This is a genomic window from Xanthomonas sp. NCPPB 3218 (assembly GCF_056725185.1).
In genome coordinates this window covers 1,937,983-2,050,777 of record NZ_CM161516.1, presented here as the reverse complement: position 1 = coordinate 2,050,777, position 112,795 = coordinate 1,937,983, and the positions used below count along the sequence as shown (strand labels likewise).

The window sequence follows — 112,795 nt, the reverse complement described above, 5'->3', positions numbered from 1 at the left end:
ACCACGCTGGATCGCGACAATGCCGAGCCGGACGGCTCCATCATCGACAGCGAAGGCCATCTGTGGAATGCGCAATGGCGCGCCTGGCGCGTGGTGCGTTACCGCCCCGACGGCAGCATCGAGCGCATCGTGCAGTTGCCGGTCAAGCACCCCACCTGCAGCGCCCTCGGCGGCGCCGCGCTGGACCGCCTGCACGTGATCAGCTCGCGCCTGGACCACAGCGCCGAAGAACTGGCACGCACGCCGGAAGCCGGCGGTCTGTACGTCTGCGACGTGCCGATCAAGGGCCTGCCCGAGAGCCGGGTGGCCAGCGCATGATCGCCATCGACTGGGGCACCAGCAGCCTGCGTGGCTACCTGCTCGCTGCCGACGGCACGGTGCTGGAGCAACGCCGCGGCAGCGACGGCATCCTGGCCTGCCAGGGCCGCTTCGCCGAGGTGCTGAGCACGCTGATCGACGGCTGGGATGGCCCGCTGCTGCTGTCGGGCATGATCGGCAGCCGCAATGGCTGGGTCGAGCAGGCCTATCTGCCCTGCCCGGCCGATACCGCCGCCCTGGCGCAGGCGATGCGCAGCTACACCGACCTGCTGCCCGGGCGCACGCTGTGGTTCGTCCCCGGCGTAAGCACCGGCGAGCAGCACGGTGTGCCCGATGTCATGCGCGGCGAGGAAACACAGCTGGTCGGCCTGATCGCCGCACTCGGCGATGGCGAGCACGTCGCCTGCCTGCCCGGCACCCACAGCAAATGGGCGCAGATCGCGCACGGCCAGCTGACCGGTTTCGCCACCGTCATGACCGGCGAGCTGTATGCGGTGCTGCGCCAGCACAGCATCCTGGGCAAGCTGATGCAGGACGACCCTGCGGACCTGGACACCGACGCCTTCGCGCAAGGCGTCGACCGCAGCGCCGCGCCCGGTGGCCTCAGCCACCACCTGTTCGGCGCCCGCACGCTGGGCCTGTTCGACCGCCTCACCGCCACCGCGCTGCCGTCCTACCTCTCGGGCCTGCTGATCGGCCACGAACTGCGCGAGCAGCGCGGCAGTCACGCCACCGTGCACCTGGTCGGCAGCCCCGGCCTGGCGCAGCGCTACGCGCTGGCGCTGGCGCAGTTGGGCGTGCGGACGCAGCTGCATCGGGAAGATCTGGCTGCCACGGGATTGTTCGCACTGGCCAGGCAGCGCGGGCTGGCCTGACCGGAGACGGTCAGGACCGCGCCGCGCGGCCAGGGCTGGAGGCCGACAAATCCCGGCCAACCCCACACCGGCCACCGGACTGCTTTAGAATTGACAGGCTAAACGCCGGATTCCGCCATGCCTTTTGTTGTCACCGAAAACTGCATCAAGTGCAAATACACCGACTGTGTCGAGGTCTGTCCGGTGGATTGCTTCCATGTCGGCCCGAATTTCCTGGTCATCGACCCGGATGAGTGCATCGACTGCACGCTGTGCGAGCCGGAATGCCCGGCCAATGCGATCTACCCGGAAGACGACGTCCCGGCAGGTCAGGAAGGCTTTGTCGCGCTCAACGCCGAGCTGGCCAAGGCCTGGCCGGTGCTGACCGTGCGCCAGGAGCCGCTGCCCGATGCCGCCGAGTGGGACGGCAAGCCGAACAAGCTGCCACTGCTGCAACGCTGAAACGGCGCCTGGTAGCATCCAGCCGGCGACAACGCAGCGATAAAGCGATACCACGCACCAGAACGCAAAACGGGCGCCCGAAGCGCCCGTTCTGCTGTCTGCAGTTGCTGCAGCGGCCTCAGCCGCCCAGCTTGCCCTTCAACGCCGTGATGACCGCCACCGGCGCTGCCGCAGTGGCCGGCATGCCGCGCGGATCCACCGCTGACACATAGCTGCCGGCTTCGACCTTCACCACGCGCACCAGGAAGCTGGAGCCTTCGTAGCTGACGTCGTAGGAACCGAGCATCTGCGCCTTGCTGGCGATGGTCAGGCCGGGAATGTCGGCCAGCGCCGCGCCAACCTTGGCGAACACCTCGTCGCGCTCGCCCGGCACGGTGAAACCGCTGTTGGCGCTGGCGGACGGTGGCGCCGAAGTGTTTTGCTGCGCGCTCGATGCCAGCGTCGGCACCTTCATCGCACCGGAGGTGTCGGGCAGGTTCAGATCCGGCGGCACTTCCAGCGGACGGGCTTCCGGGGCCAGCGCGTAGTCACCGCGTGCGCCCTTGTGGAACCAGCTGCAACCGCTCGTGGCGGCGACGGTGGCGGTCGCCAGCAACGCGAGCGAGAGCACGCGGACGGGGGAAACGGAATGACGCATCGATAAATCTCCTGGGTCAGGCCGCGAGCATTTCGCGGCTGGAAAGCGCTTCCAACGCAACAGCGTCGGCGGCAAGGCGGTCGGCGGCAGGCTGGTGCGCCGCAGAAAGGGGCAGTAACGGCAGGCGCAGGCCGTGCCCGATCCCGGCGCGCTGCAGCAGCGCCTTGACCGGGATGGGATTGGATTCGATCCCGCAGAAACTGTGGTACTCGCTCAGGCGTGCGTCCCACGTGGTGGCCGCCTCGCGCTGACCATCGCGGGCCAGATCGCACAGCCGCCGGTACGCCGACGGCAACGCGTTGGACGCCACCGAAATCAGCCCGTCGGCACCGGACAGCATCGCCTGCGCGGCGCTGCCATCGTCACCGCTGAGCACGACGAAGGACTCGCTGCGCAGCGCCACCAGCGCGGCGACGCGCTCCGGCTCGCTGCGCGCTTCCTTGATACCGACGATATTCGGATGGCCGACCAGTGCGGCAACCGTCTCCGGCAACAGATCGCATCCGGTGCGGCCGGGCACGTTGTACAGCACCACCGGCAGCCCGCCGTTGTCGGCAACCGCCTGGAAATGTGCCTGCAGCCCGGCCTGGGTCGGACGCACGTACGGCGGCGTCACCACCAGCGCGTACTGCGCACCCAGCGCCGCAGCGCGGCGCGTCTGCGCGATGGTCTTGGCGGTGCCCGACAGGCCGGTACCGGCCAGCACCGGCACACGGCCGGCCACCTGCGCGGCGGCGGCACGCAACAAGGTGTCGTACTCCTCGTCGCTCAATGCCGCGGCCTCGCCGGTGGAACCGGCGACGACGATTCCCTGCACGCCGCCGTGCAGTTGCTGTTCCAGCAACCGCCGCCAGGCATCCAGGTCGAGTGCGCCGTCCGGACCGAAAGGGGTCGCCAGCGCGGTGATGATGCCGGAAAGGGACAAGATTCTGCTGCTCTTACGTGACAGGAAAGGCCCGCGCGCACGCGGGTTGTGGCCGCCTGCATGTTACTTGCGGCGCGAAACCACGGGCAAGTATGCTGGTCACCGCCAGGGCGCCTGCCCGGGCGGCCATTCAGCCTGATGCAATGCCGGAAGCCCCTTTGACCGACTCGACTCCCCGGCCTTCGCCGACCGAAAACCACCTCCTGATCAACGCCTATACGACGCATCCGGAGTCCCCCCTGTTGCCCGTCACCCGCCGCATCGCCGACAGCGGCTGCAATCTCGTGGACGCCCGCCTGGCCACGGTGGGGCGCGATGTCTCGGTCACCGCCCTGGCCACCGGCTCCTGGGATTCGGTCGCCAAGCTCGAAGCGATGCTGACCCGGCTCGAGCGCGAGGAAGGCCTGAAGCTGGTGTGGTACCGCACCGGCCCCAAGCAGACCCAGTCCAACCTGCTGCCCTACATCGTCGAAGTCATCGCAGCCGACAAGCCGGGCATCCTGTTCCAGCTGGCCGATTTCTTCGACCGCCAGGGCATCACCATCGAGAACCTGCAGAGCACGCGCTACCGCGCCATGCAGACCGGCGCGGAGATGTTCTCGGCGCAGGTGACCATCGGCGTGCCGGCCAACATGCACATCGCCGCGTTGCGCGATGATTTCCTGGAATTCTGTGATCACCTCAATCTCGACGCGATCATGGACCCGATGAAGTTCTGAGGCAGACGTTCCGATGGCCATTGCCCTTTCCGCCCTGAAACAGATGTTCGAGCACATCCGCTCCGAGACCGACTGGAATCTCGACGGGCCGTTGCGCTGGGAATACTTCTTCGCCGACCCGGCGCAGCAACCGCTGCAACACCTCGCCGAGCAACTGACCCGGGACGGCTATCGGGTCATCGACATCTTCCTCGGCGAACGCGACGAAGACGATGGCGACGACGAAGAGTCCTACTTCCTGCACGTGGACAAGCTGGAACAGCACACCATCGAGTCGCTGAATCAGCGCAATGCGCAGTTCGATGCGCTTGCCAAACGTTTCCATGTGGCTGCTTATGATGGGATGGACGTCGGCCCGGCTTGACCGCGCCGTACGCCCCTCCACTTAGGGCTGAGCAACGATGACCGACGCTGTATTCGAACTACCTGCTGCAAGCTTCGACCTGCCACTGTCGCTGTCCGGCGGCACCCAGACCACGCTGCGCGGCTATGCCGGCAAGTGGGTGGTGCTGTACTTCTACCCGAAGGACAGCACGCCTGGCTGCACCACCGAGGGCCTGGATTTCAACGCGCTGCTGCCGCAGTTCACCCAGGCCGGCGCGGTCGTGCTGGGCGTCTCGCGCGACTCGGTGAAGTCGCACGACAATTTCTGCGCCAAGCAGGGATTTACCTTCCCGCTGGTCAGCGATGGCGACGAGGCCCTGTGCCGCGCCTTCGACGTGATCAAGGAAAAGAACATGTACGGCAAGCAGGTGCTCGGCATCGAGCGCAGCACCTTCCTGCTGTCGCCCGAAGGGGTGGTGGTGCAGGCCTGGCGCAAGGTCAAGGTCGCCGGCCACGCCGACGCCGTGCTGGCCGCGTTGCAGGCGCACGCCAGACAGTGACGCCCCCTGGTTTCCCGTGTCCTCCATCACCCTGCCCTGCAGGCGTGATGGCTCGCCCCTGCTCCATCACTTGGAAGACCCAATGACCCGAGGCAAGCGCATCTACGTGCTGGACACCAACGTGCTGATGCACGATCCCACCGCGCTGTTCAAATTCGAGGAACACGATGTGTTCCTGCCGATGCAGGTGATCGAGGAACTCGACAACGCCAAGAAGGGCACGTCCGAAGTCAGCCGCAATGCGCGCCAGGTCAGCCGCTTCCTGGACGAACTGCTGGAGAACACGAATGCCGAGCAGATCCAGGCCGGCATCCTGCTCAGCCATCCGCAGGGTATCCAGCTCAAGGGCCAGGCGGCGATCGGCCGGCTGTATTTCCAGATCCATCCGATCGACCCGGGCCGCACCTTCGGCGCGATGATCCCGGACAACAAGATCCTGGCCTCGGTGCTGGCGCTGTGCGAAGAGCATCCGGATGTGCCGGTCATTCTGGTGTCCAAGGACATCAACCTGCGCATCAAGGCCTATATCAGCGGCCTGAACGCGGAGGACTACCAGAACGATCGCGCGCTGGACGATTTCAGCCTGCTGTTCACCGGCGCCATCGAGCTGCCGGACAACTTCTGGGAAAAGCACAATCAGGACCTGCGCAGCTGGAACGAGCGTGGCCGCACCCATTACGAGATCGTGCTGGCCGAGGACGAAGACTGGTATCCGAACCAGTACCTGTACCTGCCGGGCGAGGACGAAGTGGAGCTGCGCGTGGCCAAGGTCGGCGGCGGCAAGGCCACGCTGTGCCTGGTCGACGATTTCCGCAGCGGCCAGCATGCGGTCTGGGGCATCGTGGCGCGCAACCGCGAGCAGAACTTCGCGCTCAATGCCTTGATGGACCCGGAAATCGACTTCGTCACCCTGCTCGGCACCGCAGGCACCGGCAAGACCCTGCTCGCCCTGGCCGCCGGCCTGGCGCAGACGATGGATCAGCAGCGTTACCGCGAAATCATCATGACCCGCGCCACCGTCAGCGTCGGCGAAGACATCGGCTTCCTGCCCGGCACCGAGGAAGAAAAGATGACGCCGTGGATGGGCGCACTGACCGACAACCTGGAAGTGCTCACCCACAACCAGGACGGCGGCGCCTGGGGGCGTGCGGCCACCAACGACCTGCTCGCCAGCCGCATCAAGATCCGCTCGATGAACTTCATGCGCGGGCGCACCTTCCTGTCGCGCTACCTGATCCTGGACGAGGCGCAGAACCTCACCCCCAAGCAGATGAAGACACTGATCACCCGTGCCGGCCCCGGCACCAAGATCGTGTGTCTGGGCAATGTCGAACAGATCGACACGCCCTACCTCACCGAAACCACCTCCGGCCTGACCTATGCGGTGGATCGCTTCAAGGCCTGGCCGCACAGCGCGCATATCACGCTACGGCGCGGCGAGCGTTCGCGTCTGGCCGACTTCGCCTCGGAGGTGCTGTGATGCACAGGCTGCGCGGCGCGGCGGCACTCGCCGTGATGGCACTGGCCGGCTGCGCGACCACGCCGCCGCCAGCGAGCGTGCCGACCAACCTCAAGAACGGGCAGTCCTGGGTCATCACCCGCCAGGGCATCGCCGAGCAGGTGCTGGACACCTGCTCGCGCGACAGCCCGGCGCGGCATCCGGGCCAGATCACCGGCTACTGGACACCGAGCCAGCAGCAGATCGAACAGCTCGAATCCCGGCAGGACGCATTGACGCCGACCATCCCCGAGCCGCGCGATTTCGATCGCCAGTACGTGGGCGTGGTGGTCCAGGGCCAGCAGCTGATCTACATCAACGCCTTCAAACTCCCGAACGATCCGCCGGTGAAACCGGCCAAGGAAGCGATCCGGGTGTGCGATGGCGGTAGCGCCTTCTGGGGTGCGTTGTACGATCCGCAAACCGGCGCGTTCTCGCAGATCGCCGTCAACGGTACGCCCTGACCCGCGATGGGCCTGCTGCTGCCGCGCTGGGTCTGGATCGGCGCGGTAGCGTTATCGGGCGTGGCCGGCATGGTCAACGTGGTCGGCTACCTGGGCTCCGAGCATCAGGTGGTCAGCCACCTCACCGGCACCACCAGCCTGCTCGGCGTGGCCCTGGTGCAGAACAGCGCACCGGAGATCGGCTTTCTCTGGGGCATCCTGATCGCCTTCTGCGCAGGCGCCATGCTCAGCGGCCTGATCATCCAGGACGATGTCTTGCGGCTGGGACAGCGCTACGGTGCGGCGCTGCTGCTCGAAGCGCTGCTGTTGCTGGCCGCAATCCCACTGTTCAAGCTGCACCATGTCGGCGGCGCGTTGGTCGCCGCAGGCGCCTGCGGCCTGCAGAACGCCATGGCCACCACCCTCAGCGGCGCAGCGGTCCGCACCACCCATCTGAGCGGCATGTTCACCGACCTGGGCATCGGCCTGGGACATCTGCTGCGCGGGCGCCCGCTGCAGGTGCGCCGGCTCACGCTGAGCGGACTGATCATCGGCGGCTTTCTCGGCGGCAGCATGCTCGGCACCTGGCTGTTCCAGCGCTGGCACTACGACGCGCTCTACCTGCCGGCGGGCCTGACCGGAGTGACCGGTGCCGGCTACGTTGGCTATCTGCAGTGGCGTCGCTGGCGCACGCGCTGATCCGCACATCCGCCAGACAGCAGTGCAGAATCCCCCCATGACCACGTCCAGCACGCTGTCCGCCCTGACCATCGCCGGCTCCGATTCCGGCGGTGGTGCCGGCATCCAGGCCGACCTCAAGACCTTTGCCGCGCACCGCGTGCACGGCTTGTCGGCGATCGCCGCATTGACCGCGCAGAACACCCGCGCCGTCACTGCCGTGCATATCCCCCCGGTCGCGTTTCTGCGGGCGCAGATCGATGCCTGCTTTGCGGACTTCGAAATTCAGGCAGTCAAACTCGGCATGCTCGCCAACGCCGAGGTCATCCATTGCGTGGCCGATCTGCTCGAAACCCATCGCCCACCGTTCGTGGTGCTCGACCCGGTGATGGTGTCCACCAGTGGCGCCCGCCTGCTCGAAGACGCCGCGCTGGAGGCCCTGCGCGCGCGTCTACTGCCGCTGGCCACGCTGATCACACCGAATACGCCCGAAGCCGAACTGCTGACCGGCCGCCGCATCGACGATGCCGACGCCGCCGAGCATGCCACCGCCGCCCTGCTCGAACTCGGCGCCAACGCGGTACTGCTCAAGGGTGGTCACCTGCACGAGGGCGCGCGGGTGATCGACCGTTTCGATGACGGTGTCACCCAGGACGTGTTCATGCATCCGCGCCTGCAGGTCGATGCGCATGGCACCGGCTGCAGCCTGTCGGCGGCCATTGCCGCGCAGCTGTGCCAGGGCCTTTCCCTGCTCAACGCCTGCGAAGCGGCCATCGACTACATCGCGCGCGCCATCCGCCTTGGCCACAGCCCCGGTCACAGCGAGGTGCTGGTGCTGGACCATTTCGGCGCCGCGCCCAGCCCATGAGCGTGCAGGCCAGCACGCTCGCCGTGACCGCAGCGGATGGACATGCCTGGCAGGTGCTGCGCCACGCACCGGCGCGGCCGATCGCCAGCCTGCTGTGGCTGCCGGCACTGGGCGTTGCCGCCCGGCACTACCAGCCGTTCGCGCACGCCTTGGCGAGCGCTGGCATTGCGGTGTATCTGCACGAGTGGCGCGGCAACGGCAGCAGCACCCTGCGCCCCTCGCGCGAGCACGACTGGGGCTATCGCACGCTGCTTGCCGACGATATCCCCGCCAGCCGCGCGCTGCTCGACCTGCATGACCCGCAGCTGCCGTGCGTGCTGGGCGGTCATAGCCTGGGCGGCCAGCTGGCTTGCTGCCATACCGCGTTGCAGCCGGCACGGATTGCGCAGCTGTGGCTGGTCGCCAGCGGCTCGCCGTACTGGCGCAATTTTCCGGTGCCGATGCGCTACGGCCTGCCGCTGATCTTCCGGCTGCTGCCATGGCTGGCACGCACGCAAGGCGTGCTGCACGGGCGAAGGCTCGGTTTCGGCGGCACCGAGGCGCGCAGCCTGATCGCCGATTGGGCGCAGGTCGGTCGCAGCAATCGCTATCGTGCGGCAGGCACATCGTGGGATCTCGAGCAGGCGTTGGGCCAACTCGACATGCCGATCAGCGCAGTGACCTTCGCACGCGACCGCTTCGGCCCGCCCGGCGCCTTGCAGGCCTTGCTGCAGAAAATGCCGCAGGCACGTGCCGAACGTGTTGCCTTGGACGATGCGCAACTGGGCGCGCGCAGCGATCACTTCGCATGGATGAAGACGCCTGCCGCCGTGGCCGCCGCGCTGCGCCGGTGTCTTGGCGATGAGGGTGGCGACAATCGAATGTCACAAAGGGATTGACGAGGACTCCGGGCATCCGCATAATTCCGCTCCTGACGACGCGCCCGTAGCTCAGTTGGATAGAGTACCTGGCTACGAACCAGGCGGTCGGGAGTTCGAATCTCTCCGGGCGCACCATCTTCAGAACAATAAGAGACAGCCTTCAACCGCTGTCTTTTTAGTTACAAGGATTCGATCGCACTGCGACGGATCTGCGAGTTGGAAATGCAAGTCAAAACAAGATAATGCGCCCGTAGCTCAGTTGGATAGAGTACCTGGCTACGAACCAGGCGGTCGGGAGTTCGAATCTCTCCGGGCGCACCAATCTTGAAGAAAACGACCAGCTTGCTGGTCTTTTTTTTTGCCTGTCGTTCGAGCGCATGACGTAGCCGCGCTGTTACCACGTAGCGAACGCGACGCAGCAACTGCCAAAGACCAGCACGCCCGCCGCAGGACATCGCGTCACTGCGGTCAGGCCACTGCGCCCAGCACATCATTGGTACGGGCAACCACCGCCACCGGCAGCAGCGAGGTCACCGGATGCCCGGCGTCGCGCCATGCATCCAGCCCACCCAGCAACGGCCGCACGTCGCCATATCCGCGCTCGCGCATCCGACCGGCCAACCACGCCGCCGACACCTCGTCCGGACACGCGCAATAAATCACCACGCTGCGATCGCGCGGCACGCTGGCCAGGATCTGCGCGAGCTGCCGCTCGTCGGCAAACACCGCGCCGGGAATCGTGTACGGCTGCAGATCGCGATGGCCCGGCGCACGGATATCCAATACCGTCGGCCGTAGCGCTTCGTCGCCATCCAGCAACGGCACCAGTTCGTCCACCGCAATACGCGCGTGCTCCAGCGAGCGCAGCAAAGCATGCCGCCGCCACCAACGCCAGCCGACGTAGCAGGCCAGCAACACGGCCAGCACGACCACCGCACCAGAACCCAGATCCGACAGCAACGCGAGCACGTCCTGGACCTGATGCGCGAACAGCGCGCCCAGGCTCAGCCCGACGAACGCCCACAGCGACGCACCCAGGGCGTCGTAGCGCAGGAATGCCGCCGGGCGCACCCGCATCGCACCGGCCATCGGCACCGAGACCATCGACAGACCGGGCACGAACTTGGCCACCGCCAATACCCGCACACCCCAGCGCGAGAAGAACCGCTCGGTCTTCTTCATGCAGGTATCGCGCGACAGCGACAGCCGGCACAGCGACTGCAGGGTGCGGTTGCCGAAACGGCGGCCTGCCAGATACCAGGCCAGGTCACCGAGCAGACTTGCCAGCACCGACACAGCCAACGCCAGCAATCCGGCCAGCCAGGCGTCGCTCCCGCCCTGCAGCGCGTAGCCGGCACCAACCAGCACCAGGGTCGGCAGCGCCGGCACCGGCAGGCCCAGCGACAACGCCAGCACGTTGGCAAAGACCAGCGCCAATCCGTACTGTTCGATCAAGCCTTGCATGCGGCGACCCTGCGCGACGGCGAGGGCCCATTATCCGCCCTTCCTCACACGCGCGGCTGCCCGCCGGCGACGGAACGATACGTTTCGGCAAGCGACTGCAACCAGCCATCGAACAGTCCATCGCGGCGCAGTGCGCGCCGCCACCAACCCAGTGCCTCGCCCTCCTCGCCCGGCCGCCACGCCAGGTAGAAGGTTTCATCGGGTTTACGGGGCTCCACCTGCAGCGCACACAGCCGCCCGTCCTGCAGCGCGCCGCGCGCATACGGCTCGGGCAGAAAACCGTAGCCGGCACCGGCCAGCTGCAACTGCAGCTTGGCCTGCATGTCCGGCACGGTGAGCACATCGCGCGCGGAGAGTAGGCCCACCGTGCGTGGCAGCAGACGCCGCGCCGAATCCGCCACCGCGATCGCACGGTGTTCGGCCAGCTCGGCCGCGCCCAGCAGGCCGGTGCCCGCCAGCGGATGCGTGGAGGCCACCGCGAACACGAAGCCCAGCGTGCCGATCGTCTCGGCGACATAGCCGCCACCGCTCGGCCCCTCGCCCGCCGCCACGATCAGGTCCACGCGCCGATCCAGCAGCGCCTCCCAGCTGCCGGACAAGGATTCGCTCACCACGCGCAGGCGGGTGCTGTCGGCCACCGTGTAGAAGTCCAGGATCTGCGCCTGCAGCAAGGCCACCGGCAGGATCGCATCCAGCCCGATCGCGAAGTCCGACTCCCAGCCCGACGCCACCCGCCGCACCCGCACCTCCAGCTCCTGCGCGGCCCGCAGCAGCTGCCGCCCTTCGCGCAGCAGTTCGCGCCCGGCCTGGGTCGGTGTCGCCTTCGGCCCGACCCGCTCGAACAGCTGCACGCCCAGATCGTCCTCCAGCTTGGAGACCGTGTAGGAAATCGTCGACGGCACCTTGAACAACACCTTGGCCGCAGCCGCGAACGAGCCGCGGCGGTCGATCGCATCCAGAATCTGCAGTGCTTCCAGGCTGATTTTCATTGTTCGATTTTTTCGATGGTAGCGACCAAATCTACTCGCTTTTTGGCGCCGGCGCGGAGGTAGAGACTAGCCATCAAGCCGCCGGGACACCGACTCATTCCCTGGCGACACCAACCCTTTCAAGGAGAAGCAGCATGTTGAATGTCCGCAAGAGCGAAACCCGTGGCCGCGCCGAACATGGCTGGCTGTCCTCGCGCCATACCTTCTCCTTCGCCAGTTACCACGACCCGCGCCACATGGGCATCGGCCCGCTGCGGGTGATCAACGAAGACAAGGTGACCCCGGGCGAAGGCTTCGGCACCCATGCCCACCGCGACATGGAGATCATTTCCTACGTGCTGGGTGGCGCACTGGAGCACAAGGACAGCATGGGCACCGGCTCGGTCCTGCACTACGGCGATGTGCAGCGCATGAGCGCCGGCAGCGGCGTTACCCACAGCGAGTTCAATCACTCCGCCAGCGAACCGGTGCACTTCCTGCAGATCTGGGTGATGCCCGAGCGCAGCGGCATCGAGCCCAGCTACGAGGAGAAGCATTTCGATGCCGACAGCAAGCGCAACCAGCTGCGCCTGATCGCCTCGCCCGGCGGCGAGCACGGCTCGCTGCGCCTGCATCAGGACGCGCGCCTGTATGCCTCGATCCTCGACGGCGAGGTGCGTCTGCAGCAGCCACTGGCCGAGGGCCGCATCGGCTACGTCCAGGTGGCGCGCGGCAGCCTGAGCGTCAATGGCCAGGCGCTGTCGGCCGGCGATGCGTTGCAGATCACCGGCGAGCCGGAGATCGTGCTGGCCGATGCACGCGATGCGGAAGTGCTGGTGTTCGATCTGCCGAGGTAAGCGCCACCAGCTCAGCGTATGGCGTGCCGCAGACCAGGCGGCACGCTGCGCACTGGGGATCGGCCGATATCAAAAAGCCCGCTTCCGGCGGGCTTTTTTTGTGCTCAGGCACCTCTGCTTGCAGGGCAGCTGCGACGACGCCGCGCATCGACAATCCCGCGCAGCACTCTGCGCGGGATCATGCCGCCTGCGGCTTGGCAGGCCTGACAAGCGACTTGCTCGCGGGTTCGCTGCGCACGGCAGCCGCCTCCGCCGCGCCATCGCTGTCGCCATTGACCAGCGCAAACAGCGCATCGGCATCGGCTTCCAGCACACGCGCCGAGCGCGCCAGATCGTCGACCATCTGCGCCTGGTCGCGCGCCTGCACACCGATCGATTGCAGCGCGGTGTTGGCGGTGGAAATGTCCCGCGCCTGCTCCTGACTGGCAGCGGCAATCTGCTCCACGGTCGCGGTGACCCGCAGCACCGAGCTGACCATGTCCTGCATCACCGCCCCGGCCTGCTCGGCCAGGCGCGAACCATCGCCCACCTGGTCGGCTGCATTGTCGATCAAGCCCCGAATTTCCTTCGCCGAGACACTGCAGCGCTGCGCCAGGCTCCGCACCTCGGTCGCCACCACGGCAAATCCACGCCCCTGCTCGCCAGCGTGTGCCGCTTCCACGGCCGCATTCAAGGCCAGGATATTGGTCTGGAACGCGATGCCGTCGATCACCTCGATGATCTGGCCGATACGATCGGTAGCCGAGCGTATGCCGGCCGTGGTCTTGACCATGTCGGCGATGACGGTAGCGCCGCGTCGGGCAACATCGGCCGATGCCTCGGCCATGCGCTGCGCCGAGCCGGCACTGTCGGAATTGCTGCGTACGGTCTCTGCCAGCTGATCAATGGTGGTCGAGGTCTGCGCCACGGCTGCCGACTGCGTTGACGAGCGGCTCACCAGGTCCTGGTTGCTGACCGAAATATGGTGCGCCTCGCGCTGCACGTTCTGCGCAATGCTCATGGTCTGCTGCATCAACTGACGCATGCGCTCGGCCGAGCGCACCTGATCGGTGACATCGGTGGCGTACTTGACCACCTTGTACGGACGACCGGACACATCCAGGATCGGGTTATAGGACGCCTGGATCCACACCGGACTGCCGTCCTTGCGCAGCCGACGGTAGCGGCCCGCGTCGAACTGCCCACGCGCCAGCTTCGCCCAGAAATGCCGATAGTCTTCGGAGCCACCGTAGTTTGCGTCCACGAAGATGCGGTGATGCTGGCCGATCGCCTCCTCGGCGGAGTACCCCAAAATGGCCAGGAAGTTGTCGTTGGCACTCAACACGTGCCCTTCCAGATCGAACTCGATCACGCCCATCACCTTGTCGATGGCCTGGATGCGACCATCGGCGTCGGCCGAATCGATCACCTGACGGGTCACGTCGGTGGCGTACTTGACCACCTTGTACGGCCGCCCGTGCTCGTCGAGCACCGGGTTGTAGGACGCCTGGATCCACACCTCGCTGCCGTCCTTGTTGAGGCGCTTGTAGCGCCCCGCGTCGAACGCGCCGCGTCCCAGCTTCTCCCAGAACGCGCGATAGGCCGCCGACTGACGCGTTTGCGCGTCCACGAACATGCCATGGTGCTTGCCGCGAATCTCATCGAGCCGGTAGCCCATCACCGCAAGGAAATTCTCGTTGGCATCGAGCACCGTGCCATCCAGCGAAAACTCAATGACCGCCATGACCTTGTCGATCGCATCGATGCGGCCCTCGAAGTCGGCGGTCTGGCGCACCTGCGTGGTGATGTCGGTGGCGTACTTGACCACCCGATAGGCCTTGCCTGCACGATCCAGCAACGGATTGTAGGAAGCGTTGATCCATACCTCGCGCCCGTTCTTGTCCAGCCGGCAGAATCGCCCGGCGTTGAAGTCGCCACGACGCAGCGCCTGCCAGAACTGCTGATAGCTTTCGCTGTCGCGGTCGCTGGGGGTCACGAACATGCGGTGATGCTGACCGACAACTTCGTCGAGCCGGTAGCCCATCAGCGACAGGAAATTCTGGTTCGCATGCAGGATGCGGCCATCAAGATCGAACTCGATCACCGCCATCACCCGGTCCACCGCATCGGCCTTGTGCTGCAGCCCACGGCTCCGGGAAGAAAACAGGCGTCCAAGCAGAGGCGGTAGGCGCATCGGGGTGAGATCCGAGAGAGGTGTCACAGCCTTAGCGACCCGTGCCCGGCTTACTTGAATCGCTGCATGCAGCGCGTTCGTGGCAATTCAGATGCTGAGGCCGGCACAGCCACCAGCGTGGCGCCAGCGATGCCACTGCAGACCGTCACTGACCTGCCGGCACAAATGAAAACGCCCGCAAATCAGGGATTTGCGGGCGTTTGAAACACTGGCGGAGCGAGAGGGATTCGAACCCTCGATAGAGCTTTTGACCCTATACTCCCTTAGCAGGGGAGCCCCTTCAGCCGCTCGGGCATCGCTCCAGTTTTTGCGTCCTGCCGCGGTGTCCGTTGCAGGCCGCGAAGAATACCGGGTAAGAGGGGCTAACGTAAACCCTTTATGACGATCAATTCGAAGAATCGTCGCCTTGATGCGCACCGGAAGCGACCGGCTCATCCCCACGCTGGATCCGCTGATAGATTTCCTCGCGGTGTACAGCAACATCTTTCGGTGCGGTGATGCCGATACGCACCTGATTACCCTTGACGCCGAGTACGGTCACAGTGACCGAGTCGCCGATCATCAAGGTTTCGCCTACCCGGCGAGTGAGGATCAACATTTTGCAAATCTCCTGGAACCGGTGGGTTTCCCACCAGCATCGGCGGCCGACTGACGAGGCGCGCCCTAGGTAAAGGGAATAGACCGGAAATGGTAGCGGGACACCCTGCCAAGCAGCAAGGCATACCAGGACAAGTGTTCAGCCCAAGTGTTGCTTGACCCAGGAGGGCACGCCTTCCAGCGCGGTCGCAAGGGCGGGACCATCCTCGCCACCACCCTGGGCGAGATCCGGACGACCACCGCCCTTGCCTCCGATCTGACTGGCGATATGCCCGAGGAGTTCCCCCGCCTTCACCTTGCCAGTTGGGCTGCCGTTCACGCCGGCAACGAGCGCAACCTTGCCGGCAGCCGCGCCTGCCAACACGATGACCGAATCGCCCAACTGCTGCTTGAGGCGATCCATCGCATCGCGCAACGCCTTGGCATCGAAGCCCTCCAGACGCACGGCGACCACCTTGACGCCTGCCACATCGACCGCGCTGGAACCCAGGTCTGCAGTTGCGCCGGAGGCCAGCTTGGCCTTGAGCGACTCCAGCTCACGCTCAAGCCGCTTCTGACGTTCGGTGAGCGCGCGAACCTTGTCGACCACCTCGGTGGCATTGCCGCCGAGCAGGCTGGCCGCCTCAAGCAGACGTCGTTCCTCATCGGCGACATGGTCCAGCGCGCCCTGCCCGGTCACCGCCTCGATGCGACGCACACCCGAGGACACACCGCCCTCGGAGGTGATCTTGAACAAGCCGATGTCGCCGGTGCGGGTGACATGGGTGCCGCCGCAGAGCTCGGTGGAATAACCGCCCATCTTCAGCACACGCACGTTCTCGCCGTACTTTTCGCCGAACAGCGCCATCGCGCCGAAATCCAGCGCCTCCTGCATGGCCATGTTGTGCACTTCCACGCTGTGGTTGGTGCGCACCTCGGCGTTGACCTTGCGTTCGATCACGGCGAGCTCTTCGGGCGTGATCGGCTGGAAGTGCGAGAAGTCGAACCGCAAGCGGTCCGGTGCAACCAGCGAGCCCTTCTGCTGCACGTGGGTGCCCAGCACCTCGCGCAGGGCCGCATGCAGCAGATGCGTGGCCGAGTGGTTGAGGATGGTCTTGCCGCGACGCTGCACGTCGATGCCGCCTGCCAGCAGATCGCCCAATGCCAGCGCACCCTCGGTGATGCGCCCGACATGGCCATGGAACTGACCGGCAAACTTCTGGGTGTCAGTGATCTCGATGGAGACATCGCTACCGCTCAGCTGGCCGCTATCGCCGACTTGACCACCGGACTCGGCATAGAACGGCGTGCGGTCGGTGAACACGATGACCTCGTCGCCGGCTTCCGCGCGTTCAACTGGACGGCCCTGCTTGAGTAACGCCACGACCTTGAGTGCATCGGCATCGTAGGCCTCGTAGCCCAGAAACACCGTCGGCGACATGGTGGCGACCAGATCGGCCGGCAATGCGACGCCGCCACCGAACTTGCCGGCGGCACGCGCGGTCTCGCGCTGACGCTCCATGGCGAACTCGAAGCCCTCCATGTCCACGCGCAAGCCGCGCTCGCGTGCGATGTCGGAGGTCAGATCGACCGGGAACCCGTAGGTATCGAAAAGGCGGAACGCATCGGCGCCGGGAATCACTTCCTGCGAGCGCGCAGCAACGTCGTCGAAGATCTTCATGCCGGCGTCCAGCGTCTCGGCAAAACGCTCTTCTTCGGCCAGCAGTGCGCGCGCGACGGTCTCCCGCGCGACCACCAGTTCGGGATAGGCCTCGCCCATCAGCTCGACCAGGGTCGGCACCATCTTGCTGAAGAACGGCTGGCGTACCCCCAGCATCCAGCCGTGGCGCAGCGCACGCCGGATGATCCGGCGCAGCACATAGCCGCGGCCTTCGTTGGACGGCAGCACACCGTCGACGATCAGGAACGAACAGGCGCGGATGTGATCGGCGATCACCCGCAGCGACTTGTTCTCCAGATCGGTGACGCCGGTCAGCGCGCTGGCCTTGCCGATCAAGGCCTGGAACAGATCGATCTCGTAGTTGGTATGCACGTGCTGCAGGATCGCAGCCAGGCGCTCCAGGCCCATGCCGGTATCCACGCACGGGGCCGGCAACGGCACCAGGGTGCCGTCGGGCTGGCGATCGAACTGCATGAACACCAGGTTCCAGATCTCGATGAAGCGGTCGCCATCCTCGTCCGGGGAGCCCGGGGGGCCACCGGCGATGTGGTCGCCATGATCAAAGAAGATCTCGGTGCAGGGGCCGCACGGGCCGGTATCGGCCATCTGCCAGAAGTTGTCCGACGCGTACGGCGCACCCTTGTTGTCGCCGATGCGCACGATGCGGCTTTCCGGAATGCCGATCATGTCGCGCCACAGCGCGAAGGCTTCTTCGTCGGTGTGATAGACGGTGACCAGCAACCGCTCCGCCGGCAGCTTCCAGACCTGGGTCAGCAGCTCCCAGGCCCAGCTGATGGCGTCCTTCTTGAAGTAATCGCCGAACGACCAGTTGCCCAGCATCTCGAAGAAGGTGTGATGGCGCGCGGTGTAGCCCACCGAATCCAGATCGTTGTGCTTGCCGCCGGCACGCAGGCAGCGCTGTACGTCGGCCGCGCGCACGTAGCTACGCTTCTCCGCGCCGAGGAAGACGTCCTTGAACTGGACCATGCCGGAGTTGGTGAACAGCAAGGTCGGGTCGTTGCCCGGCACCAGCGGCGCGGATGGCACGATGGTGTGGCCCTTCCCCTCGAAGAACGCGAGGAAGTCACTACGGATCTGGGAAGTGCTGAATTTGGCGGATGCGTTCATGTGCTGGCATTGGGCGGGCGGCAGTCCCGGTCACCCAATGAGATGTGGGCGCAGATGAGCGGAACAACCTGAAACCACGAAGGGTAGCAGGCCTGACGCCCTCAGTCCTCAAGGTCGAAGCGCGTGGCGCTGCGAATGCTGTTGCCATCGAAACCACGCCGTGCCAGCAGATCGGCGGCCTTGCGCCGCTGCGGGAGATCGGTAGGCCCTTCCTCGCCGAAGCGACGGCGGATCAGGTCGCGCGCGTTTTCGGTCCAGTCGCCCTCAAACGTCGCCATTGCGGCGCTGATGGCATCGCTGTCCAGGCCGTGAGTTCCGAGCTCGGCGCGAATATGCAGTGGACCGTAGCCCGAACCTGCACGATTGCGTACGACCGAGGCCGCAAAACGGGTGTCGTCCTGCCACCCCTCCTCAGCCAGGCGCTCCACGGCCGCCTGTGCAGCGTCCGGCTCGATACCGCGTGCCAGCAGCTTGCGATTCAATTCCTTGCGCGAATGCTCACGCCGCACCAGCAATCCCAGTGCGCGTTGTACCGGCGTCTGCTCCTTGAACCGGCGTCCCCGCTTTGGCGCGGGCTGTTGCTCGTCCATCGTGGGTGTCCCGAGTACCAAAACCACACAGCATCAATGCGCCGTCCGTGGCGCCTGCCCTCCTGGCCTTCAATAGATCTACCGCGGGAAGCGACGGCACTGACTCCGCCGTCCCCGCGATAGAAAACCTGCCACAGCCGTCAGTGCTGCCGTTCTGCCATCAGGCGGACGCGGCCGGTAGGCAGAACCGGGGTGGCCCCACGCGGACGTCCCGGTTCGCGCTGCTGCCGAGACACCTGCCTGATGACGGCTGGGCTCGCACTGCCTGGCTGCTGTTATTCCTTCTCGACGTCGTCGCCGGCTTCGCGTGGCGCTTCGGCCGGCTGGAACTTCTCACGCAGCTCGGCTTCCAGCCGCACTGCAACCTGCGGGTTGTCGCGCAGATAGCCACGCGCGTTGTCCTTGCCCTGCCCGATGCGTTCTTCGCCGTAGCTGTACCAGGCGCCGGCCTTCTCGACCAGCTTGGCTTCCACGCCCATGTCGATCAGCTCACCCTCGCGGCTGATGCCTTCACCGTAGAGGATTTCGGTCACGACCTGCTTGAACGGGGGCGCCAGCTTGTTCTTGACCACCTTGATCTTGGTCTGGTTGCCGATGATTTCGTCGCCCTTCTTGATCGCGCCGATACGACGGATATCCAGACGGACCGATGCGTAGAACTTCAGCGCATTGCCGCCGGTGGTCACTTCCGGGCTCTGGCCCGGCATCATCACGCCGATCTTGTGGCGCAGCTGGTTGATGAAGACCACCAGCGTGTTGGAACGCTTGATATTGCCGGTCAGCTTGCGCAGCGCCTGGCTCATCAGGCGGGCCTGCAGGCCCGGCAGCTGGTCACCCATTTCGCCTTCGATTTCCGCCTTCGGAGTCAGCGCGGCGACCGAGTCGACCACCACGATGTCCACCGAACCGGAACGCACCAGCATGTCGGCGATTTCCAGCGCCTGTTCGCCGGTGTCCGGCTGCGACAGCAGCAGGTCGTCGACATTGACGCCCAGCTTGGCGGCGTAGATCGGGTCCAACGCATGCTCGGCGTCGATGAAGGCAGCGGTGCCGCCCTTCTTCTGGCATTCGGCAATCGCCTGCAGGGTCAGGGTGGTCTTGCCCGACGATTCCGGACCATAGATCTCCACCACGCGGCCCTTGGGCAGGCCGCCGATCCCCAGTGCGATGTCCAACATCAGCGAGCCGGTCGGAATGACTTCGACGGCCTCGATCACACGGTCGCCCATGCGCATCACCGAGCCCTTGCCGAATTGCTTCTCGATCTGGCTCAGTGCGGCGGAAAGGGCGCGCTTCTTGTTCTCATCCATCTGGGTGATCCTTGTCAGTGATTTCGGTGTAGGGCGAATGTAACGGCGGTGTATCGCACAGGCTGAGACTGGCTGCGACACACTCAGATTAGGGAGGCGGCCATGGCGATGGCAGCGGGAAATCCTGCGGCACCGGCTCGGGATAACGCCAGTGAGGCCATCGGCGCAGTACTCAACGATTCGGCCTCAACAGCCCGCAGTACAGGCCCTCGATCGCGAAATCCTGATCCGGCAACACTTCGATCGGCGCGTAGTCCGGGTTGCGCGGCAGCAGGCGGATGCGGTCCTTGCCGATCTTCAACAGCTTGACCGTGATCTCCTCATCGATGCGCGCCACCACGATCTGCCCCGAACGCGCGTCGCGGGTGCGGTGCACTCCGATCAGGTCGCCGTTGAAAATGCCTTCGTCGCGCATCGAGTCACCCTGCACCTTGAGCAGATAGTCCGGCGACGGCGAGAAGAACACCCGGTCCAGCACCACGAAGTCGTCCGAGCCGATATCCGCGCCGATCGGCAGGCCTGCCGCCACGCGTCCCAGCACCGGCAGGCGCAGCACATCATCGCGCACCGGCTCGTTTGCAGCGGCAGGCGCGGTACGCGACTGGGCGCCCTGCCCGGCCAGACGGATGCCGCGGGCCTGGCCGGGGACGCGACGGATCGCACCGGCCTGCTCCAATGCCTCCAGATGGTATTGCGCGCCGCGCACACCCTTGAAGCCGAAGGCGCGCGCGATCTCGGTCTGCGAGGGCGGTACGCCGTCGGCATCGATGCGCTCGGCGATCAAGGCCAGGATTGCTTGCTGGGTATCGGTCAGGTCCATGGTTAGTAGTATTACTACTAACTGACGCCTGCGCAATAGCCGTGTCGTACGCTACGCACGGGTCAGCCACCGGAGTCGGCACGCGTGCCGCGTTTAGCGGCGGCTGCGCCAGATGGAGAACAGGATCCAGACGCCGCAGATGGCTGCGCCGATGAAACCGCCGACGCCCAACGCGAGCAGCCAGCGGCTGGCACTGCCCCCGACACTGTTCATGACGATCGACGAGCCGATCACCAGCGCGGCAGTCACGATCCCCATGGTGAGCCGGTTGGCCGCGCGATCGACCTGCTCGCCGAACTCGCGCAATGCACGCGTTTCGATCTGCAGTTGCAGCTTGCCGCGCCGCGCGGCCTGCAGCAGCCGTTTGAGGTCGCGCGGCAGATCGCCGATCAGGTCGATCGCGCCGGTCACGGTGCGACGGCTGCGCCGCAGCATTGCGCTGGGCGCATAACGCTGCAGCACCACGCGTTCGAGATACGGGCGCGCCTCGGTGGCCATGTCGAAATCCGGATCAAGCTGGCGCCCCATGCCTTCGAGCGTGAGGAACGCCTTGATCATCAGCGCCAGATCCGACGGCAGGGTCAGCCCGTGATCGCGCAGGATCGAGGTCACATCGCCCAGCATCGCGCCGATGCGCAGCTCCTTCAGCGGCACCCCGCGGTACTCGTCGACGAAGGCACCGATATCCTGCTGCAGCCGCGACTCATCGATCTCCAGGCTGGTACCGGCCCATTCCAGCAGTACATCGATGACCGCTTCGGCGTCGTAGCTGACCATGCCATGCAGCAGTTGTGCGACCTGGAAGCGGCGCTGCTCGGAAACGCGCCCGACCATGCCGAAATCGATGACGGCGATGCGCCCGTCGCGCAGATAGAAAATGTTGCCCGGATGCGGGTCGGCGTGAAAGCAGCCATCCTGCAGCACCATCTTCAACACGATCCCGGCGCCGGTGCGTGCGAGCGCCTTGCGGTCCAGGCCGGCCGCATCCACGGCGACCAGGTCCCGCCCCGGGATGCCGTCGATGAATTCCTGCACGTTGAGCGATTCGCAGGTCCACTGCCAATAGACAGACGGCACCACCACCTGGGGGTCGTTGACGAAATTGGCTGCGATGCGCTCGGCATTGCGGCACTCGGCGGCGAAATCGAGTTCACGCCGCAGGGAGACGGTGAACTGCTGCACCACCTCGGCGGGGCGATAGCGCTTGAGATCGGGGGCACGCGTTTCCACGATTTCCGCCAGGCGTGCCAACAGGCGCAGATCCGCATCGATGACATCGCCAATGCCGGGGCGGCGGATCTTCAATACCACCGGCGTGCCATCGGCCAGCCAGGCGCGATGCGTCTGCGCCAGCGATGCCGCAGCCAGAGGCTGCTCGTCCAGGCGTGCGAACACGCTTTCCGGCTCCGCGCCCAGGGCTGCGACCAGTTGCGGGCGGATCTGTTCGAACGGCAGCGCAGGCACCGCGTTCTGCAGCTCGCTCAGCTCCTCGATCCACTCCGGCGGCAGCAGGTCCACACGCGTGGCCAGCACCTGCCCCAGCTTGACGAAGGTCGGCCCGAGTTCCTCGAGCGCGCGCCGCACCCGCGTCGCGGCGGACATGCGCAGGCGGCCCTCGGCGTTATGCCAGTGCAGCAGCTTGCCGGCACGTTCGAGCACGTCGGCCAGCCCGATGCGCCGCACCACATCGCCGAATCCGTAACGGATCAGCACCGCGGCGATTTCCTGCAGCCGCCCCAGGTCCCGAACGGTGCCGAGCGCTTCCCACATCAGCACACCGCCTGCGATCGCGCTGCGGCAACAGGACAAATGGCGTTAACGTGCATCGCTGCATGTGTGCCGTCGCTGCGCGCACCCATTGCGCATGCACGACCACGCGCAACCGCCAGGGCGGCATGATCGCTTGCGCACACGATGGCGCACCGAGCGGCCGCCTCCGGCATCGGTTGCCTGCCGGATGCGCGCAGGCCATCGGGCAACACCGGGACATCGCCAGCAGATCGGCACGGTACGGACAAAAACAACGCATGAGCAAACAGCGGAAGCATCGGCATGCGGGTTGAAGACGGGACCTTGTTTGTAGCCGATCTGCACCAGCCTGTCGCGTCATGGACATTTGCCGGCTTAGCCGAGGTTGCGCCTACGCTTGCATCCTGGTGGCTTGGCAATGGCGTGCCCAGGTCTTCGAGCCTTCATCCCGTAACCGCAAGGTCACCCCACACGTGCGCGGCGCGCCCAGACAATCACGACTGCCGGGCAGCAGCGGATCGCGGCCATACGCGATATCTGTGTAGCTGAGCCCGCCCTGCCGCATCAGGCCTGGGATGACGCCCTGCCGCAGCAGTTCGGTATCGATGCCGCGCGACACCTCGCTGGGAATGGCACCCACCAGGAGCTGGTTGCGAGGAAATGACTGCGCTGAAAGTCGCTGAAGTCCTGGTAGAACAGCGCGGCATTGAGCAGACGGTTGTCACCTAGCCAGCTGGCCCTGGCGCCGAGCTCGTAGCGGTCGACGGAGTCGCCGGAATTAGAGCAGTGCGCTCAAGCCCTGCAGCGCGGCAACCACGGTCTGACGCCGCACTGCATCGCGATCACCAGCGAACTGGAACAACTGCGCAGTGGCATAGCCGCCGCGCCGCTTCCAGCCGATCCATACCGTGCCGACCGGCTTGTCCTCACTGCCGCCACCCGGGCCGGCGATGCCGGTCACCGCCACCGCGATGCTCGCACCGGAATTGACCAGCGCGCCCGACACCATTTCGATCACCGTTTCGCGGCTGACCGCACCATGCACTTCCAGCGTCTGCGGCCGCACGCCCAGCAAGGCCTGCTTTGCCTCGTAGCTGTAGGCGGCCATGCCGCAATCGAACCAGTGCGAGGATCCCGCCACATCGGTGACTGCCTTGGCGATCCAGCCACCGGTGCAGCTCTCGGCAGTGACCAGGCGCTCGCGCGCGGCAAGCAGCTGCTGACCGAGGCGTTCGGCCAGCTGCTGCAGTTCGGAATCGGCGGACATGGACATGGGCACGGCGCATGAAGAAGCAACCGACGTTTTAGCCGAATTCGCCGCGCCTGTCTGCGCTGGCGCCCAATCCGCGCCAGCGACGACGTGGCCGAGGTTCAGTGGCGGTGTGCAGCCGATGGCAACGGGCATCGGCTGCGCTGGTAACCGGATCGCAAGGATATCGGCGGCTGGCGGACATTCTCACGCCTGCACGACTGCTGCAGACACGCATTCGGTCGCGCCAGCAACAGAACCCACCGTCACCCAGCGCGATCGCCACACCGCCGGCAGATATCGGCCTGCCCCGACAACGGCAATCTGCACGGCTGGCACAAGCCGACCGTGCAGCGCCGCTCACGACTCCCAGTCTTCGCGACGATCGGGCAGCATCGCCCGCAGTGGCGCACCGTCGTCGCCGGCAGCCAGGCGCTCGGCCTCGACCATCGGCAGGTCGACCTCCAGCAACCAGCCGTCCTCGTCGGACTGCTCGCCGCGCACCACTTCCAGTTGATGCAACTTCGAGCGCAGACGGCCGGCCGACGGCGGCAACCGCAGTTGCCCGGTCACATGGCGCAGGTCCAGTCGCTGCCCGAGCGCATGCTGCAATTCCTGCAGCCCGCGTCCGTCGCGCGCGGAGACCCACACGCGCTCACGCCGCGCCTGGTCGGGAATGCCGTCCTGCGCATCGTGACGCACCTGCGCCCCTTCGATCTTGTCGATCTTGTTGAATACCAGCAGCTGCGGCAGATCGCCCGCACCCACCGCATGCAACACCTCATCGACCTGCTGGATGCGTTCCTCGCGCAGCGGGTCGGCCGCATCGACGATATGCAACAGCAGATCGGCGTCGCGCGCCTCGGACAAGGTCGAACGGAATGCGGCGACCAGTTGGTGCGGCAGGTCGCGCACGAAGCCGACCGTGTCGGCCAGGATCGCACTGCCGCCCGGCAGCGCGATGCGGCGCACGGTGGGATCGAGCGTGGCGAACAACTGGTCGGCCACGTAGGCCTCCGCACCGGTCAAGGCGTTGAACAGCGTGGATTTGCCGGCATTGGTGTAACCGACCAACGCAATCCGCGGCAGTTCGCTGCGCATGCGCGCACGCCGCATCTGGGTGCGCTGCACCTCGACCTTTTCCAGCCGCTGCTGCAACTGCTCCACCCGCTTCTGCAGCAGGCGACGGTCGGTTTCCAGCTGGGTTTCGCCAGGGCCGCGCAGGCCGATCGAGCCGCCGCGCTGACGTTCCAGGTGGGTCCAGCCGCGGACCAGCCGGGTGGCCATATGCCGCAACTGCGCCAGCTCCACCTGCAGCTTGCCCTCGTGGCTGCGTGCCCGTTGCGCGAAGATGTCCAGGATCAGGCCGGTGCGGTCGATCACGCGCCGCTCCAGATAGCGCTCCAGATTGCGCTCCTGGCCGGGCGACAAGGTGTGATTGACCAACACCAGATCCGCACCGGTGGCCTCGGCGGCGGCCTTGATCTCTTCCAGCTTGCCGCTGCCGATCAAGGTCGACGGGTTCGGTTTGTCGATGCGCGCGGTGAGCGTGGCCGCCACCGTGGCGCCCGCCGACTTGGCAAGGTCGGCGAACTCCTCCAGCACATCCTCTTCGGCAGGCCCACCGGAGTGGGTCTGAATCAACAACGCGTGTTCACCCTTGCGTGAGCGATCAAACACGCACTACTCCATTACTGCTCGACGTCGTCATCTTCCGCCTGGTTGCCTTCATTGGATTGCACATACCCACCACCCGGTCCCACGCGCACATTGCGCGCCGGCACGACCGTGGAGATGGCGTGCTTGTAGACCATCTGACTCACGGTATTGCGCAGCAGGACCACGAACTGGTCGAACGACTCGATCGTGCCCTGCAGCTTGATGCCGTTGACCAGATACACAGAAACCGGCACCCGCTCGCGCCGCAGCGCGTTGAGGAATGGGTCCTGTAAAGATTGCCCCTTAGCCATCGAAAACTCCTCTTCATTATTGTTCTTATAGTCCCGGTCGACACCTGCCATCCCCAGCCGGCCCCGGAAACGGGATGTTACACGCCTGAAGCCTGCCGTACAGCGGGACGTTGGCCGAGGAAGCCGACAAGTGCAGTTTCCAATCGTTGGCGGTCATGCTCCGGGTCGAACCAGCGCGCGTCGAGCTCGCCACGCAGCCAGGTGAGCTGCCGCTTGGCCAGTTGACGGGTGGCCTGCACCGCCTTGTCGCGAAAGTCGGCCAGGCGACCGGCCCCATCCAGGTACTCCCAAGCCTGGCGATACCCCACCGCGCGCACTGCGGGCAGATCCAGCGGCGCGGAGACTGCACGCAGTTGCGGCAGTGCCCGCAGACGTTCCACCTCGGCCAGGAAGTCCTGTGCCAGCATCGTGTCCAGGCGCTGCTCGATGCGTGCATGCAGCACCGCGCGCTCGCGCGGCGCCAGCACCACCTTCAGCACCCGCACCGGCAAACGGGGACCCGACGGCAGCGCCTGCCAGTAGCTGATCGGCCTGCCGCTGATGCGGTAGACCTCCAGGGCGCGCTGGATCCGCTGCGGATCGGTGGCATGGATCCGCGCCGCCGCGACCGGGTCGACGTCCGCCAGTTGTGCGTGCATCCGCGCCCAGCCAAGTTCCCCGGCTTCGGCTGCGATTGCCGCGCGCACCGCCGGATCGGCCTCGGGCAACTGCGACAGCCCTTCCAGCAAGGCGCGGAAGTACAGCCCGGTGCCGCCGGCCAGGATCGGCAGCTTGCCGCGCGCCACGATCTGCTCGATCGCCTGCCGCGCATCGCTGGCGAATTCCGCCGCCGAATAGATCTGCCAGGGCTCGCGCAGATCGATCAAGTGATGCGGCACTGCCGCGCGCATCGCCGCATCCGGCTTGGCCGCGCCGATGTCCAGGCCGCGATACACCAGCGCCGAATCGACACTGACGATCTCGCCGTTCCAGCGCTGCGCGGCGTCCAGTGCCAGCGCGGTCTTGCCGCTGGCGGTCGGCCCCATCAGCGCAATCGCCAGCGGGCGGCGGTCGGCCGGCATCAGTCCTCGTCCGGCCAGCGAATGCTCGGTGCCGCAGGCGCGCTCACGCGCGGCAGCGGAATCGCCGTCATCGCGCTCCACACCTTCAGGGCATCCACGGTGGCGGCCACATCATGCACCCGCAGCAACATCGCGCCGTGTTGGGCGGCGATCAGATGCGCGGCGACCGAGCCGTATACGCGCTCTGCGGCGAGCTGGTGCCCGGTCAACTCACCGATGCTGCGCTTGCGCGACAGCCCCGCCAGCACCGGCAGACCGAACTCCTGCAGGCGCTGCAACTGCGCCAGCACGGTCAGATTGTGCGTGGTGGTCTTGTCGAAGCCGAACCCCGGGTCGAGGATCAAGCGGCGCTTGTCGATCCCGGCCATTTCGGCCGCGAAGATGCGCTCGGCCAGGAAGCGATGCACCTCGGCCACCACGTCGTCATAGTGCGGCGCGTCCTGCATCGCATGCGGCGCGCTGCGTGCATGCATCAACACCACCGGCACCCGCAATTCGGCTGCCGCATCCAGCGCCCCCGGCGAGCGCAGCGCATGCACGTCGTTGATCATGCCGGCGCCGGCCGCGACCGCCGCGCGCATCACCTCCGGCTTGTAGGTATCCACACTGATCGGGACAGTGGTCTGCTGCGCCAATGCCTGGATCACCGGGACCACGCGCTGCAGCTCTTCCCCCAGCGATACCGGCGTGGCACCGGGGCGGGTGGATTCGCCACCGATATCCAGCACCGCAGCGCCCTGCTCGACCAGCCTCAAACCATGCGCGATGGCGGCGTCGCAGCTGGCGTGCTGGCCGCCGTCGGAAAACGAATCCGGCGTGACATTGACGATTCCCATCACCTGCGGCGCATCCAGTCGCAGCGCGCGACCGGCGCAATCCAGCTTGAGGGCAGTGTCAAACATCGGTGGTGTCTCCTTGGATGGTTGCGATCAGCGCCACCGGGGCGAGGTGTCGCTATAACGCATCAAGGCCGGGAATCGCTTCCCGGCCTTGATGGATGCTGCTGCAGCTGACCGATGCGTTGGTTACAGCTGCTCGGCCGGCCCGGCGATCGGCGGCAACGGACGCGGGCTGCCCTTGTCGTTGTTGTTGCCACCGTCCTTGTCGGACTTGCCCCAACCCGCCGGCGGCGGCGGCTCGCGGCCTTCCATGATGGCGTCGATCTGCGGCACGTCGATGGTCTCGTACTGCAGCAGCAACTGCGACATCGCGTGCAGCTTGTCCAGGTTCTCGGTGAGGATGGCCTTGGTCTTGCTGTAAGCCTTGTCCAGGATCGAGCGCACCACTTCGTCGATCTTGCGCGCGGTCTCGTCGGAAACGTTCTTGTGCTGGGTGACCGAACGCCCCAGGAACACCTCGTCCTCCTCCTCGCCGTAGGCCACCGGGCCGAGCTCGTCGGACAGGCCCCACTTGGTCACCATGTTGCGTGCCATCTTGGTCGCACGCTCGATGTCGTTGGACGCGCCGGTGGTGACCTTGTCGCCACCGAAGATCAGCTCTTCGGCAACGCGGCCGCCGTACAGCGAGCACAGCTGCGACTCGATCGCCACGCGATTCATCGAGTAGCGGTCGCCCTCGGGCAGGTACATGGTCACGCCCAGCGCACGACCACGCGGAATGATGGTGACCTTGTAGACCGGGTCATGCTCGGGCACCAGACGGCCGACGATGGCGTGACCTGCCTCGTGATACGCGGTGAGCGTCTTCTCGTCCTCGCTCATGGCCATCGAGCGGCGCTCGGCACCCATCAGGATCTTGTCGCGGGCACGATCGAAGTGGTCCATGCGGACTTCCTTCTCGCTGCCGCGTGCGGCAAACAACGCCGCCTCGTTGCATAGGTTGGCAAGGTCGGCACCGGAGAAGCCCGGCGTACCGCGTGCGATGACCATCGGCACCACGTCGTCGGCCAGCGGCAGCTTGCGCATGTGCACACGCAGGATCTGCTCGCGCCCCTTGACGTCCGGCAGGCCGACCACGACCTGGCGGTCGAAACGGCCCGGACGCAGCAGCGCCGGATCCAGCACGTCGGGACGGTTGGTCGCCGCGATGACAATCACGCCTTCGCCGCCTTCGAAACCGTCCATCTCGACCAGCAACTGGTTCAGGGTCTGCTCGCGCTCGTCATGCCCGCCGCCGAGACCGGCGCCGCGATGACGGCCCACTGCATCGATTTCGTCGATGAAGATGATGCATGGCGCATGCTTCTTGGCCTGCTCGAACATGTCGCGAACGCGGCTGGCACCCACGCCGACAAACATTTCCACGAAGTCCGAGCCGGAGATGCTGAAAAACGGCACCTTGGCCTCGCCGGCGATGGCCTTGGCGAGCAGCGTCTTGCCGGTACCCGGTGGGCCGACCATCAACACGCCGCGCGGGATCTTGCCGCCCAGCTTGGTAAACTTGGTCGGGTCGCGCAGGAAGTCGACCAGCTCGCCGACTTCTTCCTTGGCCTCGTCGCAGCCGGCGACGTCGGCAAAGGTGATCTTGACCTGGTCCTCGCCCTGCAGCTTGGCGCGCGACTTGCCGAAGCTCATTGCGCCCTTGGCGCCACCGCCACCGCCCTGCATCTGGCGCATGATGAACAGCCAGAAGCCGATGATCAGGATGACCGGCAGGAAATTGAGCACCAACGACCAGAAACCAGGCCCGGTGGAGGGCTTCTGGCGGGTCATTTCGATGTTCTTGCTATACAGCACGTCGACCAGCTTGTCGTCGCGCGGACCGTAGACGGTGGCTTCGCTGCCGTCGGTGCGCTTGAAGCGGATCGCATTGACCGCCAGGTTGGTCTCGTCGGTGTAGTCCACCGATTTGACGCGGCCCGAGTCCACTTCCTTCAGGAACTGGGTGTAGGTGATCGAGTCGGGGCCGACACCGCCCGCCATCCGCGGCGAGAAGCTCTGGAAGACGACCATCAGCACAACCGCGACGACCACCCACAGCAGCAGATTCTTGGTCAAGTCGTTCATCCTCATTGGCTCCGGTGCCCTCTACTCTTCAAATTCTTGAAACACGGTGGTCATTGGCAGCTTACTTGATCTGGGCACGCTTGCCCTGACCGAGCGCATAAACTTCCGGGGAGCGCTTGCGCGAGGCCGCCGGCTTGCGAATCGTCACCTTGTCATAGCGGCGGCGAAGCTCACGAATGTAATCGTCGGACCCGACACCCTGGAACAGCTTGATCAGGAACGCCCCGCCCGGTTTGAGGTGGGTGTCGGCAAATTCCATCGCCAGTTCCGCCAGGTGCATCATCCGCGGTTGGTCGACCGCATCCATGCCACTCTTATTGGGGGCCATATCGGACAGCACAAGGTCCACCGGCACATCGCCCAGCATCGCCTCGAATTCCGATAGGACGGTTTGCTCCCTGAAGTCGCCGTGAAGGAACTCCACGCCGGCCAGCGGCGGCATCTCCAGGATATCCAGCGCCACCACCCGGCCGCTGTCGCCCATGGACTTGCGTACCTGTTGCGACCAACCGCCTGGCGCCGCGCCCAGGTCGACCACCACCATGCCCGGCTTGAGCAGGCGGTCGCGCTGGAGCAGTTCTTCCAGCTTGTAGGCCGCACGCGAGCGCATGCCTTCGGCCTGCGCCTTCTTGACGAACGGATCGGCGAAGTGTTCCTTGAGCCAGCGCTGGCTGCTTTTACTACGGGAAGGCATCGGCAAAGGGGTCTGAACGGGTCGCCATGATACCCTGAACACCCTTTGCTGCCCTTTGATCCTGCATGTCCATTGTTCTCACCTCCGCCCAGAACCGTTTCCTGCGCGGCCAGGCCCACGATCTCAAGGCACTGCTGCAAACCGGCGGCAAAGGGGTCACGCCGGCATTTCTGGCCGAACTCGAGGAAGTGCTCGAGCGCCACGAACTGATCAAGGTGAAGGTGACATCGGAGGATCGCGAGGCCCGTGACGCCATGATTGCCGAACTGACCGAGCAGACCGGCAGCGCGCTGGTGCAGCGGATCGGCCATGTCGCCATCCTGTACCGCCCCAGCAAGGAAAAGCGTCAGATCGTGCTGCCGCGCGGCTGACCCGACGAGTTCGACATGCCCTTAAGCCAGGAACACCCCGACTACACCTATGCGCTGCGTGCGGCCGATGGCCGCCACGCCAAGGTGAACGATCAGATTCTGCAGCGCAGCTTCATCCTGATGCCCGACGAGCTGGTGGAAGGCTGGCCGGTCTCCAGCCTGGAACAGCTCCAGGTCGCGCATATGGACGCGGTGCTGGCGCTCGCCCCGGCGGTGATCCTGCTCGGCACCGGCGAGCGGCAGCAGTTCCCGAAGACGGACGTGCTGGCAGCCTGCCTGACCCGCGGCATCGGCCTGGAAGCGATGACCAATGCGGCTGCGGCGCGCACCTACAACGTGCTGGCCAGCGAAGGCCGCCGGGTGGCATTGGCGATGATCCTGGAAGGCCGGGATTAGGGAGTCGGGATTGGGGATTTGCAACTGCGGGCTGGAGCAGGTGTCGCTCTCATGCCAACAGCAGGAGCGACACCCCGAGCAATCTTCAGGCCGCTAGAACGCATCTTCCACGCGGCAGCATCAGCCCAGCGCCGTTGCCGTTGCGAATCCCAAATCCCGAATCCCGAATCACTTCTTAGGCAGATACAGCAGCGGATCCACCGGCTTGCCGTTGTAGCGGATCTCGAAGTGCAGCATGTCGCGGGCCGCGCCGCTGCGGCCCATCTCGGCGATCTGCTGGCCGGCCTTGACGCTCTGGCCTTCGTTGAGCAGGCGCTTGCGGTTGTGTCCGTAGGCGGACAGCCACTGGTCGTTGTGCTTGATGATGATCAGCTCGCCGTAGCCGACCAGGCCGGCGCCGGAGTACACCACCACGCCATCGGCCGCGGCCCGCACCGCCTGCCCGCTGGCACCGGCGATGTCCACGCCCTGCTTGGTGGTCTCGCCGCTGACGAAGGTGCCGACCACCACGCCGTCGGCTGGCCAGCGCCACGGAAATCCGCTGCTGACCGGTGCTGCGATCGGGGCACTCGGGCGCGGCGGAACCACCGTACCAGCGCTGGAGCTGCTGCCGCCCGGCCTGCTGGCTCCGGGCGGATAGAGCTTGAGGGTCTGGCCGGGATAGATGGTGTTCGGCGAGGACAGGCCGTTCCAGGCCGCCAGATCCGGCGCGGTGATATTGGTGCGGCGCGAGATGGCGTATAGCGTGTCGCCGCGCTGCACGGTGACGGTCGCACCCGGGCGCGGCACCGACGGACGCGGCGCCGCGGACGGACGCGCGGACGCCGAACCGCCGCCGGCTCCGGGTGAACGCACCACCGTGGCGCTGCTGCAGGCGCCCAGCCCGACGGCGACTGCGAGCAGGACTGCTGTCTTACGTACCGAATTCATCTGCAACTTGCTCATCCGTTGGTTGTCTTCCACACCAGCCAGCCTGCTCCCACCGCCAGGACGGCCATGGCCACCCAGCCCAGCGGCTCGATCCAGCGATGCAACGCGGCCTCGGCACGCGCCCCACCCAGCCGGATCGCGCCGGCCACCAGATACACGCGCTTGCCGCGCCCCACCAGCATGCTGGCAATGAAGGGCAGGATCGGCACGCCGACCACGCCCGAGGCCCAGGTAAAGATCTTCAACGGGATCGGGGTGAAGCCCACCAGCACCAGCGCCCAGAAGGCCTTCCACGGCGAATCGGCGACCAGCGTGCGCAGCGTCTCGATCTGCGCCTGGATCTTGGCGCTCCAGCCCAGCCATTCGATCAGCGGCTGCAATGCGGCGAAGGCGAAATGGCCCAGCAGGTAACCGACCAGCGCGCCGCAGACCGAGCCGATCAGGCTCAAGGTGGCGAACCACAGGGCGCGCCTGGGTTCGGCCAGCGACATCGGCGCCAGCATCACCTCCGGCGGCACCGGGAAGATGAAACCCTCCACGAAACTGAGGCCGGTCAGCAGCGCCGGAGCGCGGCGATTGCGCGACCAGCGAATGGCCACGTCGTACAACGGCCCGAAGATCTTCATCGAAAAACTCTCATGGATTCAATCCAGCATGCCCGACAACAGCGGGACGAACGTGACCGGCGCCAGAACCTGCTGCTCGATCGCGCCGTCGGCAGCGCGCGTGAGTTGCACCAGTGACTGCGACGAGGCGCCACCGACCGGCGCGACCAGCCGCCCGCCGACCGCCAGCTGATCGACCAGCGCGTCGACCAGCGCCGGGGCCGCGGCGGTGACCACGATGGCATCGTAGGGGCCATGTTCGGGCCAGCCGATGCGGCCGTCGTCGTGCTTGCTGCGCACGTTCATTCCCAGATGGCGGAAGCGCTTGCGCGCCTGCCGCAGCAGGTCGCCGATGCGCTCGACGGTGTACACCTCCAGCCCCAGCGCGGCGAGGATCGCGCCCTGGTAGCCGGAGCCGGTGCCCACTTCGAGCACTTTGGTCGGGCCAACCTGCAGCACCGCCTCGGTCATGCGTGCGACCACCCAGGGCTGCGAGATGGTCTGGCCGTGGCCGATCGGCAAGGCGGTGTCTTCATAGGCACGCGAGGCCAGCGCTTCGTCGATGAACAGATGGCGCGGCACGGTGCGCACCGCGTTGAGCGTGGCCTCGTCCTGGATGCCAGCCTCGCGCAGGCGCTCGACCAGCCGGTCGCGCACGCGTTGCGAGGTCATGCCGATCCCGACCGATTCCGGTTGCAGCCGCAGCCTCGGCGTCATGCCGGCGTATCCAGCGCGGCGGTCAGGCCGCCCACCCAGCCGGCCACCGTCTCCAGCGCCTGATAGCGGGTCAGGTCGACATGGATCGGGGTGATCGAGATATGCCCGGTGCGCACGGCATGGAAGTCGGTGCCGGCGCCAGCGTCCTGCTCCGGCCCGGCCGGGCCGATCCAGTACACGGTGCGGCCGCGCGGGTCGCGCTGCGGCACGCAGGGCTCGGACCGGTGGCGGTTGCCCAGCCGGGTGACCTCGAAACCGAGCACCTCCGACCAGGCCAGGTCCGGCACGTTGACGTTGAGGATGGTATCGGCGGGCAACGGGTCGGCCTTCAGCCGCGCCACGATCTCCACCGCGGCGCGCGCGGCGGTTTCGTAGTGATGCGCCTCGTGATTGTGCGTCACCAGCGAGACCGCCACCGCCGGCAGGCCGAGGAAGCGGCCTTCCATCGCGGCGGACACGGTGCCCGAATAGATCACGTCGTCGCCGAGATTGGCCGAGTTGTTGATGCCGGAGACCACGATGTCCGGGTCGTAATCGAGCATGCCGGTCAGCGCCAGATGCACGCAGTCGGTCGGCGTGCCGGCAACCGCGCAGGTCTGCGCGTCGATGCGGCGGGTGCGGATCGGCACATCCAGCGTCAGCGAGTTGCTGGCGCCGGAACGGTCGCGGTCGGGCGCGACCACCATCACTTCATGACCGGCATGGCGCAGCGCCTCGGCCAAAATCTGGATGCCGGGGGCGTCGACACCGTCGTCGTTGCTAACCAGTACGCGCATGGGACTCCTCGGAAAACCGGGTCATGATACCGGATGCGTCCGCGCCCTTCGCGCTTGATCTTCGCTTGCGCCTGAGGTTGGGCAGGTTAGGCTGTGAGCATGTCGCATCCTGAAGACGAAGACGACGGCGCGCTGTTCCGCGCAGCGATCGGCGCGGTGAAGCCGATTCGTGAAGTCGCCCCACCGGCCAATGCCAAGCCGCGCCCCAAGCCGCGCGCACGCATGGCCGAGCGCGACGATGCGGAAGCGCACACCGAATTCGCGCGTCTGCTGCGCGACAGTGCGCCGCTGGAGGCCGGCGATACCGCCAGCTACCGGCGCGAGAATCTTCCCACCCGATTGTTTCAGCGGCTCAAGCGCGGTCAGTTCTCGATCCAGGACGAACTGGACCTGCATGGCGCTACCGCCGCGCAGGCCGAATCCCTGCTGCGGCAGTTCCTGCTGGAAGCGCATGCGCACGACCATGGCTGCGTGCGCATCATCCACGGCAAGGGGCTGCAGTCGGACAACGGCGCGCCGGTGTTGAAAAACCTGATGGATCGCCTGCTGCGTCAGCGCAACGACGTGCTGGCGTTTCATTCCGCGCCGGCCACGCAAGGTGGCACCGGAGCATTGCTGGTGTTGCTGGCACGGCGTTAGCGCCGATTGGGCGACGGGTCGCTGGTGCAGGCATGCGCTTGCGCAAAGGACGCGTTGATGGGCAGGCCTGTCGCGGCCAGGTCCGCTCCTACGGCGGTGACGTGTTTGCCGGGCAGCCAACGACAACCGGGCAGGCCTAGGCGTCGGAACCCAGGCCAGCGTTGAGACGGCCGGCGTCGCTGACCTCGCCCAGCTCCCACAGCACCGCGGTGGCGTAGCAGCCCGGCGGCAGTGCGAATGCGATCTGCAGGCTGTCCGCATCCAGCCAGCGATACTCCAGCTGTTGCGGACGCAAGCGCAGTGCGCGGCGCTCCTGCTTCAAGCCCGCGGCCTCCAGACCTTGTCGCAGCACCTCCGATTGCGGATCGGACAACGCGCCCTGCTCCACCGCCGCGGCCTGCGCGGTCGAACGCAGCTCGCCGGCGCCCCACAACGGCCCGCTGGGATGGATATCGAAACGCGCCAGGCGCTCTGCCAGTACATCGGTGAACGGCTCGGGGCCGAACACGCTGCGCGAGCCATCCAGCATCCACGCCTCGCCATCCAGCGCGGTGTCCCAGCTGCCCTGCTCCACGCGCGCGGTGAGCACCCGATTGAACAACGCCGAGCGCGCCGCCGACAGCAGCATCGAGCGTTGATCGTTGCGCCGCCGCCGCCGGGATGCCGGCGCCGCCGACAAGGTGCCGTCGGCATTGGACACATAACCGAACATCGCCAGCGCGGAGGCCACGTTGCCGCCATCGCGGCCGAAACGCTGTTCGCCAAACCAGTTCGGGATACCGCGCGCGGCGATCGCCTGCAGGCGCTGTTCGATCGCCGCACGCTCGCCGTGCACCTGGCGCAACGTCAACACGAAACGATTGCCCAGCAGTGCGCCGCGTTGCAGCTTGCGGTTGTGCCAGGTGTTGGCGATGACCTGCATCTCATCGTCGTCGAGCGCGGCGAGCTCCGGCGCGATGCGCTTGGGCAGATGCACGCTGAAGCGCTGCGTGGTCACCGCATGGCGGTCCTTCAGCCCGGCGTAGCTGACGCCCATCTCGGCGATTCCGGCCCACTGCGCGAGTTTCTTCGCGATATAGGCGGTGTTCTGCCCACGCTTGCGGATGGTGAGCAACAGGTGCTCGCCCTCGCCGGTTGGCTCGAAGGCGGGCAGCTCATCGACCTGAAAATCGTCGGGCGTGCTGCGCATTGCCGCGCCGAGGACCGCAGCGCCATGCGCGCGCGGCAGAACAGAGGTGTCGCTCATGCTGTGATTTACCTTCGCGCCGACAGGTCGTGCGCTATGTGCCGAATGCCTCGGCGCGGTGATGTCGCGGTGCGACGCCAAGACGAGCCCGGCGCAGGTAACCGCGATCTGGAGCGGCTGGAACACCTGGCCGGCATCGGATGCGTGTGGACGGCAGGCTCAGCACTGGAGGGTATGCGGGATGATCGCCATGTCCGGCACCGTCCATGCCACCGACGGTGCGCAGGCGTCTGTGAGCCGCGGTCAGCCGGCGATCCTGCCGAGCAAGACTGCCGCTTGCGCAGCGATGCCCTCGCTGCGGCCGGTGAAGCCGAGTTTTTCGCTGGTGGTGGCCTTGACGCTGACTGCATCGAGTTCGATCGCCAGCAGGCCGGCGATGCGTTCGCGCATCGCCAGTGCATGCGGGCCGATCTTGGGACGCTCGCAGATCACGGTGACATCGGCATTGCCGACCCGCCAGCCACGCTCGCGCAGCAAGTGATCACAATGCTGCAGGAACTGCGCGCTGTCGGCATCCTTCCAGCGCGCGTCGGACGGCGGAAAGTGCTGACCGATATCGCCCAGCGCCAGCGCACCCAGCATCGCATCGCACAGCGCGTGCAACACCACGTCGCCATCGCTGTGCGCGAGCACGCCATGGCTGTGCGCGACGCGCACGCCGCCCAGCATCACGTGGTCGCCCGCACCGAACGCGTGCACGTCGTAGCCCTGACCGATTCGAAAATTGAAAGACATGGTAATCCGTGGTGATTAGGGAGCGTCGGCGTCGTGGTGGGCACCAGCGGACAGCGCATCGGTGTAGCCAACGACCGCCCCGGCGCGCGGGTCGGTTGCAGGCGACTGGGCATCCACTGCAACACCTCGGCGCGCCAGTTCGAATTCGAATCGCGCCAGATCCGTTGGCGTGGTCACCTTGAAGTTGTCTTCGGCACCTTCCACCAGCAACGGGCGCAATCCCAGCCGCTCCATCGCCATCGCCTCGTCGGTCACGTCCACCCCGGCCGCCGACGCCTCGGTGAGGCCACGGATCAGTTGATGGCGACGGAACAGCTGCGGGGTCAGTGCGCGCCACAGCCGCTCGCGTGGCTCGGTGGCATCGATGCCGCCATCGTCGCCGGCCCGCTTGAGCGTGTCGCGCACCGGTGCAGCCAGGATCGCGCCGACCGGATCGCCGCGGCCGATTTCCAGCAGACGCTCCAGATCGGCCAGCGCCAGATTGGGACGCGCGGCATCGTGCACCAGCACAAAGTCATCGGCCCGCACGCTCTCCGGCAAGGCCAGCAATCCGGCCAGTACCGATGCCGCACGTGTCCCGCCGCCGACGCAGGTCAGCACCGGCTTGCCCTGCACCGAAGTCCAGCCCGGCCAATCCGCATCGTCGGGCGCGATGGCCACCACGATGCCGGCCACCACCGGATGCGCGGCAAGCGCCGCCAGCGTGTAGGCCATCAGCGGTTGCCCGGCAGCGGACAGATATTGCTTGGGGGTCTGCCCACCAAAACGCGTGCCGCGCCCGGCGGCCGGCACGATCGCCCAGATCGAACCGGTCATGGCTGTTCCGCCGGAGCGTCAGGCTCGACGGGGGCAGCGGACGGCGCGGCCACTGCGGGCGGCAGCGGCGGTGCATCCTCGACCACGCGATAGAACGTCTCGCCCGGTTTGATCATGCCCAGCTCGCTGCGCGCGCGTTCCTCGATTGCCGCTTCGCCGTCCTTCAAATCCTTCACTTCTGCTGCCAACGCCTGGTTGCGTTGGCGCAGACCTTCGTTGTCCTGTGTCTGATGCGCGACCTGGGCTTCCAGCATCATCACTTCACCGGAATTCCCAGGCCCGAACCAGAAGCGGTACTGCAGCCAAGCCAGCAGCACCGCCAGCACCAGCAGTAGCCAGCGCCAGTTGCGCACGGCTTAGCGCTTGAGCGAAACGAACGCGTCGCGGCCGGCGTAACGCGCGCCGGAGCCCAGCGCCTGCTCGATGCGCAGCAACTGGTTGTACTTGGCGACGCGGTCGCTGCGGCACAGCGAGCCGGTCTTGATCTGCGTGGCGGTGGTGGCCACGGCGATGTCGGCGATGGTGGTGTCTTCGGTCTCGCCCGAGCGGTGCGAGACGATCGAGGCATAGTTGGCCGCATGCGCCATCGCAATGGCTTCCAGCGTCTCGGTCAGCGTGCCGATCTGGTTGACCTTGATCAGGATCGCGTTGGCGGTGCCCGAGTCGATGCCCTGCTTGAAGATCTTCGGGTTGGTGACGAACAGATCGTCGCCGACCAGTTGCACCTTCTTGCCGACGCGGTCGGTGAGCAGCTTCCAGCCGGCCCAGTCGTCCTCGGCCAGGCCGTCTTCGATGCTGATGATCGGGTACTGCGCGACCCAGTCGGCCAGGAAGTCGACGAACTGCTCGCTGGTCAGGCGCTTGTTTTCGCCGACCAGGTTGTACTTGCCGTTGTCGTAGAACTCGCTGGAGGCCACGTCCAGGCCCAGTAGCACGTCTTCGCCGGCGGTGTAGCCGGCCTTGCCGATCGCCTCGAGAATGGTGTCCAGCGCTTCGACGTTGCTGCGGAAGTCCGGCGCAAAGCCGCCTTCGTCGCCCACCGCCGTGCTCAGGCCGTGGCCCTTGAGCACCGACTTGAGCGCGTGGAAGATTTCGGTGCCGGCACGCAGCGCTTCGGAGAACGAGCTGCAGCCGACCGGCAGCACCATGAACTCCTGGAAGTCGACGTTGTTGTCGGCATGCGCGCCGCCGTTGATGATGTTCATCATCGGCACCGGCAGTGCCACATCGGACTCGGTGATGGTGGACAGGTACTGCCACAGCGGCTGCTTGCGCGAGGCGGCCACCGCATGCGCGGCGGCCAAAGAAACCCCCAGCAGCGCGTTCGCGCCCAGGCGGCCCTTGTTCTCGGTGCCGTCCAGGTCGATCAGGCGGCGGTCCAGACCCTGCTGGTCGGCCGCGTCAAAGCCCTTGAGCGTCTCTGCGATGGTGCCGTTGACGTTCTGCACCGCATGCAGCACGCCCTTGCCCAGGTAGCGGGTCTTGTCGCCATCGCGCAGTTCCACCGCTTCCTTGGTGCCGGTCGAGGCGCCCGAGGGCACGGCAGCGCGGCCGAACGAGCCGTCGTCCAGCGTGACTTCGGCCTCCAGCGTGGGGTTGCCGCGGGAGTCGAGGATTTCGCGGGCGAGGATCTTGGCGATAGTGGTCATAGGTCGATCGGTTACCAGTAAGGGGGAAGTACACCGGAAACAAGCTGCGGGATTATCGCCGCACACCGGCACATTGCCAAATCGCGTGAAGCTGCCGCACGCAACAGGCCGGCACACATGCCGCTAGGCCATCAAGCCCAGCAGCGGTAGCCCAGACAGCAGCAGCAAGACTGACAGCAACACCAACGCAAAGATCGCTGCGCCGGATTGGCGAGCCAGCCGCAACGCCAGCGGGCCGGCGATCAGGCAACTTGTGATCGCCACCGCGGCCAGCAGCAGCGTAACCAGCATTGGCACCCGCGTGGCCTGCATGGCATGGTCGCCGTCACCCGGCATGCCGATGCTGGCAGCGACCAGAAACACCATTGCGGCCATACACGCCCACGCGGCGATCGATGCGACCAGCGCGATCCAGCCCCAGGGCCAGTGGCGCCACTGCCGACGCTGGCGCTGCGACGCGGCCAGCGCCCAGGGATCGGAACTCATGCGAAGCGCGCGAACCCGTGCTTCTTGGTGACGGCATCCAGTTCCATCAGGGTCTCGAGCAGCTCTTCCATGCGGTCCAGCGGCCAGGCGTTGGGGCCATCCGACAAGGCCTTGGACGGGTCCGGATGGGTTTCGGCAAACAGGCCGGAAATGCCCACCGCCACCGCCGCGCGCGCCAGCACCGGCACGAATTCGCGCTGGCCGCCGGAACTGCTGCCCTGCCCGCCCGGCAACTGCACCGAATGGGTGGCATCGAACACCACCGGGCAGCCGGTGTCGCGCATAACGCTCAGCGAGCGCATGTCGCTGACCAGATTGTTGTAGCCGAACGAGGCGCCACGCTCGCAGACCATGATCTGCTCGTTGCCGGTCGACTTGGCCTTGTCGACCACCGGCTTCATGTCCCACGGCGCCAGGAACTGGCCCTTCTTGATGTTGACCGGCTTGCCGGCGGCGCAGACGTTCTTGATGAAATCGGTCTGGCGCACCAGGAAGGCCGGGGTCTGCAGCACGTCGACGACGGCGGCGACCTCGTTCATCGGGGTGTATTCGTGCACGTCGGTCAGCACCGGCACGCCGATCTGCTGCTTTACCGCAGCCAGCACCTTCAGGCCCTCTTCCAGGCCCGGGCCGCGAAAGCTGGTACCGGAGGTGCGGTTGGCCTTGTCGAAGCTCGACTTGAAGATGAAGTTGATCCCCAGCTTGCCGGTGATCTCCTTCAGCTTGCCGGCCACGTCCAGCTGCAGCTGCATCGACTCGATCACGCAGGGGCCGGCGATCAGGAACAACGGCTGATCCAGGCCAACGTCAAAGTCACACAGTTTCATCAGGTCACCTATTGATTAAAGCCCCTCTCCCGTCGGGAGAGGGGTTGGTGTGCGGGTACGGTTGCGAAGCGCTGCTGAAGTGCGATGGTTTGCCCTGGCTGACGCGTGGCGACGCGTCCGTCATGGCTGCCAACTCCCGGTGCGTTGCGGCGCCGCTCATCCGGCGCTGCGCGCCAGCTTCTCCCGACGGGAGAAGGAGCGGCTCAGGCACGCGCTTCCTTCAGCAGTTTTCCGCCCGCCTTCTTCTCGCGCGCAGCGCGCACGAAGCCGATGAACAGCGGATGCCCGTCGCGCGGGGTGGACAGGAATTCCGGATGCGCCTGGCAGGCCAGGAACCATGGGTGCGCATCGCGCGGCAGCTCCACCATCTCCACCAGCGTGTCGTCCATCGACTTGCCGGAGATCACCAGGCCGGCGTCTTCCAGCTGGGTGCGGTAGCGGTTGTTGAACTCGTAGCGGTGACGGTGACGCTCGGCGACCACATCCTTGCCGTACACCTCGCGCGCCAGCGTGCCCGGCTTGAGCCGCTGCTCCTGCAGACCCAGCCGCATGGTGCCGCCCAGGTCGGACTTCTCGTCGCGCTTTTCCACTTCGCCGGTGGCGGTGCGCCATTCGGTGATCAGGCCGATCACCGGGTGCGGCGACTGGCGATCGTTCTCGGTGCTGTTGGCTGCGTCCAGATCGGCCACGTGGCGGGCATAGTCCACCACCGCCGCCTGCATGCCGTAGCAGATGCCGAAGTACGGCACCTTGTGCTCGCGCGCATACTTGGAGGTGAGCACCTTGCCTTCGAAACCACGGTCGCCGAAGCCGCCCGGTACCAGGATGCCGTCGATATCCTGCAGCGCAGCCATGTCGCTGCCTTCCAGATCCTGCGCTTCCAGCCACTTCAGGTTGACCTTGGTGCGCTGGCGCAGACCGCCGTGACGCAGCGCTTCGGCCACCGACTTGTAGGCGTCCTGGTGATCGACGTACTTGCCGACCACCGCAATGGTGACCTCGTCCAGCGGGTGCTTGACCGCATCCACCACCGCAGCCCATTCGGACAGGTCGGGCGCAGCCACCTTGTCGCGCAGCTTGAACTGATCGATGACCAGTTCGTCCAGGCCCTGGCGACGCAGCTCCAGCGGCATGCCGTATAGCACATCGATATCGGGGCAGCTGATCACTGCGCGCTCGGAGACGTTGGTGAACAACGCGATCTTGCGGCGCTCCGAATCCGGCACCGCCTGCTCGGAACGGCACAGCAGTACGTCCGGCTGGATGCCGATCGAGCGCAGCTCCTTGACCGAATGCTGGGTCGGCTTGGTCTTCAACTCACCGGCGGCGGCGATGTACGGCACCAGGGTGAGATGCATGAACATGGCCTTTTCGGCGCCACGCTCGGTGCGCACCTGGCGGATCGCTTCCAGGAACGGCAGCGACTCGATATCGCCGACGGTGCCGCCGATCTCGATCAGCGCCACGTCGAACCCTGCGGTGGCCTCGTCGATGCAACGGCGGATCTCGTCGGTGATATGCGGGATCACCTGCACGGTGGCGCCCAGGTAATCGCCGCGACGCTCCTTGCGGATCACGTTCTCGTAGATCCGGCCGGTGGTGACCGAGTTCTTGCGCGACAGCCGCGTGCGCACGTAGCGCTCGTAGTGACCCAGATCCAGATCGGTCTCGGCGCCGTCGTCGGTGACGTAGACCTCGCCATGCTGGAACGGGCTCATCGTGCCCGGGTCCACATTGATGTACGGGTCCAGCTTCATCATCGTGACCTTCAGGCCACGCGCTTCCAGAATGGAGGCAAGCGAAGCGGCGGCAATGCCCTTGCCTAGCGAGGACACTACGCCGCCGGTAACAAAAATCAGGGGGGTCATGGGGCTTGAAGCCTCCCGGAAAGCCATAGTTTAGCGGGTGTCGGGCGAATGCCCAAGGGTTGCGTGACGATCATGTCGTCACAGCGGCGAAAAACGCGCTGCGCCTGGCGCAAATGCAGACGCCCCGACCAAGGCCGGGGCGTCCGTGTGGCGTTATACCGTCGCGCGATGGAATCAGCGCGCCGGCTTTTCTTCTTCCTCTTCCTCTTCCTCGCGCGTGGCGGCGTCGGCCTTGGGCTTGTGTGCCGCAGCAGCGGCGCGGCGCTCGGCCTTGCGCTCGGCTTCGGTCTTGGCCTTGGCGTCATCGGCCTTCTGCGCGCTGGCGCCGGCGCCCTGCCCGGTCTGCTGAGGAGCGGCCTGGGCCATGGCAGGAAGCGCGGCCACTGCGGCAGCACCGAGGGTGAGCATCAGGATGTGCTTGAACTTCATGGTGTCCTCCGGGTTCGGTGACATCCTCAGATGGGGACGTTTGGTTCCGAATCCAACGCCAGGGTATCCAGCCGCACCCCGCCCTGCACTGAACGCCTGTCGCGTGCAAAAAATCGGCTCAGCCCCCACACTTGCGCGTCGTTTCACGTGCCAACGAGATGCATGAACACCCGTTATAACGCCGCCGATATTGAAGTGCTGTCGGGCCTGGACCCGGTCAAACGCCGCCCTGGCATGTATACCGACACTGCGCGCCCGAACCATCTGGCGCAGGAAGTGATCGACAACTCGGTCGACGAGGCGCTGGCCGGTCACGCCAGGCAGGTCGAAGTGACCCTGTACAAGGACGGCAGCTGCGAGGTGTCCGACGACGGCCGCGGCATGCCGGTGGACATGCACCCGGAAGAAAAGATTCCCGGTGTCGAGCTGATCCTGACCCGGCTGCATGCCGGCGGCAAGTTCAGCAACCGCAACTACACCTTCTCCGGCGGCCTGCATGGCGTGGGCGTGAGCGTGGTCAATGCGCTGTCGACCAAGGTCGAGCTGTTCATCAAGCGCGAAGGCAGCGAGCACCGCATGGAGTTCCGCGACGGCCACGCCGCCTCCAAGCTGGAAGTGGTCGGCACCGTCGGCAAGAAGAACACCGGCACGCGGCTGCGCTTCTGGGCCGATCCGAAGTACTTCGACACGCCCAAGTTCAACGTGCGCGCGCTGCGCCATCTGCTGCGTGCCAAAGCCGTGATGTGCCCCGGCCTGACCGTCAAGCTGCACGACGAGGCCACCGGCGAGCAGGACAGCTGGTACTTCGAGAACGGCCTGCGCGACTACCTCAAGGGCGAGATGGCCGCGCACGAGATGCTGCCGGCCGACCTGTTCGTGGGCAGCCTGAAGAAGGACACCGAGATCGTCGACTGGGCCGCGGCCTGGGTGCCGGAAGGCGAGCTGGTGCAGGAAAGCTATGTCAACCTGATCCCGACCGCGCAGCACGGCACCCACGTCAACGGCCTGCGTTCGGGCCTGACCGATGCGTTGCGCGAGTTCTGCGACTTCCGCAACCTGCTGCCGCGCGGGGTCAAGCTGGCGCCGGAAGACGTATGGGACCGGGTCACCTTCGTGCTCAGCCTGAAGATGACCGACCCGCAGTTCTCCGGGCAGACCAAGGAACGCCTGTCCTCGCGCCAAGCCGCCGGCTTCATCGAAGGCGCCGCGCACGATGCCTTCAGCCTGTATCTGAATCAGAACGTGGAGATCGGCGAGAAGATCGCGCAGATCGCCATCGACCGCGCCAGTGCGCGCCTGAAGACCGAAAAGCAGATCGTCCGCAAGAAGGTCACCCAGGGTCCGGCCCTGCCCGGCAAGCTGGCCGACTGCATCAGCCAGGATCTGTCGCGCACCGAACTGTTCCTGGTCGAGGGCGACTCGGCCGGCGGCTCGGCCAAGCAGGCCCGCGACAAGGACTTCCAGGCGATCCTGCCGCTGCGCGGCAAGATCCTCAACACCTGGGAAGTGGCATCGGGCAGCGTGCTGGCCTCCGAGGAAGTGCACAACCTGGCGATCGCGATCGGCTGCGACCCGGGCAAGGACGACATCACCGGGCTGCGTTACGGCAAGGTGGTGATCCTGGCCGATGCGGACTCCGACGGCCTGCATATCGCCACCTTGCTGACCGCGCTGTTCCTGCAGCATTTCCCGGCGCTGGTCGCGGCCGGCCACGTATTCGTGGCGATGCCGCCGCTGTTCCGCGTGGACGTGGGCAAGCAGGTGTTCTACGCGCTGGACGAAGAGGAAAAGACCACGCTGCTGGACAAGATCGCGCGCGAGAAGCTCAAGGGCCAGGTCAGCGTCACCCGCTTCAAGGGCCTGGGCGAGATGAATCCGCAACAGCTGCGCGAATCGACCATCCACCCGGATACGCGTCGCCTGGTGCAGCTGACCATCGACGATGGCGAACAGACCCGCTCGCTGATGGACATGCTGCTGGCGAAAAAGCGCGCCGGCGATCGCAAGCAGTGGCTGGAGACCAAGGGCGATCTGGCGTCGCTGGAGGTTTGAGTTCGCTGAAAATCCGAAAACACCAAGCAGCGGAAGCTTCGCCCCCATCGTGGCGAGAAGGCACTGCTTGTGCAGGTATCTTCGAGCGCCCGCGCTGCCAGCCCGGGCCGGGGATGCGAAGCGGAAGTTGGGGTGAGGGTGAAGCCGATGATTCACTCTGGTGGCGCGTGGCGACGCGCTTGCCATCGCTGGCAGTGATATCCCTCTGAGGCGCCCCTCATCCGCCCCTGCGGGGCAGCTTCTCCCGCGGGGAGGAGGTGTTGCCGGTTTTCTTTTCAGTCGACGCGGATTTCAGCGGATGGCGCAGACCCCCACCCTTTGGCTCAGACGGCTGCCTGCACCGGCACATGCTGCTCCTAGCCAGGCAGGCCACGTCGGCCAACGCGACACACATGCCTTTGTGCACATCCATCCGACGCCATCGGCGGCCTAGCATCGTCGCTCCCCTGCCGAACCTTCCGATGCTCATGCCCTGCTTCCTCCGTGCCAGCCTGCTGGCCTGCGTCCTGCTCAGCGGAACCGCGCTGGCCGACGCGCCCGACAAGAACGCTGCAAAAACCGACACCAAATCCGATGCCGCGGCCGCCAAACCCGTGCCACTTCCGGCCGATGCCAGCGTGCGGCAAAGCACCCGCGTGGGTGGGCGCACGCTGAGTTACACCGCAACCGTCGGCACGCTGCCGGTGCGCGATGCGCAGGGCAAGACCACCGGCGAGGTGGTGTTCACCGCCTACACCGTCGATGGCAAGGACCGCCCGGTGACCTTCGCGCTGAATGGCGGCCCCGGTGCGTCGTCGGTGTATCTGAACATGGGCGCGATCGGACCCAAGGTGGTCGGTTTCGGCGCCGAAGGCGACAGCGCCTCCGCGCCGGCGGCGCTGCGCGATAACCCCGGCACCTGGCTGGACTTCACCGACCTGGTGTTCATCGACCCGGTCGGCACCGGCTTCAGCCGCGCCCTGATCGGCGACGACGAAGCCAAGAAACAGTTCTACAACCCGCAGGCCGACGTGGAATATCTCTCGCGTGTGGTCTACGACTGGCTGCTGAAGAACCGCCGCCTGCAGGCACGCAAGTACCTGGTCGGCGAAAGCTACGGCGGCTTCCGCGGCCCGCGCATCACCCAGTACCTGCAGACCCGGCTGGGCGTGGCGATGAACGGCGTGGTGCTGGTGTCGCCGTATCTCAATCCCACCCTCGACGACAACAGCGATGTGTCGCCGCTGGCCTGGATGATGACGCTGCCCTCGATCGCCGCCGCACACCTGGAACGCCAGGGCCAGCTCAGCGACACGGCGATGCGCCAGGTGATCGATTACACCCGCGGCGACTACGCGGTGGCACTGATGAAGGGCCGCACCGATCCGCAGGCGACCGAGGCGATGCTGCAGCAGGTCACCCGCATGACCGGGCTGGACGCGACCTATGTGCGCCGCTCCGGCGGGCGCCTGGAAACCCAGGCCTACCTGCGCGAGGTGTTCCGCGACAAGGGCGAGCTGGGCAGCCGCTACGACGCCAACGTGACCGCGTTCGACCCCTTCCCCAACGATCCCGAGCAGCGCGCCAACGACCCGCTGCTGGACAGCATCATCGCGCCGACCACCACCGCGATGGTGGACTTCGTCACCCGCGTGGTCGGCTGGAAGGTCGATGCGCGTTATCAGGCGCTCAATTACGACGTCAACACGCTGTGGGACTGGAACGACGAACTGCGCAAGGGCGCGGTCACCCAGCTGCGCCAGTCGGTGGCAATCGACCCCAAGCTGCGCGTATTGATCGCGCATGGCTGGAATGATCTCTCCTGCCCGTTCATGGGCTCGGTGCTGACGGTGGACCAGATGCCGACGATGGGCAGCGACCCCAAGCGCGTGCAGGTGCGCGAATATCCCGGCGGCCACATGTTCTACAACCGCACTGACAGCCAGGCCGCATTCCGCAACGACGTCAAGACGATGTACGAAACCCGCTGAGCACCACCATCGCCGGCCGCACACGCGGCGGGCGATGCATTACACCAGCCGCAACTAAACGCGCAACCAGCCACGCTGCCACCAAGCAGCGCAATCCCCTCCCGACCGCCGCGCACACGCCTTACCCCCGTTAATCCGGAGCGGCAAGCGCTGTCGGACGCTGATCAGCCGCACATATCAGGCAGCGCACCAGCTGCTACGAATCCCGAATCCCGATTCCCCATTCCCCATTCCCCATTCCCCATTCACAACGCCCCAGCCCGAACAGCCTCCACATTCCACCCGAGCCACTCGTAAACCCGATAGCGCGCAATGCCCAGGTACTCGTGCAAGGCGACATCGGCCACGGTGAAGTTGTAGCTCTGCGGCAACCACGCCCAGGACGCGGTCAACCAGTCCGAGCGTACTGGCGTGGCGTCGATACCGAAGTGGCGGAAGTACAGCTCGGCACGTCGCAGATGCGTGGCCGAGGACACCAGCACGACCCGATCGGGGCGGTACTGGCGCAGCAAGGGCTGGCTGAACTGCGCGTTCTGCCAGGTGTTCATGCTGGACGGCTCCATGATCAGGTCGGCCTGCGCGATGCCCAGCCCAATCAGCACCTTTCGATACACCACCGCCTCGGACAGGCCCAGCCCGCGCGCGTCGCCGCCGCTGATCTCGATCTTGCAGTCGCCGCCGTGCGCACGGCACTGCCGGTACAGCCGCGCCGACTCGACGATGCGGCCGTAGGCGAACATGTTGGCCTCGGCGGTGGCGTCGGGGCCATCCGGCCGCACCGTGCCCGCGCCCAGCAGCACGATCATGTTGCGCGCGCGCCAGTCGTTGAAATCGTTGACGCCGGTCTGCTGCAGCCCGTGCAGCATCCAGCTCGCCAACGGGCCGCAGCCGACCAGCAGCAGCAACGCCAATGTGGCCGCTGCCAGCGCACGCGCGCTGCGCAGCCAGCGCCTGCGGCCGATCAGCCAGGACAGCAAGAACAGCACGCACACCAGCGCAAGCATCATCGGCGCGTTTCCTCAGGCAGGACGCGTTGGCACATCAGGGTCGAACGGGGGGCTGCAGGGCACGCCGCGGTTGGCGCGCATGCTCGCCCACCGAGGTGACCACAGCACGACATCGCTCAGGTCCAGCCGAACCATTCGAAGCAGCGCAGGATCAGATACGCCACTCCGCCAGCGGCCGGGATGGTCAGGATCCAGGCCCAGACGATGCGCTCGATCACACCCAGCCGCAGCGAGCGCGGGTTCTTGGCAAAGCCCACGCCCATGATCGCGGTGGAAATGCTGTGGGTGGTCGACACCGGCATGCCGAAGTGCGCGGCCACGGTCAGCACGGTGGCCGAGCTGGTTTCTGCGGCAAAACCGTGGATGGGATGCAGCTTGACCATCTTGTGGCCGAGCGTCTTGATGATCTTCCAGCCGCCCGAGGCGGTGCCGGCGGCCATCACCACCGCACAGGTCAGCACGATCCACATCGGAATGCCGGCGCCCGCAGCCAGGCCGGTGCCCGGATGCAGGAACGACAGCCAGCTCGGCAGATCGTCCAACGCACCGGCCGACTGCGCGCCGATCAGGGTCATGGCGATGATGCCCATGGTCTTCTGCGCGTCGTTGTGGCCGTGGGCATAGCCCATGTAGGCGGCCGAAGCGATCTGCGCCTTGCCGAAGAACGCATTGACCCAGCGCGGACGCGCCAGCCGCCCGATCGGCCCGCCCAGCCGGGCCATGCCGGCGATGATCGCCCACAGCAACAGCATCACCACGATGCCGAGCAGGAAGCCGGCGATCGGCGAGGTGATCATCGGCACGAACACCTTCCACAACAGGCCCTTGTTCTTGGCCCAGTTGCCGATATTTTCCGACCAGATCAAGGCGTTCCAGTTGTTGTGCGCGGCGGCCAGGCCGGCGCCGCACAGCCCGCCGATCAAGGCGTGCGAGGACGACGACGGCAGGCCCTTCCACCAGGTGATCAGGTTCCAGATGATGCCGCCCAGCAGCGCGCACAGGATCACCTGCGGGGTGACTTCGACCACCTCGGTGTTGAGCAGGCCGGAGGCGATCGTCAATGCCACCGCGGTGCCGGTGAGCGCGCCGATCAGGTTCATGCCGGCGGCCAGCATCACCGCCCAGCCCGGCGACAGCACCTTGGTGGCGACCACGGTGGCGATGGAGTTGGCGGTGTCGTGGAAGCCGTTGATGAACTCGAACACCAACGCCGCCAGGATCACCACCAGAACTAGGGTAAGCACGCGGCGACCTCAGCTGTTCTTCAATACGATCTGGTACACCACCACCCCTGCCTCGCGGCAACGGTCGATGGCCTTCTCCAGAATCTCGAAGAATTCCTTGAGCAGGAACATCTGCAGCGTGTCCAGGCGACCGGAATAGATGTCGCGATACAGCTCGAGCATCAGCCGGTCGGCTTCGTTTTCCAGCATGCGCAGCTTGTCGTTGAGCGCGGTCATGCGATCGATGTTCATCTGCGGCAGGTCGGCCACCATCTCCACCACCACCGCGGCGGCCTGTTCCAGCATCGCCGCGCGCGGGGCGAAGTCGATGTGCTCCAGATGCTTGGTGGCCAGCGAGTAGCGGTCGGCGAACTTCTCGACCTGCTTGGGAATCTTGTACAGCGCCGAGCCCAGCGCTTCGATGTCCTCGCGCTCGATCGGGGTCATGAAGCTGTCCACCAGCGCCTGGCCGATCTTGTCCGAAGCGGCGCGTTCGCGCAGGCGGGCCAGCTTGAAGGCGTCCAGCGCGGGTTGGCGGTCGGACGTGCGCATCATGGCGTGCAAGGCCTTGGTGCTGTCGTAGGCGGCCTGCGCCGCTTCGTTCAGAAGCGCATAGAACTGCTTGCCGGAGCCGAAGATGGTCTGCAACGAGAACATGGGTGGAAAACTTCCTGCCGTCGAGGGAGAGACGGACGCCAAGCGCGAATTATGACCGTTCCATGACCTGTCTGGGTATCTCGGCGGCGCAGGCGGCCTTCACATCGGCATTTCCCGGCTCGAACCACCCTGTGGTTTGCTAACATGCTCCCGCGCCCTCGGGTGCACCCTATGGAAGACGACCCTATATTCCCCCGTTGCCGCCCCGCCCCCGTGCGCGCCGGCCAACCCAGTGCTCGCCCGCCCTCCCCTTCACTGACCGGGGAAGACGCCCGTGGTTGAGTTTCTGATCGTCATCGCGCTGATCCTGTTGAACGGCTTCTTCGCGATGTCGGAAATGTCCCTGATGACCTCGCGCAAGAGCCGGCTGAAGCAGATGGCCGGCTCCAGCAAGCGCGCCGCCCGCGCACTGGCGCTGGCCGAAAGCCCGGAAAACTTCCTGTCCACGGTGCAGATCGGCATCACCCTGATCGGCATCCTGACCGGCGTGTTCGGTGGCGAGGCGATCGGCGAGGCCATCAGCAGCTGGCTGCAGGGGCTGTTCCCGGCGCTGTCGGCCTCGTTCGAGCTGGTCGGCAAGCCGCGCCCGTATTCGGTGGTGATCGGCAGCACGCTGGCGGTGGCCCTGATTACCTTCCTGACGCTGATCTTCGGCGAACTGGTGCCCAAGCGGCTGGCGCTGCGCAACTCCGAGGACATCGCCGGGGTGGTCGCGGTGCCGATGGCCTGGCTGGCAAAGATCGCCGCGCCCGGCGTGTGGGTGCTGGCGCGCTCGACCCGGCTGGTGCTGCGCATGCTCGGCATGGGCAAGGACGAATCGGCATCGGTGACCGAAGAGGAGATCCGCATGCTGGTGGCCGAAAGCCACGAGGCCGGCGTGATCGATGCGCACGAGCGCGACATGATGAACCGCGTAATGCGGCTGGGCGACCGCACCGCCGACAGCCTGATGACGCCCCGCAACCGCATCGCCTGGCTGGATGCCAATGCCGAGCCGGAACGCAATCTGCTGGTGATGCGCGAACACGAATTCTCGCGTTATCCGGTCTACCGCGGCAGCGACCAGGACATCGCCGGGGTGCTGGAGGTCAAGTCGCTGGTCACGCGCATGGACGGACACGGCGCGCAGCTGTTCCAGGCGCTGCGCGACACCTTGTTCGTGTCCGAATCCACGCATGCGATGAAGCTGCTGGAGATCTTCCGCGAAGAACAGCAGTCGATGGCGCTGGTGGTGGACGAATACGGCGAAATCCGCGGGCTGGTGACCATCAGCGACCTGATGGGCGCGGTGGTCGGCCGCCTGCAGGCGGTGGAAAACACCGACGAGGATGCGCTGGTGGTCACGCGCGCCGACGGCTCGCTGCTGATCGACGGCTCATTGCCGGTGGAGGAACTGCGCGAAGTGCTGGGCGCCGAACTGCCGGAGGCCGACGAAGGCGACTACCACACGCTCGCCGGCCTGTGCATCTACTACTTCGGGCGCATTCCGCAGGCGGGCGAATTCTTCGATTGGGCCGGCTGGCGCATCGAGATCGTCGATCTGGATGGCGCACGCGTGGACAAGCTGCTGCTGAGCCGCGTCAGCGACGAGGGCAGCGATGACATCGTCGGATAACCGCGTACCGCCATCGGATGGAGCGGACGGCGCGCAGATGCGCTATCGCAACGAAGGCATCCGTAGCCTGCTGGCGGCCTTCAGCGAGGGCGATCCGGAGCATGTGCTGCGGGTGCGCGAGATCCTGGCCGATCTGCAGCAGAGCGCATTCGGGGTGTTCCTGTTCCTGGCGATCCTGCCGTCGTTCATTCCGATTCCCGGCCTGGCCGGCGGCATCAGTGGCCCGCTGACGGTATTGATCGGGCTGCAGATGATGTGCTGCCTGCGCAAGCCGTGGGTGCCGCGTTTCATCGGCGATCGCGGGCCGCGACGCAGTACCAGCCAGCGTTTCGTCGCACGGCTTGCGCCGACGTTGCAGCGCCTGGACCGGCTGCTCAAGCCGCGCCTGCACGGCATGCTGGACCGGATGCCGGCGCAGATGGTCACCGGCGTGCTGCTGGTGCTGGTCGGCATCCTGCTGACGCTGCCGATTCCGTTCACCAACTACATCTTCGGGCTGATCCTGCTGCTGTTTGCGCTGGCCCTGCTCGAGCGCGACGGCGCATTGCTGCTGGTCGGCTGGGCCGCTGCGCTGATCTCGGTGGCGGTGTTCGGCGTCACCTCGGACCAGTTACTGGACCTGATCCGCGGTTGGTGGCCGGCCGCCTGGCGCTGAGCGCGCGACGGCCGGCGCACCTGGAGCGCAGTTACTTCAGATCGACCACGCGATTGTCCGACAGGCTGCCGGTATCGTCGGTCACGGCCGTCATCACGAAATACAGCGCCTTGCCGAGCAGCCCGCTCGGGCCATCCCAGTACTCGGCCGACTCGGCGCGCACATGGATCAGGCGCAGGTTGGGGTCGTCCTTGCCACCGGGGAAGAACACCTTCATCGCCGGCGACCACAGCTGTTCGATCTTGGCGCGGTCATCGACCACGCGTGCGGTACCGGCGACCGAGACGTAGCTGTTCTTCGAGGCCGAGGCATAGGCCACGTTGACGCGCGGATCGGCGGCGATTTCAGCCACCTTCGGGCTGTCGGCGGCGGTGGCGAACCACAGGTCGCCATCGAATTCGACTTCCTGCGTTCCCAACGGGCGGCTCACCAACTTGCCGTCGGCCGACACGGTCGTGAACATCGCGATGTCCACGCCGCGGATCAATTCCGCCAACTGCTTGATGCTCTCGCTGCGTTCCTGAAATTGCATGCTGGTGTTCCCAATGGAGGTGCATGCATCTGAGCGGATCGCCGCGCAAAGCGACGTGAATCACGCAGGAGTCACGTCCAGCTCGCGGCAGGCCATGGCGGCGATTTCGAACGAACGCAAACGCGCGGCATGGTCGTAGATGTTGGCGGTGAACAGCAGTTCGTCCGGGGTGTGGCGCTCGATGAACTCAGCCACGCCCTGGGCGATCTGCTCGGCATCGCCCAGCACCGTGCATGCCAACGCACGCTCCACGCCGGCACGCTCGTGCGGCTGCCAGAAGCTGTCGATATCGTCGATCGGCGCGGGAATCTTGCCCGGCTTGCCGCGGCGCAGGTTGACGAAGCTCTGCTGCTGGGTGGTGAACAGGCGGCGTGCCTGCGCTTCGGTTTCCGCAGCCACCACATTCAAGGCCAGCATCACGTGCGGCTTGGCCAACTGCGCGGACGGACGGAACTCGCGGCGGTAGATCGCCACTGCCTCGTCCATTGCATCGGGCGCGAAGTGAGAGGCGAACGCGAACGACAAGCCCATCGCCGCGGCCAGCCGCGCACTGAACAGGCTGGAACCCAGCAGCCACACCGGCACGTCGAGACCGCCCCCCGGCACCGCCTGCACCAGCTGCCCCGGCACCACCGGCGCGAAGTAGCGCAACAGCTCGGCCACGTCCTGCGGGAAATGGTCGGCACTGTCGAAATAGCGACGCAGGGCGCGCGCGGTCGGCTGGTCGGTGCCGGGCGCACGGCCCAGGCCCAGGTCGATGCGCTGCGGGTACAGCGAGGCCAGGGTGCCGAACTGTTCGGCCACCTGCAGCGGCGCATGGTTGGGCAGCATGATGCCGCCGGCGCCGACGCGGATGGTCTTGGTGCCGCCGGCGACGTGGCCGATCAGCACCGCGGTGGCGGCGCTGGCGATGCCCGGCATGTTGTGGTGCTCGGCCAGCCAGTAACGCTGGTAGCCCCAGCGCTCGGCGTGCTGGGCCAGATCGAGCATGTTGGCGAAGGCGTGGGTGGTGTCGCTGCCTTCGCAGACCGGCGCCAGGTCGAGCACGGAAATGGGCGTCATCGGATGACTCCGGGGAATGAGTGATGTGCAAGAGATGGGGCTGGCCAGGCGGCTTTGCCACCTGCCCAGGTGGCGCTGGGGGGATTACAGCATTCCAGTGGTCAAACAACGGGAGGATCTGCAGCTGGGCACTGCCCCGCTCCGTGCCCAGGCCCGCGCCTCGTTGCACAGGCGCTGCAACGCAGGCGCGGCAATGGCGTGCAAGCCATGCATGCGCCCCGGAGAGCGGGCCTTCGGGCCATGCGCGATGGCTGTTGATGTCTGGCGCTCGCCGGATCGCCTGCGAATGCAGTTGCCTGACCGCGAAGCACGGGCGCCGCGTGACAGGGCTGCTGGCTATGATGGACACCGCACTGGCAGCGCCTGCATGACGATGGCTTCGACCGCTCCGCTCGACCCCGCTTCCGCCACCCTGCACATCGCCGCGCGGATCGACCGGCTGCCGGCCAGCGCCACGCTGTGGCGGCTGGTCGGCCTGCTCGCGCTGGGTGGATTTTTCGAGTTGTACGACCTGTTCCAGACCGCCTACATCAGCCCGGGGCTGATCCGCGACGGCATCTTTGCCAGCGCTGCCGATGGCGCGTTCGGCATGTCCGACCAGGCCGCGTTCGCGGCGGCGACGTTTCTGGGCCTGTTCATCGGCGCCGCCCTGTTGAGTCCGTTCGCCGACCGCTTCGGGCGCCGTCCGGTGTTCACCTTCGCCCTGATCTGGTACACCGCCGCGACCGTGGCGATGGGCCTGCAGCACACCGCCACCGGGGTCATCGTGCTGCGCTTGGTGGTGGGGATCGGCCTGGGCATCGAGCTGGTCACCATCGACACCTATCTATCCGAGCTGGTGCCGCGGCATATGCGCAGTGCGGCGTTCGCGTTTGCGTTCTTCGTGCAGTTTCTGGCGGTGCCTGCGGTGGCGCTGACTGCCTGGCTGCTGGTGCCGCATGCACCGCTGGGGGTGAGCGGCTGGCGCTGGGTGGTGCTGCTGAGCGGGGTGTTTGCGCTGGCGATCTGGTGGCTGCGCAGCCGGTTGCCCGAATCGGCCCGCTGGCTGGCGGCGCAGGGACGCCATGCCGAAGCCGATGCGGTCTTGACCCAGCTCGAAACGCGCTGCGTGCGCGATCTGGGTGCGCCCCTGGCCGCACCGCAGCCGGTTGCCCCCTCGCCGGCCGGCCACATGCAGACTGCGATGCTGTGGCGTGCGCCGTATCGCGGGCGCATCGGCATGCTGGTGGTATTCCATATCTTTCAGGCGATCGGCTTCTTCGGCTTCGGCAACTGGTTGCCGGCACTGATCTCGGCGCAAGGCACCGGCGTGACCAGGAGCCTGGCCTATTCCTTTGCGATTTCGCTGGCCTACCCGCTGGCGCCGCTGCTGTTGCTGCGCTTTGCGCAGCGCTGGGAGAACAAATGGCAGATCACCGCATCGGCCCTGGGCGCGGTGCTTTTCGGTGTGCTGTTTTCGCTGCAGCATCAGGCAATCGGCATGGTGCTGTGCGGGGCAATGATCGCGTTCTGCAATGCCTGGATGAGCTTTGCCTATCACGGCTATCAGGCCGAGCTGTTCCCCACCGGCTTGCGCGCGCGGGCGGTGGGCTTTTGCTATTCCTTCAGCCGCCTTTCCACGGCGGTGAGCAGCGTGCTGATCGGTTGGCTGCTCGCCCAGGTCGGCAGCCATGGCGTGCTGGCCTTTATCGTGATCAGCATGTCGATCGTGGCCAGCGTGATTGCGCTATTGGGCCCGCGCACGCGCAATCGGGCGCTGGAAGAGATTGCCGGCTGATCGCGCTGCCGACGCGAGCACGCCACCTGGCATCACGCATCTGAGCGTGCAATCGCATCGGCGTGGGCAGCGGTCTGCGCGGCCACTGCAATGCCCAAGACAACCGTGCGATCGGCCATTGCGGCCAGGCTGGTGCGGTGCGAGACCACCACCAGCACGGTCTGCGGCAGGCGTTGCCGCAGCATGCACAACACTTGCTGTTCGGCCTCTGCATCCAGTGCGCTGGTGGCCTCGTCCAGCACCGCCAGGGTCGGCTTGCGCAACAGCACCTGCGCCAGCAGCAGGCGCTGCGCTTCGCCACCGGACAGGCGCCCATCCGGGCCGTTGATCGGGCTGTCCAATCCCTGCCCGGCGCGCTGCAGACGCGCGCCCAGGCCGACGTCGGCCAGCACCTGCCACATGCGCGCATCGCTGGTGCCGGGCAATGCCCAGTCCAGACAGGCGCGGACCGTGCGCTGCCAGGGCCGCACCCCCTGGCCGAGGTAGGCGCTATGCCGCACCAGGGCGCGATACGCGGCAAAATCCAGCCGGCGCCCGGCCATGTGCGCGGTGAACTGTGCAGGCGGGGTCTGACCCGAGAGCACGTCCATCAGACTGCTCTTGCCGATGCCGGAGGGACCGACGACCAAGGTCAGCTCGCCGGGCAGCAACAGCAGCGGATCGAGAGCGAGCCTGGGCAACGGCGGTGCCAGGCCGATGTGTTCGAGATGCAGGGCTGCCGGCAACGGTTGTGCCGGTGCGGCCGACGCCGGTGGACGCGTCGTGCCCAGCGCCACATAGCGCCGCCACAGCTGCAACGCCGGCCACGCCGAGCGCAGTTGCTGCACGCTCTGCCGGGTGCTGACCAGATACGGCAGCAGGCGCCCGAGCAGCAGGCTGACGGTGATCAACGCAGCGCGGTCGGCGCCCTGCCACAGGTTGGCCAGCACCAGGATGCCGGCGATGGCAGCCACTGCGGTGGCCTCGAGCATCAGCCGGCTGCCCGCCACCAGTGCCTGCTGCTGCGCATAGCCCTGCCCCAGCCGTGCGGAAATGCGCTCGTAATGGCGGGTTTCCAGTGCTTCGCGCTGGAACGAACGCACATGCCGCAGGCGACGCGGGAAATCTTCGCTCAGCCAGAACAGCTGCGTCATGTCGGCCACGTAATCGCGGCTGATGCGCGCCTGGGTGCCGCTGCTGGAGATGCGCAAGCCCAGCCACGCCAGTGCCAGCAGCAACGGCGTCGCCATCAGCAACGCGGGGGCGATCATGACCGCGATGCAGATGCTCACCAGTGCGGTCATGCCGGCCACCAGCAGCTGCAAGGCGGCACTGAAGCCCTGGGTGGCGATCTCGATGTTGTAGGTCAGCACATTGGCGATTTCCGCCGAGCTGGCACCGGACAGGGCCGGCAGCGGCGCATCGATCAACGCCGCATGCACGCGCTGCCGCAGCCCGATCGCATAGCGGCTGGTCAGCCGTGCGGCCAGCCGTGCGCCATGCCAGCGCAGTGCGGCAAACACCAGACTGACACCGGCAAACAGCATCACCCGCATCGCCAGACCATCTGGTAACGCCAGCGCGTAGCCGGCCAGGCGGACGGCATGACCAGGCTGCACCAGTGGCACCAGGCTGACCGCGACCAGGCTGCCGGCCAGTGCGGCCAGCAGCGACAAGCCCACATAGAGTGCGATGGTCGACACATCCGCCGGCACCAGCGTGTCGACGAAATCGCGCCATAGCGCGCGCATGGGCTTGCGGTCTGCAGACGCGCGCATCTCAGTCACGCCTGACCCTCACGGTGGAATGCGGCATGGCGTCGGCCTGAAAGAGGCCGCGCTGCTGCCGCGTTGCCGGCGCGCTCACCGCAACACCTGCAGCAGCGCGTCCAGCGCGGCCTGCGGATGCGCTCCACGGCGCAGGGTGAACATGCCGATGCGCTGTACCTGTTGGATAAAGCGCTGCCAGCCCGGTTGCCCGGCCGCATACGGTTGATCGTCTGCCAGGCAAGCGGCGATGCGTTCGGCCGGCATCGCCAGCAATGGCTGCGCGGGATCGCTCGCCGGCGTTGCCGACAGCATCACCACCGCACACAGTTGCAAGGGCGCGCGCGCCAGCTGCGCACGGCCGTGACGGATGTCGATCTCGAACTTTTCCACGCCGCTGCGGCGACGGATGGTTGGCGAGGCACTGATCCACGCGCGGGTGTCCGCATCGACCAGGCCCAGCGCGTCGGCGCGCAGATGCAGGAAGTTGGCAACACCGGTGGTGAGCAGACTCTCCGGCGCCACGAACACACCGTCTTCGGCGATGAAATCCAGGCCATGCAGCAGGCTGTGCAGCGCCAGGGTCGATTTGCCGGCGCCACTGGCGCCGAGCAACAGCACACAGCGTCCCTGCCGGCCCACGCAGGCGCCATGCAACGGCACCAGGCCCATGCCGCGCGCCGCCAGCAGGAACACCGAAAATTCAATCAGCTCGTAACGCACGTAGTAGGCGTGGGCGAGCATGTCGTCGGAAACCACCAGCATGGCGCGGCGCGCGGGCACCGACAACATCAGGTAATTGCAAGCATCCATGACGCCGCACAGCAATCCGCCGCTGGCACGGGTGCGCACCGGTGGCGGCGCTGCGCTCGAAGACGCGTGACCACGCGCCACTAGATCCAGCGTGATATGGAATTCCGGCGCACCCGGCAGGCGATGCGCAGGCAGGCCGGCGTAGGCCAGGTCCACCAATGCCAGCAGCGCTTCGCTGTCGCTTTCGAAGTGGAACAGTGCGCCGAGGATCTGCCGGCGCACGCACTGCCGACGCGGCCGATGTTCGCCGAACGGATCTGCTGCCACTGCCGCCGCATCCGGCGCACCAGGGCGAGCGTCATCGCCCACCGGCATCAATTGCGCCAACGCAGCCGACTGCGGCATGCCCTTCCACCCATTGCATCGATCAGCCGGTGTGTGCCGAACGGCACCAGAAAGGTTGCCGCATCGACATCGGCACGCGTGCCCAATGCACGCCAACGGCGGCATGCCGATCGGCGCAACCAAAGCCACCTGCATCCGCACCTACTGCCGAGCCGAATGCCGGTGCCTGCGCACGCCGCCGCTGCGCGCATCTGGCGACAGAACGAGAGCCTTGTGCAGATGCTAAAGATCCAGGTCAGTCATTCGTATTTCCTGCGTTACGACCCCAAGCAATGGGAGCGCGGCAAGCCGTATCCACCGCTGGCAACGCTGCAGGTTGCCGCGTTATTGCGCGAGCGCGGCCATGCGCTGAGCCTGTTCGACGCGATGCTGGCCGACGATGTGCAGGACTACACCGGCGCCTTGCACGCTGCGCAACCGGATCTGGTGGTGTTCTACGAGGACAACTTCAACTTCCTCACCAAGATGTGCCTGAGCCGCATGCGCGAGGCGGCCTGCCAGATGATTGCGCAAGCGCGCGCGGCCGGCCGCCGCGTGCTGGTGGCCGGCTCCGATGCATCCGACAACCCGGATGTATTTCTGGCTGCCGGCGCGCACGCGGTGTTGATCGGCGAAGGCATTGCACCACTGCTCGAACTGGTGGCGCGCGTCGAAGAAGATCCCATCATCGATACAGACGCCTGGCTCGCGGGCGTTGCACGTATCGCCGTCAGCGCATCTGCTGCAGCACACGTGCATCGTGGCGCACAACCGCCGGACGCGCGCCTGAGCGGCCTGCCGGCCTGGGACCTGGTCGACATGCCGCGCTATCAGCGTTTCTGGCGACAACGGCACGGCTATTTCAGCCTCAACATGGCCGCCTCGCGCGGTTGCCCGTTCCGCTGCAACTGGTGCGCCAAACCGATCTGGGGCAATCACTACAAGCGCCGCGATGCGGAAGACGTGGCTGCCGAAATGATCCATCTCAAGCGCAGCTTTCAGCCCGATCACCTCTGGATGGCCGACGACATCTTCGGCTTCCATATCGATTGGGTGGAAACCTTTGCGCAGCGCCTGAGCGACGCCGATGGCGCGATCCCGTTCACCATCCAGACCCGCGCCGACTTGGCCAGCGAGCGCATGGCTGCCGCGCTGGCGCGCGCCGGCTGCGCCGAGGCCTGGCTGGGTGCAGAAAGCGGCAGCCAGCGCATCCTGGACAAAATGACCAAGGGCACCGAGGTTGGCGAGGTGATCGCCGCACGCCGGCGCCTGGGTGCGCACGGGATCCGCGTGGGCTTCTTCATTCAACTCGGCTACCTGGGTGAAGAACTCGAAGACATCCTGGCCACGCGCGCACTGGTGACGCAGGCCAACCCGGACATCATTGGCGTCAGCGTGTCCTATCCGCTGCCCGGCACCAAGTTCTACGAAGAAGTAAAAAACCAGCTGGGCGGCAAGACCCATTGGCAGGACAGCGACGACCTGGCGATGATGTTCCACGGCGCGTACGACTCGGAGTTCTACCGCAGCGTGCGCGATCTGCTGCATACGCAGGTGGACCTGCAACAGGCGCGCGCCACGCTGGGCGCCGATGCGTTTGCACAGGCCTCGGACACGCTGGAAGCACGCTGGTCCGCCTTGATCGCCAGCGAACAGCAACATCGCACCGCGCCGCTTGCCGGCGCTGCCGCACATCAACCACGCCAGTTGGCCAGCGTGCTGGTCGGCTGACGCGCAACCCGCCGACCTCGCTTCCCGACATCACGTTGCCTTTCTCGGAATCTCCGCCGCATGCAGCCTTCCCTTCGCACCATCAAGCACGGCCTGCAGACGGCCACCGAACGGCTGGCCCGGGAATTGGCGCAGCCCGGCGAGGCGGTGCCGCAGTGGAACCGGCTGCAATGGCAGCTGGCCGCGGCCGCGGCGGCCGCGCATGGGGTGTCGCCGCTGCTGCAACGCCGTTCGCTATGGCAGGACGCCGACTGGACCGCGTTCCTGCGCGAGCAACGCAGCCATGTCGAAGACCGCCATCGGCGCATCGCGCTGCTGCTGACGCGCATCGACGCGGCAGCGCGTGCGGCGGGCATCGCCCTGGTCGGTCTCAAGGGCACCGCCCTGCATCGGCTCGGCGTCTATCTGCCCGGCGATCGCCCGATGGCCGATATCGATCTGCTGGTGGCGCCGGAGGATGCGCCCGCGGCGGCGGCCCTGTTGTGCGAACTCGGTTACGTGGCCTCCTTCGAACAATGGAAGCACCAGGTGTTCAAGCCGCTGCAGGGCGAGGCGGTTGCGGGACTGGGCGAGCATCGCGATGCGCCGATCAATCTCGAGCTGCATACCCGCATCCAGGAACGCCTGCCGCTGAGCAGCGTGGACATCACCGCGCGCATCCTGCCGGAGCGTCCGCAGCCGGGATTGAACCCCTACCCGTCGGTCGGCGCGCTGATGTGCCATCTGCTGCTGCATGCGGCCGGCGGCATCTGCCAGCGCAGCATCCGCCTGATGCATCTGCATGACCTGGCATTGCTGGCCACGCGCATGGGCCCGCGCGACTGGGAACAGTTGTGGGACGACCCGGCCATGGCGCCGTGGTGGGCGTTGCCGCCGCTGCTGCTGCTGCAACGCTATTACCGCAGCGTGGTGCCGCCGGCGGTGATGGCGCGGCTGCAGGCCGATTGCCCGCGCCTGCTGCGCATGCGTGCGGCCCGCCAGACCCTGACCACCGCCTCGTGTTCCAACCTGTGGTTGTCGGCCCTGCCCGGCATCGAATGGTCACGCTCGCTGGGCGAAGCGCGCCAGTACCTGCGCAACCGGGTGGTGCCGTCGGCCGAGAGCCGCAAGGAACGTGCGGATATGCTGCAGACCCAGTTGTGGCTTCAGGACCAACCATGGGTGCGGCAGACCCAGCTGCGCCGGATGATGACGCGCCTGACCCGGCCGGTGCCGCGCACCGACATGCTGTATGTGGTGCGTGCAGCGCTGGACGGCTATCTGCAACCAGCCTGAGCGCGGCTGACAACGCTGCTGCGCTCACTGCCGCGCCGGCGCGGCCGATGCCCGGAGGCGGCAGGTATCAGCCGCACAGTCCGATTCCAGGCGCGCCGTCCGCATCCATCCATCGGCCGATCGCGACATCTTGTTGGTCATTCCAAGCCTGTAGCAAGCCTGGGCAAGCGGCCTGCTTGTTCAGCCGATCGCCCTTGCGAGGATGTCACCGCGTTCGGCCTGGCAGCCTCGTTGCTGCACCGCGCGTATTGCATGGCGGCCAATGCAGGCTGCGTCCCTTGCGAGCGCAGTCAGCGCAGCGGCCGCGCCTCGCACAGTTGCCGATACAGCTGCTCGAACAACCGCGTGGTCAACGCCGCGTCCTCGCGTACCGCACGGCATTGCGCTGCCCAGGCCAGGCGCAGCCGCAACTCGTCGTCGGCCAGGACCTGGCGGACGGCTTCTGCCAGTCCGGCCCAGTCGCCCGGCGGTACCGCGAGTGCGCACACCGGTGCCCACTCGACCAGATGCCCGACTGCGGTACCGACGGTAGGCACACCGGCGACCGCCGCTTCCAGCAGCACCAGCGGGCCGGCTTCGTGCAAGGACGACAGCACCAGCAGGTCGGCCGTCTGCATGATCGGGCGCAACTCGCGCTGGGTCCTGAAACCAAGAAAACGCACCTGCGCGCCCAGGTCCAGCTGGTGCACCAGGCGCTGCATGGCACCATCCAGCGTATCGACGCCGACCATGTCCAGGGTAAAGGCGACACCGGCGCGTTTGAGCGCCGCCATCGCCTGCAGCAAGGTGGTCTGGTCCTTGACCGGATTGAGGCTGGCCACATGCAGCAAGCGGGCGATGCCGCCGCTGCGTGCACGTGGCGCGGCCGGCGGCCAGGCCCGCAGATCCACGCCCAGCGGCACCCGCTGGGCGTTGATGCCGAGCGCCGTCAGCGACTCCAGGATGGGCGCGCTGGCCGCAGTGACGCGGTCGGCCAGGCGCAGGATCACCGCTTCGCGTAAACGCCCGCGCCAGCGCTGCCGGCCGCCGTAGCCGATGCCATGCAATGCGACGAGTTCGCCACCGGCGATATGCACTACGCTTGGACGGCGCAACAGCCTTGCCGCGGCGACCGCGATCAGGCTGCAGTAGCCGGAAAAAATGGCCTGGATCACATCGAACGGAGCACGCCGGTGCTCGCTGGCAATGGCGGCGATCGCGCGCGTGCGGGTGCGCCTGGCGCCGATGTTGTGCACGGTGGCGCCGCGCAATGCCCAGGTCCCGGGCAGCGGCTCCTGGTGCAGCACGAACACATGCACCTGGTGATGGCGCGCCAGCCATTCGATCAGGGTCAGGAACACCGGGATCACGCGGACTTCGCCGCTGCGGTCCACGCCACCCGGGACCACCAGGGCCAGTTTCATGCGGCCCGCCCTGGCGCGGCCAGCAACCGGGTGTACGCATGCTTCCAGCGTTGCCCCACCGCGGCAAACGACAGCCGTGCATCGAAATGCGCGCGCACCCGTGCGCGGTCGGGGCGTTGCCGGAAGAGCCGCAACAGCAGTTCCGCCAGGGCCGAGGCATCGCCCACCGGCCACAACGCGCCGACTGCGCCGCCATCGCTGAGCGCACGAAAGGCCGGGATATCGGTCAAGAGCGGCAAGGTGCCGCAGGCATACGCCTCCACTGCGGCATAACCGCAGCTCTCCGCATGGCTGGCGGAGACGAACAGGTCGCAGGCACGCAGCAGGGTTTCCACGCGCGCATGCGGCACCTTGCCCAGCAACTGCACGCAGCGCGCCAGCGACGGATCGGCGCGCAGGCGTTGCTGCACCTGCTCCAGCAACGGCGCCTGGTCGAACACGCACCACAGCCGCAGCCCCGGCAACACGCGCGCGGCCAGGGCAATGGCGTCGAGCACGCACAGCGGATCCTTGGCCGCGCTCAGATGCCCAACCCACAACACGCAGGGGTCGCCATGCAGGCGGGTCTGCTCGCGTGCCTGCAGGCGATCGCCCGGCGAGAAGCGGCTGCTCGATTCGGGAATCGCAAACAGCTGCGTCCTGGCCTGGAACAGGCGCGCCTGGACGAACGGCTGCGCCATGTCCTGCGAGGTGAACGCGATCCCGGCGGCGGCAGTGTAGCGACGCCGCCACACACTCCGGGCCCACCAGCGCGGCGGGCGGTTGGCGTGATCCTGCAGCAGGATCGGCGTATGCGGCAGCAGGCGGGCGAGACGGCGTGCATCGCCGGCAAATTCCAGACCGTGGACATGGACCACATCGGCGCCGATCTCGCGCAGCGTCGCCGCAAGCAGCGCTGCGCGCTGCGCACTGCCGCGCGCACCCAGCTCGACGAAGCGGTAATCCACGTCCTGGCGGCTGAGCCGCAGGTTCAGTGCAGAGGCCTGGACCACCGCCACGCGCACCCCGGCGCTGGCGACGGCCTCGGCGATATCGGCCAGCGATGGCCATTGCGCGAACACCTGCTCTGCCGTCAGGCCGGCCGGCGTCGGCACCAGGTTGAGTTGCGCCACTCGCAAGCTCATGACAGCGACCACGCACGGATTGCACGGCCTGCAATCGCGATCCCGCTACTTGCCGCGCACTGCGCGGTGCGCGAGCGGCAAGGCTTGCCCGCGGCCGAGGTGCTGCAGGCACACGCCAGCATGGCCGCCACGGCGCTCACGCGATGCGCCGCAGCCGCAACACCAGCGCGACCGGCACCTGCAGCGCGGCCTGATCGAACCGTGCACCGGGCGCGATGTCGGCCGGGTCCAGCATCGGCTCGGCCACCGCTTCGATCTCCATCCCCAGCGCCGCACAGGCTGCATGCCAATGGCTGTAGAGATGTTGCGTATGCCGCACCGCGTACTGCCGGCCATCGGCCTTGAAGTCGCGCCGCCAGCCCAGCGCATGGCCGATCGGATGCACATCGCTGCACAGCACGATGCCGCCGACGCGGGTGACCCGATGCAATTCTTCCAGCGCCGGCCATAGCCGCTGCAGATGGCCGACCACCAGGCCGCAGACGCTGAGATCGGCCACTGCATCGTCCAGTGGCAGTTGCTCCAGGCTGCCCTGTTGCAGGCGCATGCGCGCCGCTGGCCGGTGCTGCGACAGCTCGGTGTGCGCACGCTGCAGCATCTGCGGCGACAGATCCACGCCGGTGACCTGCAGCGCGCCGCGCCGCAAGGCATGCAGCATGTAGCGGCCACTGCCGCAGCCGGCGTCCAGCACGTGCTGGCCCTGCAACACGCTCGGCATCAGCGCGAGCATGGCGCGCTCCTCGGCCAGCATCACCGGATTGTGCGCATGCGGCGGATACGCCTGCGCCCACAGCGCATACGCTGCTGCCGGCTCCAGCGTCGGCACTGCGCTCACGACAGCGCACCGCTGGCGGCCATGGTCACGCCGGGCCGGTGCGCAGCCTGCGCCACGCGCTGCAGGCCCGGTTCCAGTGCCAGCACTGCCGGATCGGCCAGCGTGGCGTCGAGCAGCTTGGGGCGGCCATCCAGCAGTACCGGCACGGTCTGGACGCCTGCAGCGTCGAACCAGCCGGCAAAATCCGGGTCGGCGATACGCGGGACGCCATCGCGTATCACCGCGCGCAGGTCGCTGCGTGCGCAGCCCACCACGCTGTCGGCCGGGTCGCCACCGCGGTCGCGCACGATCACCAGATCCGCCTCCGCCCCTGGCGCCAGGCGTCCACGAGTGGCCATGCGCAGGATGCGCGCCGATTGATGGGTGACCAGGCCGAGCAACAGATCCGCCGCCAAGCCGCTGCTGGCGGCAATGCGCAGTTCTTCCAGCAGATCGCGCGAACCGCTGACGCGCGAATCGTTGCCCAACGCGAGCCGGCCCGCCATGCACAGACGCCAGGGGTCGAGCGTGCGACCCAGCAGCGCAAGATTGCTCGACGGGCACCACACCACCGCCGCGCCGCGTGCGATCACCCGCTCGATATCGCACTCGCCCATGCCCACGCCGTGGATCAGCACGCTGTTGGAGGCCAGGCAACCGAGCCGATCCAGTTCGTCCAGCTCGGCGGCCGCCGCCGCGTCGGTGCCTTCGGCCAGGTGGATCATCCAGGGATGCTCGGGCGAGGTGGCGGCAAAGCTGCCCTGCACCGGTGGGCCATAGCCGGTCCATCCCAGTGCATAGCTCCAGCCGAACTCACGCAGCAGGCCAACCGGAAAGCCGGGCTCGTCCAGGGTGGCATGCCACGGGTCGTGCTGCGCCACGCAGGTGACGCCGGCCAGCAGATTCTTCAGTCCACCGTGACGCAGACGCACCGCCTTGGGCACACGCAGGGCCGCAGCTACCTCGGGATGCCTGAAATGCGCCTGGAATGCCTCGATCCACGCATAGCTGTTGGGAAACGCCGCGCCCTGCGGCAGCGGCGGCACGCAGTTGACCTGCAGATGATCGTGCGCATTGATCAGGCCGGGCGCCAGCACATGCCCCGGCAGGTCCAGGCGCAGGCTGCGCGTGCCGAGCGTGCCGCCGAAGCGCCCTGCGCGGATGGTCAGCGGCGCGCGCGAGGGGCCGGCCAGGGTGATCGAGCGCGCGCCCTGCAGGCAGACATCGGCCATGGACATCGGCGTCTCCACTCAGCGCTTGCGCATCACGATCAGGAAGTGGTCGCCCATGTCGCGCAGCAACGGCAGGCCGCCCAGCCGGTCGTCGCACTGGCCCAGGCGCGCGGACAGGCGCGGATGCCGTTCGCAAAAATCCACCAGGTACGGCGGCGGCAGGAACAGGCTCAACGCGCGATAGCGTTCCAGGACGAAATGCTTGGCGAAGGCGCGGTAGAACTCGCGCGGCAGGTGGTACCAGGTCCAGATGGTGTGGCCGTTCATGCCCACCGCGGTGACCCCGCGCGCGGCGCGCACCGCGGCGCGCTTGAACCGCCCGCGCACGCCGTAATGGCCGATTTCCCAGGGGCAGATGCGCCCGATCACCGAGAACACCAGGCAGCCATCGGCGCGCAGCAGACGCGCGCATTCGGCCGCCACCGCCGGCAGATCCGGCGCGCAGTTGAGCGGGCCGAAGTTGGAATACATGCCGTCGAAGCTGCCCTGCAGCTGGTCGAGCTGCTGGATGCCGACATGGGCCGCGCTCAGGCGCTCTTGCAGGCCGTGCATGGCCGCGCGGTGGCGGGTGCGCTCGACCATCGCCGGCGACCAGTCGGTGGCCAGCACGTGGTAACCGCGACGTGCGAATTCGCCGGCATCCAGGCCGGTACCGCAGCCCAGGTCCACCAGATGCGAGCCCACCGGCAGTTCGGCCGCGACGGTGTCCCACAAGGTGGTGCGCATGCGCTGGATCAGCGCGTTGTTGCCGCGTGGGCCGTCGTAGTCGGGCGCAACGCTGTCGAACGCGCGTTGCGTCTCCAGCAAGCGCTCAGGGGCCACCGTGCCACCGCGCGCCGCATGCTCATTGACCACCGACATGCGCAGCCTCCCATACCGATCCAACTGTTCTCACGACACTCTCCAGGCGCGACACCGCCAACGCGGCATCGCTTGATTGACCGGTGAGTGCCACGTGCCGGCGGTTTGGTTGCAGCGTGGGCAGCCTTGCGCAGCTTGCCGCACGGCGCTGCGCAGATCAGCCGGCAGCGCGCGGGGTGGCCACCGCGCTGCGGCGCCGCCATGCATTGCGCAACACCGCCGCCAGCACCGCCAGCCCCGCCCCGCCGAGCAGGCCGGCGGCCCAGGCGGTGACGGCATTGGGAAACGCCTGCTGCTCGGGCACGTACAACGGCCACGCCAGCGAGGTCTGATAGGTGTAGCGCGTGGTCAGGCGGGCAATCAGATCGTCGCGTTCGCTCTTCAATGCGCGCACGGTGGTGTTGCTGTCGGTCAACAGCACGCCTGCCAGAACCTGGGCCGGCGTGGCCGCGGCGGCGCTCTGCCCGGCCTGCACCTGCTGCTGCAACCCATCGCGGTTGCGGATTGCCGCTCGCAGATCGTCGGTGAGGCCTTGCAGGCGTGTACGCGCCAGTGCGAGCGCCACTGCGTTGGTGTCGCCGTGCAGGCCCTGCAAGGCGCTCACCGTCGCCATCGCCAGCTTGCGTGCCTGCGCCGACGATTCGGCCCGGATGGTCACCCCGATCAGATTGGCATACGGGTCCGGGTCCGGCTTGAGGCTGCCGCGGTACAGCTGCGCAGCGCGGCTTTTCAGCGGCACGCCGGCCTGGCGCAGCACCGCATCCTGGAACAGTCGCGTCTTCATGCGGTCGATCACGCGCTGGAACGGTTCGACCTTGGGGTCGCGCCCGGCCGGCGTGGGGCCAATCTCGCCGACCTGGATCCAGGCGGTGGCTTCCCACTGCGGCCTGGCCAGGCGGGTAAAGGCAAAGGTCAATGCAAGCACCACCAGCAGTGCGGCCAGCGCCCAGCGCCATTCGCGGCGCAGGATGCGCCACAGGTCGATCAGATAGATATCGTCGTGTTGAGTCATGGTGCACCGGCTCTGGAACAGGGTGAAGCGGAGCGGCCGCGCATTACGCAGCAGCGGTGGGTACGGCATTGCGGGTAGGCAACAGCACCGTGCAGGCATGCAACACCAGGCACAGCGCGATGAAGCCGAAATTGGTCCAGGTGAAGGCCTGCGGCGCAAATGGCGACATCAGGCAGGCATAGGCGATGCGCAGGAAGATCAGCACATGGAAGATCGACAGCGAGCGGTTGAGCAGGCGCACGCTCCACACCAGCCCTGCATACAACGCCAGCAGTGCCAGCAACGCACCCGGCGCGCCCCAGGCCATCAGGAACGGGAAGAATTCGGTCCCTACATTGATGTTGGGCGCATCCAGCGGAATGCTGGTGCCGGCAGTGGCGATCGAGCCACTGAACGGCACCAGCTGATTGACCAGGAAACTGGCGTTGACATAGCCCTTGGCCAGGATCGCGCCGAAGTTGTACGGCCCGGCGCTGATGTACAGCAGCAACCACTGCACGCCCTGCGGCATGGCGCGATACAAGGCACTGAACGGCAGGGCGACCGTGGCCAGCGAGCCGGAACGCAGTGCGCCGAGGATGGAAAACACCCCGCCACCGGCCAGCACCAGCAGGCCGATGGTCTTCCACGGCAGGCGACGTGCCGGATCGCGGCGCAACAGCATCACCAGCACGAACGAAAACAACCCGGCAAAGATGCGGTTGCGGTCGATCACCACGATCGGAAACACGAATCCCAGCGTCAGCATCGCCGCGCGCAGCCCGCGATGGCGCACGCACAGCAGTGCGATCGGCGGCAGGATCCAGCACATGTTGGAGATGTGCCGCACATGCGCGCGCAGCGGGCTCAAGGTGGCATACGAGGACGGATCGCTGAACAGCGGAATCGGAAACAGCGCCACATCCACGATGCAGAACAGCGTCACCACCGCCGCCAGCGTCAGCACCAGGAAGGCGTCGCGGGTGCCGGCGTAACGGTAGGCGCGAAAGCGCTCCACCGCAGGCAACTGCACGCGCAGCACGGCGTCCAGCACGCAGGTCGCGGCGGCGGCGGCCGCCAGCAGCGCGATGCCGTCAAGATAGTCGCCGGGCAGCGCATAGGTCAGCAACGTCAGCGCGCAGCTGAGCAGCATCGGCAGTGCCAGATAAGTCGCCGGCCGGCGTAGCAGCATGCTCATGCCGGTTTCACCGTGCTGTGCGCCGACCTGGGTCGCCACCTGGCCGGCAGCGACAACCAGGCATAGGCGAGCAGATGCCCAATCACCCGGTGCGGCCGGCGCTGCAGGAACGCCACCTTGGCCGCGATGTAGTGCGACTGCGCGTGCAGCAAGCTGCGCTCGGGCGCATCGAACAATTCCGCACAGCGCCGTGCTACCTGACGCGACTCGCTCAGGTTGGCGATGCGCGCGCGCACATCCACGGTCTTGCTGAGGTTGTGGCCATGCAACCGGTACGCGCACACCGGCACGTCGACAAAGCCCAGCGCATCACGCGCGGCCAGACGCAGGAAGAAATCCCAGTCTTCGATCCGCAGCGACTCGTCCCAACCGGCGCGCGCATCGAAGGCACTGCGACGCAGCAAGGCCACCGCGCCGCCGACCGCCCACTGCTGGATCACCGCGCGGCGGATGCCGGACGCCGAGCGGTACAGGTCCACATCCACCCGATGCAGGTCGCGCATGGCGCTGCCGTGCAGCAGCTGCCCATGCTGGTCGACCACGCAGGCATCGCCGACCACCGCCAGTTTCTGCGGATGCGCACGCAGGTAGCGCACCTGCGCATCCAGCCCGCCGGCCAGCAGATAATCATCGCTCGCGCCCAGCCGCAGGTACTCGCCGCGCGCACGCAGTGCCAGCTCGTTGAGTGTGGCCGCCACCCCGCGATTGGCGCGCTGTACGAACTGCACCGGCAGCCGGTGGCCATGGCTGGCGATCCACTGCGCAATCTTCTCGCCGGTCGCATCGCTGGAACCATCGTCGATGATGACCAGTTCCTTGCACGGGTACGGGTCCTCCAGCACGCTGTCCAGACAGCGTTGCACGAAGCGTTCGTGGTTGAAGGCCGGGATCAGCACCGATACCAGCGGCCAGCGCGCGCGCCCGACCGGTTGGGTGGAGTCGCTCATGCCGGCTGCACCAGATAGCGCCGCACCACCACGATGTTGAACAGCAGATACAGCACGTAGTTGGCGAGGAAGGCATACATCGCGCCGATCAGCCCCCATTGCGCGGTGAACAGATACACCAGCGCCAGATAGCTGGCGGCAAACACGCATTCGGAGATCACGAACAGCCGCGTCATCGCCTTGGCCAGCATCACGTACGACAGCACGAAGGCGGCGATCTTGATCACATCGCCCAGCAGCTGCGGGGCATACAGCGGGGAGGCCTGGGCAAACCGGGCGTCGAACAACAGCCAGGTCAGCCAATCGCGACACAGGTACACGCCCAGCGCCATCAAGACCACCGCCGGCAGCACATGGCGATACGCGGCGCGCAGCTCGCGCCCGAGCGCTGCGCGCTCCTGCAGCGATGCCAACTTGGGCAGGTAATACACGTTGATCGCGGTCGTAAAGAACAGCAGATACGCATCCGACACCCGGCTCACCGCCTGCCAGTACCCCACCTGCTGCCAGCCGAACTGCAGCGCCAGATGGTCGCGCACCAGCATGGCCACCAGTTGCGGCACCAGCGTGGAGGTCAGCGTCATCACCGAGAACGCCGCCAGCCTGCGCGTCATCTGCGCATCGAAACGCATGCGCAACATCTCGCGTCGAAAATAACCGCTGCGCCGCAGCGCCGGCACGCCGGCCAGCAGCCACAGCACCTGCCCCAGCACCAGTGCCAGCAAGGCGCCCTGCAGCTGTGCCCGGCTGGACAGCCATGCCACCAGTGCCGTGCTCAGCACCGCACCGCTGACCTGCACCAATGCCAGGCGGCGCACATCCATGAAACCGTTGATCACCGCCTGGATGTAGTTGACCAGTGCGATGCCCAGCTGCGCCACCGCCGCCACGCAGATCAGCGGCCGGTACGCCGCATCACCGAGCAGGCGCTCGGCGATGGCGCCACTGAACAGCAACGCCAGCACCGCCATCACGCAGGCCGCGCAGAACGCGTACCACAGCGCCGCGCTGAGCAGACGTGCCAGCGCAGCCGTATCGTCGCGACACTCGGCAACGTACTTGACGATGCCGGCACTGATGCCGCCGCCTGCCAGCACCGCCAGCACCGACATCAGATTGAGGAACTGGCCCAGCCGGCCGACCCCCTGCGGGCCGGCGTAGACCGCCACCAGCTTCACCACTACCAGCGCAGCCAGCAGCTTGGCCAGCGTCGCAACGCCGGTGTAGGCGCTGCTGCGCACGACATTCATGCGGGGGCGCCAAACGACTGGCATGCGGCAATCACGCGCGCAACCGACGCATCGTCCAGCGCCGGCCCCATCGGCAGGCTCAGCACTTCGCGGTGCAGCCGCTCGCTCACCGGCAGGCAGGCATCGCCCAAGGTGGTGTAGGCCGGCTGCCGATGCGGCGGCACCGGGTAATGGATCTGGGTATGGATGCCCGAGCGCAGCAGATGCGCCTGCAAGGCATCGCGTTGGGCGCTGCGCACCACGAACAGATGCCAGACGTGCTGCGCTTCGGCCACCACCGTCGGCAAGGTGATCAGGGGGTTGTCGATGCCGTGCAGGTAGCGCTGCGCCACCGCGCGGCGGCGGCCGATCTCATCGTCCAGATAGCCCAGCTTGACCCGCAGGAACGCCGCCTGCATCTCGTCCAGCCGCGAATTCACGCCCTGGCAGAGGTGGTGATACTTCACCTGCGAACCGTAGTTGCGCAGCGCACGGATGCGCTCGGCCAGGCGCGCATCCGAGGTCACCACTGCGCCGCCGTCGCCGAGTGCGCCCAGGTTCTTGGTCGGGAAAAAACTGAACGCGGCCGCATCGCCAAAGGCGCCGGCACGTCGCCCGTGCGCACTGGCACCATGCGCCTGCGCGGCATCTTCGATCAGCAGCAGCCCGTAGCGATGCGCCAGCGTCTGTAGCGCCGCCACATCCACCAACTGCCCATACAGATGCACCGCCATAATGGCGCGCGTGCGCGGGCCGATCGCCTTCTCCACACTGGCCGGGTCGATGTTGAAGGTCGCAGGGTCCGGCTCCACCGGCACCAGCACCAAGTGGTTCTGGCTAATCGCAAGAAAGGTGGCAATGAAGGTATTGGCGGGCACGATGATTTCGTCGCCCTCGCGCAACACGCCCAGCTCGCGATAGCCGCGCAGGATCAGCGACAGCGCATCCAGTCCGTTGCCCACACCCACCGTCTGCGCAGCGCCACAGTAGCTGGCGAATTCTTCCTCGAAGGCGGCCAGCTCCTGCCCAAGCACATACCAGCCGGCATCGATCACCCGTGCCGCAGCCAGCTTCAGCTCATCCGCATACCGCGCATTGACCGCGCGCAAATCCAAGAACGGCACATCCATTACAGCATCCACCGATAAAAATCCTGTACCACGGCGCGTGCGCCGAAACGTTCCTTTTGTTCGACCAGACCGTCGTTGAGCACCTGGCCGGCCTGCTCGGTCGAGATACCGAAGCTGAAGTAATGGCGCTGCGCATACACATGGGTGATCAGCTCGGCCAGCAGCAGGCTCAGCGCATCCAGCTGGCGACCGCGCGCGGACACCGCCAGATACTGGGTGTGCACGCTGCGGCCGAAATCCAGCACCAGCGCTGCCGCCAACAGCTCCCCTTCGGCTCGCGCCTCATGCAGCACGATCTGCTGCGGAAACCGGTGTTGCAGCAATTGCAGCTCGTCCAGCCGATGGGTCGGCGCCACGTGGTGGCGCTGCAACACCTCGGTCAGCAGGGCATGAAATTCATCGAGTCGGGTGCTGGCCTGGATCTGCATACCGGCCTTGCGCGCCTTGCCCAGCGAGCGTCGACGTTCGGCGCTGAACGCAAACGGCTCGCGCAACGCGATCGCCGAGGACAGATCGCGCCGGTACAGCTGCGCGCCCACGCGATGCAGGGCATACAGGTCTTCTTCGGCCGGATATGCGTGAAAGATATGCGGTACCGGCTTGTACACAAGCTCGCGCACCCCGCGCGCGCGATAGTGCGCGGCGATCTGCTCGAACACCTGCAAGGTCGCACCCGCGCGCAGGGCCGTGGACGACAGCAGGCCCGCATAGGTCAGGCCGGCGTGGCTGCTGACACAGTCGCCCTCCACATTCGCCGGCAACACCGCCACCACCTCGCCACCGCGCTCGATCAGCAACGATGCGTCCACGAAGCGGTCCGCGTGATAGTCCATGTAGCCGCGCCGATGCAACACATTGCCGTTGCGCGAGGACGCCACCAAGGCATCCCAGGCAGGCGCATCGCCGGGCAGATACGGCCTAACCGAAAACATGGTGCCCCTGCAGGCCCGGCGGCAACGCGGCATCGGCCAGGCCAAAGCCGGCCTGCCCCATCGCATTGCCGTTGTAGAACATCAACACCCGATCATGCTGCTGGATCAAGGCCGGGTAACAGAGCGTCTGCGCATCCCAACCCTGCTCGGACAGCTGCAGCCCGAGCTGACTGTCATCGCGCTGCCACTGCACACCGTCGCGACTGGATGCGAAACCCGGGAAATAACCGCCGTGCGTATCGCCGCGGGTGAAATACATCAGATAGCGATCACCCAGGCGGTACACGCGCGGACGGCCGATACGGTATTCGTCGCCCTGCGGACGCAGGCACACCACATCGTCGGCAGGGATATGGCGCAGATCGTCGGTCTCCGCATAGCGGATGTGGTAGCGCGGATACGGCTGGCCGCCGATGGTTTCCCAATCGTCGCCCACCGCGTACCACAGCCGCCACCGCCCCTCCTCGAAACGTGCCGAATGCACCGCGGCAATCGTGCTGCGCCCGGGTGCGCGATCCAGCAGCGGAGTGTCCTGCAAGCGCTGGAAACGCTCGCCGCCGTCGCGGGACAGCGCAAGCCCGGTGAAGGCCAGGAACTTGGCCTTGGCTACGCGCTGGAAGCCGACATAGAACATGTACAGCCCATCCGGCCCGGCCACCACATCGCCAAGAATCATGCCGTTGTCGTCGAAACAGCCAGCGCGGCCGATGTCCAGCACCGGCTGCCGGCTGACACCGACGATCTGCGTCGGTGCGTCGGCGCGTACGTCCACATAACCGATCCGGCTCACGCCCTGCGCATCGCGAAAGCCCGCATAGACACGCAGCACCTGCGCCGACAACCGGTAGGGCGTCGGCGTCAGCGCGGCGTGCTGCATCCAGCCACCCACGCCATCGCGTGCGACGTCGAAGACCAGGCCGCGCTTGGTCCAGGCAAACATGCTCACAGCTCCACGTCGAAGCTGGATCTACCGGCCACCGCGCGCGCCGGCGAGCCAACGTAGACACGCTCGGCATCGGTATGCCGGGTCACCAGCGCACCGGCGCCGATGATGTTGTCGGCGGCGATGCGCACCTTGTCGCTGAGCGTGGCGTTGACACCGATGAAGCTGCCGCGCCCGATCTCGCAATAGCCGGAAATCACCGCATGCGAGGCGATGAAGACATTGTCCTGCACCACGGTGCGGTGGCCGATATGGTTGCCGCTCCACAGGATGCAGTTGTCGCCGATGCGGGTGAACGGCTGGATCACGTTGCCTTCGAACAGGAAACAGTTGGCGCCGATCTGCGCATTGCGCCAGACGAACGCACGCGAGCTGACATAGCTGGCGCAGCGATAGCCACGCCGCAGCATGTCCTGGAAAAAGCGCGTCCGCAGGCGATTGAGCTGCGTGGCCGGGATGGCGACGAAGACCTCGTACTGTTCGGGCGGATAGCGCTGCTCGAGCTCTTCGTAGGCCACCACCGGCAACTCGGCCAGCGTGGGCCGCAACAGGAAGTCGCGCTCCACGCTGAACGCCACCACCGTGTAGTCGCTGTCGTGCTGAAAATACTCGCAGGCGATCTGCGCAAATTCGCCTGCACCCACGATCACCAGGGGCTTGTACACGCTCATGCTTCCAACCTGCGTGCGTCCAGACCGCTGCCAGCGCGCACTTCGCTGAGGAACTGGTCGTAATCGAGAATGTAGTCGGCGGGATCGTAGAACTGGTCGGCCAGCACCATCAGCACGCAGTCGGGGCTGAAGCGATGCAGGTCGCGCCACACCATGCGGCCGAGCAGCAGGCCCTGCGATGGATCGTCCAGCACTACTTCCTGCTGGCCGTGGCCGTCGCCCTGATCCAGCAGGATCGTCACCGAGCCATGCAAGGCCACCGCCAGCTGGTTGAGCCGACGGTGTGCATGCTGTCCACGATGGACGCCGTTGCGGGTGCCGAACAGGTAATACACACGACGTATCTCGAACGGGACATTGCGCTGCTGCTCCAACGAGATGAGCAGCCCGCGATCGTCGCCGTGGGTATGCAACTGGATGCGTTCGATGGCCATGATCGGAAGGGCGTAACCGCTGACTGCACGTAGTGCGACATGCCTGAGTGCGCCGGCATGCGCGAAAGGTTGCGCGGCGTCACGGCGCTGCGAACCCAGGTGCGCGCAAGCGCAGTCGCTGCCGCCAACACCGTGCCAAGGCACGTCATCCGCGTACGGCGATGCAACCTTTCGGCGGCCGCACCGCACATATCGCTGCACGTTCACGTGGCCGCAGCTCGGCCGGCGTGGGGAGCCAGGCCTGGCAGCGCACCGCGCACTGCCGGATCCAACGACACCAGCGCAGGACACCGATCGATGAGTTCATCCCCCCACGCGCCCGATGCGGTTGCAGCCGACAGTGCCACGGCGCTGCCGGAGCAGGCCGCACTGCCGGCGCGCGTCATTCCGCTGCCCAGACCGATGCGCGTATTGCATTGGCTGACGGTGTTCTGCCTGGCCATGGCGGCCGCGCTGATCCTGCTGCGCGCCGAGCTGGAAGGACGCGCACTGCGACAGTGGCTGATGGAAGGCCATCGCCACTTCGGTTTGATGGTGCTGCTGCTGTTCGTCCTGCGGGTGGGCCTGCGCATCCGCCTGCGCGCGTTGCCGCCCGGCCCGCCATCGCCGCTGCCGATGCGGCTGGCTGCAGGCGCCACCCACCTCGCGCTGTACGGCTTGATGGTCGCCCTGCCGCTGATCGGCTGGTCGTTGAGCAATGCCTACGCCAAACCGGTCTATCTGTTCGGACTGACGCTGCCGAACCTGGTTGCGCCGGACGAAGACCTGGCCGACACCCTGAGCACCTGGCACTTGAATGCCGCCTGGGTGTTGCTGGCCTTGGTGATCGCGCATATCGGCGCCGCCCTCTGGCATCACCTGGTGTTGCGCGATGGCCTGCTGCACCGCGTGCTGCCGGGAACACGCCGATGAGCTCCGCCGTGTTGCCCGCTGTCCCCCGCTCCCGCAGCGCCGACCCCCGTACCGTCGAACAAGGACTTTCCATGCCTACTCCCCAGCCCGCTCCGCGTCGCACCACTGCCACGCGCACCGCTTCCCTGACCTCCTTGTTGTGCGTGTCCGGCCCGTTGCTGCTGCTGGCCAGCACCCAGGCGCAGGCGATTCCCTCGTTCGCACGCCAGACCGGTTCGTCGTGCGCGGACTGCCATGTCGGCTCCTACGGTCCGTCGCTGACGCCATACGGCATGCGCTTCAAGCTCGGCGGCTTCACCGATACCGACGGCAACGGCACCAAGATTCCGGCCTCCGGCCAGGTCACCTGGACCCGGCGCAATCCCAGCCGCGGCGACAGCAGCGCACGCATCAACGAAGCGGACCTGTATCTGGCCGGACGGGTCAACGACCATGTCGGCGGTTACTCCAAGATCCGCTCCAACAACGGCGGCAACGACACCTTCAACACCCAGCTCGACGATGTGGATCTGCGCTTTGTCAGCAAGCCGTTCCAGCTGGCCGGCAAGGACGCGATGGTCGGCGTCAGCATCAACAACAATCCCGGTGTGTCCGACCCGATCCAGGTGCTGCCCAATGCATCGACGTTGAGCCCGGTGTCCAACGCCGGCTCGGCCAGCATGCTCAGTTCGTCCTCGCTCTCCAACCGCGTGATCGGCGCCACCGTGTACGGCCTGTTCGACCGCAACTGGTACGGCGAAGTCGGCAGCTACAGCGCGCTGTCCACCGACGCGCAGGACCACCTGGGCTGGAACCCCAACGGCGACCCGGGCAAGCTCAGCGACACCGGCTATGCGCGCCTTGCCTACATGAAGGACATGAAGCGGCAGTTCTTCTCCGCCGGCCTGACCGCCATGACCACGCGCCGCCAGCGGCTGCGCAGCGGCGGCCCCAGCGATGACCTCACCGACCTGGGCTACGACCTGACCTATCAGTTCCTCGGCACCCGCGAGCACGTGCTGTCGCTGGCCTACGTCAACATCTACGAGCGCCGCAAATACGGCAGCCCGCTGCTGCCGACCGACCCGAGCATGTCCCCGCGCGATCGCGGCAGCGTGCGCGATCAGAACATCAGCATGAACTACGCGTTCAAGCAGACCTACGGCGTGCTGGCGGCGCATCTGATCAACAGCGGCTCGTTCGATGTGGCGCGCTATCAGCCCTACGGCATCCCCGACACCACCGCCAATCTGATCCTGCTGTACTGGACCCCGTTCGGCAAGGAAGGCACCTACACCACCAATGCCAACGTGCGGTTCGCGGCCACCTGGTTCCGCTTCGACAAGTTCAACGGCAGCACCACCAATGTGTTCGGTGGCGGCATACCCATCACCAACCCGCGCGATCTCGACAGCTTCGCGCTGTCGGTCAATGTCTCGTTCTGATCCCCCGCACGCGTAAGGACCCCCATGAAGTCATTCCACCAGACCCTGTTGTGTGCCCCGCTGGCCGGCCTGCTGCTGGCCGGCGCCCTGCTTGCCCCGCCTGCGCACGCGGCCGACGGCAAAGGCGTTTTCATGACCGAATGCGCCGAATGCCATAGCGCCGCCCAGGGCAAGAACAAGAAGGGCCCGTCGATGTTCGGCGTGGCCGGGCGCCCGGCCGCCAGCCTGGCCGACTACAGCAATTACTCCGATGCGCTCAAGGCAAGCAAGTGGCAGTGGACGCCTGCCCAGCTCAAGACCTATTTGTCGCAGTCGTCCTCCAAGGCCTTGCCTGGCACCAAGATGAAGTACGAAGGCCTGGAAGATCAAAAGGAGCTCGACGCGCTGATCGCCTACCTCAACACCCTGCACTGATCGCCACCGGCGTGCTGGCGCCAGCGCTGCCGGTTGGCATCCGGAAGCGCGCTCGCCGGCGCATACCGGCACGGGTGCGCGTTGCCTGTGCCGGTTCCTTCGCGTATACGGACGGAACAACCGCCGTCGCAGCGGTCTCGTCTTGCGTGATGGGTCACTATCGCGCCCCTGTTCCATGTAGACGCTTACCCCATTGCCGAATGCCTTGACTGCCAGGCCCTACCCGCTCCGGACGCGACGCAGCTGCGCCTGCGACGGGCAGCCGTGGCTCGCGAGCGGCCACTGGGCGGGCCGGCGACGCTGCCACACGCCCCGGGGCATGCCGCACTGCCGGCATGCGCAGGCCGCGCGCCGACGCGCCGCGTTGCGCCACTGCCTGCTGCTGGCCCTGGTGTTGGGCCCGGGCAACGCCATCGCCGGCACGGTCGGTGGCGCGGTGGCGCTGACCTCGCAGTTGATCGACCGCGGCATCTCGATCGCGCCCAACAAGGCCACCCTGCAGACCGCCGGCTACTGGCTGCCCGCACCGGGCTGGTCGATGTCGGCGTCGGTCGCGCTGCAATCGCCCTCGCTGAGCCGGCCGGTGGCGGTGACCGCCCAGGCCGCACGCGCCTGGATGCTGGGCGACCGCTGGCAGATGCAGGCCAGCGCGTTGTATTACGGCTACCCGACCAACCAGGCCACGCGCACCTTCGACCGCCAGGAGGCCAGCCTGGCCTGGTCCTATCGCGACGTGCTGACCTTCTCGGTGTCGACCTTCAATTTCCCACGTGCCGACCAGTCGCCGTGGAATGTCGCCATCGACGTCACCGCCAATGTCCCGCTGCGCGACGACCTCAGCCTGACAGTCGGCGCCGGCTCGTCACGTTTCCCGGCGATGGCCTACGGCGCCGCCCGGTCCGGCCGCTATCAGTATGGGCAATTCGGCCTGCGCTGGAGTCGGGACCGATGGACGCTGAAGCTGGAACGCATCGTCACCAGCGACAACACCCCACGCTTGCAGGGCGGCCCCGGCGAAACGCCCTGGCTGAGTACCGCGTCGGTCACCTTCTGATCCCCACGCAACCTTTTGCCCGCCCGCGGGCACTGACATGCGTCCTAAGCCGTGCCTGCCTCGATGAATGATTCCGACACCCTGGGTGATGCCACCGATCGCATGCTGCTGCGCCGCATGGCGGCGGGCGATCGCGCCGCGTTGTCCACCATGTACACCAGCTATCACGGCCGGCTGTGCCGCTTCCTGTCGCGCCTGACCCGGCGCCCGGACATCATCGAAGAAGCCATCAACGACTGTTTCTGGATCGCCTGGCAGAAGGCCGGCGACTTCCGCGGCGATTCGCAGGTCTCGACCTGGATCATGGGCATCGCCTACCGCTGCGGCCTCAAATGCCTGCGCCAGCATGACGGCGAGGCCATCGACGATACCGCGGTGGTGGAAGACCACGCCCCCAGCGCCGACGACAACGACGACCGCGAGCTGCGCGACTGGCTCGACAAGGGCATGGAACGGCTGTCGCCGGACCAGCGCCTGGTGATCGAACTGGTCTACGGCGTCGGCCACAAGCTGGAAGAAGTGGCCGAGATCATGCAGTGCCCGGTAGGCACCATCAAGGCCCGGCTGTTCCATGCGCGGGTCAAATTACGCAATGTGCTGCCCGGTCTGGCCGGCGGCGCCCCCTATACGGAGACCATGCAATGAAGACGTTTTTCATCGCGCCCGGCAAGGAATGCTCGCACGCCTGGGAACTGATGCCCGCGGTCCTGCTCGACAGCGCCACCGAGGAAGAGAACACCTGGCTGATCGCGCACGTGGCCAAGTGCGCCTCGTGCAGTGCCGAGTTCGCCCAGCAGAACCGCCTGCGCCAGGCGCTGGCGCTGCCGTCGGCGGTAAAGCTGGACGCCAACGCCGGCCTGCAGCGTCTGCTCGGCCGCCTGGACGCGCCGGAGCAGGCCAGCGCGCCCGCGCCGCCGGCAGCGCGCCGCTCCGGTAGCTGGACCGTGCGCGCGCTGGCGGCCGCAGCGTTGGTGCAGGCGATCGGCCTGGGCGTCATGGGCGTCAGGCTGGCCGCGCCCGCGCCCTCGCACGACTACCGCACGCTCAGCAGCGCCACCGCCCAGCCGGTGCCGCAAGGCGCCATCCGGGTGGTGCCGGACGCCAAGATGACCGTGGCCGACTGGGACCGCCTGCTGCATGCACAGCAGTTGCAGGTGATCGGCGGGCCCAACGAGATGGGCGCCTACACGGTGGTGCCGGCCCAGCCGCAACCGCCGGCCCAGCCGCAGCAGACCGTGCAGCAGTTGCGCGCCAACCCGGGCATCCGCATGGCCGAGATCGTGTCCGCACCATGAAGCGCCTGCTCGCCATCGGCATCATCGCCGCCTGCATCGGCCTTGGCCCGCAGGCCGCCGCGCAGGAGCCGGCGCCCGTCGCCGCCAGCGCCAGCACGCCACCGGCGGCCGATGCGCACACGCCCGACAGCAGCCGCGACATCCTGCTGGCGGTGGCCAACCCGCTCAGCGCGCCGCCGGCCCGCGCCGGGTCCAGCCTGATCGGCTACGCCTCCAGCTATTACGGCGCCGGTCAGAAGGCCGCCGTGCGCATGGAAGCACTCAAGCAGCGCTACAAGCTGCGCGAAGTCTCCGGCTGGCCGATCACCTCGCTGGGCCTGTATTGCGCCGTGCTGCAGCCGCCGCCGGGCGTGTCGCGCGACGAACTGGTCAGCGCGCTGGCCGACGACGACGGCGTGGAGCTGGTGCAACCGGTGCAGGATTTCTCGGTGTTTTCGGCCGACGCATCGGAAAAGACCACCGCGCTGTCCGGCTACAACGACCCCTATGTGGATCTGCAGCGCGGCTTCATCGCCACCGATGCGGCCAGCGCGCAGACCGTCACCGAGGGCCGCGGCGTGGTGGTGGCGGTGGTCGACACCGGCGTGGACACCACGCATGCCGACCTGAAGGCGCGCATCCGCGACGTGCACGACCTGGTCGACGATTCGCCGGTGATGACCAGCAGCGACTCGCACGGCACCGAGGTGGCCGGCATCATCGCCGCCGGCAGCAACAACCATCAAGGCATCGTCGGCATGGCGCCCAAGGCCATGCTGAGCATCTACAAGGCCTGCTGGTATGCGCCCACGGTCGGCGCCACCGCACGCTGCAACACCTTCACCCTGGCCAAGGCGCTGGCGGCGATCAACAACAGCTCCGCGCGCGTGATCAACCTGAGCCTGGGCGGCCCGGCCGACCCGCTGCTGAGCAAGATGCTGCAGCACCTGGTGCAGCAGGGCCGCATCGTGGTCGCCGCGATGCCGCCCAACGGCCGGCTGGACGGTTTTCCCAACGATGTGCCGGGCGTGCTGGTGGTACGCAGCAGCAGCCCCACCGCGGCCATGCCCGGCGTGCTCAGCGCCCCCGGCAAGGACATCCTGACCACCCAGCCGAACGGCCGCTACGACTTCACCTCCGGCTCGTCGATGGCCACCGCGCATGTCAGCGGCGTGGTCGCGTTGCTGTTGTCGCTGTCGCCGTCGCTGGACGCCACCGCATTGCGCGAGCTGATGCAGCGCACCAGCAAGCTCTCCGACGGCCAGTTGCAGGTCAACGCCGGTGCCGCCGTGCAGGCGCTGGCGCCTCCCGCCAGACATTCCAACTGACGACACCGGCATGGCCAAGTGGATTCCCTTGTGGCTGCACAGACTGAGCTCGCCGCCGACCTTCTATCGCGTGGCCGGACGCGTGCGTCCGTGGGCATTGGGCCTGGCGCTGTTGCTTGGTGCGGTGGCCGCCTACGGCGGGCTGGTGCTGGCGCCGCCGGATTACCAGCAGCACGATGCCTACCGCATCATCTTCATCCACGTACCCAGCGCCTGGATGAGCCTGTTCATCTACGCGGCGATGGGCGTATCCGCGTTCATCGCACTGGTCTGGCGGATCAAGCTGGCCGAGGTGGTGACCATGGCCTCGGCGCCGATCGGCGCGGCCTTCACCTTCATCACCTTGTGCACCGGCTCGCTGTGGGGCAAGCCGATGTGGGGCACCTGGTGGACCTGGGATGCGCGGCTGACCTCCGAGTTGCTGCTGCTGTTCCTGTATCTGGGCGTGCTCGGCCTGTACCACGCGGTGGAAGACCGCCGCCAGGCGATGCGTGCGGCCGGCTTGCTGGCATTGGTGGGCCTGGTGAATCTGCCGATCGTGCATTACTCGGTGGTGTGGTGGAACACGCTGCACCAGGGCTCTACCGTGCGCCTGCTCGGCCCTTCCACGATGAGCGCGGACATGCTGTGGCCGCTGCTGACGATGATGCTGGCGACCAAGTGCTATTACCTGGCCAGCCTGTTCGGCCGCGTGCGCGTGGACCTGCTCGCCCTGGAAAGCGGCAAGGACTGGGCGCGCCGCATCGTGCTGACGGAGCGCACCGCATGACGACCCTGCTGGCGATGGGCGGTTACGGGCAATACGTGTGGACCGCATACGCGCTGTTCGTGCTGGTGCTGCTGGCCGACCTGGCATCGCCATGGTTGCGTCGCCGCCGCCTGCCGCGCGAGCTGCGCGGCCAGCTGCAACGGCAAACGCCGCGGCGCACGCGCGAATTGTCGGCAACAGCGCCGCTGGAGCGTGACGCCCCATGAACGCCACCCGCAAGCAACGCCTGTGGCTGGTGATCGGCGCACTCGCCGCTGCGGCATTGGCGGTCACGCTGATCGTGCTCGCGCTGCAGCGGAACATGAGCTACCTGTTCACGCCCAGCCAGGTGCATGCCGGCGAGGCGGCCGGCTACCGGCAATTCCGCCTCGGCGGCATGGTCAAGGCCGGCTCGATCCAGCGCGCCACCGACAGTCTCACCGTCCACTTCACCGTGATCGACAGGCATGCCGCGACGCAGGTCGAGTACACCGGCATTCTTCCCGACCTGTTCCGCGACAACCAGTCGGTGATCGCCAACGGGCGCATGCAGGGCGGGCGCTTCGTCGCCAACGAAGTGCTGGCCAAGCACGACGAAACCTATATGCCGAAGGAACTGAAGGACGCGATGGCCGAAGGCCATGTCGGCAAGCCGATTCCCGCCGCCGCGGTGCCGCTGCCTGCGCCGCGCTGATGCGGCGCGCAGCTTGTTCCTTCCCTCAATGATGCCTCTTCGCTGCACTATGCGATTCGCCCATGACACCTGAACTCGGCCAGATCGCCCTGATCCTGGCGTTACTGCTTTCGCTTGCCCAGGGCGTACTGCCGCTGATCGGCGCCTGGCGCGGCAGTGGCGCGTTGATGGGCGTTGCGCGGCCTGCCGCGGTCGGTCAGGCGCTGTTCGTGTGGATGGCGTTCGGCCTGCTCGCCTGGTCGCTGCTGTCGCTGGATTTTTCGGTGCGCTATGTCGCCGACAACGCCAACATCGCCCTGCCCTGGTACTACCGCTTTGCCGCGGTGTGGGGCGCGCACGAAGGCTCGTTGCTGCTGTGGATCGCAATCCTGTCGACCTGGACGCTGTTGCTGGCCGCCTTCAGCCGGCATCTGCCGCAGCATTTTGCCGCGCGCGTGCTGGCGGTGCTGGGGCTGGTGTCGGTGGGCTTTCTGGCCTTCATCCTGCTGACCTCCAATCCGTTCGCGCGGCTGTCGCCGATTCCGCTGGATGGCAACGAACTCAATCCGGTGCTGCAGGACCCGGGCATGACCTTCCACCCGCCGGTGCTGTACACCGGCTATGTCGGCTTCTCGGTGGCGTTTGCGTTTGCGGTGGCGGCCTTGCTGGGTGGCGAACTGGAACAGGCCTGGGTGCGCTGGGCGCGACCGTGGACCAATGTGGCCTGGGCCTGCCTCACCGCCGGTATCGTCGCCGGCAGCTGGTGGGCGTATGCGGAACTGGGCTGGGGCGGCTGGTGGTTCTGGGACCCGGTGGAAAACGCCAGCTTCATGCCGTGGCTGGTCGGCACCGCGCTGATCCACACCCAGGCGGTCACCGAAAAACGCGGCAGCCTGCGCGCCTGGACCATCCTGCTGTCGATCCTGGCGTTCTCGCTGTCGTTGCTGGGCACCTTCCTGGTGCGCTCGGGCGTGCTGACCTCGGTGCATGCGTTCGCCGCCGATCCGCGCCGTGGCCTGTACATCCTGATCTTTTTAGTCGCGGTGGTCGGCGGCTCGTTGCTGCTGTATGCGCTGCGCGCGCCTCGGATCGCCAGCGGCAAACCGTTCGCCGCCGCCTCGCGCGAGACCGCGATCCTGATCGGCAACCTGCTGCTCACCGTGGCGGCGGCGATGGTGCTGCTGGGCACCTTGTTTCCGCTGGTGGCCGATGCCTTCGGCCTGGGCAAGGTGTCGGTGGGGCCGCCCTACTTCGGCTTGCTGTTCCCGCTGCTGATGTTGCCGGTGATGCTGTTGCTGCCGTTCGGCCCCTACCTGCGCTGGGGCAAGGCCGAGGCGGCGCCGTTGCAGGCACTGGGCACGCGCGCCGGCATCGCCGCGGTCGCCTGTGCGCTGGTCGGCAGCCTGTTTGCCGAGGGCCAGCCCAGGGCGATCGCCGGCATCGGCGTCGCCGCATGGGTGGCGGCCGGCACCGCGCTGTACATGTACAAGCGCTGGCGCGAGATGCCGCGCGGCCGGCGGTTTCCGGCGGAAATGGCCGGCATGCTGCTCGCGCACGCGGGCGTGGCGGTGTTCGTGGCCGGCGTGCTGGTGTCGGAAAGCCTGTCGGTCGAACGCGACGTGCGGCTGTCGCCCGGGCAGACCGCCGAGATCGCCGGTTACGCGTTCCGCTTCGACGGCGTGCAACTGATCGACGGGCCGAACTGGAAGGCCGAACAAGGCAGCGTGCAGGTCAGCCGCGATGGCCAGCTGGTCGCGCAACTGCATCCGCAAAAACGCCTGTACAGCAGCGAGCGCATCCAGACCGAATCGGCGATCGACCCCGGTATCACCCGCGATCTGTATGTCGCGCTCGGCGAGCCGCTGGACGATCAGCACATCGAATACGACTGGACGTTGCGGCTGTACTACAAACCCTTCATCCGCTGGATCTGGGCCGGCGGCCTGCTGATGATGCTGGGCGGCTTCGTCAGCGCCTGTGCCCGCCGGTTCCGTGCGCCGGCGCTCGCCACGACGGCGGCCACGGCACCGGCACACGGCACCAGTGTCACTGCGCAGGAATCGCACGCATGAACCGTCTGCTGCCCTTGCTGGGTTTTCTGTTGCTGGCGGCGCTGTTCGGCTTCGGCATTTACTGGACGATGCAGCACAACCCGCGCGATGTGCCCTCGCCGTTGATCGGCAAGCCGGCACCGGCGTTCTCGCTGCCGCGGCTGGATCGGCCCGAGCAACGCGTCAGCCGCGATCAGCTGCTGGGCAAGCCTTACGTCCTCAATGTCTTCGGCAGCTGGTGCGCTGAATGCGTGCACGAACATCCGGTGCTGATGGCGCAGGCCAGCCGGCTCGGGGTGGCGTTGATCGGCTACAACTACAAGGACGCGCCTGCCGACGCCACGGCCTGGCTTGCGCAGTACGGCAATCCGTATGCGTTGGTGATTGCCGATGAAGCCGGCCAGACCGCGATCGATTTCGGTGTCTACGGTGCGCCGGAGAGTTTCCTGATCGATGCGCAAGGCGTGATCCGCTACAAGCACATCGGCGTGCTCACGCCCGCGGTCATCAACGACGAGCTGCTGCCCGCCATCGCCGCACTGCCCGGGGGCACGCGCTGATGGCGGCGCGCTGGGTTTGGCGCTGGTACCGGCGCATGCACGGCCGGCAACTGCGTCTGCTGCTGGTGCTGCTGCTGGGCGTGCTGCTTGCGCCTCCGCTGGCGGCGCAGGCGGTGGACCCGCTGCCGTTCAAGAACCGCAGCGACGAAGCGCGTTATCAGCGCCTGACCGCGCAGTTGCGCTGCCTGGTGTGCCAGAACGAGAACCTGGCCGACTCCAATGCCGAGCTCGCGCGCGATCTGCGCCACCAGGTGTTCGCGCAGTTGCAGGCCGGCAGGAGCGATGCGCAGATCAAGCAGTACATGGTCGATCGCTATTCGGACTTCGTGCTGTACGACCCGCCGGTCAAGCGCGGCACCTGGCTGCTGTGGTTCGGTCCGTTGCTGCTGCTGGGTGCCGGTGCGGGCGTGGTGATCCACACCGTGCGCAAACGTGCGCGCGCCGGTACGCCGGTGGCGCCGCAACCGGAGGAAGAATGGTGATGACCGGTTTCTATATCGCAAGCGCCGCGCTGGTGGTCGTCGCCTTGCTGTTGATACTGGCGCCGTTGCTGCGCCAGCCCGCGCGCAAGGGCAATGCACGCTACAGCTTGCCGATTGTGCTGGTGCTCGGCTTGCCGATCGCCACGGCCGGCTTGTATCGGCTGGTCGGCACGCCGGATGCGATCGCACGGCGTGTCTACGCGACGGCGCAGCCCCAGGTACAACCGGCAGACGCGCCTGCCGTCGCCGCCACGGGTGAGCAAGCCCGGGCCGCAGAGGCCAACGCCGACGCTGCGCAGGCGCAGGCGCTGGAGTCGTGGATGCAGCAAGCCAGGACCCACGAGCAGGACAACCGCCCCGCCGATGCGCGTGAGGCCTATGCGCAAGCGCTCAAAATCGCGCCGGATCTCAGCGCCGCCATCGTCGGCTGGGTGGCCGCGGACATGGCCACGCGCAGCGATTTCGCCATCGACGCCAACTCACGCAGCCGCCTGCAACAGGTGGTCGCACGCGAGCCGGACCATCAGCGCGGCCTGTGGCTGCTGGGCATCAGCGACTTTCAGCAGCAGGACTACCGCGCTGCCAGCGAGCACTGGCGGCATTTGCATGGCTTGCTCGACGCCGGCTCGCCGATGCAGAAGGCGGTGGCCGACAAGATCGCCGTGGCCGAGTCGCTGGCCAGCGCGCGGCAGGCCGGGCGCGCAGCGCCCTGACGCCAACCTCAGGCTGCATCCCTCATCAAGGCCGCCCCGGTGCCAGCCGACGGCAGCGCCGTCGTGGTGTCAGGCGCGATTGACCGCCCAACGCCATCAGGCCGACGGCCCCAACACCTCGTGCAGCTTTCCGCTGAACTCGCCCAGCGTAAACGGCTTGGCGATCATGCTCATGCCGTCGGCAAGAAACTCGCCGCGATCGCGCGCGGTTTCCGCATAGCCGGTCATGAAGATCACCGGCAGATCCCGCCGCGACTGCCGCGCGATCTCCGCCAACTGGCGCCCGTTGAGCCCGGGCAGGCCCACATCGGTCACCAGCAGATCGATGCGCCGTTGCGAAGCCAGGATCGGCAGCGCCGCATCGGCGTCGGCCACCACATCGGCTTCATAGCCCAACTCGTTGAGCAGTTCGGTGACCAGCAGCCGCACCTGTTCGTCATCTTCCACCACCAGCACCTGCTGGCCGCGTCCGGACACCACGGCACCGGCTTGCGGTTGCGGCGACAGCGCCTGCGGATGGAGACCGGCGGGCAGATACAGGCTCACCGTGGTGCCCTTGCCCAGCTCGGACTCCACCCACACCTGCCCGTTGGACTGCTGCATGAAGCCGTAGATCATCGACATGCCCAGGCCGGTGCCCTGCCCGATCGGCTTGGTGGTGTAGAACGGTTCGAACACACGCTCCAGCACGTCGGCCGGCATACCCGCGCCGCTGTCGGTCACCGACACCACCACGTAATTGCCCGGCGCCAGCGTCACCCCGCGCCCGAGTTCCAGCGGCTGCGCTTGGACCTGCAACTGCCGGGTGGCGATGCGCAACTGCCCGCCGTCGGGCATGGCGTCGCGGGCATTGATCGCCAGATTGAGCAGCGCGCTTTCCAGCTGGTTTTCGTCGACATACGCCTGCGGCAGGTCGGCCTGCAGATCGGTTTCCAGATGCACCGATTCGCCCAGCGTGCGCGCCAGCAATTCCTGCAGCGATACCACCAGGTCGTTCAGATGCAGATGCCGCGCTTCCAGCGATTGCCGTCGCGAGAACGCCAGCAGCCGTTGCGTCAGTGCGGCCGCGCGCAGGGCCGAGGCCGACGCCACATCCAGAAAGCGGCCCAGCCCTTCGGTGCGGCCCTGGTCGATGCGCAGGCGCGCCAGATCCAGCGCCGACAGGATGCCGGTCAGCATGTTGTTGAAGTCGTGTGCGATGCCGCCGGTGAGCTGGCCCACCGCCTCCATCTTCTGCGCCTGGCGCAATGCCGCTTCGCTGGACTCGCGTGCCAGCATCTGCTGCTGCAGCTCGGCGGTGCGTTCGGCCACCTTGACCTCGAGCAGGCTGGCCTGCTGCTGGATCGATTCCAGCGCCAGCGCGCGCGCGGTGATGTCAGTGGCAAACACATGAAAGCCGTCCACTTGGCCGTCCGCATCCAGGCGCGGCATGTAGCGGATCTCCGCATCGCGCCGGCGTCCGTCGGCGTGCGGCCAACTGGCCTCCACCGTCAACGCCTGCCCGGCCAGTGCGGCCTCGATCCAGGCGCGGCGCTGCTGCACCATCGCCGGTCCCACCACATCCACCATGGACCGCCCGATCACCTCGGCAGGCGGGATGCCGATCCAGTCTTCATACGAGCGGTTGGCGAAGCGGTACACCAGATCCTTGTCGATGAAGGCAATCAGCACCGGCAGTGCGTCGGTGACGCGACGCAGCTCGGCCTCGCTCGACATCAGGGCCGTCTTGCTTTCGGCCAACTGCGCCATCTGGTCGCGAATCACGAACTGCTTCTGGCGCGAGCGCAACGCAGTGGAGATCGCGCTCAACAACGACGACGAGCTCAGCGGCCGTTCCAGCTCGATGACGTTGGTCACTTCCGCCGGCAGCGTGGCCTGGCGCCCGTTGTGGCTGCCGCGCGGCGCACGCAGCAGCACGAACGGAATATCCGACCAGGCGGCCTGGCTCTGCAGGGCATGCGAGAACTGACGCAGATCCCCGCCCACCGCTTCCTCGGTCAACACCACCACGCCGGAGGCATCGAGCAGGTCGTCCGCCAGCGCAGCCAGCGACCCATACACCCGGCGCGTCAGTCCGCGCTGACCGACGATGCCGGCAATGCTCTCCGCATCGCGGCCGAACGGCGCGATGATGTGGACGATGGACCCATCCGGGTCACAGGTAGTCAAGTGGACGATCCAGCAACGGCGTGTCGTCCCCAACAAAATGCGGAGTACCGGTCAGCACGCCGTGGAATTTCTCCAGCGGCTCGCTCAGATGGATACCGCCCGTCCCGATGCGCAACTCGCGGATCGAATCCTCATGCGCGCCGCTGCGGTTCTTGATTACCGACACGGCCTTGCGGATGCGCCCCTGCGCCTCGAAGAAGCGGAACAGGATGACGGTGTCGGCCATGTAGGAGATATTGAGGTTGCCGGTGGACATCGTGCCGACCAGGCCGTGCTGCGGATTGACCAGGAACGTGGTCACGCCGCTCTGGTTGAGGTAGGACAGCAGCTCGTGCATCTGCAGCATCAGCTGCTTTTCCTGCGGCATCGAGGTGAGATAGCCGTTGAGGCTGTCGATCACCAGCACGCGGCAGTTGCGCTGTTCCACACTGGCGCGCACCGCCCAGGCGAACTCGCCCGGGGTCAGCTCGGCCGGGTCCATCTGATGCAGTTCCAGCAGGCCCGCGTCCAGATACTTGCGCAGATCCATGCCCAGGCTCTCGGCCCGCGTCAGCAAGGTGCCGGTGCGCTCGTCGAACTCCAGAATGCAGCAATGCTCGCCGCGCTCGCAGGCGGCGGTCACATACTGCAGCGCGATATTGGTCTTGCCCGAACCGGCAGGCCCGGTCAACAGGGTGCTGGTGCCGCGCAGCGGCCCCCCGTGCAGCAGCGCATCGACACGCGCCACGCCACTGGACACCGCATCGCCGATGAACGGCACATGGTGATCGGAGGCGATCAGCCGCGGAAAGATCCGCATGCCGCCGGTGGTGATGGTGATGTCGTGGTAGCCGGCGATGAAATCCACGCCACGCAACTTCTGCACCTGCATGCGCCGCCGCGCCGCGCCGAAATCCAGCGTCATGCGTTCCAGCGAAATCACCCCATGGCACAGGCTGTGCAGATGCGCATCGCGTTCGCCGTTCTCGCCGGTGAGGTCATCGACCAGGAACACGGTGATGTTGCGCGGCGCAAAGAACTGCTTGAGCGCCAGCACCTGACGCCGGTAGCGCAGCGAATCCTGCGCCAGCAGGCGCAACTCGGACAGCGAGTCGAACACCACACGCGTCGGCTTGACCCGGTCCACTTCGGCCTGGATCAGCTTAATGGTGCCGTCCAGCTCCATTTCCCACGGATGCAGGATGGACTGCTGGCGTCCATCGCCCAGAAACGCTTCGGCCGATGCCAGCTCGAAGATATGCAGCGCCTCCAGCGACCAGTTGTGCGAGGCGGCCACTTCGTTGAGCTCGTCGATGGTTTCCGACAAGGTCACGTACAGGCAGCTCTCGCCCTTGGCAGCGCCATCGAGCAGGAACTGCAGCGATGCGGTGGTCTTGCCCGAGCCCGGCTGGCCCTCCAGCAGGTACAGGCGATTGGGCGGCAGGCCGCCGCGCAGGATGGTGTCAAGCCCCGTCGTACCAGTCGTAATGCGGTTTGCGATCATCGGCTTCAGATTTCCCATAGGCTTAAATTTATCACGGGCGCATCACTGCCCGCTGCGCGCCACTGAATCGATCAGCTTGCTTGGCGCGAACTGAGCCCCCGCGATATCGGTAGCGTGCTGTGACCTGCGCCGCGCTTTATGACAGTTCCGACACGTTCGTCACGCGCGTGGGCCTAGCGTTGCACCTGAAGTGCATCGCATGGTTGCGATCGCTCGAGGACTGCGGTGAACCACGCATCATGTAACGCCCGTATCTTGCTGGTCGAAGACGACGATGCCATTCGTGCGATGACCGCAGATATCCTGGGTGACGAGGGCTACCAGGTCATCGTGTCGCCAGACGCCGAGCAGGCGCTGGAGCAGCTCAACCAGGCGCGTCCGTTCGATCTGCTGCTGTCCGATATCTGTCTGCCCGGCATGAACGGGCGCGACCTTGCCGACAATGCGCGCCGTCTATATCCCGCCCTGCCCATCGTGTTCATGACCGGCTATGCCGGGTCCATCGCCAAGCGTGCGGATTTTCTCGATACCGGCATGCGTCTGTTGACCAAGCCGTTTTCGTTGCGCGACCTGCTGGGCATCGTGCAGACCGCGCTGTAAGCAACCCCGACCCAATCATCGCCAAGCCTGCACGCAGGCCTCAGTGCGATTTGCGTTCCAGCAACTGTGCCACGCGACGTTCCAGGTCCACGGCCAGAAACGGCTTGGTCAGCACTTCCATGCCGTCCTCCAGTTGCCCGGCGCCCACCGCCGCGGTTGCCGCGTAGCCGGTGACGAACAGCACCGGCAGCGTCGGCCGCGACTGCCGCCCCGCGTCGGCGACCTGACGTCCGTTCAATCCACCGGTCAGGCCGACGTCGGTCACCAGCAGATCGATCGTCTCCTGCGAGCGCAGGCGCTCCACTGCGGCGCTGCCTTCGGCGGTCTCGATGACGCGGTAGCCCGCTTCGCTCAGCACTTCGGACATCAGCACGCGGATCGCGGTTTCGTCTTCCACCAGCAGCACCGTGCAGCTTGGCGCGGTGGAACGCAGCGGTTGCTCGGTCGCCGGCACTGCCTCGTCCTGCGCCAGCACGCCATCGAAGCGCGGCAGGTACAGCGCCATGGTGGTGCCGATGCCCACCTCCGAATCGATCCGCACGTGGCCGCCGGACTGGCGGGTGAATCCGTAGATCATCGACAAGCCCAGACCGGTGCCCTGCCCGATCGGCTTGGTGGTGAAGAACGGCTCGAACACCTTGGACATCACATCGGCGCTCATGCCGGTGCCGGTGTCCTGCACGCTCAGGCACACGTACTCGCCGATCGGCAGGTCCAGCTGCTGGGCGGCGCCGGCGTCCAGCACCCGGTTGGCGACGGCGATGGTGAGCTCGCCGCCATCGGGCATCGCGTCGCGCGCGTTGATGCACAGGTTCAATAGCGCGTTTTCCAGCTGCGGCGCATCCACCAGCACCTTCCACGGGTCGGCTGCAGGGCGCAGCTGCAAGGCGATCGAAGGCCCCAGCGTGCGCGCGATGATGTCGTGCATGCCCTGCACCAGTGCCTGCACCTCCAGCGCGGTCGGCGCCAGGGTCTGCCGGCGCGAAAACGCCAGCAGCCGCTGGGTCAGTGCGGTGGCGCGCGCGGCGCTGGACTGCGCCATTTCCACATAGCGCTCCAGGCGGTCGTACTTGCCCTGTTCGATGCGCGTCTGCAACAGCTCCAGACCGACGCTGATCGCCGTCAGCAGATTGTTGAAGTCGTGCGCCAGCCCGCCGGTCAGCTGGCCGACCGCCTCCATCTTCTGGCTCTGGCGCAGCTTTTCCTCGGCCAGCAGCAGCGCCGCGCTGCGTTCGCGCACGCGCTCTTCCAGCGTTTCGGTCAGCTGGCGCAGCTGCTGTTCGGCCAGCCGCTTGTCGGTGATGTCGGCCGCAGTGCCGAACCACTCCACGATCTGCTCGCGCTCGTCCAGCAAGGGGATCGCGCGCATCAGGGTCCAGCCCACCCGCTGATCGGCATCCAGCACGCGGTATTCCACATCCAGCCCGGTCTTGTTGACGATCGAATGCGCAATGGCCTCGGCCAGCCGCGCGCGATCGTCCGGGTGCACCATCTCCTGCTGCCAGTTCAAGCTTGCCGAGAGCGCATCACTCAGCGCCCCCTCGCCAACCAGCTGGCGAAGCTCGCGCCAGTCGGCGCTGGCCGAGAAGATCGACTGCGAGGACGCGCGCACCAGCGCATCCAGCCGGCGCTCGCTCTCGCGCAGGGCTTCGCTGGCCAGCCGCTCGGCGGTGCGGTCGCGCAGCACCTTGACAAAGCCGATCGCCGCACCGGTTTCGTCGCGCAGCACCATCAGCGACCCGTTCGCCCAGAAACGCTGGCCGGACTTGCGCACATGCCAGCGCTCGTCCATGCCGCTGCCGCTTTCCAGCGCCGCCGCCGCCTCGATCAGGATCTGCCGGCGCTCCACATCTTCCGGGGTGAAGGTGCGCTCCAGGGTCTGGCCCAGCATTTCGGCCTCGCTCCAGCCCAGAATGCGCTGCGCGCCCTCGTTCCAGGACGTGACCAGGCCGTGCAGGTCGGTGGCGATGATCGCGTAGTCCATCACGCTGTCCAGGATCTGCCGGTTGCGCACTTCCGCCTCGCGCACCGCGCGTTCCAGGCCGATGCGGTCGGTGATGTCCAGGCCTTGCACGAAGATGCCGGAGACGGTGCCATCGGCACCGGCGATCGGCTGGTAGACCAGATCCAGCAGGCGTCGCTCCACCGGGCCGCCCGGCTCGGCCTGCACGTTGTAGGCCAGCGCATTGGCCGCATAGGCACGCCCGGACTGGTACACCTCGTCCAGGCGATGCAGATGCCCCTGCTCGACCAGATCCGGCAGGGCCTCGGCCAGCGGCTTGCCGATCACGTCGCGGTGCCCGATCAGGCGCGAATAGCACGGGTTGGCGAACTCCACCCGATGCTGCGGACCGCTCAGAAACGCCATGAACATCGGCGCCTGCTCGAACAACCGGATCAGCCGCTCGTGCTCATCGGCAAGCCGGTTTTGCGCCACCTTGCGGTCGGTGACTTCGTTGGTGACGCAGAACGCGCCGCCCACACGCCCATCGTCCAGATAGATCGGCGAGAACGAGAATGTCCACCAGGTGTCTTCCGGCGTGCCGTAGCGGTTCATGCCGATCGGCACTTCCTCGAAGCGCGAGGCGCGCCCCGCGAACGCGGCCTCGATCGGCGCACGTACCGCCTCCCAGGCATCGGCCCACAATTCCCGCAGCGGCGCACCCAGCGCATGCGGCTGCCGCGGCCCCAGGATCGGCGTGTAGGCATCGTTGTAGAAGAAGGTCAGCGCATCGCCCCACACCACATACATGCTTTCCGGCGAGCTGAGCATCAGGCTGACCGCATTGCGCAGCGGCGACGGCCATTGCGTGGTCGGCCCCAGCGGTGTTACGGCCCAGTCGTAGGCGCGCACGGCCTGCGCCATGGCGCTGTCGCCATACGGAAACGGCGCGCTCACGTGGTGCCCAGGCGCGCTGCCGCCCGGCGGCAGTCGTCATGCGGACAATGCGCAACGCGGTGCGCGGCCGGCTTACCAATCACCCAAACAAGCATCTTTGACGAACCATTGAAGAAGAACCAGGATCAAACGCCGCGCAGCGCCGGCTGGCAGGAACGGAACGGGCCGAGATGCCGGCCGCACCTGCCAACGCCATCCGGCGTTGCCGGTGGCGCCCTGCAAGGCGTGCAGCGCCCGCCTACGTTACAACACTCAGGTGACGATGCCTGCCGACTGCGCGCCGGCCCCACCCTGGCGTGTTGCCGCGGCAGCCGGCATGGATGCCGCGCCGCGGCGCGCCGGCGATGCCCGGCGGTGCGCGTGCCCGGATAAAATCGCGAGATGGCCGAAAGGCGTGGCACGGTAGCGCAGATGCAGGATCGCGACGTACTCATTCACCCGCTGGCTGCGGTCGCACCGGGGTATCTGGCCAACCATGCTGCGCGGGTCTTCAACCGTCTGGTGGATGCGCAACTGCGCCCGCATGGGATGTCGCTGGCACTGATCGGGCCGATCATGCTGCTGTCCTGGAAAGGGCCGATGCTGCAGCGCGACCTGGTGATCGACTCGGCAGTGAAGCAGCCGGCAATGGTGGCCCTGCTGGACAAGCTGGAGGGCCTGCAGCTGATCGAGCGCGCCCCGGCGCCGCAGGACCGCCGCGCCGCAGTGGTCTCGCTCACGCCGCGCGGGCGCAAGATCGCCGAGATCGGCGGCAAGATACTGATCGATCTCAATGCCGATGCGCTGAAGGACTTCTCCCCCGAGGAGGCGCAGCAGACTGTCGCGTTCATGCAGCGCCTGATCGCCAACCTGGAGCAGCGCGACCAGGGCATGTAATATCACTTCTGATATTTCTTCTTTCGGGTGATCTGTCATGCCGCGTCGCATCCTCATCACCGGCGCAAGCGTCGCCGGCAACACCGTGGCCTGGGCGCTCGCCCGGCAGGGATTCGACGTCAGCGTCGTCGAGCAGGCCGCGCAGTTTCGCGATGGCGGCCAGAACATCGACGTGCGCGGGGTCGGCCGCGAGGTCCTGCAGCGCATGGGCCTGGAGCAGGCCGCACTCGATCATGGCACCGGCGAGGAAGGTACTGCCTGGGTCGACGACCACGGCCATGCGGTGGCGACCTTCAAGACCGACGACATCGATGGCGATGGCCCGACCGCAGAGCTGGAAATCCTGCGCGGCGACCTCGCCCGCCTGCTCTACGACGCCGCACGCCAGACGGCCGAGTACCGGTTCGGCGACCGCATCGCCAGCATCGACGACGACGGCGAGGCTGCCACCGTCCGCTTCCAGAGCGGACGCAGCGAGCGCTTCGATGCCGTCATCGTCGCCGAAGGCGTCGGCTCGGCCACACGCGAGCTGGTGTTTCCCGGCGAGAACGACCCGCGCTGGATGGATCTGACCATTGCCTACTTCACCATCGCACGCACCGCCGACGACGACCGCCTGTGGCGCTGGTATCACACCACCGGCGGGCGCAGCATCTCGTTGCGCCCGGACCAGCACGGCACCACGCGCGCGATGCTGTCGCTGCAGAAAGCCCCCGAGGGCGAGCAGGACTGGGACCTGGCGACCCAGAAGGCCTATCTGCGCGAACGCTTCGCCGACGCCGGCTGGCAGGCTGCGCGGGTGCTGGACGGCATGGACACCACCGACGATTTCTACTTCGATGCCTTGCGGCAGGTGCGCATGCCGCGCTGGCACGCCGGCGGCGTCGTGCTGACCGGCGACGCCGCCTGGTGCGCAACCCCGCTGGCCGGCATCGGCGCCACCCTGGCGGTCACCGGCGGCTACGTGCTGGCCAACGAGATCGCACGTGCCGCGACACTGGAACAGGCCCTCGCCGCCTACGCCGACGCCATGCGGCCGATGGTGGAACAGGGCCAGGGCGTGCCGAAGATCGGCCCGCGCCTGATGAATCCGCACAGCCGGCTCGGCATCCAGCTGCTGCACGGCGCACTGAAATTCGCCAGCCAGCCCAGCGTCCAGAACATTGCCGCCAAGCTGATGACGCCGTCGATGAAGGCGCCGGACCTGTCGCGCTATGACTGAGGCCGCCTGGATGGCGGCCGTGCTGCGGTGGCGGCACGATGCATGCTGATCGACGCCTGCCATCGGCCGCAGCACCGGCGCCGCGGCCGTCTCCACGCCTCGGTCACTTGCCGTGCCTGAATCCGCTTCTGCCCCGGCGCTGACCGGCACCAAAGCGCTGCGCTGCGGCCGCGACCGCTGGCTTGCGTTCTGATCGCCATGGCTGACGGCACTGCGAAGCCAACCGTGGATGAATCCTGCCACCGCCGGCGGTTTCATTTCCGCTGACGCAGGCCGCTAACGAACAGGTCGAGACATCCTTCGTGCAGCGGCAACGCTGCCGACCCCATCGGTGTCCCGGGCGCATCGCCTCCCAGCTGTTGCTGGGATTCTCCCCCGCTCTTCCGCTCGCCGGATCACCGATCAAACTCCCTATGTCCCTGCTTTCGAATCTGCGCATCGGTCAGCGCCTGGCCCTCGGCTTCCTCGCGATCATTGTCCTGATGGTGATCCTCACCGTCGTCGGCATCCAGCGCGTACGCAGCATCGACCAGCAGCTCACCGCCATCAACGAAGTGAACAGCGTCAAGCAACGCTATGCAATCAATTTCCGCGGCAGCGTGCACGACCGCGCGATCGCCCTGCGCGATGTCGTGCTGCTGGACGACCCGGCAGACCGGCGCACGGCAGAGCAATCGATCGACAAGCTCGCCGCGGACTACGCCCGCTCCGCCAAGCCACTGGACGACATGATCGCGGCCTCCACGGACGCGGAAGAAAAGGCCATCCTCCAGCGGATCAAGGCCATCGAGCAGCGCACCATGCCGTTGATCGCGCAGGTGCGCGCGTTCCGCGATGGCGCCGACAAGCCGCATGCCGAACAACGCCTGCTGCAGCAGGCGCGCCCCGCCTTCGTCGCCTGGCTGGCCAGCATCAACGCCTTCATCGACCTGCAGGAAGCCAAGAACCGCGCGGCCGCCAAGGACGCGGTGACCACCGCGCGCGGCTTTGCAATGCTGATGGTGGTCTCCACCGTCATCGCCTTGCTGCTGGGCGCCACCATTGCGTGGTTGCTGACCCGCAGCGTGGTGCTGCCCTTGCGCCAATCGCTGCGGTTGGCCGAGCGCATCAACGACGGCGACCTGCGCAGCCAGGACCTGCCCACCAGCAAGGACGAATCCGGCCAGTTGCTGCGCGCCATGCAACAGATGCAGCGCCGCCTGCAGGATGTGATCTCCGCCCAACGCAACATGGCGGCCCGCCACGATGCCGGCGAGATCAGCTACCGCACCGACGCCCAGCAGTTCCCCGGCGAATACGGGCACATGGTGCAGGACACCAACGCCCTGGTGCATGCGCACGTACAGACCCAGCTGCGCATGACCGAGGTCATGGGCAGCTACGCCATCGGCGACCTGGCTCCCGAAATCGAGCAATACCCCGGCGAAAAGGCCGCCATCACCGCCACCATGCAGCAGGTCAAACAGAACCTGCGCGCCATCAACGCGCAGATCCAGCAGCTCACCCAGGCTGCCTGCGCCGGCAACTTCGCGCTGCGCGGCCAGCCGGAAAAGTTCGAACACGACTTCCGCCTGATGGTCGAAAACCTCAACACCATGATGGCCACCTCCGACACCAACCTGGCCAGGTTTTCCGACCTGCTGCGGTGCATCGCCGATGGCGACCTGACCGTGCGCATGACCGGCAACTTCCACGGCGTGTTCGCCTCCATGCGCGACGATGCCAACAGCACCGTGCATCGCCTGACCGACATCGTCACGCATATCCAGACCACCTCCAACAGCATCGGCTTTGCCGCCGAAGACATCGCCAGCGGCAACCAGGAACTGTCCCGCCGCAGCGAACAGCAGGCCGCCAGCCTGGAAGAAACCGCCGCCTCGATGGAAGAGCTGACCTCCACCGTCAAGCAGAATGCCGAGCACGCCGGCCGTGCCAACCAGCTCGCGCTGGGCGCCGCCGCCATTGCCTCGGAGGGACGCGACGTGGTTGGCCAGGTCATCGAACAGATGTCCGGCATCGAAGCCTCGTCCAGGCGCATTGCCGACATCATCTCGGTCATCGACGGCATCGCCTTCCAGACCAACATCCTCGCGCTCAATGCCGCCGTCGAGGCCGCACGCGCCGGTGAACAAGGCCGCGGTTTTGCCGTGGTGGCCTCGGAAGTGCGCACCCTCTCGCACCGCTCATCGGACGCCGCCAAGGAGATCAAACGCCTGATCGACGACTCCGTGCAGCGCGTCGCCGACGGTGCAACGCTGGTGCACAAGGCCGGCACCACCATGGGCGAGGTCGTCACCAGCGTCCAGCATGTCACCGACATCATGGGCCACATCTCCGCCGCCTCGCAGGAACAGGCCGGCGGCATCGAACAGGTCAACCTGACCATCGCCCAGATGGACGAAACCACCCAGCAGAACGTCAGCCTGGTCGAAGCCGCGAGCACGGCAGCCCGTTCGCTGGAAGCGCATTCGACCCAGCTGACGCAGGCGGTCGAGGTGTTCAAGGTCAATGCCTCGGTGATCTGACTGGCCGGGTAGCGCGATCCTTAGTGACTGGCCTTGTTGCTGCCTGCGCTCGCGCAATGCTGCGCACTTGCGCGAGCGCGTCACGGCGAAGTGACGCTGCATCGCATTGATGTGGTCGCCACGTTCGTGCAGCGCACCAACGCCATCAGCTTGCATCTCCACAACACACGGGCATGATTGCCGCAATGGAACGCCTCCGCCCCTTCCGCACGCTGATGCTTGCAACGCTTCTGGTCGCCTGGCTTGCCGCGTGCGCGGCAGCTGGCCCCATCACCAGCCAGCCCATCGAAGGCCCGGTGCGGCTGGGAGAAATCGCGGCGGTCGATGGCCCCAAGATTCGTCCCGACCGCGTCATCGAAGACAGCCGTTGCCCGGCCGAGGTGCAGTGCGTCGTGGCGGGCCGGCTGATCGTCAGGGCAACCGTGCTCGGCGGCGGCTGGTCCAAACAGATCGATCTCACGCTTGGCGTTCCGGTGGCTGTGGCCGATGGCCAGTTGACGTTGGTCGACGCCACTGCCCCACCAGCAGACTCGGCAACGGCCTCCACGTCGAACATGCGCTTCACCTTCCGCTTCCAGGGTGGCCGCTGATCAAAGTGCTTCAGGCCCGGGGCGATGCAGCACGACCGCTAGGCCCTGCAGGCGCCCACACGTCATCCAGTGCTGCTCGTAGCCGTTGAACCGAGGCGTACGCTTGTTCTCGCGTTGCAAAGCCTGAGAATCCCATCAGCAAACCGCCCGACGATGAGGGGCGCATTCGCCAACTGCTCAATGCCTGGAGTGGCAGTCCGTGTGCTTGGGCGGCCTGCGCCAGCAGCGCATCGAGTTGGACAGCCTGGCCGGGTGGAGGGTGAGTCCGCATTTCAGCGAACGTGAGCGCGTGGCCCTGGGGTGGACCGAGTCATTGACAGATATTGCAAACAGCCGAGCCCCTGACGATGACTTTGCTCTTCTAAAAGCCCATTTCAGTGACGCCGAGATCGCTGACCTGAGTTTTGCCATCGCGCTGATGGCTGCATTCAATCGTTTGGCGATTGGCATGCGTCAGTAAGCTCCAGCACGTCAATGCAGACTGCCCGCCCTGTCTCGCAACGCTGATAGCCGCCAAGGCTCAGAACAGGAGCTTGACGGCCGGCTAGCGTCCGGCGCCAGCACGCAGCACTGCTGGCGACTGCTCATTGTCGCCTTCGCTGATCCAGGCGCGGCGTATGACTACGCTACGCACTGGATGGCCAGGTGCTGCGCATCGAGCGGAATGGCAAGCGCTGCCTTACAGTAGCCCGGGCTAGGATTGCCCTCTGGCCTGGGGAAAACAGCGCTCCATCCGATCCGTCCACGCTGCCAACTGCTCAAGCGTATACGCCTCGATCGGCTTTGCCATTGTCGAGGAGGCCTTGTGTTGCGAAACGGTCGCAACCAAGGAGGAGGAAAGGCGATCCCAACAACGCATCAGCAGCACCGGAGATGGATGCGAAGCAACCAGGGCCTCAAGCACCGCGCCCTGAGCCACCCTTGCTGCCTGCAGGTCGCTCAAGGCATCCACAACCGCTGTCATCCATTGCTCGTTCAACTGCTCCATACCTTTCAACAACGCTGTGGGAAGCGCATAGCGTATCCGGATCCACATGTCCTTGGTGGTGCGTTTTGCCAGTCGGCGCAAACACAGCTGAACAAGCAAGGTGATGCCGAGTTCAAGCAGAGCACTGCGTGACAGACGTCAGCGGTCACCACTAGCTAACCTAGTTTCTGCAACGTAGAACCATGGCTTGAAGAGATGCATGCCAGGACGAAACCACGCTGGTTGGTCGATGATCGATACCAGCTGACGTTGAGCCCAGCAATCAATGCTCAAGCTGTGATCAGGCAGCTCAAGCCGGATGGCGAAGGCACCAAGGACATCGTCACTTCGAAGCGATGTGCAGTCCAACCTGAAACGAATCCCCAGCCACCACCAGAAAATGAAATGAGAGCATGGAGCAGCTGCCAACTGAAACGCTGTGCTGATGCAGACCTTGCTTGAACTCAATGCAAACCTGCCAGCAATGAAGGTTGAAATCCAGGCGCTGCCAGCAGCGTCTTCACCGCACACGGCGACATCGGCCGGCCTCACTTCAATTGGCGGATCACGGTCGAGCGCCTGAAACAGCGCATGTCTTTCCCTCGTCGCAGTCAGCAACCCATGCCCTCTGGCACAGGACGCTTGTCACTCTCGTGGTTACCGTTCGAGCACCTACTCGACCCTTCGTCCAGCATGTTTCAACAAGGCTCCTCAAGCGCACATCCCCGCCCGGGCATTCCTGTACTGGGACATCCTCTGGCACGCATCGCAGCGATCGCTGTCATCCTCGCACTGGCGCACTACCGCTGGGTGCAGTTTCCCTGGCGGATGCCGCTTGTCGGCATTTTAGGGATTGCCTTGGTCTGGCTGGAAACGCGCTCGCTGAGTGCCTGCGGATTAAAGCCTCAGCCGTCTCGCGCCTGGTTAGGCTGGACACTGCTGCTGCTCGCGCTGGTCATCGGCGTCATCAATCCGTTCGTGCAACCGCTGATCGATGCGCTGACCGGGACCAAGGCCGACTACAGCGGCTACGGCGCACTGCTTGGCAACGTCAACGCGGCCGCCCACCTGGCAGGCGGCGCCTGGCTCAGCGCGGCGCTTGGCGAGGAACTGGTCTTCCGTGCGTTCCTGATGCACCACCTCGATCACCTGCTGGGCCACTATCGTGGCGGACGCGTGATGGCGGCAGTGGCAGGGGGAGCCCTGTTTGGCGCGATGCACCTGACCCAAGGCATCTCTGGGGTGCTGCTGACCGGGCTTGTCGGCGCGTTGTTCGGCTATGTCTACCTGCGATCACGACGCAACCTCTGGGCGATGATCCTGGCGCATGGCTTGATCGATACCTGGGGCATTGCGACGCTGTATCTGGGTTGGTACTAGCAAGTACCTACCAGGAACCGCTTGCTTCGGTGTGCCTCACTGCCAGCAAATCCTTGTCACGTCATCCACGGATGCTGGACGATAGCGCCTTGTCCTCCGCTGCATGAGCAGATTGTCCAGACATGACCACCGATAGCGTGCTCTCGATCGTTCAAGCGCAGCTGGATGCCTACAACGCCAAGGATATCGACGCCTTGCTGGCCACCTATGCTGACGATGCCGAGCATTACACCTTGCACGGACCACAGCTGGCCAAGGGACATGCCATGCTTCGCGAGCGGTTTCTGGCCCGCTTTCAGGAGCCGGACCTGCATGCGCAGCTGTTGTCGCGGACCGTCGTCGGCAACATCGTCGCCGACGCAGAGCGCATCACCCGCAACTTTCCTGACGGGATCGGCCTTGTTGAGATGCTATGCCTCTACGAGGTGGTCGACGGAAAAATCCAGAGAGCCTCATTCGCGACCGGCGCACGCATCGACACCGCACCTGCCCGATGAAACATTTCAGGCGATCGGCCTAGACCGGGCGCCTTTTCAGGCCGAGCGTAGAAAAGCCATTGAACGCATTCTGGTTTCCAGTGCACCGCCCTGCTTCCCGGCATTACCAGGTCACAGGGCGGCACTGGCTACACGCGTTATGCAGCCAATGCGAGCTTCGTCTTGCCGGAGGCGCTGCGTGAGCTGTTGGCAACACTCTCCACCAACGCCGTCGCCTGATCCTCAAGTGCGCGGGCCGATGATGCCATGGTGTCAACAAGAGCGGAGTTTTGCTGGGTCGCTGCATCCATCTGCGAGATGGTTTGGTTGATCTGCTCGATGCCAGCGCTCTGCTCGTGACTGGCCGCGGCAATGCCGCTCATGATGTCGTTGACCTGCCGCACCGAGGAAAGCAGTTCTTCCATGGCCTTACCCGCCACGTTGACCTGCTCCGCGCCCTGACCCACCTTCGCACCCGAATCGGCGATCAGGTCGCGGATCTCCTTGGCCGCCATGGTGCAGCGCTGCGCGAGGCTGCGCACCTCGGACGCAACGACCGCAAAGCCACGTCCCTGCTCGCCAGCCCGCGCCGCTTCCACGGCCGCGTTCAAGGCAAGGATATTGGTCTGGAACGCGATGCCATCGATGACGGTGATGATTTCGCCGATCTTCCGCGACGACGCCTGGATTGCCGCCATGGTGCTGACGACACCATTGACCAGCTCACCGCCATGCAACGCGGTCTCTGCGGCCTTGCTCGCCAGCGAATTGGCCTGACGCGCACCTTCGGCGTTCTTGCGAACGATGCTGGTCATCTCCTCCATGGAGCTTGCAGTCTCCTCGAGCGCCGCCGCCTGCTGCTCCGTGCGCCGCGACAGGTCATCGTTGCTGCGCACGATGTCACCTGCCGCACTGCTGAGCGTATTTGCCACCTCGCCCAGCTGACGCCCGGCTTCCACGTCCATCAATGCTCCAACCGCGCGCAACGGCGTGCCGTCGGCAGCGCGCTTGGTCAGGCCGCGTGCGCGGAACCAGCGGTACTGGCCGTTCTTGAGCTGCAGGCGATACTCGATATCGAAGTTGGTGCGGCCACTGCGGTCGTTCAAATGCGCCGCGAATGCGTTCAAAGAACGCTCCTTGTCTTCCGGGTGCAGCCGTGACGCCCAGCTATCGAGCACGTTGGGGAAGTCCTGCTCGGACTCGAAGCCGAGCAGATGGCGGAACTGCTGCGACCACCAGAACTCGTTGTTCGGATTGATCGGGTCACCCGCGATCACGCTCATGTCCCACAAGCCGTCGCTGAGCATCTGTGAGCCGAGCTCGAAGCGCGTCAGCGTGATGTCGAGGAACTGCTCCCGCTCGCGACGCTCGGTGATGTCGGTGAGCGAACCCGCCACCCGGAGTGGCAAGCCCTGTGCATCGCGCTCGGTAGTGCCAAATGCGCGGAACCAGCGATATTCTCCGGACTTCAGACGCAGGCGGTTTTCCACGTCGTAAGGGGTTCGACCGCTGCGATCGGCAAGGTGCGCCGCAAAGGCATCTAGCGTCGGCTGCTTGTCATCCGGGTGCAGGCATGCGACCCAGCTGTCCAGAACATTGGGAAAGTCCTGTTCAGAGGCAAAGCCCAGTAGCCGGCGCATCTGCGGCGACCACCACACCGGGCTGTCGGGGTGGTCGGGATCCCCGGCAATGACACCAATATCCCAGAGCCCGTCGGTCGTACCACTGGCGACCAGATCGAAACGGCCCTCCAGATGGCGCAACGCGGTGGTCGCGTCTTCCGCCTCGGCCTTAGCCAGGTCACGCTCCTGCTGGGCCGCATACAAACGCTCAGCCATCTTCTTGAGCAGCAGAGCCGATCCGTTGTTGGGCCACTGCGCACTGCCACCTTTCAACGTGGCATCAACCGCTTTGGTCAGTGCGTCCACCTTGTGGCTGTCGGAGAAAAACATAGCGGCCTCTGCTGCTTGCGTTGGGGATGCGTCCCTAGCGGCAGCGATCGGCCGTTCTTGATATTCCTTTCCCTATCCACCACTCTGGGCGAGTCGAGCATTCAGCTAAGCAAGAGCAGCAGCCTTGATGGATCGAGCCCGCTGTCTGCTCCTCCTTGCCAAGCGCGGCGGCGGTCACCCTGTCATGCCAAGCCGGTCGCCGCAGTCGCTCAACGACTTCTCAAAATCTTTGCCTGGCAGCTGCGATCCGGAGCACTCCGGCCCGCGGATGCAGAGAGACTGCATGACACAAGGCAAGCAGCGAGGACGGCTAGACGCCAGTCGGCTCATGGATCGGGCAGCGATTGAACTCGGAGCGGAATCGGCGCGAGGCTGCCATCACGATACGGCGCGCCCGGTTGATGGCGCCCAGCGGCCGGTGCGCGGCCAAGGCATGCCACGGCGAGAAGGCGATACGGTCTTCCAGCTGCTGCGAGTTCTCTCCGTCCCAACCGGCCTGGCGCTCGACCACCACGCGCGCGACTGCCACAAAGGGGCTGATGGATTGCGGCCATTCTATCGACGCATCCTCGACCGGCATCTTTTCCACGTCCCGGCACAGCTGCACGCGCAGCTCCCACTCGGCCGGGCTGTCCAGGGTGCTGATGGCGTGATGGACGGCCTCGCGCTGCGCATCCGGGGAGTCGCCAACTTCCTGCCCATCGAGTTCAACGAGATTGCTGGACACCGGCGCCAGCGAGAACTTGGCGATGTAACGCCCGTAGAGATACGGCACCTGCGAGAAAAACGTCTCGCCCAGCGGATGAACCTGCGGCTGTCCGCCCATCTGCTTGACGCTGCCGCTTCCCCCGCCGATCTTTTCAAGCGTGTGCTCGACACCCCGAAGCACTTTCGAAAGTGCCGCCTTGGCGCCCGGCGCCTTTTCCGTGGTCGTCGCCAGCACGCGGAAGTTACGCAAGAACCCGTCGGGACCGGGGGTGGTGAAGGAAGGGCCATTGACCATCAAGAAATCCTGGCTGTGCTTCTCGTCTCCGCCCTCGACGCGCTCGCCGCTGACGCCCAACACCTTCAAGGCCAGGGCACGCGGAGTCGACACAGCATCGCTCAGTTGTTCTGCAGGTGGCGATGACAGGCGAATGTAAGCATCGTATTGCCCAGGCCCTGCGAACAGGCCTTGTCGCAGCTCTTCGGGCAGATCGTTGAATACGCTGAGCCTGGCGGTGAACAGGCCCTGCCCTTTCGCATGGACTGCGCGGTGCGCATGCCCTTCCTTTTCCGCCACCGTCGTTGCCATGTCGACGAACAGCGCTTCCAGGGAACGAATGGTTTCCTGTTCACTGACGCTGGGCGTTTCCAGATCGGGGCGGTATTCGACGGGCGCGTTCATGAGGTTCCTGGCTTTATGGCTGGTCAGGCCAATGTGCTCCACCCGCTGTTTACGCTCCGTCGAAGCCGTAGGCAGCCACTTGTCGAGGGCCGCACGCCTACTCTGGCCTGCCGTTGCAATGGCAATGGCTAATAGACGGGCGATGCAGCCTACGCCCGGCATTCCTTTCGCTTTTCTGGTCGAAGCTACCGCTTCGTTGGAGAAACCCGCGGCAGTCCTCGCAGGCGGCTGATCTTGCTCATTTCATGAACAATTTATAGCCAGGCCACGCCCCTGATGTTTTTCCTCGTTCGCTGCCGCAAGGCTTAACTCCCATCAGCACACCAACACACAGTAATCACCGTTTGAAAGACGGCGGTGTTGTCGCACTGGCAGCCTGCACCTGCACCTGCACCGAGGTCAGGGCACTCGCTCAAACGACACCATATCGCGTTGACCATGCAAGAGCAGCGAAAGCACGGCGCTGCCATCCGGACGCATCTGCATCCTGGCTTGGCTGTCGCTGAGCCCCCGGCAGTAGCCTCTATCGTTGGCACCGATCCAGGCAGTCAAAGCACCTGCCTCATGCCCGGCATAGCGCAATTCCACTTGGCAGTCCCGAGGAGCGCCATAGCGCAGGCGACCGACCACATCACCCGGCCGGACCGCCGTCGCCACCAGATCCAGCTGCGCCGACGTCAGGCCGTTTGAGCGCCAGCGCCCTGCTTCGGTCAACGCTGCATCGGCCTTCTGGTCCAGGGCAATGACAAGCGGCGCCTCGCGACCCAGCAGCGTGAGCTGAATGCCTGATGCCATCCCATCCGCTGCCTGGAGCTGGGCACGCCCGCCGGAGAGCGCATCACAGAACTTGCCACCATTGCGCGACTGCAGCGCGTAATCGTCTGCTTGCGCACGCAGCTCCAGTGCGCAATTGAACGGGGGCCCGAATCGCAGGTCCGCACCCTGCATGCCATCGGCTCCTGCTGCACGCGCTCTCAGAACGACATAAACCGGCCCGGTGCCGCCGCGGGTGGACAGGATTCCGCGCCAATCCCCGGGCGGAATGCTGTCAGCCGCAGCAGCCGGTGCTGCAGGCAGCACCAGGCAAAGCGCGAGCGCCGAAATCATGCGAAAGATGCGACGCAGACGATGATGTCGAGCAGACATTGGAAGTCCCCATGGCGAATTTGACCGAGTGGAAAGGCCGTCCCGGCGCTACCCAGCAACGGCCGCAGCGATCGCGGGGACGGCGAGCAGATGATGGCCATAAATCAGCTGCTGCGCCGAGACAGACGGCAGAGATTTGCACACGCGTTGGCCGCATCGGTTGGCGGCTGCCCCGCGCCTGATTAATACGATTGGCATGAACGTCGCTGATCGCCGCCCGGCGATCGGATGACACACACTTCAAGCCCCAACACACGCGAGCAGGCATCAACACACCGCAGTGCCATGAAGAAACCCTCCGGCTGTCCACGGCTCGACCACTCAGTAACCGCGATGAACGAACGGACCGCGGCGCCAAGTATGGGACAGGCGATGGGACGAATCGGCGGGTCTTGAAAAAATCGGGCGCCTTAGTGCTCCAGCGACGTATGGCGGAGAGAGTGGGATTCGAACCCACGGAAGGTTTGACCCTTCGCCGGTTTTCAAGACCGGTGCCTTAAACCGCTCGGCCATCTCTCCGATGCTGCTTTGCGTGACCGCCGAAGGCGCCGGGTGATCACACTTGCGCCACGCGCGATGCGGGTGACGCCTGTCGATGGACGCCGCATTGCGCGCTGCCATCGACCCGGGATTGCTCCCGGGCGCGCATTCTCGCATGCCCGGACGCGCTTTGCTAAGCGCTGCGTCTTGCCGAGCTGCCAGGCTTTGCAAAGGGGTTCCGCTTGCCGGGTACGCAGCGTTCCCGACGACGCGGCCCTGCCAGGCGGCGCAGCGCTGATGTGCCGACGTCGACAACCAGGACCTCGACGACCAGGCGCAGCGCTTGGCCGGCTTCAGCCACGAACAGGCAAAGCGCTCAGCCGGCTTCTGCCACGGCCAGGCGCGGTGCGGTCGCGGCCGCACGCTTGAGCTTTTCGGCCAGCTCGGCGCAGTTGCCGCCGCAATCCAGGCGCGAACGTTCGATTTCCTGCGGCAGGTGCTCGGCCAGGAAGTCGATGAACACCCGCACCGCCGGCAGCAGCCCGCGGCGCGAGGCGAACACCGCGTGGCAGATGCCTTGCGGCAGCGACCAGTGCGGCAGCACCACTTCCAGTTCGCCGCTGCGCACTGCCTGGGCGCACACGGTTTCCGGCAGCATGGTGATGCCGAAGCCATCGCGCGCCATCGACTGCAGCAGCGGGAAATCGAAGCCGGCCAGACGCGGCTGCAGGTCCACGCGGCGCATCTCGCCATTGGGGCCGTGCAGTTCCCAGCGCTGGTGCGCTTCGTCTTCGCTGGTGCTCATGGTGGTGTGGTTGGCCAGCTCGCTCGGGTCCTTCGGACGCCCGGCGCGGTCCAGGTATTTGGGGCTGGCCACCAGCAACTCCTGCACCTGGCCAAAGCTGCGCATCACCAGGCTGCCGTCGTCGTCCAGGCGCGATCGCACGCGCAGCGCGATGTCGTAGCCCTCGTTGATGACGTCGACGCGGCGATTGCTGATGTTGAGCTGCAGCCGCACCTTGGGGTACTTGGCCAGGAATTCCGGCAACAGCTTGGGCAGCTGGATCTGCGCCAGCGAGACCGGAACGCTCACACGTACAAGACCGCGCGGCTCGGCACTGAGACGATCCACCACCTCGCGCGCGGCCTGGGCTTCGGCCAGCATGGTCTGCGCGTGCCGATGCACGCTGGTGCCGACGTCAGTGACCGCAAAGCGGCGCGTGGAGCGCTGCAGCAGGCGCACGCCAAGATCCGTTTCGAGCTGGCTGATACGGCGGCTCAGGCGCGACTTGGGGATCCCGAGCGCACGCTCGGCCGCGGCAAAGCCGCCGTGGTCCACCACCATCGCGAAGTAGTACAGGTCATTCAGGTCGTGCATGGCGCAGGCATCCATGGATAGAACGATAAGTGACATTTAATCACCTTTATTCCAGCAGAGCAACGACCTGATACATCAGAAATGTAGTTCCTTGCAGCCAGACCATCGAACTCTTGCGCACGGAGCTTCCTCTTTTTACCAAGGCAACGCCCAGCACCCGGCACAGATGTCGGCAGGTAGCGCTCGCTAGATCCGCCGGGGTCTTCCAGGCGCCGCAACAGGCCGTGCACCATGAAAATGCAAACGGGGCCAATGATGGCCCCGTTCCTGATCAATATGTCTAACAGCTACGCCACCGCAACTTGGGTAGCTGAGCGGCCGCGCCAGCAACGGCGCTCAACAAGGCTGACGAGCGAGCCGGAGCTGGCAGTTGCCAGTCGAGGCTGCCTGCCCGCCCGACATCGAGCATGAAGATGCACGCCCATTCCAGGCATCGGCCGCGCCCGTCTGCACACCGCGCAGCGGGTGCCTCGGCCGCTCTTATCCGATCCGCTCGAGCCCACCCATATACGGACGCAGCACCTCGGGCACATCGATCGAGCCGTCGGCGTTCTGGTAGTTCTCCATCACCGCGATCATCGCGCGGCCCACGGCGGTGCCGGAGCCGTTGAGCGTGTGCAGCAGCTCCGGCTTGCCGCTGGCTGGGTTGCGCCAGCGCGCCTGCATGCGCCGCGCCTGGAAATCGCCGCAGTTCGAGCACGACGAAATCTCGCGATAGGTGTCCTGCGACGGCAGCCACACCTCCAGATCGTAGGTCTTGATCGCCGAGAAGCCCATGTCGCCGGTGCACAGCAGCACCTTGCGATACGGCAGGCCGAGTTTTTCCAGCACCACTTCGGCGCAGCGGGTCATGCGCTGATGCTCGGCATCGCTGTGTTCCGGCGCGCAGGCGGTGACCAGTTCGACTTTTTCGAACTGGTGCTGGCGGATCATGCCGCGCGTGTCGCGGCCGCCGCTGCCGGCTTCGGCACGGAAGCACATCGAGTGCGCGGTCATGCGCAATGGCAGACGCTCGGCATCGACGATTTCGTCGCGCACGATATTGGTCAGCGGCACTTCCGAGGTGGGGATCAGATAGCGGCGCGACTCGCCCACTTCGGTCTGAAACAGGTCGTCCTCGAATTTGGGCAGTTGCCCGGTGCCGCGCATCGACTCGGCATTGACCAGCAGCGGCACGTTGGTTTCTTCATAGCCATGCTCGCCGACATGCAGGTCGAGCATGAATTGCGCCAGCGCGCGGTGCAGCCGCGCGACCGGCCCGCGCAGCACAGTGAAACGCGCACCCGACAGCTTGGCGGCAGTCTCGCCGTCCAACCAGCCGTGCGGTGCACCGAGTTCCACATGGTCTTTGACCGGGAAGTCGAACTGGCGCGGCGTGCCCCAGCGCGACTGCTCGACATTCTCGCCCTCGTCCTTGCCCTGCGGCACGTCGTCGGCCGGCAGATTGGGCAGGCCCAGCGCGATGGTCTCCAGCTTGGCGCGAATCACCTCCAACGCGTCTTCGGAGGCCTTGAGCTCATCGCCGAAACCGGCCACTTCGGCCATCAGCGCAGTGACATCCTCGCCCTTGGCCTTGGCCTGCCCGATCGCCTTGGACTTGGAGTTGCGCTGACTCTGCAGCTCCTGCGTGCGCACCTGGATGCGCTTGCGCTCGCTTTCCAGCGACTCCAGTTCCGCGGTGTCCAGGGAGAAACTGCGCGTGCTGCGCAGGCGCTCGGCAAGGTCGGCGGGATGTTGGCGAAGCAGGGCCGGATCTAGCATCGGGAGTCTGTGTGTCGGTAGGAAGCGCGAGATTATCGCCTGTTCCGCCACCTGCTGCGATCGATTCACCGCCGCTATGCCAGAATTGGCTCGATCCTTCAGGTGAGCCCTATGCCCGCGCCCCGCCCTGCGTCCGATCGGCAGATTGTCCTGCGACTGCCCCGCCACACCCTGAAAATTGCCGGTATCGCCTTCGTTGCCGGCCTGCTGCTGTTCCTGCTGGTGTGGGCCACCGGCCGCAAGGACGACTTCTACAAGGCCTCGCCGGCGCAACCGGCTGCGGGTGCGCAGGCCGACGACAACATCCAGCCGCTGCCCGCGCCGCTGCCGGCCCAGGACGGCGCCAGCGACATGCCACAGGCCAAACCACCGGAAGAAACCCCGACACTGGTGGAAACCGCACCGCCAGCCCCGCCCGCGCCGACGCCCTTGCCGGAGGACGCGGTTCCCGGCGCGCCGGGCGCAGCACCGGCAAACACCGCGGCGGCTGCAGGCGGAGATCGCCCGGTGCCGATGCAGGGCCAGATGCCGCCGCCGCGCTACCCCGCGGCTGCCCTGCGTCGCGGCGATGCCGGCGATGTGGTGGTGCGGGTGGACGTGGACGCGGCGGGCAATCCGGGCGGGGTGACGCTGGTGCAACGCAGCGGCTCGCGCGATCTGGACCGCGCCGCGATGGAAGCGGTGCGTCACTGGCGCTTCCATCCGGCGCAGCGCAACGGCCAGCCGATTGCCGGCAGTCTGGATATCCCGTTCGAGTTCAAGCCGGCGCAGTAAGCCCCGCCGATACGCCGCGTCGTGCGCACCGCACACGACGGCGGCCAGACTGCCGCAATCGACGAACACCACTGCGCGTTAACCGGACAAGGCGGGGCGAACCAGACCCCGACTCGGCTTGACCAAGCTGAATGTCTACCGCCGTTTAAACCTTCCTGAGCGCCCTGCCTTAGCTGGCCCTCAGGCAAGGCCGACCAGACTGGCCACGTCATCCCAAAGATGCGCCAGGAGGCCGGCCATGTCCTTCATCTCCAATCCTTCGTCACACCCTACCCAGGCACTGCCGCAGCGCCCCGTGCATGCGCAAGACCGCGTGGGCGACGACACGGCCGACGGCGCCTCGCCATGGCTGTGGGCGACCCTGCTGGCGTTGCTGGTGGTGGTGCCGACCTGGTGGTGGGCCCGCCATAGCGACGAATCGTTTGCGACCGACACGCGCCCCGCGCCTGCGGCCAGTCGCCAGATCCTGCCGACCTCGGAGGGTCCGCGTGCGATGACCATGATCGCGCACCAACCCGCGCGCGCGGTGATCAGCACCCAAGAAGCGATTCCGCTGCCGGGCAATGCGGTGCCGCGCTACCCGTCGGACATTGCGCAGGCCGGGATCGCAGGCAGCCGCACCGCGCGACTGCAGCTGGACGTGCAAGGCCGGGTGAGCGATGTGAGCATCGTCGATCGCAGCGGCAGCAATGACCCGCGCCTGGATGCAGCGGTGATGGACAGCTTGCGTCAGTGGCGTTTCGAGCCAGCCACCCGCGATGGCCACGCCGTCGTCAGCAGCGTGCAGGTGCCGGTGGAGTTCACCGCCGAGCACTGAGCGGGATCATCAACCAAGTCGGATCGCAGTGGCGCCGTGCTGGCTGTAATACGGTATCCAAGCGTTGACTGACAGGCGTTACGACGCCTTTGGTCGACCGCTCCTCATCCGAAGAGCAGTCCTCAACCAGCAAGACAACTGCCCGCCTTTCCTACTGAAGCCGTTTCACTACTCAGGCCGTTTCAAGCCCGAAACCGGCGCCCCGCGCCAGGCTGTCGAAGCCCGGGAACGAGGTTGCGACATTGGCCACGTCATTGACCCGCACGCTGCCGGTGGACAGCTGCCCGGCAATGGCAAACGCCATCGCGATGCGGTGGTCGCCGTGGCTTTCGATCACGCCGCTGCCGATGCTGCCGCCGTGAATGGTGGCGCCATCCGGGGTTTCGTCCACACGCACGCCCAGCGCGCGCAGCCCGGTGGCCATGGCTGCAAGGCGGTCGGACTCCTTGACCCGCAGTTCGGCAGCGCCGGTGACCACCGTCTGCCCGGTTGCGGCAGCGGCGGCCACAAACAGCGCCGGGAATTCGTCGATCATGTCCGGCACCAGCGCTTCAGGAATCTGCGCGCCCTGCAGCGGTGCATAGCGCACGCGCAGATCGGCCACCGGCTCGCCGCCATGTTCGGCATGACGTTCTTCGGCGATATTCGCGCCCATCAGCCGCAGTGCCGCCAGCAACCCGGTGCGACGTGGATTCAGGCCCACCGCACGCAGCAGCACGTCCGAACCGGGAATGATGCTGGCTGCCACGATGAAGAACGCCGCCGACGAGAAATCGGCAGGCACCGCGATATCGGTGGCGCGCAGACGCTGACCACCGCGCAACCGCGCCTTGCCGGGCGAGAAATCGATCTCAACGCCAAACGCGGACAACATGCGCTCGGTGTAATCGCGGGTGGGATGCGGCTCGCTGACCGACGTCTCTCCCTGCGCATACAGGCCTGCCAGCAACACCGCGGATTTGACCTGCGCACTGGCCACCGGCGAGACGAAGTCGATGCCATGCAAGGCCTGGCCGCCGTGCACACGCAGCGGCGGGGTGC

Annotated in this window: 110 protein-coding genes and 4 tRNA genes (2 of these 114 running past the window's edge); 48 read left to right on the top strand and 66 right to left on the bottom strand. The window is 66.4% G+C overall.

Annotated elements, in window-relative coordinates; genetic code table 11:
- The 3 genes from AC1PLS_RS09175 to fdxA form a co-directional block, all read left to right on the top strand.
- On the top strand, window positions 1-318 hold the end of the coding sequence (locus AC1PLS_RS09175; RefSeq protein ID WP_184434307.1) for an SMP-30/gluconolactonase/LRE family protein. Its footprint begins 594 nt before the window's first position; 318 of the gene's 912 nt are visible here — the last part of the coding sequence; the start codon falls outside the window, past its left edge; it ends in the stop codon at window positions 316-318.
- Window positions 315-1,193, top strand: a complete 879-nt coding sequence (locus tag AC1PLS_RS09170; RefSeq protein WP_054591116.1) for a 2-dehydro-3-deoxygalactonokinase — start codon at window positions 315-317, stop codon at window positions 1,191-1,193. Before AC1PLS_RS09175 ends, AC1PLS_RS09170 begins: the two co-directional genes overlap by 4 nt.
- A 117-nt stretch (window positions 1,194-1,310) precedes the next feature.
- Window positions 1,311-1,634: a ferredoxin FdxA gene (fdxA, locus tag AC1PLS_RS09165; RefSeq protein WP_006453280.1), complete on the top strand. Its 324-nt coding sequence runs from the start codon at window positions 1,311-1,313 to the stop codon at window positions 1,632-1,634.
- A gap of 118 nt (window positions 1,635-1,752) precedes the next feature.
- Here the strand turns inward: fdxA and AC1PLS_RS09160 are convergent, their stop codons facing one another.
- Window positions 1,753-2,271 (bottom strand): hypothetical protein, encoded by a 519-nt coding sequence (locus tag AC1PLS_RS09160; RefSeq protein ID WP_024939787.1) that lies wholly within the window; start codon window positions 2,269-2,271, stop codon window positions 1,753-1,755.
- A gap of 16 nt (window positions 2,272-2,287) precedes the next feature.
- The gene (gene dapA, locus AC1PLS_RS09155) at window positions 2,288-3,196 is read right to left on the bottom strand and encodes a 4-hydroxy-tetrahydrodipicolinate synthase (protein WP_184434304.1); all 909 of its coding nucleotides are present in this window, start codon (window positions 3,194-3,196) and stop codon (window positions 2,288-2,290) included.
- A 92-nt stretch (window positions 3,197-3,288) separates the two neighbouring features.
- On the opposite strand from dapA, the gene AC1PLS_RS09150 reads away from it, so the two are divergent.
- The 10 genes from AC1PLS_RS09150 to AC1PLS_RS09105 all read left to right on the top strand — a co-directional run bounded on the left by AC1PLS_RS09150 (window position 3,289) and on the right by AC1PLS_RS09105 (window position 9,467).
- Window positions 3,289-3,915 (top strand): glycine cleavage system transcriptional repressor, encoded by a 627-nt coding sequence (locus AC1PLS_RS09150; protein WP_002813792.1) that lies wholly within the window; start codon window positions 3,289-3,291, stop codon window positions 3,913-3,915.
- Window positions 3,916-3,928: 13 nt separating this feature from the next.
- Window positions 3,929-4,279, top strand: a complete 351-nt coding sequence (locus tag AC1PLS_RS09145) for a ribonuclease E inhibitor RraB (RefSeq protein ID WP_039515997.1) — start codon at window positions 3,929-3,931, stop codon at window positions 4,277-4,279.
- 37 nt (window positions 4,280-4,316) lie between these two features.
- The gene (locus tag AC1PLS_RS09140; protein ID WP_167708809.1) at window positions 4,317-4,799 is read left to right on the top strand and encodes a peroxiredoxin; all 483 of its coding nucleotides are present in this window, start codon (window positions 4,317-4,319) and stop codon (window positions 4,797-4,799) included.
- A gap of 82 nt (window positions 4,800-4,881) precedes the next feature.
- Window positions 4,882-6,279, top strand: a complete 1,398-nt coding sequence (locus AC1PLS_RS09135; RefSeq protein WP_016904785.1) for a PhoH family protein — start codon at window positions 4,882-4,884, stop codon at window positions 6,277-6,279.
- Window positions 6,279-6,761: a hypothetical protein gene (locus AC1PLS_RS09130; protein WP_054591118.1), complete on the top strand. Its 483-nt coding sequence runs from the start codon at window positions 6,279-6,281 to the stop codon at window positions 6,759-6,761. Before AC1PLS_RS09135 ends, AC1PLS_RS09130 begins: the two co-directional genes overlap by 1 nt.
- A gap of 6 nt (window positions 6,762-6,767) precedes the next feature.
- The gene (locus AC1PLS_RS09125) at window positions 6,768-7,439 is read left to right on the top strand and encodes a YoaK family protein (protein WP_046342370.1); all 672 of its coding nucleotides are present in this window, start codon (window positions 6,768-6,770) and stop codon (window positions 7,437-7,439) included.
- Window positions 7,440-7,476: 37 nt separating this feature from the next.
- A complete protein-coding gene (gene thiD / locus AC1PLS_RS09120) occupies window positions 7,477-8,286 on the top strand; it encodes a bifunctional hydroxymethylpyrimidine kinase/phosphomethylpyrimidine kinase (RefSeq protein ID WP_065032314.1) in 810 nt (269 codons plus the stop codon).
- Window positions 8,283-9,164 carry an alpha/beta hydrolase family protein gene (locus AC1PLS_RS09115; RefSeq protein ID WP_184434301.1) on the top strand — a complete coding sequence of 294 codons (882 nt, stop codon included), beginning with the start codon at window positions 8,283-8,285 and terminating at the stop codon, window positions 9,162-9,164. Before thiD ends, AC1PLS_RS09115 begins: the two co-directional genes overlap by 4 nt.
- 40 nt (window positions 9,165-9,204) lie before the next feature.
- A tRNA-Arg gene (locus AC1PLS_RS09110) sits at window positions 9,205-9,281 on the top strand.
- A 109-nt stretch (window positions 9,282-9,390) separates the two neighbouring features.
- A tRNA-Arg gene (locus AC1PLS_RS09105) sits at window positions 9,391-9,467 on the top strand.
- Between the two features lie 147 nt (window positions 9,468-9,614).
- Here AC1PLS_RS09105 and AC1PLS_RS09100 read toward each other — a convergent pair.
- Both AC1PLS_RS09100 and AC1PLS_RS09095 read right to left on the bottom strand, forming a co-directional pair.
- On the bottom strand, window positions 9,615-10,610 hold the full coding sequence (locus AC1PLS_RS09100; RefSeq protein ID WP_184434299.1) for a DedA family protein/thiosulfate sulfurtransferase GlpE: 996 nt from the start codon (window positions 10,608-10,610) through the stop codon (window positions 9,615-9,617).
- 44 nt (window positions 10,611-10,654) lie between these two features.
- Entirely contained in the window at window positions 10,655-11,599 is a 945-nt protein-coding gene (locus AC1PLS_RS09095; protein WP_184434296.1) for a LysR family transcriptional regulator, read from the bottom strand.
- Window positions 11,600-11,733: 134 nt separating this feature from the next.
- Between AC1PLS_RS09095 and AC1PLS_RS09090 the strand changes: the two genes are divergently transcribed.
- Window positions 11,734-12,435 (top strand): pirin family protein, encoded by a 702-nt coding sequence (locus AC1PLS_RS09090; protein WP_184434293.1) that lies wholly within the window; start codon window positions 11,734-11,736, stop codon window positions 12,433-12,435.
- 178 nt (window positions 12,436-12,613) lie between these two features.
- Here the strand turns inward: AC1PLS_RS09090 and AC1PLS_RS09085 are convergent, their stop codons facing one another.
- The 16 genes from AC1PLS_RS09085 to rlmE form a co-directional block, all read right to left on the bottom strand.
- Complete coding sequence (locus tag AC1PLS_RS09085; protein ID WP_184434435.1) at window positions 12,614-14,581, bottom strand: methyl-accepting chemotaxis protein; 1,968 nt, start codon at window positions 14,579-14,581, stop codon at window positions 12,614-12,616.
- Between the two features lie 236 nt (window positions 14,582-14,817).
- Window positions 14,818-14,910 (bottom strand) — tRNA-Ser (locus AC1PLS_RS09080).
- 83 nt (window positions 14,911-14,993) lie between these two features.
- Window positions 14,994-15,206 carry a carbon storage regulator CsrA gene (csrA, locus tag AC1PLS_RS09075; RefSeq protein ID WP_024939585.1) on the bottom strand — a complete coding sequence of 71 codons (213 nt, stop codon included), beginning with the start codon at window positions 15,204-15,206 and terminating at the stop codon, window positions 14,994-14,996.
- Between the two features lie 138 nt (window positions 15,207-15,344).
- Window positions 15,345-17,993, bottom strand: a complete 2,649-nt coding sequence (alaS, locus tag AC1PLS_RS09070) for an alanine--tRNA ligase (protein WP_481104411.1) — start codon at window positions 17,991-17,993, stop codon at window positions 15,345-15,347.
- A 101-nt stretch (window positions 17,994-18,094) separates the two neighbouring features.
- Entirely contained in the window at window positions 18,095-18,583 is a 489-nt protein-coding gene (gene recX, locus AC1PLS_RS09065; protein WP_024939583.1) for a recombination regulator RecX, read from the bottom strand.
- 275 nt (window positions 18,584-18,858) lie between these two features.
- Window positions 18,859-19,893, bottom strand: coding sequence for a recombinase RecA (gene recA / locus AC1PLS_RS09060; RefSeq protein ID WP_016904265.1), 1,035 nt, complete (start codon window positions 19,891-19,893; stop codon window positions 18,859-18,861).
- A 172-nt stretch (window positions 19,894-20,065) separates the two neighbouring features.
- Entirely contained in the window at window positions 20,066-20,713 is a 648-nt protein-coding gene (gene lexA, locus AC1PLS_RS09055) for a transcriptional repressor LexA (protein ID WP_184434287.1), read from the bottom strand.
- A gap of 93 nt (window positions 20,714-20,806) precedes the next feature.
- A complete protein-coding gene (gene ubiB / locus AC1PLS_RS09050) occupies window positions 20,807-22,483 on the bottom strand; it encodes a 2-polyprenylphenol 6-hydroxylase (RefSeq protein WP_024939581.1) in 1,677 nt (558 codons plus the stop codon).
- A 370-nt stretch (window positions 22,484-22,853) separates the two neighbouring features.
- Window positions 22,854-23,102: a hypothetical protein gene (locus AC1PLS_RS09045; protein WP_184434284.1), complete on the bottom strand. Its 249-nt coding sequence runs from the start codon at window positions 23,100-23,102 to the stop codon at window positions 22,854-22,856.
- Between the two features lie 138 nt (window positions 23,103-23,240).
- On the bottom strand, window positions 23,241-23,735 hold the full coding sequence (locus AC1PLS_RS09040) for a CinA family protein (protein WP_039515969.1): 495 nt from the start codon (window positions 23,733-23,735) through the stop codon (window positions 23,241-23,243).
- 336 nt (window positions 23,736-24,071) lie between these two features.
- On the bottom strand, window positions 24,072-25,391 hold the full coding sequence (gene hflX, locus AC1PLS_RS09035; protein WP_024939578.1) for a ribosome rescue GTPase HflX: 1,320 nt from the start codon (window positions 25,389-25,391) through the stop codon (window positions 24,072-24,074).
- Between the two features lie 11 nt (window positions 25,392-25,402).
- Window positions 25,403-25,681: an RNA chaperone Hfq gene (hfq, locus tag AC1PLS_RS09030; RefSeq protein WP_005915027.1), complete on the bottom strand. Its 279-nt coding sequence runs from the start codon at window positions 25,679-25,681 to the stop codon at window positions 25,403-25,405.
- A 77-nt stretch (window positions 25,682-25,758) separates the two neighbouring features.
- On the bottom strand, window positions 25,759-26,742 hold the full coding sequence (gene miaA, locus AC1PLS_RS09025) for a tRNA (adenosine(37)-N6)-dimethylallyltransferase MiaA (RefSeq protein WP_126965841.1): 984 nt from the start codon (window positions 26,740-26,742) through the stop codon (window positions 25,759-25,761).
- Entirely contained in the window at window positions 26,742-27,644 is a 903-nt protein-coding gene (gene folP / locus AC1PLS_RS09020) for a dihydropteroate synthase (protein WP_481104410.1), read from the bottom strand. Before folP ends, miaA begins: the two co-directional genes overlap by 1 nt.
- A gap of 123 nt (window positions 27,645-27,767) precedes the next feature.
- Entirely contained in the window at window positions 27,768-29,708 is a 1,941-nt protein-coding gene (gene ftsH / locus AC1PLS_RS09015) for an ATP-dependent zinc metalloprotease FtsH (RefSeq protein WP_024939575.1), read from the bottom strand.
- 61 nt (window positions 29,709-29,769) lie between these two features.
- The gene (rlmE, locus tag AC1PLS_RS09010; protein WP_016904005.1) at window positions 29,770-30,402 is read right to left on the bottom strand and encodes a 23S rRNA (uridine(2552)-2'-O)-methyltransferase RlmE; all 633 of its coding nucleotides are present in this window, start codon (window positions 30,400-30,402) and stop codon (window positions 29,770-29,772) included.
- Between the two features lie 65 nt (window positions 30,403-30,467).
- Between rlmE and yhbY the strand changes: the two genes are divergently transcribed.
- Both yhbY and AC1PLS_RS09000 read left to right on the top strand, forming a co-directional pair.
- A complete protein-coding gene (gene yhbY, locus AC1PLS_RS09005) occupies window positions 30,468-30,773 on the top strand; it encodes a ribosome assembly RNA-binding protein YhbY (RefSeq protein ID WP_024939574.1) in 306 nt (101 codons plus the stop codon).
- A 15-nt stretch (window positions 30,774-30,788) separates the two neighbouring features.
- Window positions 30,789-31,169, top strand: a complete 381-nt coding sequence (locus tag AC1PLS_RS09000) for an Mth938-like domain-containing protein (protein WP_039520793.1) — start codon at window positions 30,789-30,791, stop codon at window positions 31,167-31,169.
- A 168-nt stretch (window positions 31,170-31,337) separates the two neighbouring features.
- On the opposite strand, the gene AC1PLS_RS08995 is transcribed toward AC1PLS_RS09000, so the two are convergent.
- Genes AC1PLS_RS08995 through surE form a run of 4 tightly spaced genes read right to left on the bottom strand, consistent with a single transcriptional unit; the run spans window position 31,338 to window position 34,197 of the window.
- Window positions 31,338-32,114: a peptidoglycan DD-metalloendopeptidase family protein gene (locus AC1PLS_RS08995; RefSeq protein ID WP_054592808.1), complete on the bottom strand. Its 777-nt coding sequence runs from the start codon at window positions 32,112-32,114 to the stop codon at window positions 31,338-31,340.
- Window positions 32,111-32,725, bottom strand: coding sequence for a YqaA family protein (locus AC1PLS_RS08990; protein WP_016904009.1), 615 nt, complete (start codon window positions 32,723-32,725; stop codon window positions 32,111-32,113). The genes AC1PLS_RS08995 and AC1PLS_RS08990 overlap by 4 nt, the downstream gene beginning before the upstream one ends.
- Window positions 32,726-32,743: 18 nt before the next feature.
- Entirely contained in the window at window positions 32,744-33,421 is a 678-nt protein-coding gene (locus AC1PLS_RS08985) for a protein-L-isoaspartate(D-aspartate) O-methyltransferase (RefSeq protein ID WP_016904010.1), read from the bottom strand.
- Window positions 33,418-34,197, bottom strand: a complete 780-nt coding sequence (surE, locus tag AC1PLS_RS08980) for a 5'/3'-nucleotidase SurE (protein ID WP_054592807.1) — start codon at window positions 34,195-34,197, stop codon at window positions 33,418-33,420. Before surE ends, AC1PLS_RS08985 begins: the two co-directional genes overlap by 4 nt.
- Before the next feature lie 99 nt (window positions 34,198-34,296).
- Here surE and AC1PLS_RS08975 point away from each other — a divergent pair, with 99 nt between their 5' ends.
- The gene (locus AC1PLS_RS08975) at window positions 34,297-34,836 is read left to right on the top strand and encodes a Smr/MutS family protein (protein ID WP_039527819.1); all 540 of its coding nucleotides are present in this window, start codon (window positions 34,297-34,299) and stop codon (window positions 34,834-34,836) included.
- Between the two features lie 136 nt (window positions 34,837-34,972).
- Here the strand turns inward: AC1PLS_RS08975 and truD are convergent, their stop codons facing one another.
- From truD to AC1PLS_RS08930, 9 genes are all read right to left on the bottom strand, one after another.
- On the bottom strand, window positions 34,973-36,082 hold the full coding sequence (truD, locus tag AC1PLS_RS08970; protein ID WP_481104409.1) for a tRNA pseudouridine(13) synthase TruD: 1,110 nt from the start codon (window positions 36,080-36,082) through the stop codon (window positions 34,973-34,975).
- A 243-nt stretch (window positions 36,083-36,325) separates the two neighbouring features.
- Window positions 36,326-36,817: a 2-C-methyl-D-erythritol 2,4-cyclodiphosphate synthase gene (ispF, locus tag AC1PLS_RS08965; protein ID WP_065032327.1), complete on the bottom strand. Its 492-nt coding sequence runs from the start codon at window positions 36,815-36,817 to the stop codon at window positions 36,326-36,328.
- A 15-nt stretch (window positions 36,818-36,832) separates the two neighbouring features.
- Window positions 36,833-37,633, bottom strand: a complete 801-nt coding sequence (gene ispD, locus AC1PLS_RS08960) for a 2-C-methyl-D-erythritol 4-phosphate cytidylyltransferase (RefSeq protein ID WP_184434273.1) — start codon at window positions 37,631-37,633, stop codon at window positions 36,833-36,835.
- Window positions 37,630-37,986: a cell division protein FtsB gene (gene ftsB / locus AC1PLS_RS08955; RefSeq protein WP_016904016.1), complete on the bottom strand. Its 357-nt coding sequence runs from the start codon at window positions 37,984-37,986 to the stop codon at window positions 37,630-37,632. The genes ispD and ftsB overlap by 4 nt, the downstream gene beginning before the upstream one ends.
- A 3-nt stretch (window positions 37,987-37,989) precedes the next feature.
- On the bottom strand, window positions 37,990-39,282 hold the full coding sequence (gene eno / locus AC1PLS_RS08950; protein ID WP_016904017.1) for a phosphopyruvate hydratase: 1,293 nt from the start codon (window positions 39,280-39,282) through the stop codon (window positions 37,990-37,992).
- 123 nt (window positions 39,283-39,405) lie between these two features.
- The gene (locus AC1PLS_RS08945) at window positions 39,406-39,648 is read right to left on the bottom strand and encodes a hypothetical protein (RefSeq protein ID WP_024939566.1); all 243 of its coding nucleotides are present in this window, start codon (window positions 39,646-39,648) and stop codon (window positions 39,406-39,408) included.
- A gap of 116 nt (window positions 39,649-39,764) precedes the next feature.
- On the bottom strand, window positions 39,765-40,595 hold the full coding sequence (gene kdsA / locus AC1PLS_RS08940; RefSeq protein ID WP_006453321.1) for a 3-deoxy-8-phosphooctulonate synthase: 831 nt from the start codon (window positions 40,593-40,595) through the stop codon (window positions 39,765-39,767).
- Window positions 40,596-40,798: 203 nt separating this feature from the next.
- Window positions 40,799-42,463, bottom strand: a complete 1,665-nt coding sequence (locus tag AC1PLS_RS08935; protein ID WP_024939564.1) for a CTP synthase — start codon at window positions 42,461-42,463, stop codon at window positions 40,799-40,801.
- Between the two features lie 174 nt (window positions 42,464-42,637).
- Window positions 42,638-42,892, bottom strand: coding sequence for a hypothetical protein (locus AC1PLS_RS08930; protein ID WP_184434270.1), 255 nt, complete (start codon window positions 42,890-42,892; stop codon window positions 42,638-42,640).
- 162 nt (window positions 42,893-43,054) lie between these two features.
- Between AC1PLS_RS08930 and parE the strand changes: the two genes are divergently transcribed.
- Entirely contained in the window at window positions 43,055-44,944 is a 1,890-nt protein-coding gene (parE, locus tag AC1PLS_RS08925) for a DNA topoisomerase IV subunit B (RefSeq protein WP_481104408.1), read from the top strand.
- Window positions 44,945-45,411: 467 nt separating this feature from the next.
- The gene (locus tag AC1PLS_RS08920; RefSeq protein ID WP_481104407.1) at window positions 45,412-46,914 is read left to right on the top strand and encodes a S10 family peptidase; all 1,503 of its coding nucleotides are present in this window, start codon (window positions 45,412-45,414) and stop codon (window positions 46,912-46,914) included.
- A gap of 245 nt (window positions 46,915-47,159) precedes the next feature.
- Here the strand turns inward: AC1PLS_RS08920 and AC1PLS_RS08915 are convergent, their stop codons facing one another.
- The 3 genes from AC1PLS_RS08915 to AC1PLS_RS08905 all read right to left on the bottom strand — a co-directional run bounded on the left by AC1PLS_RS08915 (window position 47,160) and on the right by AC1PLS_RS08905 (window position 49,801).
- Entirely contained in the window at window positions 47,160-47,921 is a 762-nt protein-coding gene (locus tag AC1PLS_RS08915) for a YdcF family protein (protein WP_448121414.1), read from the bottom strand.
- 116 nt (window positions 47,922-48,037) lie between these two features.
- Window positions 48,038-49,165 (bottom strand): inorganic phosphate transporter, encoded by a 1,128-nt coding sequence (locus AC1PLS_RS08910; RefSeq protein ID WP_024939559.1) that lies wholly within the window; start codon window positions 49,163-49,165, stop codon window positions 48,038-48,040.
- Window positions 49,166-49,174: 9 nt separating this feature from the next.
- Window positions 49,175-49,801 (bottom strand): DUF47 domain-containing protein, encoded by a 627-nt coding sequence (locus AC1PLS_RS08905; RefSeq protein ID WP_016902066.1) that lies wholly within the window; start codon window positions 49,799-49,801, stop codon window positions 49,175-49,177.
- A 274-nt stretch (window positions 49,802-50,075) separates the two neighbouring features.
- Between AC1PLS_RS08905 and AC1PLS_RS08900 the strand changes: the two genes are divergently transcribed.
- Both AC1PLS_RS08900 and AC1PLS_RS08895 read left to right on the top strand, forming a co-directional pair.
- Window positions 50,076-51,416 (top strand): hemolysin family protein, encoded by a 1,341-nt coding sequence (locus tag AC1PLS_RS08900; RefSeq protein WP_016902067.1) that lies wholly within the window; start codon window positions 50,076-50,078, stop codon window positions 51,414-51,416.
- The gene (locus AC1PLS_RS08895) at window positions 51,400-52,071 is read left to right on the top strand and encodes an exopolysaccharide biosynthesis protein (protein WP_046342352.1); all 672 of its coding nucleotides are present in this window, start codon (window positions 51,400-51,402) and stop codon (window positions 52,069-52,071) included. The genes AC1PLS_RS08900 and AC1PLS_RS08895 overlap by 17 nt, the downstream gene beginning before the upstream one ends.
- 31 nt (window positions 52,072-52,102) lie before the next feature.
- Here AC1PLS_RS08895 and AC1PLS_RS08890 read toward each other — a convergent pair whose 3' ends face one another.
- Both AC1PLS_RS08890 and AC1PLS_RS08885 read right to left on the bottom strand, forming a co-directional pair.
- On the bottom strand, window positions 52,103-52,603 hold the full coding sequence (locus AC1PLS_RS08890) for a pyridoxamine 5'-phosphate oxidase family protein (RefSeq protein WP_016902069.1): 501 nt from the start codon (window positions 52,601-52,603) through the stop codon (window positions 52,103-52,105).
- 60 nt (window positions 52,604-52,663) lie between these two features.
- Window positions 52,664-53,665: an LLM class flavin-dependent oxidoreductase gene (locus tag AC1PLS_RS08885; protein ID WP_016902070.1), complete on the bottom strand. Its 1,002-nt coding sequence runs from the start codon at window positions 53,663-53,665 to the stop codon at window positions 52,664-52,666.
- Between the two features lie 367 nt (window positions 53,666-54,032).
- Between AC1PLS_RS08885 and AC1PLS_RS08880 the strand changes: the two genes are divergently transcribed.
- The gene (locus AC1PLS_RS08880) at window positions 54,033-55,442 is read left to right on the top strand and encodes an MFS transporter (RefSeq protein ID WP_481104406.1); all 1,410 of its coding nucleotides are present in this window, start codon (window positions 54,033-54,035) and stop codon (window positions 55,440-55,442) included.
- 32 nt (window positions 55,443-55,474) lie between these two features.
- Here AC1PLS_RS08880 and AC1PLS_RS08875 read toward each other — a convergent pair whose 3' ends face one another.
- Together AC1PLS_RS08875 and AC1PLS_RS08870 are read right to left on the bottom strand one after the other, a co-directional pair.
- A complete protein-coding gene (locus AC1PLS_RS08875) occupies window positions 55,475-57,172 on the bottom strand; it encodes an ATP-binding cassette domain-containing protein (RefSeq protein ID WP_481104487.1) in 1,698 nt (565 codons plus the stop codon).
- 111 nt (window positions 57,173-57,283) lie between these two features.
- The gene (locus AC1PLS_RS08870; RefSeq protein WP_481104405.1) at window positions 57,284-58,345 is read right to left on the bottom strand and encodes a phosphoenolpyruvate carboxykinase (ATP); all 1,062 of its coding nucleotides are present in this window, start codon (window positions 58,343-58,345) and stop codon (window positions 57,284-57,286) included.
- Window positions 58,346-58,501: 156 nt separating this feature from the next.
- On the opposite strand from AC1PLS_RS08870, the gene AC1PLS_RS08865 reads away from it, so the two are divergent.
- Together AC1PLS_RS08865 and AC1PLS_RS08860 are read left to right on the top strand one after the other, a co-directional pair.
- Window positions 58,502-60,055 (top strand): B12-binding domain-containing radical SAM protein, encoded by a 1,554-nt coding sequence (locus AC1PLS_RS08865; protein WP_481104404.1) that lies wholly within the window; start codon window positions 58,502-58,504, stop codon window positions 60,053-60,055.
- Between the two features lie 60 nt (window positions 60,056-60,115).
- A complete protein-coding gene (locus AC1PLS_RS08860; protein WP_481104403.1) occupies window positions 60,116-61,330 on the top strand; it encodes a nucleotidyltransferase family protein in 1,215 nt (404 codons plus the stop codon).
- 290 nt (window positions 61,331-61,620) lie between these two features.
- On the opposite strand, the gene AC1PLS_RS08855 is transcribed toward AC1PLS_RS08860, so the two are convergent.
- From AC1PLS_RS08855 to AC1PLS_RS08790, 14 genes are all read right to left on the bottom strand, one after another.
- A complete protein-coding gene (locus AC1PLS_RS08855; protein WP_481104402.1) occupies window positions 61,621-62,733 on the bottom strand; it encodes a glycosyltransferase family 4 protein in 1,113 nt (370 codons plus the stop codon).
- Entirely contained in the window at window positions 62,730-63,857 is a 1,128-nt protein-coding gene (locus tag AC1PLS_RS08850; protein ID WP_481104401.1) for a glycosyltransferase family 4 protein, read from the bottom strand. The genes AC1PLS_RS08855 and AC1PLS_RS08850 overlap by 4 nt, the downstream gene beginning before the upstream one ends.
- Before the next feature lie 136 nt (window positions 63,858-63,993).
- On the bottom strand, window positions 63,994-64,692 hold the full coding sequence (locus AC1PLS_RS08845; RefSeq protein WP_481104400.1) for a class I SAM-dependent methyltransferase: 699 nt from the start codon (window positions 64,690-64,692) through the stop codon (window positions 63,994-63,996).
- Window positions 64,689-65,909 (bottom strand): amidohydrolase family protein, encoded by a 1,221-nt coding sequence (locus AC1PLS_RS08840; protein ID WP_104569007.1) that lies wholly within the window; start codon window positions 65,907-65,909, stop codon window positions 64,689-64,691. Before AC1PLS_RS08840 ends, AC1PLS_RS08845 begins: the two co-directional genes overlap by 4 nt.
- Before the next feature lie 12 nt (window positions 65,910-65,921).
- Window positions 65,922-66,764 (bottom strand): class I SAM-dependent methyltransferase, encoded by an 843-nt coding sequence (locus AC1PLS_RS08835; protein WP_481104399.1) that lies wholly within the window; start codon window positions 66,762-66,764, stop codon window positions 65,922-65,924.
- 157 nt (window positions 66,765-66,921) lie between these two features.
- Entirely contained in the window at window positions 66,922-67,776 is an 855-nt protein-coding gene (locus AC1PLS_RS08830) for a Wzz/FepE/Etk N-terminal domain-containing protein (RefSeq protein WP_481104398.1), read from the bottom strand.
- Between the two features lie 43 nt (window positions 67,777-67,819).
- Entirely contained in the window at window positions 67,820-68,953 is a 1,134-nt protein-coding gene (locus AC1PLS_RS08825; RefSeq protein WP_481104397.1) for a hypothetical protein, read from the bottom strand.
- Complete coding sequence (locus tag AC1PLS_RS08820) at window positions 68,950-69,900, bottom strand: glycosyltransferase (RefSeq protein ID WP_481104396.1); 951 nt, start codon at window positions 69,898-69,900, stop codon at window positions 68,950-68,952. Before AC1PLS_RS08820 ends, AC1PLS_RS08825 begins: the two co-directional genes overlap by 4 nt.
- The gene (locus AC1PLS_RS08815) at window positions 69,897-71,150 is read right to left on the bottom strand and encodes an O-antigen translocase (RefSeq protein ID WP_481104395.1); all 1,254 of its coding nucleotides are present in this window, start codon (window positions 71,148-71,150) and stop codon (window positions 69,897-69,899) included. The genes AC1PLS_RS08820 and AC1PLS_RS08815 overlap by 4 nt, the downstream gene beginning before the upstream one ends.
- Window positions 71,147-72,259 carry a DegT/DnrJ/EryC1/StrS family aminotransferase gene (locus tag AC1PLS_RS08810; RefSeq protein ID WP_481104394.1) on the bottom strand — a complete coding sequence of 371 codons (1,113 nt, stop codon included), beginning with the start codon at window positions 72,257-72,259 and terminating at the stop codon, window positions 71,147-71,149. Before AC1PLS_RS08810 ends, AC1PLS_RS08815 begins: the two co-directional genes overlap by 4 nt.
- On the bottom strand, window positions 72,259-73,170 hold the full coding sequence (locus AC1PLS_RS08805; RefSeq protein ID WP_481104486.1) for a GNAT family N-acetyltransferase: 912 nt from the start codon (window positions 73,168-73,170) through the stop codon (window positions 72,259-72,261). Before AC1PLS_RS08805 ends, AC1PLS_RS08810 begins: the two co-directional genes overlap by 1 nt.
- 7 nt (window positions 73,171-73,177) lie before the next feature.
- Window positions 73,178-74,131, bottom strand: a complete 954-nt coding sequence (locus tag AC1PLS_RS08800; protein ID WP_104543221.1) for a glycoside hydrolase family protein — start codon at window positions 74,129-74,131, stop codon at window positions 73,178-73,180.
- A gap of 2 nt (window positions 74,132-74,133) precedes the next feature.
- Window positions 74,134-74,805, bottom strand: coding sequence for an acetyltransferase (locus AC1PLS_RS08795; RefSeq protein ID WP_154831807.1), 672 nt, complete (start codon window positions 74,803-74,805; stop codon window positions 74,134-74,136).
- Window positions 74,802-75,239, bottom strand: a complete 438-nt coding sequence (locus AC1PLS_RS08790; RefSeq protein ID WP_016902088.1) for a sugar 3,4-ketoisomerase — start codon at window positions 75,237-75,239, stop codon at window positions 74,802-74,804. Before AC1PLS_RS08790 ends, AC1PLS_RS08795 begins: the two co-directional genes overlap by 4 nt.
- A gap of 297 nt (window positions 75,240-75,536) precedes the next feature.
- Between AC1PLS_RS08790 and AC1PLS_RS08785 the strand changes: the two genes are divergently transcribed.
- From AC1PLS_RS08785 to AC1PLS_RS08720, 14 genes are all read left to right on the top strand, one after another.
- Window positions 75,537-76,151: a cytochrome b gene (locus AC1PLS_RS08785; RefSeq protein WP_104552729.1), complete on the top strand. Its 615-nt coding sequence runs from the start codon at window positions 75,537-75,539 to the stop codon at window positions 76,149-76,151.
- Window positions 76,152-76,222: 71 nt separating this feature from the next.
- Window positions 76,223-77,575 (top strand): cytochrome C, encoded by a 1,353-nt coding sequence (locus AC1PLS_RS08780; RefSeq protein WP_184517099.1) that lies wholly within the window; start codon window positions 76,223-76,225, stop codon window positions 77,573-77,575.
- A 24-nt stretch (window positions 77,576-77,599) separates the two neighbouring features.
- Entirely contained in the window at window positions 77,600-77,989 is a 390-nt protein-coding gene (locus tag AC1PLS_RS08775) for a c-type cytochrome (RefSeq protein WP_016902092.1), read from the top strand.
- 319 nt (window positions 77,990-78,308) lie between these two features.
- Entirely contained in the window at window positions 78,309-79,043 is a 735-nt protein-coding gene (locus AC1PLS_RS08770; RefSeq protein ID WP_024940348.1) for a TorF family putative porin, read from the top strand.
- 63 nt (window positions 79,044-79,106) lie between these two features.
- Window positions 79,107-79,688, top strand: coding sequence for a sigma-70 family RNA polymerase sigma factor (locus AC1PLS_RS08765; protein ID WP_016902094.1), 582 nt, complete (start codon window positions 79,107-79,109; stop codon window positions 79,686-79,688).
- Window positions 79,685-80,338, top strand: coding sequence for a zf-HC2 domain-containing protein (locus tag AC1PLS_RS08760; protein ID WP_024940346.1), 654 nt, complete (start codon window positions 79,685-79,687; stop codon window positions 80,336-80,338). Before AC1PLS_RS08765 ends, AC1PLS_RS08760 begins: the two co-directional genes overlap by 4 nt.
- Window positions 80,335-81,645, top strand: a complete 1,311-nt coding sequence (locus tag AC1PLS_RS08755) for a S8 family serine peptidase (protein ID WP_481104393.1) — start codon at window positions 80,335-80,337, stop codon at window positions 81,643-81,645. Before AC1PLS_RS08760 ends, AC1PLS_RS08755 begins: the two co-directional genes overlap by 4 nt.
- 10 nt (window positions 81,646-81,655) lie before the next feature.
- A complete protein-coding gene (ccmC, locus tag AC1PLS_RS08750) occupies window positions 81,656-82,414 on the top strand; it encodes a heme ABC transporter permease CcmC (protein ID WP_024940344.1) in 759 nt (252 codons plus the stop codon).
- Window positions 82,411-82,620, top strand: coding sequence for a heme exporter protein CcmD (gene ccmD / locus AC1PLS_RS08745; protein ID WP_024940343.1), 210 nt, complete (start codon window positions 82,411-82,413; stop codon window positions 82,618-82,620). Before ccmC ends, ccmD begins: the two co-directional genes overlap by 4 nt.
- Window positions 82,617-83,087 carry a cytochrome c maturation protein CcmE gene (gene ccmE, locus AC1PLS_RS08740; RefSeq protein WP_024940342.1) on the top strand — a complete coding sequence of 157 codons (471 nt, stop codon included), beginning with the start codon at window positions 82,617-82,619 and terminating at the stop codon, window positions 83,085-83,087. The genes ccmD and ccmE overlap by 4 nt, the downstream gene beginning before the upstream one ends.
- Before the next feature lie 62 nt (window positions 83,088-83,149).
- On the top strand, window positions 83,150-85,138 hold the full coding sequence (locus AC1PLS_RS08735; RefSeq protein ID WP_481104392.1) for a heme lyase CcmF/NrfE family subunit: 1,989 nt from the start codon (window positions 83,150-83,152) through the stop codon (window positions 85,136-85,138).
- The gene (locus tag AC1PLS_RS08730; RefSeq protein WP_065049065.1) at window positions 85,135-85,677 is read left to right on the top strand and encodes a DsbE family thiol:disulfide interchange protein; all 543 of its coding nucleotides are present in this window, start codon (window positions 85,135-85,137) and stop codon (window positions 85,675-85,677) included. The genes AC1PLS_RS08735 and AC1PLS_RS08730 overlap by 4 nt, the downstream gene beginning before the upstream one ends.
- On the top strand, window positions 85,677-86,159 hold the full coding sequence (locus tag AC1PLS_RS08725; RefSeq protein WP_047125549.1) for a cytochrome c-type biogenesis protein: 483 nt from the start codon (window positions 85,677-85,679) through the stop codon (window positions 86,157-86,159). Before AC1PLS_RS08730 ends, AC1PLS_RS08725 begins: the two co-directional genes overlap by 1 nt.
- Entirely contained in the window at window positions 86,153-86,872 is a 720-nt protein-coding gene (locus AC1PLS_RS08720; RefSeq protein WP_167708778.1) for a tetratricopeptide repeat protein, read from the top strand. Before AC1PLS_RS08725 ends, AC1PLS_RS08720 begins: the two co-directional genes overlap by 7 nt.
- Before the next feature lie 96 nt (window positions 86,873-86,968).
- Here the strand turns inward: AC1PLS_RS08720 and AC1PLS_RS08715 are convergent, their stop codons facing one another.
- Both AC1PLS_RS08715 and AC1PLS_RS08710 read right to left on the bottom strand, forming a co-directional pair.
- Window positions 86,969-89,041, bottom strand: coding sequence for a PAS domain-containing sensor histidine kinase (locus AC1PLS_RS08715; protein ID WP_065032359.1), 2,073 nt, complete (start codon window positions 89,039-89,041; stop codon window positions 86,969-86,971).
- Complete coding sequence (locus AC1PLS_RS08710; RefSeq protein WP_024940164.1) at window positions 89,028-90,542, bottom strand: ATPase domain-containing protein; 1,515 nt, start codon at window positions 90,540-90,542, stop codon at window positions 89,028-89,030. The genes AC1PLS_RS08715 and AC1PLS_RS08710 overlap by 14 nt, the downstream gene beginning before the upstream one ends.
- Window positions 90,543-90,779: 237 nt before the next feature.
- On the opposite strand from AC1PLS_RS08710, the gene AC1PLS_RS08705 reads away from it, so the two are divergent.
- Window positions 90,780-91,124: a response regulator gene (locus AC1PLS_RS08705; protein WP_102252252.1), complete on the top strand. Its 345-nt coding sequence runs from the start codon at window positions 90,780-90,782 to the stop codon at window positions 91,122-91,124.
- Window positions 91,125-91,164: 40 nt separating this feature from the next.
- Here AC1PLS_RS08705 and AC1PLS_RS08700 read toward each other — a convergent pair whose 3' ends face one another.
- Window positions 91,165-93,990, bottom strand: a complete 2,826-nt coding sequence (locus AC1PLS_RS08700) for a hybrid sensor histidine kinase/response regulator (protein WP_481104485.1) — start codon at window positions 93,988-93,990, stop codon at window positions 91,165-91,167.
- Window positions 93,991-94,434: 444 nt separating this feature from the next.
- Between AC1PLS_RS08700 and AC1PLS_RS08695 the strand changes: the two genes are divergently transcribed.
- From AC1PLS_RS08695 to AC1PLS_RS08675, 5 genes are all read left to right on the top strand, one after another.
- Window positions 94,435-94,899 (top strand): MarR family winged helix-turn-helix transcriptional regulator, encoded by a 465-nt coding sequence (locus tag AC1PLS_RS08695; protein ID WP_481104484.1) that lies wholly within the window; start codon window positions 94,435-94,437, stop codon window positions 94,897-94,899.
- A 37-nt stretch (window positions 94,900-94,936) separates the two neighbouring features.
- Window positions 94,937-96,121, top strand: coding sequence for an FAD-dependent monooxygenase (locus AC1PLS_RS08690; RefSeq protein WP_481104391.1), 1,185 nt, complete (start codon window positions 94,937-94,939; stop codon window positions 96,119-96,121).
- A gap of 413 nt (window positions 96,122-96,534) precedes the next feature.
- Complete coding sequence (locus AC1PLS_RS08685; protein WP_481104390.1) at window positions 96,535-98,646, top strand: methyl-accepting chemotaxis protein; 2,112 nt, start codon at window positions 96,535-96,537, stop codon at window positions 98,644-98,646.
- Between the two features lie 173 nt (window positions 98,647-98,819).
- Window positions 98,820-99,236, top strand: coding sequence for a hypothetical protein (locus tag AC1PLS_RS08680; RefSeq protein WP_481104389.1), 417 nt, complete (start codon window positions 98,820-98,822; stop codon window positions 99,234-99,236).
- Between the two features lie 205 nt (window positions 99,237-99,441).
- Window positions 99,442-99,696 (top strand): carboxymuconolactone decarboxylase family protein, encoded by a 255-nt coding sequence (locus AC1PLS_RS08675; RefSeq protein ID WP_209271846.1) that lies wholly within the window; start codon window positions 99,442-99,444, stop codon window positions 99,694-99,696.
- A 234-nt stretch (window positions 99,697-99,930) separates the two neighbouring features.
- Here AC1PLS_RS08675 and AC1PLS_RS08670 read toward each other — a convergent pair whose 3' ends face one another.
- Together AC1PLS_RS08670 and AC1PLS_RS08665 are read right to left on the bottom strand one after the other, a co-directional pair.
- Complete coding sequence (locus AC1PLS_RS08670) at window positions 99,931-100,323, bottom strand: hypothetical protein (protein WP_374057720.1); 393 nt, start codon at window positions 100,321-100,323, stop codon at window positions 99,931-99,933.
- A gap of 39 nt (window positions 100,324-100,362) precedes the next feature.
- On the bottom strand, window positions 100,363-100,821 hold the full coding sequence (locus AC1PLS_RS08665; protein ID WP_152971757.1) for a hypothetical protein: 459 nt from the start codon (window positions 100,819-100,821) through the stop codon (window positions 100,363-100,365).
- A 210-nt stretch (window positions 100,822-101,031) separates the two neighbouring features.
- Between AC1PLS_RS08665 and AC1PLS_RS08660 the strand changes: the two genes are divergently transcribed.
- Both AC1PLS_RS08660 and AC1PLS_RS08655 read left to right on the top strand, forming a co-directional pair.
- Window positions 101,032-101,583 carry a CPBP family intramembrane glutamic endopeptidase gene (locus tag AC1PLS_RS08660; protein ID WP_081008628.1) on the top strand — a complete coding sequence of 184 codons (552 nt, stop codon included), beginning with the start codon at window positions 101,032-101,034 and terminating at the stop codon, window positions 101,581-101,583.
- A 122-nt stretch (window positions 101,584-101,705) separates the two neighbouring features.
- Window positions 101,706-102,080: a nuclear transport factor 2 family protein gene (locus AC1PLS_RS08655; protein ID WP_104575139.1), complete on the top strand. Its 375-nt coding sequence runs from the start codon at window positions 101,706-101,708 to the stop codon at window positions 102,078-102,080.
- A 137-nt stretch (window positions 102,081-102,217) separates the two neighbouring features.
- On the opposite strand, the gene AC1PLS_RS08650 is transcribed toward AC1PLS_RS08655, so the two are convergent.
- From AC1PLS_RS08650 to serS, 6 genes are all read right to left on the bottom strand, one after another.
- Entirely contained in the window at window positions 102,218-104,011 is a 1,794-nt protein-coding gene (locus AC1PLS_RS08650; RefSeq protein ID WP_184517077.1) for a methyl-accepting chemotaxis protein, read from the bottom strand.
- A 310-nt stretch (window positions 104,012-104,321) separates the two neighbouring features.
- Window positions 104,322-105,398, bottom strand: a complete 1,077-nt coding sequence (locus AC1PLS_RS08645) for a catalase family protein (protein WP_481104388.1) — start codon at window positions 105,396-105,398, stop codon at window positions 104,322-104,324.
- Between the two features lie 399 nt (window positions 105,399-105,797).
- Window positions 105,798-106,544 carry a hypothetical protein gene (locus AC1PLS_RS08640; protein ID WP_184517070.1) on the bottom strand — a complete coding sequence of 249 codons (747 nt, stop codon included), beginning with the start codon at window positions 106,542-106,544 and terminating at the stop codon, window positions 105,798-105,800.
- 429 nt (window positions 106,545-106,973) lie between these two features.
- Window positions 106,974-107,063, bottom strand: a tRNA-Ser gene (locus tag AC1PLS_RS08635).
- Between the two features lie 337 nt (window positions 107,064-107,400).
- Window positions 107,401-108,417: a LysR family transcriptional regulator gene (locus AC1PLS_RS08630; protein WP_016903391.1), complete on the bottom strand. Its 1,017-nt coding sequence runs from the start codon at window positions 108,415-108,417 to the stop codon at window positions 107,401-107,403.
- Between the two features lie 465 nt (window positions 108,418-108,882).
- Entirely contained in the window at window positions 108,883-110,163 is a 1,281-nt protein-coding gene (gene serS, locus AC1PLS_RS08625; protein WP_349777894.1) for a serine--tRNA ligase, read from the bottom strand.
- Between the two features lie 111 nt (window positions 110,164-110,274).
- Here serS and AC1PLS_RS08620 point away from each other — a divergent pair, with 111 nt between their 5' ends.
- Window positions 110,275-110,937: an energy transducer TonB gene (locus AC1PLS_RS08620; RefSeq protein WP_161961181.1), complete on the top strand. Its 663-nt coding sequence runs from the start codon at window positions 110,275-110,277 to the stop codon at window positions 110,935-110,937.
- A 349-nt stretch (window positions 110,938-111,286) separates the two neighbouring features.
- On the top strand, window positions 111,287-111,754 hold the full coding sequence (locus tag AC1PLS_RS08615) for an energy transducer TonB (RefSeq protein WP_481104483.1): 468 nt from the start codon (window positions 111,287-111,289) through the stop codon (window positions 111,752-111,754).
- Window positions 111,755-111,926: 172 nt separating this feature from the next.
- Here AC1PLS_RS08615 and aroA read toward each other — a convergent pair whose 3' ends face one another.
- Window positions 111,927-112,795, bottom strand: the 3' portion of a protein-coding gene (gene aroA, locus AC1PLS_RS08610) for a 3-phosphoshikimate 1-carboxyvinyltransferase (protein WP_179464895.1). Its footprint extends 445 nt past the window's final position; 869 of the gene's 1,314 nt are visible here — the last part of the coding sequence; the start codon falls outside the window, past its right edge; it ends in the stop codon at window positions 111,927-111,929.

Coding starts and splice junctions, on each gene's coding strand:
- AC1PLS_RS09170 (WP_054591116.1), top strand. CDS start 315: ATGATCGCCATCGACTGGGGCACCAGCAGCCTGCGTGGCTACCTGCTC.
- fdxA (WP_006453280.1), top strand. CDS start 1,311: ATGCCTTTTGTTGTCACCGAAAACTGCATCAAGTGCAAATACACCGAC.
- AC1PLS_RS09160 (WP_024939787.1), bottom strand. CDS start 2,271: ATGCGTCATTCCGTTTCCCCCGTCCGCGTGCTCTCGCTCGCGTTGCTG.
- AC1PLS_RS09150 (WP_002813792.1), top strand. CDS start 3,289: ATGCTGGTCACCGCCAGGGCGCCTGCCCGGGCGGCCATTCAGCCTGAT.
- AC1PLS_RS09145 (WP_039515997.1), top strand. CDS start 3,929: ATGGCCATTGCCCTTTCCGCCCTGAAACAGATGTTCGAGCACATCCGC.
- AC1PLS_RS09140 (WP_167708809.1), top strand. CDS start 4,317: ATGACCGACGCTGTATTCGAACTACCTGCTGCAAGCTTCGACCTGCCA.
- AC1PLS_RS09135 (WP_016904785.1), top strand. CDS start 4,882: ATGACCCGAGGCAAGCGCATCTACGTGCTGGACACCAACGTGCTGATG.
- AC1PLS_RS09130 (WP_054591118.1), top strand. CDS start 6,279: ATGCACAGGCTGCGCGGCGCGGCGGCACTCGCCGTGATGGCACTGGCC.
- AC1PLS_RS09125 (WP_046342370.1), top strand. CDS start 6,768: ATGGGCCTGCTGCTGCCGCGCTGGGTCTGGATCGGCGCGGTAGCGTTA.
- thiD (WP_065032314.1), top strand. CDS start 7,477: ATGACCACGTCCAGCACGCTGTCCGCCCTGACCATCGCCGGCTCCGAT.
- AC1PLS_RS09115 (WP_184434301.1), top strand. CDS start 8,283: ATGAGCGTGCAGGCCAGCACGCTCGCCGTGACCGCAGCGGATGGACAT.
- AC1PLS_RS09100 (WP_184434299.1), bottom strand. CDS start 10,610: ATGCAAGGCTTGATCGAACAGTACGGATTGGCGCTGGTCTTTGCCAAC.
- AC1PLS_RS09095 (WP_184434296.1), bottom strand. CDS start 11,599: ATGAAAATCAGCCTGGAAGCACTGCAGATTCTGGATGCGATCGACCGC.
- AC1PLS_RS09090 (WP_184434293.1), top strand. CDS start 11,734: ATGTTGAATGTCCGCAAGAGCGAAACCCGTGGCCGCGCCGAACATGGC.
- csrA (WP_024939585.1), bottom strand. CDS start 15,206: ATGTTGATCCTCACTCGCCGGGTAGGCGAAACCTTGATGATCGGCGAC.
- alaS (WP_481104411.1), bottom strand. CDS start 17,993: ATGAACGCATCCGCCAAATTCAGCACTTCCCAGATCCGTAGTGACTTC.
- recX (WP_024939583.1), bottom strand. CDS start 18,583: ATGGACGAGCAACAGCCCGCGCCAAAGCGGGGACGCCGGTTCAAGGAG.
- recA (WP_016904265.1), bottom strand. CDS start 19,893: ATGGATGAGAACAAGAAGCGCGCCCTTTCCGCCGCACTGAGCCAGATC.
- lexA (WP_184434287.1), bottom strand. CDS start 20,713: ATGGACCTGACCGATACCCAGCAAGCAATCCTGGCCTTGATCGCCGAG.
- ubiB (WP_024939581.1), bottom strand. CDS start 22,483: ATGTGGGAAGCGCTCGGCACCGTTCGGGACCTGGGGCGGCTGCAGGAA.
- AC1PLS_RS09040 (WP_039515969.1), bottom strand. CDS start 23,735: ATGTCCATGTCCGCCGATTCCGAACTGCAGCAGCTGGCCGAACGCCTC.
- hfq (WP_005915027.1), bottom strand. CDS start 25,681: ATGGCTAAGGGGCAATCTTTACAGGACCCATTCCTCAACGCGCTGCGG.
- miaA (WP_126965841.1), bottom strand. CDS start 26,742: ATGCCGGCCGACCGCCGCCCGCTGGCGATTGCGCTGATGGGGCCGACC.
- folP (WP_481104410.1), bottom strand. CDS start 27,644: ATGTTTGACACTGCCCTCAAGCTGGATTGCGCCGGTCGCGCGCTGCGA.
- ftsH (WP_024939575.1), bottom strand. CDS start 29,708: ATGAACGACTTGACCAAGAATCTGCTGCTGTGGGTGGTCGTCGCGGTT.
- rlmE (WP_016904005.1), bottom strand. CDS start 30,402: ATGCCTTCCCGTAGTAAAAGCAGCCAGCGCTGGCTCAAGGAACACTTC.
- yhbY (WP_024939574.1), top strand. CDS start 30,468: ATGTCCATTGTTCTCACCTCCGCCCAGAACCGTTTCCTGCGCGGCCAG.
- AC1PLS_RS09000 (WP_039520793.1), top strand. CDS start 30,789: ATGCCCTTAAGCCAGGAACACCCCGACTACACCTATGCGCTGCGTGCG.
- AC1PLS_RS08995 (WP_054592808.1), bottom strand. CDS start 32,114: ATGAGCAAGTTGCAGATGAATTCGGTACGTAAGACAGCAGTCCTGCTC.
- AC1PLS_RS08990 (WP_016904009.1), bottom strand. CDS start 32,725: ATGAAGATCTTCGGGCCGTTGTACGACGTGGCCATTCGCTGGTCGCGC.
- AC1PLS_RS08985 (WP_016904010.1), bottom strand. CDS start 33,421: ATGACGCCGAGGCTGCGGCTGCAACCGGAATCGGTCGGGATCGGCATG.
- surE (WP_054592807.1), bottom strand. CDS start 34,197: ATGCGCGTACTGGTTAGCAACGACGACGGTGTCGACGCCCCCGGCATC.
- AC1PLS_RS08975 (WP_039527819.1), top strand. CDS start 34,297: ATGTCGCATCCTGAAGACGAAGACGACGGCGCGCTGTTCCGCGCAGCG.
- truD (WP_481104409.1), bottom strand. CDS start 36,082: ATGAGCGACACCTCTGTTCTGCCGCGCGCGCATGGCGCTGCGGTCCTC.
- ispF (WP_065032327.1), bottom strand. CDS start 36,817: ATGTCTTTCAATTTTCGAATCGGTCAGGGCTACGACGTGCACGCGTTC.
- ispD (WP_184434273.1), bottom strand. CDS start 37,633: ATGACCGGTTCGATCTGGGCGATCGTGCCGGCCGCCGGGCGCGGCACG.
- eno (WP_016904017.1), bottom strand. CDS start 39,282: ATGACCACTATCGCCAAGATCCTCGCCCGCGAAATCCTCGACTCCCGC.
- AC1PLS_RS08945 (WP_024939566.1), bottom strand. CDS start 39,648: ATGGTGTTTCTGGTCGCTGCCAGCATCGGCATGCCGGGTGACGGCGAC.
- kdsA (WP_006453321.1), bottom strand. CDS start 40,595: ATGAAACTGTGTGACTTTGACGTTGGCCTGGATCAGCCGTTGTTCCTG.
- AC1PLS_RS08935 (WP_024939564.1), bottom strand. CDS start 42,463: ATGACCCCCCTGATTTTTGTTACCGGCGGCGTAGTGTCCTCGCTAGGC.
- AC1PLS_RS08930 (WP_184434270.1), bottom strand. CDS start 42,892: ATGAAGTTCAAGCACATCCTGATGCTCACCCTCGGTGCTGCCGCAGTG.
- parE (WP_481104408.1), top strand. CDS start 43,055: ATGAACACCCGTTATAACGCCGCCGATATTGAAGTGCTGTCGGGCCTG.
- AC1PLS_RS08920 (WP_481104407.1), top strand. CDS start 45,412: ATGCCCTGCTTCCTCCGTGCCAGCCTGCTGGCCTGCGTCCTGCTCAGC.
- AC1PLS_RS08915 (WP_448121414.1), bottom strand. CDS start 47,921: ATGATGCTTGCGCTGGTGTGCGTGCTGTTCTTGCTGTCCTGGCTGATC.
- AC1PLS_RS08905 (WP_016902066.1), bottom strand. CDS start 49,801: ATGTTCTCGTTGCAGACCATCTTCGGCTCCGGCAAGCAGTTCTATGCG.
- AC1PLS_RS08895 (WP_046342352.1), top strand. CDS start 51,400: ATGACATCGTCGGATAACCGCGTACCGCCATCGGATGGAGCGGACGGC.
- AC1PLS_RS08890 (WP_016902069.1), bottom strand. CDS start 52,603: ATGCAATTTCAGGAACGCAGCGAGAGCATCAAGCAGTTGGCGGAATTG.
- AC1PLS_RS08885 (WP_016902070.1), bottom strand. CDS start 53,665: ATGACGCCCATTTCCGTGCTCGACCTGGCGCCGGTCTGCGAAGGCAGC.
- AC1PLS_RS08880 (WP_481104406.1), top strand. CDS start 54,033: ATGACGATGGCTTCGACCGCTCCGCTCGACCCCGCTTCCGCCACCCTG.
- AC1PLS_RS08875 (WP_481104487.1), bottom strand. CDS start 57,172: ATGCGCGCGCTATGGCGCGATTTCGTCGACACGCTGGTGCCGGCGGAT.
- AC1PLS_RS08870 (WP_481104405.1), bottom strand. CDS start 58,345: ATGCCGCAGTCGGCTGCGTTGGCGCAATTGATGCCGGTGGGCGATGAC.
- AC1PLS_RS08865 (WP_481104404.1), top strand. CDS start 58,502: ATGCCGGTGCCTGCGCACGCCGCCGCTGCGCGCATCTGGCGACAGAAC.
- AC1PLS_RS08860 (WP_481104403.1), top strand. CDS start 60,116: ATGCAGCCTTCCCTTCGCACCATCAAGCACGGCCTGCAGACGGCCACC.
- AC1PLS_RS08855 (WP_481104402.1), bottom strand. CDS start 62,733: ATGAAACTGGCCCTGGTGGTCCCGGGTGGCGTGGACCGCAGCGGCGAA.
- AC1PLS_RS08850 (WP_481104401.1), bottom strand. CDS start 63,857: ATGAGCTTGCGAGTGGCGCAACTCAACCTGGTGCCGACGCCGGCCGGC.
- AC1PLS_RS08840 (WP_104569007.1), bottom strand. CDS start 65,909: ATGTCCATGGCCGATGTCTGCCTGCAGGGCGCGCGCTCGATCACCCTG.
- AC1PLS_RS08835 (WP_481104399.1), bottom strand. CDS start 66,764: ATGTCGGTGGTCAATGAGCATGCGGCGCGCGGTGGCACGGTGGCCCCT.
- AC1PLS_RS08830 (WP_481104398.1), bottom strand. CDS start 67,776: ATGACTCAACACGACGATATCTATCTGATCGACCTGTGGCGCATCCTG.
- AC1PLS_RS08825 (WP_481104397.1), bottom strand. CDS start 68,953: ATGAGCATGCTGCTACGCCGGCCGGCGACTTATCTGGCACTGCCGATG.
- AC1PLS_RS08820 (WP_481104396.1), bottom strand. CDS start 69,900: ATGAGCGACTCCACCCAACCGGTCGGGCGCGCGCGCTGGCCGCTGGTA.
- AC1PLS_RS08815 (WP_481104395.1), bottom strand. CDS start 71,150: ATGAATGTCGTGCGCAGCAGCGCCTACACCGGCGTTGCGACGCTGGCC.
- AC1PLS_RS08810 (WP_481104394.1), bottom strand. CDS start 72,259: ATGGATGTGCCGTTCTTGGATTTGCGCGCGGTCAATGCGCGGTATGCG.
- AC1PLS_RS08800 (WP_104543221.1), bottom strand. CDS start 74,131: ATGTTTGCCTGGACCAAGCGCGGCCTGGTCTTCGACGTCGCACGCGAT.
- AC1PLS_RS08795 (WP_154831807.1), bottom strand. CDS start 74,805: ATGAGCGTGTACAAGCCCCTGGTGATCGTGGGTGCAGGCGAATTTGCG.
- AC1PLS_RS08790 (WP_016902088.1), bottom strand. CDS start 75,239: ATGGCCATCGAACGCATCCAGTTGCATACCCACGGCGACGATCGCGGG.
- AC1PLS_RS08785 (WP_104552729.1), top strand. CDS start 75,537: ATGAGTTCATCCCCCCACGCGCCCGATGCGGTTGCAGCCGACAGTGCC.
- AC1PLS_RS08780 (WP_184517099.1), top strand. CDS start 76,223: ATGCCTACTCCCCAGCCCGCTCCGCGTCGCACCACTGCCACGCGCACC.
- AC1PLS_RS08775 (WP_016902092.1), top strand. CDS start 77,600: ATGAAGTCATTCCACCAGACCCTGTTGTGTGCCCCGCTGGCCGGCCTG.
- AC1PLS_RS08770 (WP_024940348.1), top strand. CDS start 78,309: ATGCCGCACTGCCGGCATGCGCAGGCCGCGCGCCGACGCGCCGCGTTG.
- AC1PLS_RS08765 (WP_016902094.1), top strand. CDS start 79,107: ATGAATGATTCCGACACCCTGGGTGATGCCACCGATCGCATGCTGCTG.
- AC1PLS_RS08760 (WP_024940346.1), top strand. CDS start 79,685: ATGAAGACGTTTTTCATCGCGCCCGGCAAGGAATGCTCGCACGCCTGG.
- AC1PLS_RS08755 (WP_481104393.1), top strand. CDS start 80,335: ATGAAGCGCCTGCTCGCCATCGGCATCATCGCCGCCTGCATCGGCCTT.
- ccmC (WP_024940344.1), top strand. CDS start 81,656: ATGGCCAAGTGGATTCCCTTGTGGCTGCACAGACTGAGCTCGCCGCCG.
- ccmD (WP_024940343.1), top strand. CDS start 82,411: ATGACGACCCTGCTGGCGATGGGCGGTTACGGGCAATACGTGTGGACC.
- ccmE (WP_024940342.1), top strand. CDS start 82,617: ATGAACGCCACCCGCAAGCAACGCCTGTGGCTGGTGATCGGCGCACTC.
- AC1PLS_RS08735 (WP_481104392.1), top strand. CDS start 83,150: ATGACACCTGAACTCGGCCAGATCGCCCTGATCCTGGCGTTACTGCTT.
- AC1PLS_RS08730 (WP_065049065.1), top strand. CDS start 85,135: ATGAACCGTCTGCTGCCCTTGCTGGGTTTTCTGTTGCTGGCGGCGCTG.
- AC1PLS_RS08725 (WP_047125549.1), top strand. CDS start 85,677: ATGGCGGCGCGCTGGGTTTGGCGCTGGTACCGGCGCATGCACGGCCGG.
- AC1PLS_RS08720 (WP_167708778.1), top strand. CDS start 86,153: ATGGTGATGACCGGTTTCTATATCGCAAGCGCCGCGCTGGTGGTCGTC.
- AC1PLS_RS08710 (WP_024940164.1), bottom strand. CDS start 90,542: ATGGGAAATCTGAAGCCGATGATCGCAAACCGCATTACGACTGGTACG.
- AC1PLS_RS08700 (WP_481104485.1), bottom strand. CDS start 93,990: ATGGCGCAGGCCGTGCGCGCCTACGACTGGGCCGTAACACCGCTGGGG.
- AC1PLS_RS08695 (WP_481104484.1), top strand. CDS start 94,435: ATGCAGGATCGCGACGTACTCATTCACCCGCTGGCTGCGGTCGCACCG.
- AC1PLS_RS08690 (WP_481104391.1), top strand. CDS start 94,937: ATGCCGCGTCGCATCCTCATCACCGGCGCAAGCGTCGCCGGCAACACC.
- AC1PLS_RS08685 (WP_481104390.1), top strand. CDS start 96,535: ATGTCCCTGCTTTCGAATCTGCGCATCGGTCAGCGCCTGGCCCTCGGC.
- AC1PLS_RS08680 (WP_481104389.1), top strand. CDS start 98,820: ATGATTGCCGCAATGGAACGCCTCCGCCCCTTCCGCACGCTGATGCTT.
- AC1PLS_RS08660 (WP_081008628.1), top strand. CDS start 101,032: ATGCCGCTTGTCGGCATTTTAGGGATTGCCTTGGTCTGGCTGGAAACG.
- AC1PLS_RS08655 (WP_104575139.1), top strand. CDS start 101,706: ATGACCACCGATAGCGTGCTCTCGATCGTTCAAGCGCAGCTGGATGCC.
- AC1PLS_RS08650 (WP_184517077.1), bottom strand. CDS start 104,011: ATGTTTTTCTCCGACAGCCACAAGGTGGACGCACTGACCAAAGCGGTT.
- AC1PLS_RS08645 (WP_481104388.1), bottom strand. CDS start 105,398: ATGAACGCGCCCGTCGAATACCGCCCCGATCTGGAAACGCCCAGCGTC.
- AC1PLS_RS08640 (WP_184517070.1), bottom strand. CDS start 106,544: ATGTCTGCTCGACATCATCGTCTGCGTCGCATCTTTCGCATGATTTCG.
- AC1PLS_RS08630 (WP_016903391.1), bottom strand. CDS start 108,417: ATGGATGCCTGCGCCATGCACGACCTGAATGACCTGTACTACTTCGCG.
- serS (WP_349777894.1), bottom strand. CDS start 110,163: ATGCTAGATCCGGCCCTGCTTCGCCAACATCCCGCCGACCTTGCCGAG.
- AC1PLS_RS08620 (WP_161961181.1), top strand. CDS start 110,275: ATGCCCGCGCCCCGCCCTGCGTCCGATCGGCAGATTGTCCTGCGACTG.